Source organism: Bradyrhizobium sp. McL0615 (assembly GCF_049993905.1).
Classification (GTDB): Bacteria; Pseudomonadota; Alphaproteobacteria; order Rhizobiales; family Xanthobacteraceae; genus Bradyrhizobium.
The window spans coordinates 286388-398615 of the sequence record NZ_CP188254.1; the positions used below are offsets into that span (position 1 = coordinate 286388).

A 112228-nucleotide genomic window follows, 5' to 3' on the forward strand; every position below is an offset into this window, starting at 1 on the left:
CCGTAATTCCTCGTCGATCAATCTGGCAAGGTCGCGCTCGGTGTCGGGATAGCAGGCGATGGCGACGGCGGTCTTGGCGCGCTCGCAGGCCTTGCGCAGCGGCGACTCCGGCCGTAGCTCGCCGGCCTCGATCACGATGCGGCAGTCCTTCAAGGGCATATCGGCCAGCATGTCGACTCCGCCAGCGAAACTGCGGGAGCCGGCCCGCACGCGAATGGCGCGGCGGCCGCCGAACATCGGGATCGTCATGGCCTCGTCGACCAGCCGTGACGGTTCGGCCGACAGCTCGTCGCCATCCAGCCGCACCAGCGAGAAGGGATCGTTGGGATCGTCGACAGCTGACGCGATCAGCGCTTCGGCGCGCTCGCGGACCAAGCCGGCATCCGGACCGTAAAGCAGGATGATGGGGCGGCCGGCATCCGGCCGCGCGAGAAAAGCGTCGATGTCTTTTCCGCGGAGCGCGACCAACGGGATCAGGTGCCGGCGTAGAAGAACGACGCCAGCCGGGTCTGGATGTTTTCGGCCACTTCGTTGGCGGCGCGATCCTCGGCGTCGCGGAAGGCGCGGGCGCGGGCGAAGCGCTGCAACTGTCCGGGGATGTCATAGGACACGCGCGAGAAGGTCGTGCCCGTCATCACCGACTTGTTGGTGGCGAGGTCGATCAGATTGTACTGCGCGTCGATGCCGTAGTTTTCGCTCGACGGCAGCGCGGTAGCGGGATCGAGGATGAGCGAGGAACGCGAGGTGCTAAAGCGCAGCACCAGCCGATGCGTCGGCGGCATGCCGGTGGCGTTGCCGTAGAGCTTGAACGCCAGCGCGTTGCGGATCTCCACCTGGATCCGGGCTTCCCGCGACGCGTTGGGCTTATCGACCGGCGGGATTTCCACGCCCATCAGCTTTTCCCGCAGGCCGGGCTTGCCATCGTTACGTTCGGCATACATCGGCTGGAAACAGCCGGCCGTGAGTGCCGCCAGAGCGGCGACGGCGATGAGCCGAACGGCGATCCGGGTCTTAGCCAACGACATTCACGATCCTCATGGGAACTACGATTACCTTGCGAACGGCCTTACCGCCGAGAGCGAGTTTTACCGCATCGAGCGCCAAAACGGCAGCCTCAATTTCCGGATTTTGGGCGACCCGTGGCACGGTAACATCACCCCGTTTCTTGCCGTTGACCTGGACCACCAGCGTCACGGTGTCTTCAACCAGCAAATCGCGTTCGATTTGGGGCCAGTTGGCCTCCGAAATCAGCCCGGACTGCCGCAGGACCTGCCAGCACTCCTCGGCCAGATGCGGCATCATCGGCGCGAAAAGTTGAACCAGGATGGTCGCGGCTTCCCGAACCGCCCAGGCGGTGTCCGCGGCCGGCTTGCCGTCCTTCCCCAAGACCTCGGCCAGCGCATTGGCGAATTCCCGGATATGGGCCAGGCAAACGTTGAAATGCAGCCGCTCGATCCCCGACGAGACCTTATCCAGCGCGCCATGGGCGGCCTTGCGCAAGCCAAGCGCGTCCGCGCCGAACGAGGCGGGCCGGCCGGCGGGAGCCGTCTTGGCGATCTCGGCTGATTCGTTGACCAGCCGCCACAGCCGCTGCACGAAGCGCGAGGCGCCCTGCACCCGCTCGTCGCTCCAGATCACGTCGCGGTCGGGCGGCGAATCCGACAGCATGAACCAGCGCGCGACGTCGGCGCCATAGCTCGCGATGATGTCGTCGGGGTCGACGGTGTTCTTCTTCGACTTCGACATCTTCTCGATCGGGCCGATCGTGACCTCTTCATCGCCATAGATCATGGTGGCGCGGCGCTCGCCGCCGATGACTTCGACCTTCACCTCGGCCGGCGTCACATAGGAGCCGTCGGCCTTCTGGTAAGTTTCGTGCACCACCATGCCCTGGGTGAACATGCCGGCGAACGGCTCGTCCATGCCGATATGGCCGGTGGCTTTCATCGCGCGGGTGAAGAAGCGGCTGTAGAGCAGATGCAGGATCGCGTGTTCGACGCCGCCGATATACTGATCGATCGGCAGCATCCGGTTGACGACCGGCAGCGTGGTCGGCGCCTGCTCGTTCCAGGGATCGGTGAAGCGCGCAAAGTACCAGGACGAATCCACGAAGGTGTCCATGGTGTCGGTTTCGCGCTGGGCCTTAGCCCCGCATTTCGGGCAGGTGACGTGCTTCCACGTTGGATGATGATCCAGCGCGTTGCCGGGCTTGTCGAACGTAGCATCCTCCGGCAGCACCACGGGCAACTGGTCGTCCGGCACCGGCACCACGTCGCATTTCGGGCAGTGGATCACCGGGATCGGGCAGCCCCAATAACGCTGGCGTGAAATACCCCAGTCGCGCAGGCGGAAATTCACCTGTCGCTCGCCGACCGGCGCATTGCCGCGCATTTCGGATTCCAGCCGCTTTGCGACGTCTTCCTTGGCCTGCTCGATGGTCATGCCGTCGAGGAAGCGGGAATTGATCATGCGGCCTTCGCCGTCATAGGCCGTGTCGGTAATGACGAACGTCTTCGGGTCCTGGCCCTCGGGGCACACGACCGGCGTATTGCCGAGCTTGTACTTGTTGACGAAGTCGAGGTCGCGCTGGTCATGCGCCGGGCAGCCGAAGATCGCGCCGGTGCCGTATTCCATCAGCACGAAGTTCGCGACATAGACCGGAAGCTTCCAGTTCGGGTCGAACGGGTGAACGGCCTTGATGCCGGTGTCAAAACCCTGCTTCTCGGCGGTGTCGATGATTTCCTGCGCGGTGCCGATCTTTTTCACATCCGCGATGAATTCGGCGAGCTTTGGATTCTTCGCCGCCGCGGCCTGCGCCAGCGGATGATCGGGCGCGATCGCCATGAACTTGGCGCCGAACAGCGTGTCGGGCCGCGTCGTGAAAATCTTCAGCTCGGACTCGCCTGATGGCGTCGTGGCCGGATCGAGTGCGAAGCGCAGCAGCAGGCCTTCCGAGCGGCCGATCCAGTTGCGCTGCATCAGGCGGACCTTGTCGGGCCAGCGATCCAGGTTATCCAGCGCGTCCAGCAGTTCCTGTGAGTATTTCGTGATCTTGAAGACCCACTGGCTCATCTCGCGCTGTTCGACAACCGCGCCGGAGCGCCAGCCGCGGCCGTCGATCACCTGCTCGTTGGCGAGCACGGTCATATCGACCGGATCCCAGTTGAGCTTGCGCTTCTCGCGTTCGGCGAGCCCCGCGCGCAGCATGTCCAAAAACATCTTCTGCTGATGCTTGTAATAGCTGGGGTCGCAGGTCGCGAACTCGCGCGCCCAGTCGAGCGACAGCCCGATCGACCGCAGCTGCTTTTTCATCGCGGCGATGTTGTCGTAGGTCCAGGCCTTCGGCGCGACCTTGCGCTCGATCGCGGCATTCTCGGCCGGCAGCCCGAAGGCGTCCCAGCCCATCGGGTGCAGCACGTTGAACCCCTTGGCGCGCATGAACCGCGCCAGCACGTCGCCGAGGGTGTAGTTGCGGACATGCCCGATATGGATACGCCCGGACGGGTAGGGGAACATCTCGAGCACGTAGTATTTTGGCCGTGGATCGTCGTTTTTCGAGGCGAAGATCGCCTTTTCGTCCCACTGGCGTTGCCAGCGCGGCTCGGAATCACGGGCGTTGTAGCGTTCGGAGGTCATGGAATCGTAAGCGCTTTTTGTGGATTCGGGTCCCGTCCAGAGGACGGCGGACTAGGCCACAAAAGCGGCTGCGGGGTCAACGGGTTGGGGAGGGGAGTATGGCCATTTGACCGACGGCGCGGAGCGCGCTTCACCCCGCCATCGCCATCCCGGCTTCGTCCACCAGCTTGGCAAAGCCGTGCTCGACGACGGTATTTCGACCGCGGTGCTTGGCGGCGTAGAGGGCGGCGTCGGCGGCTTCGATCAGGTCGCCGGGGGTTTGGGTGTCGCTCGGGAGCGTCGCGGCGACACCGACGCTGACGGTGACGGTGCGATGGCTGGAGGTGATGTGCGGCAGGCCGAGGTCCTGCACGGTCGTGCGCACGGTTTCGCCGATCTCCAGCGCCCTTTGCGGGCTCGTGTTCGGCAGCAGCAGGCAGAATTCCTCGCCGCCATAGCGGCCGGCAAAGCCCATTGTCCCGGCGGCGATGTCCGCCAGCGCTTCGCCGAGCCGGGTCAGACAGGCGTCGCCTTCGGGGTGGCCGTAGGTATCGTTGTAAAGCTTGAAGTGATCGACATCGATCATCAACAGCGACAGCTCGCAATGATTTTGCTGCGCCTTCAGCCATTCGAGGTCGAGCCGGCTCTGGAAGCCGCGGCGGTTGGCAAGACCCGACAGCATGTCGATCGAGGCCATCACGGTGAGGCGGTCGTTGGTGGCGACCAGCTCGCGCTCGCGCTGGCTGAGCTGAGCGGCCATCGCGTTGAAGGCGCGCGCCAGCGGCATGAATTCCAGCGGCAGCCGGCTGCGCGTGACACGGGCCGACCAGTCGCCTTCGCCGAACCGCCTGGCCATACCGGTCATGACCTCGATCGGATTGATGATGAGCTTCTCCGCCCCGATCAGCGCGCCGAGCAGCACGAACAGGCAGACGAATCCCAATTGCAGATAGGCGGTGCGGATGTCGCGATTGATTGCGGTCGTGACCTTGGCCTCGTCAACGCTGACGATCAGGCGAGATTGCGTTCCGGGAATGCGCGCGAAACTGATGGCGCGCTTGGAGCCGTCGGTCGCGGTAAAGGACAGCGAGCCCGTGTCGGAGTTGGCGCTGAGCGCCTTGTAGGTAATGGCCGACAGCAGCGGCACGTTGTCGAGCGGCCGGCCGATCATGCTGGCCTGGTCCGGCGGTGCCGCCAGCACCACGCCGGTGCTATCGATCAGCAGCGCTGAAATGCCCGGCCGTCCGCCGAGGTTGGCCATGATCTTCGACAGCCAGTCGAGATTCATGCCGGCGACCGCAACCGAATCTTCCTCCGGATTGATCGCGGAGACCGGATAGGCCGCCATCATGATCGGGCGGTTGTTGGTCTTGCCGAACAGATAGTCGCTGAAAACGAAATCGCGGGTTTCCTGCGCCTTCCTGAAATAATCGCGATCGCCGATGTTGAGGCCGACCTGAATGTTCAGCGTCGAACACTGCACCACGCCTTCCTTGCTCACGATCATGATGCTGCGGATCCATGGCAGGTTTGCGGGCAGGCTGGCGCGCAAGATCTCGCAACTGCGCCCGATGCCGCTGGAGGCGCGGATATAGGCGGCGGATTTCAGCATCGTCTCGACGGAGGAAATTACCTCGCGCTGGGTCTCGGCGCTGTGGTGGGAGATATTGGCGTATTCTTCAGACGCTATCGCGATCTGCCTGGCGCGGGTGTCTTCGAGCGAGCGGACGCGCTCCAGCATCAAGGGTGCCACCAGCATCACGGCCAGCATCGCAAGCCGCGCCCGGATTCCCAGAAGCTTCTTGAGTTTGACCCGATTGCGGTTGAAAGTAACGCCAGACATCCTGCCCCCCGTACCGGAAGGTAGAGCGAAGGTTTCAAAAAGCCTTTCCCGAACTTGGTAAAATTCGAGGAAATGCCGTAAAACTTCCGGCCGAAATCCGACATGAAGCGAGAGAGATGGCGACGCCGCTAACCAAGTCTTTACCAAACGGTCTGGTCCAGGTGGAGCAGGACATCGCGCGCGCGTGCAAGGAAGCGCGCCGCGAGCGCGCGTCGGTGACGCTGATCGCGGTGTCGAAGACGTTCGACGCCGCGGCTATTTCGCCTGTTATCGATGCAGGGCAGCGCGTATTCGGCGAAAATCGCGTGCAGGAAGCCAAGGCGAAATGGCCGGCGCTGGTGTCGGCCTGCCCCGGAATTGCGCTGCACCTGATCGGTCCGCTGCAATCCAACAAGGCCAAGGAAGCCGTAGCGCTGTTCGATGCCATCCACTCGGTCGATCGTCCCAGCATTTGCGAAGCGTTAGCCAAGGAAATTAATTCCCAGAACAGGCGACCGGAATTGTTCGTTCAGGTGAACACTGGCGAAGAGCAGCAGAAGGCCGGCATCGCGCCCGGCGAGGCCGACGCCTTCATCGCGAGTTGCCGCGACAAGTATGGTCTGAGCATTTCCGGCCTGATGTGCATCCCGCCGGTCGACGAGGCGCCGGCGCCGCATTTTGCGTTGACGGCCAAGATCGCCGCGCGCAACGGACTGAAAAACCTGTCGATGGGCATGAGCGCCGATTTCGCGATTGCGATCCAGTTCGGCGCCACGCATGTGCGCGTGGGCTCGGCGATTTTCGGGCACCGCGGGTAAGCGCCTTCGATGAATTTCATAGCCAACGCTGCGGCGGTTGCGACGACGGCGATTGGCGTCGTTGCATTGCTCGCGCTCGGTCTTGGCGTCTATTGGCTGTTCAACAAGCAGGCGAGATTGCGGGATATTGCCGAGCTGAGAAAGAAGCTCGACGAGATGCAACCCACCGATCCCGAATACAGCGCCGTGCGTGCACTTCACACCTCGATGGTGATAGACGCGCAACGGTGGGGTTTCTTTCACTCCGACGACGTGTCAGGGTGCCATGACAGTGGTGCGCACAGCGGGAGCGGAGATGCGGCAGGTCATTCGGATGGTGGCGGAGATGGCCATTGACGATCTATTGTGCCTGCACCGGTCCGCCGTGGCGACGATTCATTTGAATCCCACCGACACGTTCCCGAGCACGCCAAAATCCATCGCACAAAAATCGCCGGATTGAATCGGCAGCGGCGGATGGCAGGTGCCGGTCGTCACGATCTGCCCTGCCTTCAGCGTCACACCGAGCTGGCTTAATTCGTTGGCGAGCCAGGCCAGCGCGACGCGGGGATCGCCCAGTACGTTCTTGCCGTGCCCGATGAATTGCTGGCCGCGCAGGGTGATGACGGGCCGCTCTTCGACGAGATCGCGGGAGCGCCAGTCCGCGGTCGTCGGCGGGCCCAGCACGAATAGGTGCGCACAGGCGTTGTCGGCAATGATCTGGGCGGCGCCGGCGCTGACGAAATCGGCGAAGCGCGAGTCCGGAATTTCGATCGCCGGATGCAGCGTGTCGACCGCGCCGAGGACTTCTTGCACCGTGTAGGGCGAGCTGCGAGGCGGCAGATCGATCCGCATGCGAAAGGCGAATTCCGGCTCGGCGACGCGCATCTCGTTGCCCGCCATTGAAGCGGTGCCGCCATCGGTGATGACGGTCTCGGCCAGAATGCGCCCGGCCATCGGGCCGTCGACATTGATGTGCTTTTGTCCGGCCTCGCTGGTGGCCGCGATCTTCCAGCCGAACAGACTTTCGGACGAATATTTTTCGATTTGCCCCTGGATCGCGTAGCCCTCGATGCGATCGTGCGGCCGCAGCCTATCGTCGAGGCCGGCGAATTTGGTGCCGGCGCGCCAGTGGTCGTGCAGCGTCTTCGATGCGGCTGTTATCGCGTTCTTGTCGAGCATCGTTTTAATTCCTTATCGGCCGATCATGATTTTCGTCTGCGGGCCCATTCGCCGCAACAGCCGCAGCATGGCGGATTTCGTCATCGAAACGCATCCCGCGGTCGGTGAAAAATTGGGCCGCGCCAGATGCAGGAATACGGCGCTGCCGCGGCCGGCTACGCGTGGGCCGGCGTTGTGATCGATTTCGACGATGAAATCGTAGAGGTGGTCCTCGCGCGTCAGCCGGTCGCCGGGCTGGTCGCGGACCAGACGGATGGGCTGATTGTAACGGCGGTCCCGCGGGTCCTCGCACCAGGCGTCCTCGGGCCGGATCGGCCGGACCGGCAGGTAGGTCTGCGGTCGGGGATGGCGATCAGCGCGCCACCACACTTGCAGCGGATGGTACGTGCCTCTCGGGGTCCCGCCGTCGCCCTCCCGTTTGTTGGCGAGGATGCCGCCCCGGCCAAGTGCCACCGGCACCGTCCAGCCGTCCGCCGTCAGCCAACCCCGGCGGGGGTCGCCGGCAGCCCTCTGGACGCGGATTGCCGCCAGCGGCCGATCACGCGCGGATGTCCGATAAGTGATTGAGATAGTGGTGCTTTCCATGCCCGCGCCTGAATACTGGGATTGCCTGCCCGGCCGTAATTATTCTATTGACGCCATTACAGGACATTCATCCAAACCCGCCTCAAATTTGGGATAGACTGCGTTTCGCCTTGTGAATCTGTAACAATTTCTTACCTGATCCGAATCAGTACCTGACGATCTGGTTTGCTCGCAAAATTTGCACGCGAATCCGGATGGTCATCGACACCAAGACCCGGCTTGAGACGCTTCCATTTGTGTCCGCCGCCTGCCTCAAGAGGATCGTATCCTATGCCCAATGCCCGCAAGATCCTGATCGTGGATGACGACACCGATCTGCGCGATACGCTGGTCGAGCAATTATCGCTGCACGAGGAGTTCGAAGCCTCCGCAGTCGATACCGGTGCCAAGGGCGCCAGCGCCGCCAAGGCCAATTCTCCCGATCTGGTGCTGATGGATGTCGGCTTGCCGGATACCGACGGACGGGAAGTGGTGCGCAGCCTGCGCAAAGGCGGCTTCAAGGCGCCGATCATCATGCTGACCGGCCACGACACCGATTCGGACACCATTCTGGGTCTCGAATCCGGCGCCAATGATTACGTCGCAAAGCCGTTTCGGTTTGCCGTCCTGCTTGCCCGTATCAGGGCGCAGCTTCGTCAGCACGAGGCCAGCGAAGACGCGGTGTTTTCCGTCGGCCCCTACAGCTTTCGGCCCGGCTCCAAGATGCTGACCGCGGCCAATGCCAGAAAGGTGCGGCTGACCGAAAAGGAAACCGCGATCCTGCGTTTCCTGTATCGCGCCGGCCAGTTGCCGGTGTCGCGCGAGACGCTGCTGCAAGAAGTGTGGGGCTACAATTCGGGCGTCACCACGCACACGCTGGAAACCCATATCTACCGTCTGCGGCAGAAGATCGAGAAGGATGCGGCCAATCCGGAAATCCTGGTGACGGAAGCCGGTGGCTACAAGCTGGTGCCGTGATTCGATTCGCCGCCTCGATTCGTAATTTTCGCGCATCCCGGTCACAGGTCCATGTCGATCGAAGATGATGTAGCCCTGCTCGAGCGGGTGCCGACGTTGCGCTTGTTGGGCACGGCGTCGCTGCGCATGCTGGCGATCGGCTCGGAGCAGCGCGATTTCTCGCCTGGCGATTATCTGTTCAACTCCGGTGACGAGGCGGATGCCGGTTATATCGTTCAGCGTGGTTCGATCCGCGTCGAGGACGGCGGCGCCGAGGTCGTCGCGGGACCCGGTGCCCTGATCGGCGAATTGGCACTGATCGTCGCCATGAAGCGGCCCTCGAGCGCGGTCGCGCTCGATCATTGCTCGGTCATCCGGGTGGCGCGCAGTCTGTTTCAACGCGTGCTCGAAAGCGATCCTGCCGCCGCGCGCCGTCTGCGTGACGAACTCGCCACCCGTACCAGCCAGCTCGCCAGCGACATTTTGATCGCCGGCGCCAAGTTCAGCATTTGATCGATCTAACTTTTTGATTTGAGCATGATCTTTTCGGAAAACCGGTACCCACTTTTCCGGATCATGCTCTAGACTTCCAGCGTCACCGTGACCGGCACGTGGTCGGACGGGCGCTCCCAGCTCCGGGCGTCGCGGGTGATCCTGAAATCGCTGATCCCGTCCTTCAGCGCGCGCGAGACCCAGATGTGATCGAGCCGCCGGCCGCGGTCGCCCACCGTCCAGTCGGCGGCGCGGTAGCTCCACCACGTATAGACTTTCTCCGAAAGCGGGATGCGCTCGCGCGCGACGTCGAACCATTCGCCATGGGTCTGCGCCGCCAACAGCTTTTCGCATTCGATCGGTGTGTGCGAGACGACCTTGAGCAGCTGCTTATGCGACCACACGTCGTTCTCATGGGGCGCGACATTGAGGTCGCCGACCAGGATGTGCCGGTCGTCGCCGCGCGGATGCAGCGGTTCGCACGCCTTCATCTCGTCGAGAAATTTCAATTTGTGATCGAACTTCGGATTGAGCGCGGGATCGGGAATGTCACCGCCGGCCGGCACGTAGAAATTATGCAGCACCAGCGGCTTTGCGAGCTGCGCCTTCTCGCCGAACGCCACCGAGATGTGGCGCGAGTCGATCTTGTCGCAGAAGGTTCTTATATCGGTGGTCTCGAACGGCAGTTTCGAGACGATGGCGACGCCGTGATAACCCTTCTGCCCGTTCAGCGCGACATGCTCATAGCCGAGACGCTTGAATCGCTTCAGCGGAAAGGCGTCGTCGATGCATTTGGTTTCCTGCAGGCACAGCACGTCCGGCCGCGCCGATTTGAGGAATTTGGCGACGATGTCGATGCGCAGGCGCACCGAATTGATATTCCACGTTGTCAGGGAAAACCGCATGAGGGCCGTGTATTACCACGGTTCGTGATGGCGTCGCCCTGCTTGTCCACAGCTGGAATTTCGTAGGGTGGGCAAAGGAGCGCCAGCGACGTGCCCACCATCTATCGAACCGCGACATGTTGGTGGGCGCGTGGAGCCGGTCATCAGGCGCGCATTCGCGCGACCCGTTGGCTTTGTCCACCCTACGGAAAGAATGGAGAAGGCGCGCGGTTCAATTCGCCGGCGTGATGTAGTTGGTAAAATCGATCTTGAAGAGGCCGGGGTCGACCTTCTTGGACGAATCCAGATTGTAGACCGCAATCGTGGTGTCGTAGCCCTGCGGATCGGTCACCGTCCATTGCTTGAGCTGGCCGTCCTTGACGCCGACCATCAGCATCAGCCGGCTGGTGCCGATCAGGGCCTGCTTCTCCTCGATGGTGACGCTGATGTAGATGTCATCGGCCGTGACGTTGACGACATTGGTGTCCTTGAGCAGATCGATACGGTCCGACAGCAGGAAGCGCAGCGGCGTCTGCGACAGCGGGTAGATATCCTGGGTCGCAAGCTTCGTATCGCGGACTGCCAGCGACGATCCGTCGGCGATGATCGCGATCGGGCTGGGCGCTTCGTATTCGAAACGCACCTTGCCCGGCTTCTGGATGTAGAAATCGCCCTTGGTCTTGCTGCCGTCGGGGCCGACCTGGACGAAATTTCCGACCAGCGTCTGCAGCGATGACAGATAGGAACTGACCCGGGCAGCCTGCGCCTTCTGGTTGGCGTCGAAGGTTGCAAAAATATTGGCCGGAACATTGCGGTTCGGGTCGGGAATCACCGGGTTCGGCGGTGTCTGGGTGGCGCCGGTGGTCGCAGGCGCCTTGTCCTGCGCGCTCATCTGCACGCTGCCATCGCGGGCTTTGGGCGGCGAAAGCTTCTGAACGGGCGCGGGCTTTGGAACCGGCACGGATTGCGCGAGCGCCGGCGTCGCTACGCCTGCCAGGGACGTGGCGATCAAAAGGGCCAGTCCGGCGCGCAGCCCGCGGTGGGTGGATTGTTGTGTCATCAGGTAATTCGGATCTCTATTCGACAAGGCGTCCCGCTTCCGGCCATTTTATCGCGCTTTTGAGCAAAGGAGATATCGTTTTTCCGTGAAAATCGTTGCACCGAATCCACATTCAGCGCCGAGATCTAGAATCCGCCCTCTTCCTCCTCGACCAGAATTTCGCGCTTGCCGGCGTGATTCGCTTGCCCGACGATGCCTTCGAGTTCCATCCGCTCCATCAACGACGCGGCGCGGTTATAGCCGATTTGCAGCCGGCGTTGAATGTAGGAAGTCGAGGCCTTGCGGTCGCGCTTGACGATCGCAACCGCCTGCGAGAACAGGTCGCCGCCGCCCTCGGCCCCCATGCCGGTGGAATCGAACACCGCACCGTCCTCGTCGGTCGGCTCTTCTGCGGTAACCGCCTCCAGATATTCCGGCTGGCCCTGCGTCTTGAGGTGACGCACGACCTTTTCGACTTCCTCGTCGGAAACGAACGGTCCGTGCACGCGGCTGATGCGTCCGCCGCCGGCCATATAGAGCATGTCGCCCTGTCCGAGCAGCTGCTCGGCGCCCATTTCGCCGAGGATGGTGCGGCTGTCGATTTTCGAGGTGACCTGAAACGAGATACGGGTCGGGAAGTTCGCCTTGATGGTGCCGGTGATGACGTCGACCGACGGACGCTGGGTTGCGAGAATGACATGCAGGCCGGCGGCGCGCGCCATCTGGGCGAGGCGCTGCACCGCGCCTTCGATGTCCTTGCCGGCCACCATCATCAGGTCAGCCATTTCGTCGACGATGATGACGATGTAGGGCAGCGGATCGAGGTCGAGCTTTTCTTCCTCATAAATCGCCTTGCCGGTTTCCTTGTCGAAGCCGGTATGCACCGTGCGCGTCAGATCCTCGCCCTTGCCCCTGGCTTCGACGAGGCGCTGGTTGTAGCCGTCGATGTTGCGCACGCCGAGCTTGGCCATTTTCTTGTAACGCTCTTCCATCTCGCGCACGGCCCATTTCAGCGCGACCACCGCTTTCTTCGGATCGGTCACGACCGGTGTCAGCAGATGCGGGATGCCGTCATAGACGGAAAGTTCGAGCATTTTTGGATCGACCATGATCAGACGGCACTGATCGGGGCGCAGGCGGTAGACCAGGCTCAGGATCATGGTGTTGATCGCGACCGATTTGCCGGAGCCGGTGGTGCCGGCGATCAGCATATGCGGCGTGCGCGCCAGATCGATGATGATGGACTCGCCGCCAATGTTCTTGCCGAGGCAGAGCGGCAGTTTTGCGTGCGACTCGTCCTTCGCGGTCAGCAATTCGCGCAGGTAGACCTTTTCGCGATGCACGTTCGGCAGTTCGATGCCGATGGCGTTGCGACCCGCAACCACGGCGACGCGGGCCGAGAGCGCGCTCATCGAGCGGGCGATATCGTCGGCAAGGCCGATGACGCGCGAGGACTTGATGCCGGGCGCCGGTTCGAGTTCGTAGAGCGTCACGACCGGGCCGGGATTGGCCTTGACGATCTCGCCGCGGACGCCGAAATCGCCGAGCACGCCTTCCAGCGCGCGCGAATTGGCCTCGAGCTCAGCCTTGCTGAGCGGCTGCCGGTCCGACGCCTTGGGCGCCGTCAGCACCGAGACCGAAGGCAGTTCGAACTTTTCGGATTTGCGGGCCGGTGCGCGCGGCGCGGCCTTCTTCCGTGGAGTGCGAGCGGCCGGGACTTCCTCTTCCTCGTCTTCCTCTTCTTCCTCGTCCTCGAATTCTTCCTGCTGCGGAGCCAGCGTCGGCGCCGCGCGGCCACTGAGGCTCGGTTCCTGACGTTCGAACGAGGCCCTGCGCGGCGGTGGCGAACTCGACACCAGCGATCGATAGGCCGCGCTCATCAGCCAGCCGAGCCGCGCCTTCAGGCTCATCAGCGCGTGATACGCCCAGCCGAGCGAAACCGAACTGCGGTCCTCTTCTTCCACGAAAGGCGTGTCATCGTCCTCGATCGGCGTCAGCTCTTCCTCTCTCGGGCGTGAGCCCCAGCCGCTGGCAAACAGGAACGCCGCGCACATCGCCGCGAACAGGATGATGCCGAGCACGAGACGATAGGTGAAGCCGGCCGGGCCGAACACCACGGCGGGCGCGCGCACCAGCGCATCGCCGACGACGCCGCCAAGGCCGGTCGGCAGCGCCCACGCTCCGCCATGCGGCCAGCAGCTTGCAAAGCCTGCCGCGATCACCGTGCAGAGAATCCAGCATCCAAGACGCAGCGCTTCGCGGTCGAAGGTGCGATGGGTCAGCATGCGCCAGCCCCACACCGCGACGGGCAGGATCAGCATGATCGCGCCGAGGCCGAGAATCTGCATCAGGAGATCGGCGCCGATCGCGCCGGGGTAGCCGAGAACGTTGCGGATCGGCCGCGACGTCGCGTGGCTCAGGCTCGGGTCCTGTACCGACCACGTCATCAACGCCGCCGCCGCCACACCGGACAGCGCGATCAGGCAAAGGCCGGTAAGCTCGCGCAGCCGTCGCGCGAGGGCGTCGCGGATCGAGACCGGCAGATGGCTGACCAGAGGGATAACACGTTCGATCGCTGGCATGCTCATGGGGGCCCTGCGATTAATCCAGAATTTCGACCAGCCGGTGCAATGCCTCGGCCGTTGATTCACTGTGGGAGACCAGCGCGAGACGGATGTAGCCTGCGCCGGGATTGAAGCCGTCGTTCTGCAGCCGCGACAGATAACTCCCAGGGATCACGCGGACCCCCGCATCCCGATAAAGTTTCACTGCTACAGCCTCATCGCCGCCGAGTTCGGAGACGTCGAGCCAGACGCAGAAGCCGCCGGCGGGCCGCACATAGCCGTAGCGGCTGCCGAGAATCTGGTCGGCGAGATCGAACTTGATGCGGTAGAGCCTGCGATTCTCTTCGACGTGCGCTTCGTCGCTATAGGCGGCGACCGCGACGTGCTGCAGCGGCACCGGCACCTGAGGTGCCGCCACATTGCGCAATTCGTGAAAGGCCGCGAGAAACTTTCGGTCGCCAGCGGCAAAGCCGACGCGCATGCCGGGCAGGTTCGAGCGCTTCGACAGCGACTGGAACGCAACGACGTTGGTGAAGTCGGGCCCCGCGCATTCCAGCGCGCTGCCCGGCGCCTGCCGGGTGTAGATTTCCGAATAGCACTCGTCGCTCAAAATCATGAAGCCATGACGGTCGGCGAGCTTCTTCAAGCGGATGAAGTAGTCGCGCGAGGCGACCGCGCCTTGCGGGTTGGCGGGCGAGGCGATGAACATCGCCACGGCGCGGGCCAGCGTCGCCTCGTCGAGCGCGTCGAGATCCGGCAAAAATCCGTTGGCGAGCGTGGTCGGCAGGTAGATCGGTTCGCAGCCGGCGGCACGGGCGCCCGCGCCATAGGCCGGATAAAACGGGTTGGGCATCAGGATTGCGGGTTTTCCTCGGCGCGGCCCGACATAACGGGCGGCGGTGATCGCCGCGAAAAACAGCCCCTCGCGGCTGCCGCTTAGCACCAGGATTTCGCTTTCGGGATCGATCGGCCGCGGCAGGTCGAACCGGGTACTCAGCCAGCCAGCGGCGGCGTGGCGGAACGGCTCGATGCCCTTGGCAAGGGGATAGCGGCCGAAATCAGCGATGTGCTTCGCCAGGACCGGTCCGACAAAATCCGGCACCGGGTGCTGGGGCTCGCCCAATGACAGTGTGATCAATGGCTTGGCGGGCTGATACGGCGCCAGCAGCTCAGTCGTCCGGAGGAACGGCGAGCGCTCGGCCTGGCCGGCAGATACGCTGCCGGCGCCCTGCGCCACGCCGGAAGAGGCGGTCATTGCCATGTCTGAAACGCCAACACTTTCAAAAGCGGTCGAGGGCCCAAACCGCTGACCGGAAACACATCAAACCACCATAGATACGGCGAGGTTAAGACGCGATTAACCATCGGTGCCGGCAGCGATTTTACGGCCTTTCCACCCTTGGACGGCATTTCTTGAAAAACGGTGCAAAAAGCCATCGGGAATGGCCGAGTGACGGTTCTCCAAGCAGGCCAGACGGCGGTCTTAAGCCAGGCCGGGGGCGGCGCAAGCGACCGCCGCCAAATTCCCGGATGCGACGGTTCCTGTTGCTACCGCCCCGGCAGCCGCTCGAAGGCTGGCATGCCGTCGGGCACTTGGTGGAAGGCCTGCTTGTCGATCGTGTAAATCGCCATCTGCGGATTGAAGAGCGAGGGGTCGTCGAAGGTTCCGACCTTCAGTACCACCGCCGGCAATCCCGGCACCTTGGTCACCAAATGGGTCCCGCATTCGGGGCAGAATTCGCGCGTCACGGCGCGCTCGAGGTCGCTGCGAGAGAACTGCTTCGGCTGGCTTGCGGTGTACTTGAAGCCGTCGACCGGCATCGCCACGAACATGTTCGGCGCGCCGCCCGAGATGTACTGGCATTCCCGGCAGTGGCACTGTGCCGCCATCATCGGTTCGCCCTCGGCCTGATAGCGCACCTTGCCGCAATAGCATCCACCTTCGAGTTTCATGACGCTCTCCCGTTTTTGCCCAGCTTTTTCGCTCGGTCTTTGCCGCTCGATCGTAGCGGGCCAATTTGGCAATCTTTTCTCAAAGGGTGAAAAAAAGAAAGGGGCTCCAACTTGCGCTGGAGCCCCTCAACGGTCAGGGCATTGCCGGGTATGTGCCCGAACCGGAGTTGTGGATGCGACCCCGGGGGGATCGCATCCCGGGAGAACTTACATGTTGTAAGCGCGCTCGGTGTGCTCGGTGACGTCGAGGCCTTCACGCTCGGTCTCGACGTTGACGCGCAGGCCGACGATCACGTCGACCACCTTGTAGAGGATCGCCGAGCCGATGCCCGACCACACCAGCGTGGTGCAGACGCCCCAGAGCTGGGAGACCATCTGCGCCGCGAAGTCGTAATCGGCGACCTTCGGCGGAACGGCGGTGTAGTCGATGATGCCAGCGCCGCCGAGGGCCGGGTTCACCAGGATGCCGGTGCCGAGCGCGCCGACGATGCCGCCGATGCAGTGGACGCCGAACACGTCGAGCGAGTCGTCATAGCCGAGCGAGTTCTTCACCACGGTGCAGAAGAACAGGCAGACGACGCCGACCACGAGGCCGAGTACGATCGCGCCCATCGGACCGGCATAGCCGGCTGCCGGCGTGACCGCCACGAGGCCCGCCACCGCGCCCGACAAAGCGCCGAGCACGGAGGGGTGGCCCTTGACGATCCATTCCGCGAACATCCAGGCCATCGCCGCCGCTGCGGTTGCAACGAAGGAGTTGGTCATGGCGAGCGCGGCGCCGCCGTTGGCTTCCAGGTTCGATCCGGCGTTGAAGCCAAACCAGCCGACCCAGAGCAGCGAAGCGCCGATCATGGTCATGGTCAGCGAGTGCGGGGCCATCAGCTCCTTGCCGTAGCCGACGCGCTTGCCGATCAGCAGCGCACCGACGAGACCGGCGATACCGGCGTTGATGTGCACCACGGTGCCGCCGGCGAAGTCGATCGCACCCTTCTTGAAGATCCAGCCGGCATCGGCGTTGATCTCATCGAGCTTGGCCTGCGCCGCGGTCTTGGCGGCACCGTCAGCAGCCGCGGCGAGTGCCTTGGCGGCATCCTGGATCGCGTCCGGACCGGGCCAGTACCAGACCATGTGCGCGATCGGGAAGTAGATCAGCGTCACCCAGAGCGGGATGAACAGCGCAATCGCCGAGAACTTCATGCGCTCGGCAAAGGCGCCGACGATCAGCGCGGGCGTGATCGCCGCAAACGTCATCTGGAAGCAGAGATAGACCAGTTCCGAGATGTTGGCGTCCACCGAGAAGGTCGCTGCCTTCGAGTCGGTGGTGATGCCCATCATGAAGGCTTTCGAGAAGCCGCCGATGAAGTCGGAACCGCCGGTGAAGGCGAGGCTGTAGCCGTAGAGCGCCCAGAGCAGGGTCACGATGCAGACGGTGTAGAAGACCTGCATCAGGACCGAGAGCATGTTCTTGGAGCGGACGAGACCGCCGTAGAACAGCGCCAGGCCCGGGATGGTCATCAACAACACCAGCACGGTCGATGTCAGCATCCAGGCGTTGTCGCCCTTGTTGACGGTCGGTTCGGCGTAGGCCGCGGTCGCGGCGAACAGGCCGACTGCGAGGGCCGCCAGTCCCGCGCTATAGGGACGTTTAAACGTCATTTGGTTTTACTCCTGAGTGGTAAGGTTTGAGCGCGAAATCAGAGGGCCGCGGCATCTGCCTCGCCGGTGCGGATGCGAACCGCATGGTCGAGGTTGATGACGAAGATCTTGCCGTCGCCGATCTGGCCGGTCTTGGCAGCTGTTGTGATGGCGTCGATGGTCTTGTCGACCTGATCCGAGGCCACAGCGACCTCAATCTTGATCTTGGGCAGGAAGCTCACGGCGTATTCGGCGCCACGATAGATTTCCGTATGGCCCTTCTGGCGGCCATAACCTTTGACTTCCGTCACCGTGAGACCATGAACGCCAATGGCGGTCAGGGCATCACGGACTTCTTCCAGTTTGAATGGCTTGATGATCGCCATAACAATTTTCATGGGTCCTATCCCCGCTTGGGCCCGGTGCAGACCGACCGGGCGTTCTCGACTGAGGTTCACCACGCGGAGATGTTCACTACGCGGGCACAGCCAGGACCCTTAGAATCAAATGCCGTGCCAGATCGGCATCGCTCCCTAACAGTTTATGAATGCGGTCCTTTTCGCCCGTTGCGGGAATTGCACGTTCCTGCGCCATTCCGTCGCGCCCAAAGTGTAGCCAAGCTTGCTCAAATCGTGAGCAGGCGTGACCGCCGTCACAATCCTGCTCAGCCTCCGGGCAGGAAAACGGTAATGGGGTGGGTGGCCTATTGCAGCGCTTCGCCGTGTTGGGAGATGTCGAGGCCTTCGAGCTCCTGCTGCAGCGATACCCGTAGCGGCGCGAACACGCCCACCAGCTTAAGAAGTACAAAGGTGATGCCGCCGGACCACACCAGCGTGGCGGCGATGCCATAGAGCTGGATCAGGACCTGCTGCGCGTTGCCCTCGATCAGGCCCGCGGTGCCGCCGATCGCGTTCACCGCGAATACGCCGGCGAGCAATGTGCCGGTCAATCCGCCGATGCCATGGACACCGAACACGTCGAGCGAGTCGTCATATTTGAAGCGCTGCTTGAGCCAGGTGCAGGCCCAGAAGCAGAGCGTTCCCGCGACCACGCCGATGATGACGCCGTGCCACGGCGCCACGAATCCGGAGGCCGGCGTGATGGTGCCGAGACCCGCGACGGCGCCCGAAATCATGCCGAGCACCGACGGCTTGCGCCGTGTCGCCCATTCGATCGCGGCCCAGGTCAGCGCGCCGGCGCACGCGGCCAAATGTGTCGCGGTGATCGCCATCACCGCGCGTGAATTCGCGCCCAGTGCCGATCCGCCATTGAAGCCGAACCAGCCGACCCACAACAAACCGGTGCCGATCACGGCAAGCGACAGGTCGAACGGCGCGAGGTTCTCGCTGCCATAGCCTTGGCGCCGGCCCATCACGGTGGCGGCAACCAGCCCGCCGATGCCGGCGGAAAGATGCACGACGAGGCCGCCGGCGAAATCCAGCACGCCCATGGTGCCGAGGAAACCGCCGCCCCACACCCAGTGTGCGAGCGGCACATAGACGAAGGTGAACCAGCCGATGGAAAACAGCAGATAGGCCGAGAACCGCATCCGGTCCGCCACAGCGCCCGCCACCAGCGCCACCGTGATGATCGCAAACGTCATCTGGTACAGCATGAAAAGCGCTTCCGGGATCGTCTTCGCCGCCGGGTTTACGCTCTCCATCGTCATTCCGATCAGGAACCAGCGATCGAGCGTGCCGATCCAGGGACCATCGCCGACGAAGGCCAGCGAATAGCCGAACGCCACCCAGAGGATCGAGATGAGCGCAACTGCGGAGAGGCTCTGTGCCATCGTCGCCAGCACGTTCTTCTTGCGCACCATGCCGGAATAGAACAGCGCCAGGCCCGGTATCGTCATCATCAAGACCAGCGCAGTGGCAACGATCATCCAAGCGGTGTCGGCGGCATTGATGGTGGACGTCTCGGCCAGGGCCGGTGTCGCAAGCGAGCTCGCCGCAACAGCGATGAGCGCAGCCTTCTTTGCTGCACGATACGATGGTGCCCCCATGGAATTCCCCCGGCCTGTTATCTTTTCTTGGCTTCTGGCGTTCGACGTCGTTGCCGCCGCGCCTTCAATTCAGTGATGTCTCAGAGCGCGTCGCTATCGGTCTCGCCCGTGCGGATTCGCAGGGCGTGGTCGATCGGCGTGACGAAGATCTTGCCGTCGCCGATCTGCCCGGTACGCGCGTTCGCGGTAATGACCTCGACCGCCTTGTCGGCGACGTCGGAGGCGACCGCGATTTCGATTCGGAGTTTTGGCAGGAAGTTCACGACGTACTCGGCGCCGCGATAGATTTCGGTGTGCCCCTTCTGGCGGCCGTAGCCCTTGACCTCGGTTACCGTCATGCCGTGGACGCCGATGGCCGTCAGCGCCTGGCGCACCTCGTCAAGCTTGAAGGGTTTGATGATCGCGACGACGAGTTTCATGGTCAGGCCTTTATTTCCCTGGATATTTTTTGAGCACACGGCTGGCTGATCGCCCGGCGGCGCGCTGCCGACGCAAATCTGGCATCTTTCTGGGCAAATGGCACAAAAAAGTTGCAGGTAAAAGGGGAAAACATTTGGAGCTGGTGACGTCAATCACTGTACAGGCGGCGGGATCGTCCGCCAAAATGAGGTTTCATCGCCAGCCGTCCGGCCGGTTCACCCCTCTCCACGGCTCAAGGGACTAAAATGTCAAACCGATCGTGGTTTTATGCATCCAACGGTCAGCAACAGGGCCCTTATCCGGAGGCGCAGCTTCGCGACCTCATCACGAGGGGCATGGTGGGCGCGGATACATTGGTCTGGACCGAGGGGATGTCGGGTTGGCAGCGGGCGGGCGATATTCCCGGCCTGGTCCCCGGCGGATCGGCTCCGCCCTCTCTTTCGCATCCCGGCGCCCCGCCCCCGGTCGCAGCCGACGGTTATTCCGGCGGCGTGCTGTCGGCCGACCTTCCGATATGGCCCCTGCTCGGGCGAAGCCTGCTGTTCATCATCGGCATGCTGCTGGTGATACCGGCGCCCTGGACCGCGACCGGCTTCTACCGCTGGATGATTTCCCGGCTTTATGTCCCGGGCCGGCCCAACATGGGCTTTACCGGCCAGCCCCTCGACATCTGGTATGTCTTCATCGCGATCGGTGTCCTGACCTACATAGGTTCGGCCGACCTCTATTACCTGCAATACCTTTCAATCCCGATTCAGGCCGTGCTGTCCTGGATGGTCATTCGGTGGATCGCCTCGAATCTTAGCTCCAACGGCCAGCAGCTTCCGATCGCCTTCAACGGCAACGCGCTGCACTACATCGGCTGGCAAGTTCTTTTGTACGTTTCGTTCATCACGATCATCGGCTGGGCCTGGGTGATCACGGCCTGGATGCGCTGGATCTGCCGCAATATCAGCGGCACTCACCGCGAAGTCATCTTCCTTGCTTCGGGGTTGGAAGTGCTGTGGCGATCCGTCGTGTTCGGGATCGCCTGCGTCTTCATCATTCCGATTCCGTGGGTATTGCGCTGGTACGCAGGCTGGTACGTGTCGCAATTCGCGCTGGCCGACCGCACGGTCTAGCTTGACGTTTCGAGCGAACCGTTGCGGGACGCCGCGCGCAACTACTTGCGCTGGCGCACCGAGCCTTCCTGGGCCACCGATGTGCCGTCGGGCTTGAAGATCAGGCCGCCGGTCAATCCGCGGCCGTCTTGCGCGCTCGGCGAATCCTGCGCGTAGCGCAGCCATTCGTCGGCTGCGGAACGGCCGGTGAAACCACATCGTGTGGTCGAGGCTCGCCGGCATCATCCGCTTGTCGAACAGGGTGCGGCCGTAGCGCGCCATCACCGCATCGAGCAGCGAGAAATCCGACGCAGAAGAACGTCCGGATTGAGGGTGGAATCCCTGCCTGAACTCGCACCACGCGCAGTCAAGGGCAATTCCGCGCGGCGACACGCTCTCGCCGCGCGGGACGGCCGCCAAGCCGGGCCCGGGGTAATCCCACAAAACCCTGAAGCTTGGGTAGGAATGTCCTGATTTTTCGATCGGCCGGTCGATGGTATTTCAACAAGAGCGGCCTGGTGGCGAACGGTGCGGCCACCGGTAGACGCGACCGAGTGCCCATATGACAGCCGCTTCGACCGACCCTGCGAACGCAGGACGAATCGAAATGAAACTGCGCACGGTCTCGCAGCTCTTCAACACGCTTGATCCTTCGCCGTTCCGGGAACGGGACCTCGCAAAGGAGGCGGAAGACTATATCGTCGATTATGCGGAGGATGTGCCGAAGGGAGTTCCAATCGACATTGTCCTGCACTTGCCCGCCGAGAAATGTTCGCCATCCGCTTCGTCGGAGATCGCCTCTGCCATCAAGGACTATTTCGGTCTCCGAAGCCACGAGACCACGCGCGAGATGCAGGAGCTGTTCAGAACAGGCCGGCTCTCCCTGCTGGTCGGCCTGATCGTGCTTTCAGTCTGCCTGATGCTCGGATGGTTCTTGTCGCAGAAATTTCAAGAGGGTCCATTTCCGGATATTTTCCGAGAGGGCTTCCTGATCCTCGGTTGGGTCGCGATCTGGCGGCCCTCTGAAATTTTTCTTTATGCCTGGCATCCGCTGTTGCGGCGTCGAAAGCTATTCCAGCGGCTTATGCAGGCCCGCGTTACCGTCGAGCGCGGCGAATCGGGATGAGTGGCGTCGAGAGGCGCCATCGGGTGATCGAAACCTCACATGCGTCGGCACATCAAACGAGGAGAATTCGATGTCAGCTCCCTGCAAGCTTGAATTCAGCGTCCTGAAGCGCGACGAACAGGAAATCATTCGTGACACCCACCACCCCGCTATTGCGGAAATGAACCGGAAAAGGCTCGAAGACCTTCGCGCAATGCTTCGGGACCTCGGCAGCAAGGAACGCACCCTCGCGCGGCATCGACGACGCCAAACGAAGGGAAAGGCCGAGCCTCGGGGCAAGAGCTTTTCCGGGACGACGGAGCATGCCAACCAGCGCAAGCAGGTTTTCGTCGCCGCCATCAAGCGCGTCAACAAGGAGCTCAAGCGTCTGCGAAAGTTCGAAGCAAGGAAGGAGCTTGGAGAAGCGGCGCGACGCGCATTGGCGCTTCGTCGGGCGCAGCAATTCTCCCGACCGCAAAATGAACCGCACTCCCATGACGGGATGAGATCTCTCCCAAGCCGCCGCCGCCAGATGAAGATCCCGCCGTCAAAAATCGGAAGGGTATCGCAGGCGAACAAGCGAGCGCAGGCCAAACGAGACGCCAGCCGCGGAAGTGGCTGAAGCCGGGTCGCCGCCTATTTGCGCTGGCGCACCGAGCCTTCCTGGGCCACCGATGCCACCAGTGTGCCGTCAGGCTTGAAGATCAGGCCGCGGGTCAATCCACGGCCGTCTTGCGCGCTCGGCGAATCCTGCGCGTAGAGCAGCCATTCATCGGCGCGGAACGGCCGGTGAAACCACATCGCGTGGTCGAGGCTCGCGGGCATCATGCGCTTGTCGAACAGGGTGCGGCCGTAGCGCGCCATCACCGCATCGAGCAGCGAGAAATCCGACGCATAGGCCAGCGCACACAAATGCAGCGCCGGATCGTCGGGCAGTTTGGCCGCGGTGCGAATCCAGACATGGATCCGCCCGTCGTCGATCTTCTGGCCGAAGTAACGTCCGAGCTCGACCGGGCGCAATTCGATCGGCCGGTCGGATTCGTAATAGCGGCGGATGAATTCCGGCATCTCCTTGAACATCGGCTGCTTCGACACTTCTTCCGCCGTGAGTTTTTCCGGCGGCGGGACGTCCGGCATCTTGTCCTGATGGTTGAACGCGCCTTCTTCTTCCGCATGGAACGACACCATGATCGAGAAGATGGCGTTGCCATGCTGGATCGCGGTGACGCGGCGGGTCGAATAGCTCTTGCCGTCGCGCAGGCGTTCGACCTGATAGATGATCGGGATCTGCGGATCGCCGGGCAGGATGAAATAGCAATGGATCGAATGCGGCAGGCGACCCTCGACGGTGCGGCATGCCGCGACCATCGCCTGTCCGATCACCTGGCCGCCAAACACCCGCTGCCAACCCGTCTTCGGGCTATTGCCCCGGAACAGGTTCACCTCGAGCTGTTCGAGATCGAGAATGGAAATCAGGTCGATGAGGCCTTTGGACATGGTGTGCTTTCGATTCTTGCCGTCATTCCGGGGCGATACGTAGTATCGAACTATGGTGCGCAATTGCGCACCTGAGAATCTCGAGATTCCGGATTTGGTCCTTTCGGACCATCCCGGAATGACAGCTTAGGCTTGTTTTATGGCCTGTTTCGCCCAGCTATTATCAGGTAGCAAGCGTAGTCTGACGTAGTAGCCGGGTAAGGGATCGCATGGCGGCACAACGAAGCATTGTCATCTGCGGCGGCGCCTTTGCGGGGCTGGCGCTGGCTTTGGCGTTCCGCCAGGGCCTTGGCGCCGATATTCCCGTCATCGTGGCCGATCCGGCCCTGGCGATGCGGCCGAGCCGCGATCCGCGGGCGACCGCTATTGTGGCCGCGTGCCGGCGGCTGTTCGAGGCGCTCGGCGTCTGGGATCAGGTGGCCGCCGATTCGCAAGCCATCCTCGACATGGTCGTTACCGATTCCAAACTGGAGGATGCCACCCGTCCGGTGTTCCTGACCTTTGCCGGCGATGTCGAACCCGGCGAACCCTTCGCCCACATGGTCGAAAACCGCCGGCTGATCGATGTGCTGGTCGCGCGTGCCGAGGCTGAGGGCATTGATCTCCGGGCCACCGCGGTTTCGACCTACGATTCCCGTCCCGATGGCGTCACGGTGACGCTCGCCGACGGCAATGTCATCGAGGCAAGCCTGCTGGTCGCCGCCGATGGCGCGCGCTCAAAGCTGCGCGAGCGCGCCGGGATTGCCACCCATGGCTGGGACTACGATCAATCCGGCATCGTCGTCACCGTCGGCCATGAGCGGGATCATCACGGCCGCGCCGAAGAGCATTTTCTCCCCGCGGGTCCGTTCGCGATCCTGCCGTTGACCGGCAAACGCTCGTCGCTGGTGTGGACCGAGAATCGCGCCGAGGCCACGCGCATCACCGCGCTCGGCGAGGCCGACTTCCACGATGAACTGGAGAAGCGCTTCGGGCTGCACCTCGGCGAGATCAAGGCGCTCGACAAGCCGCGCGCGTTTCCACTCGGCTATTTCGTCGCGCGCTCATTCATCGCCGAGCGGCTGGCGCTGGTCGGCGACGCCGCGCATGTCATTCATCCGATCGCCGGGCAGGGGCTCAACATGGGCCTCAAGGATGTCGCGGCGCTGGCAGAAGTGGTGGTCGATGCGGCGCGGCTCGGCATCGATCCCGGGCAGGCCGACGTGCTCGACCGTTACCAGCGCTGGCGGCGCTTCGACACCATGGCGATGGGGCTTGCCACCAATTCGCTGAACTTCCTGTTCTCGAACGAATCGACGCTGCTGCGCACCGTGCGCGATATCGGGCTTGGCCTTGTCGATCGCGCGCCGCCGCTGAAGAGCCTGTTCATTCGCCAGGCGGCCGGTTTGGCCGGCGAAGTGCCGCGGCTGCTGAAGGGCGAGACGTTGTAGGTGGACCGTAGGATGGGTAGAGCGAAGCGAAACCCATCAACAGTCGTCAACGATGTGAATGATGGGTTTCGCTTCGCTCTACCCATCCTACGAAGATGGATTCACTCGATCTTCCGCGCCTCTTCCGGCAGCATGATTGGTATGCCGTCGCGGATCGGGTAGGCGAGTTTTGCGGAGCGCGAGATCAGCTCCTGCCGGGTCGAGTCGAATTCCAGCGGACCCTTGGTCACAGGGCAAACGAGGATCTCGAGCAGCTTCGGATCGACGGTGCTGTCGAGGCGTTCGGGCGAGGCGTTCATTTGCGGTCTCCGGCTAGGCCGCTGGTCCTTAGCATATCGGATTGCAGGGTGTCATGACGTAGCGATCCGCACCAGTTCGTCGAGCACGGCCTGTTGCCGGGCTTTTGGCAAGGGCTGGTCTGACAGAGCAAAGCCGAGAAACGCCCAATAGAGAATTTGGGCGCGGGCACGGGCCGCATCCGCAGGCAATCCGGATTGTGTCAAAAGGCTTTCGACATAGCTAAGCCGCCGCCGGTCGATCGCCTGCACGGCGGCACGCGCGGCGGCGTCGACGCTTGCCCAGGTGCGGACCGCCCGCTCCAGCATCAGCCGCTCGCCGAACACGCGGCGCAGCAGCCGCGCGAGCGGGTTCTCGTCGTTCGAAGCCGCCTCGACATTGGCGATGATCTGCTCCGCCGCAACCTCGTGCCAGCGCGCCAGGATCGCGGCATGAAACGCGGCGATATCGGCAAAGTGCCAGTAGAAGCTGCCGCGTGACACGCGCAGCGCCTTTGCCAAAGGTTCCGCCTTCAGCGCGGTGAAGCCGCGGCTCGCCAGCGCCTTGAGGCCCTGGTCGACCCAATCCTTTGCCGAGAGTTGATCGCTCATGCTCGTTCCATGCGACGCCCACCATACAATACTGTATTGACAGGTGCCAGAATGCGGCGCATAACCATACAGTAGTGTATGGAGACATTCGATGCGCGATCTCATTCTGCAATGCGCAGGCGTCGCCGGAATAGCGGTGGCCCTGATTCACGGCGTGCTTGGGGAAACCAAGGTGTTCGCCAGGGCGACCATCCAGCCGGAGAGTCTGCGGACCCTGATCCGCCTGGTCTGGCAGGCCGGCACCGTGGCGTGGATCGGCGGTGGTGTGCTGCTGATGGCCGCGCCCTCGTTTGGATCGGAAAGCGCACGGCACTGGATCGTCGTGACGATCGTCGCGGTCTACGCCTTTGCCGCCGCTGCCAATGCCTGGTGGTCGCGCGGCCGTGGCTTCGGCTGGAAAGCGCTCGGCGCTGTCGTCGTCCTCGCCGTCGCCGGGTACTAGGCTGCTTTGGCGGCGAGGCCGCGTGACTGAAGGATTGCCCAGAGGGTCAGCAATATTCCGATGATCGCCGGCAACGTGACAGCCGGAAAATCGCGGGGAATAACCGAGGGTGAGCAAATGCCGACTGCGACCTCCCACAAATGGAACAGGGCGTGGCCGAGCAGCCAGATCGACGGCGCGGCCCAAAGCAGGATCCGCGAGCGAGGCAGTGCTGCCCCAACCAGAAATGCGCCGCCAAGGAGCAGGAAGATCAACCCGATATCGCGCACGAAGTGCTGATTGAAGGGTCCGGTGGATGTCACGCCCGGAACTGCCATGTACCAATCGGCGGGCGACACAAGCATGAAGACGCCATTCGCTTCCATGGCGACGCCGAGCAACACGGCTATGCCAAGACATACTGATTTCAACATCGTCGATCCGTTCATGGGAGGGCGTGGGGCGCGAATGATCCGGTTAGGCCGTTACCGGCCTGACTGCCGGATTTGCCTGACGATCAGTGGCTAAGCCAGTCCTCGAAACGGATCCGGCCAAGGCGCGGATGTTCGCCGGGGGTCAGCGAACGATCGTCAATCGCGGCACCGAAGTAGCGGGCATGAACGTCGGCGATCACCTTGCGGCCGTCGCCCTTCGCGGCCAGAAACTGCCGGGCGATCTTGTCGAGCGGAATAGGCTCAGGGCCGGCGACTTCGATGGTTCCGTTGACCGGTGGTGCTATCGCAACGTCGGCCAGCGCAGCGGCGACGTCTTCCGAAGCGATGGGCTGGAACAGGGCGGGCGACATGCGAAAGGTGTCGCCGTCGGTGCCCGACTGGACGATGCCGCCCACGAACTCGAAGAACTGCGTGGCGCGCAGGATGGTATAGGGAACGCCGGACTCCTTGATCAGCTTCTCCTGTGCCAGTTTGGCGGGGAAATAGTCGCTCTCGAGCAGGCGCTCGGTACCGACGACCGAGAGCGCGACATGATGGCCGACGCCTGCGGCCTTCTCCGCCGCAAGCAGATTGCGGCTGGAAGTCTCGAAAAATTCGAGCACCGCTTTCGCTTCCCACGACGGCGCATTGGCGACGTCGACGACCACCTGCGCGCCCGAAAGCGCCTCGGCCAGTCCCTCGCGTGTGATGGTGTTGACGCCGGAACGGGGCGAGGCCGCGACAACGTCATGGCCTCTCTGCTTGAGGATGGCGCTAAGCTTGGTTCCGATGAGGCCGCTGCCTCCGATAACGACGATTTTCATGTCCGCTCTCCCGTTGTTGCCCGCCCTCGGGCTCCTGATCTGAAGCGATAATGCTTCCAGATCGGCCGGAAAGCCTTGCAGCGACGTTGGACTAGCGTTGGATTTACCTTGGTTATTGGTCCAAGCGGGCCACCATCCCGCCGGGTGGTCCGCTGACGAAAGGTCACGCGTCAATCGGTGGTGCCCGGGGAATGCCGTGCTATCAATGGCTTGCCTGGACGGAACAGTGTCAGCCCGGCCGCCTCGCATCTACGCCCGGGGGATGATGGAGCGCCGCCGCCGTGCAGTTTTTGTTTGAGGACTACGTGCTCGACCTTGACCGGCGTGAGCTCACCCGGGGATCAAAGGCCATTGCAACCGGGCCGCAGGTCTTTGACCTCTTGGTCTATCTGATAGAGAATCGCGAGCACGTCGTCAGCAAGGATAATCTCCTGGACGTGGTATGGGGCGGCCGCATCGTCTCCGAGTCAACGCTGACCAGCCACATCAATGCAGTGCGCAAGGCAATCGGCGACTCCGGCGAGGAGCAGCGCCTGGTACGCACCATCGCCCGCAAGGGATTCAGGTTTATTGGCGAGGTCAGGGAAGCCGATGCATCGGATGGTTTCGGTTCGCCAAAGACGGAGCCCGTCACATCGGATGAAACGACGGCACCGCCGCGGGCTCTTCCCGACAAGCCGTCGATCGCGGTCCTTGCCTTCCAGAACCTGAGCGGCGACCCCGAGCAGGAATATTTCGCGGATGGCGTGGTGGAGGACATCATCACCGCGCTGTCGCGGATTCGCTGGCTGTTCGTGATCGCGCGCAATTCGAGCTTCACCTACAAGGGTCGCGCCGTGGACGTGAAGCAGATCGGCCGCGAGTTGGGCGTGCGCTATGTGTTGGAAGGCAGCGTGCGCAAGGCCGCGAACCGGGTGCGCATCACCGGACAACTCGTCGATGCCGCCGCCGGAACGCATCTGTGGGCGGAACGCTTCGAAGGCAGCCTCGACGATATCTTCGAACTGCAGGACCAGGTGGCCGCGAGCGTCGTCGGCGCCATCGCGCCCCAGCTCGAACGCGCCGAGATGGAGCGCGCCAAGCGCAAGCCGACCGAAAATCTCGGTGCGTATGACTACTACCTGCGCGGAATGGCCGACCTGCAGCGGGGCACCAGGGAGGCCATTGGCGAGGCGCTTCCGCTGTTCGAAAAAGCGATCGAGTTCGATCCGGATTTCGCTTCGGCCTATGGCGCGGCAGCGTGGTGTCATTTCTGGCGCAAGGTCAATGGATGGGAGATCGATCCGGAGCGTGAGGCGGCCGAGGGCGTGCGCCTCGCCCGCCGGGCTGTCGAACTTGGACGCGATGATGCGGTCGCGCTGGCGCGAGGCGGGCATGCGCTGGCCCACTTCACCGGTGACCTCGACGTCGGTATCGCCTTGCACGACCGCGCGGTGATGCTCAATCCAAATCTGGCGGCCGCCTGGTTTCTCGGCGGATTTCTGCGGGTCTGGCACGGCGAACCCGACGGCGCCATCGAGCACTTTGCGCGGGCGATGCGCTTGAGCCCGCTCGATCCGGAAACCTATCGAATGCAGGCCGGAATGGCGGCGGCGCACCTGTTCGCCGGGCGTTTCGACGCGGCGTCCTCGTGGGCGGACAAGGCATCCAGCGATCTGCCGAGCTTTCTGCTGGTGGCCGCCGTCGCCGCGGCCAGCCACGCGCTGGCCGGCAGGACCGAGGAAGGCCGCAGGGCCATGGATCATCTGCGCAAGCTGGATCCCTTGCTGCGTATCTCCAATCTTAGGGACTGGCTTCCGATCCACCGGGCGGAACATCTCGCGACGTTTGCGGACGGCTTGCGCAGGGCAGGGCTGCCGGAATAGGGCGCCCGAAATGACGTGAAAGCCTACTGCAATCCCGTGTCGCCGCTGGTGCGCTTCTTGGCGAGGTCCATTTCAGTTACCGCGATCAGGATTTCGGCGCGGGTTTTCAGGTCGGGCGCTTCCAGCATCGCCTGCTTCTCCGCCGGGCCATAGGGCGACATCATGGCGAGCGCGTTGACCAGCGCCTCGTTCGGCGCGCTCTCGATACCTTCCCAATCCACCTTCAAATTGTTGGCTTCGAGAAAATCGGTCAGCACCTCGAGCAAGGCCGTGCGGTCGACGGCTTCCTCGCCCTTGCGCGCAACGAAATCGTCGGCATAGGGAAAGAAATCCGCCTTGCATTGCCGGTAGGCGGTCAGTGCCGAAATTTCCTCGACCACCTTGAAGCGCGCGACGCCGGTCAGTTCCAGGATGTAGCGCCCGTCGCCGGATTCGGCGAGCTGCGTGATGCGGCCGACGCAGCCGACCCGGAACAGCTCCGGCCTCGCCTCGTCCCTGGAGTGCGAAATATCCGGCTGGATCATCCCGATCAGCCGATGACCGTCGCGCAGCGCGTCGTCCACCATCGCCAGATAGCGCGGCTCGAAAATATTGAGCGGCATCTGGCCGCGCGGCAGCAACAGCGCGCCCGGCAATGGAAACACCGGAATGATTTGGGGAAGCTCGCCGGGTCCGCGGTATTCGGCATTGATCGGCATTTGCAGTCCCGGTCAGTTCGTTGGTTCGGTGCGTGTTCTCTTCACAAAACCATGCCCAGCTGTGGTGGAAGCGCGCCTCACGAGAATAGAATCGTCGATAGCCGCTTGCGTCCATCGACGGTCGCTTCATCCGCGCCGCCCCACGCTTCGAAGAACTGCACCAGTTGCTTGCGCGCGCCGTCGTCGTTCCACTTGCGATCGCGCTTGACGATTTCGAGCAGCTGGTTGGTCGCTTCAGCGCGGTTGCCCTGGGCGTTGAGCGCGGTCGCCAGGTCGAATCGCGCCTGATGGTCGAGCGGGTTGGCGGCGAGCTTCTGTTCCAGCTCGGCCACCGGACCGACAGCCTGGGCCTGCTCGGCGAGATCGATCGAGGCCTGCACCGCCTTGACGGTGGCGTCATTGCGCTTCGATTCCGGCACCATCGCGAGCGTCTGCTTCGCCTGCTCGATCGCGCCCGTCGTCACGTAGCATTTCGCCAGCCCGGCCAGGGCCGCGATATTGGTGGCATCGAAACCCAGTACCTCGGCATAGATCTGCGCTGCCGCGGCGGGGTCGCCCTCCGCCAGCACGGCCTCGGCCTCCTGCAGGATCTCCGCGATATTCGGCTCGCCCGGCGCCGTCATTCCCTTGGTGAGCTTGTCGATGAAGGCGTTGATCTGGCTCTCCGGCACCGCGCCCATGAATCCATCGGCGGGCTGGCCGCCCACGAACGCGATCACGGCCGGGATCGACTGAATGCCCATCTGGCCGGGGATGGCCGGATGCTCGTCGATATTCATCTTGACCAGCTTGACCTTGCCCTTTGCCGCGCGGACCGCCTTTTCGAGAACGGGCGTGAGCTGGCGGCAGGGGCCGCACCAGGGCGCCCAGAAGTCGATCAGCACCGGCTGGCGCTTCGATTCCTCGATGACGTCCTTCACGAAGGTCTGGGTGGTCGTCTCCTTGATCAGATCGGGTGCTGCCTGCGGCGCCGGGCCGCCGCCCTGCTCAACTATCGTCACGGTATCCTCGCCTGATGTCTTGAGAAGATGTCTTGGAATTAGAAGGTGTCTTGATCTTGGAAGATGGCTCGATCTTAGAAGATGTCCTGGAATTCGGGCCCGTTCTAGCACGGCTAGGAGCGAAGTTCCTCATCCGCTAGATGGCACCTTGGCCGCAAAATTCAATCGGCAGGCGCCTTCCGGTAGCGGAACCCGCCGGGAGCGCCGATGCCCCGTCGAGGCAAGCCAAGGGACCTTCGACTGCGATGGGCGTGGGACGAATTGACGCGAGACGTTTGGAGGCTCGCTCGAAAATAGCTCGAATCGCCCCCACGTTCAGGCCGGGTGGCGGGACCTTGGGTTCCCGGCTGGAGGCATAAGTGGCCAGCAAACCCCGTTTCGGCGTTGTTTCGGACCGATTCGCTCCCTTTTGTTAATGAAATCGGACGATCTGCGTGGCGCAGGATCGCATCCGGACTGTTGCATTCGCGGTCCGCATTTGTCATACGTCTGCCGTTGACGGCGCGCGTTCGCCGCCATCTCGGATGCGGGTGTAGCTCAGTGGTAGAGCACGACCTTGCCAAGGTCGGGGTCGAGGGTTCGAGCCCCTTCGCCCGCTCCAGATTTTCTCTCATGGCAAACTACCGGACCGATGACAGGCCGCCTTTTGGCGGCCTTGTCCGTTTTTGGGCCGAGGCGCACCAACATCATTTGTTCGGAATACGAAGGACCCGAATCCTTGCCGTTCCCGCATTCACGTCACGGAAAAGGCCCGGCCAGAAACCGCTCACCGGCTTGTTCAAATAGACGTAGAGCTCGCCGTCGACTGCCGGCTTGAACGTCTCTCGCAAATACTCGACCGTGCGAGGATCGTCGCGCGTGTCGATGAAATTTTCCGTATTGCCGGTGTCTCCGTAGCGGGTAATGACCCGTCCAAAAGGACGATCGAACGTGCGTTTGATCGGATATGCCGCACCCAAGGCCGCCATTTGCGCCAAAGCGACGGTTGAACCCCACCAGCCGGGCTCCTTGTGATGCCAGAACTCGCTCAGCGGCATTCCTCCCGGGCCCGAGGCTGCACCGAGAAATGACCATTCATCCTTCTTGCTGATCTCGAACGTATACGTCTGCGCGGCAAAAACCCTGACCTTGGTCGACGTGCAAACATTGCGGGTGTCGAATTCGGTCTTCACGGCACAGAGCTTCGTGCAGGTGTCGGGAAGTGTGCCGTCGGCCGCCCGGGTGCACAGCCCCACCTCGGCCGGCGTGCAAAGATCGAGCTTGCTCGCCTTGGGGTCCGGTTTGCAGAAATCGCCGAAACTGTCGCGGACGTTGAAAATATAGTGGCTCGCGAGCGCTACGCCGCCGTACAGAAACAGGACTGCAAAAAGCCCCGGCGCAATCTTGAGTTTGATATTGGCGATGGTTTGCTTGTATCCGACCTTCAGCCTGAACCAGGCGATGGTCGAGTCCTTGAGCAACATCGTGATCAGGATTGCGATGGCGAAGAACTGGAAATACGGACGGGTGATGCGGTCGATGAAGATCTGCAGGGCCCCCGGCGCCGCGGGGACCGGGTATCCGAACCAGCCCGGCAGCGGATAGAGCGCGATCAGGAACAGGCCAAAGCAGACGAGCTTCTGCAGGGCGCTGGTGCCGGCTGGTGGCTCGGCATGCCGTCCGTGGATATCGAACTTCGACAGGCTTATCCGCCACGCGCAGCGCATCTGGTCGGTGATCCGGCTCCGGAGGCTGGCGCTCAACCACAGCAACAGCGCGACAAGTCCGGCATGAAGCACAAACGAAAGCGGATCTCTCGCATACGCATTTATCCAGCGTGAGGAGATCGCTCCCGGCAAGGCCATGCCGACCATGCGGATGACGTCGGAAAGCGGCCTGAGCCGGCTGGTGTACTCGTCCGCGGCCGTAAGCTGAGATGCTACCGGATAGGCCAGCAGATAGATCGAGGCGATCACGGTCAGGAAATAGATGATACGTCGCCGCCAGATCGAACTTCCGACGACGTGTTCCTGCGTCTTTTCGCGACCGCGCGCGGCCTTGGATGTTTCGTACTCCAACCTGTCCGGTGAAACGATCTTCTCGTCATAGGTCAGGATTTCGTAGGCGGGCGGCAATCCGACCGGCGCATAGAGATGCGCGTCGACAGCGATCCGTGCGAACACGCTCTCGTGGATTTTAGGCGTTGCGATCTTCACGCAGTCGCGCTTGTCGTCCGAATATCGCGAGTCCGACAGCGCGGCTACGCTCCTTGGTCCGTAACGGTAGTAGCCGCTCAGCCCGTTTCGCGAATCATAAATCCGGCCGTCCTTGTCCTGGGTCGAGCAGACGCGTTTGAAGGCGTCGGGATCCGCGCCCGGAGCCTCCTTCAAGGTGAGGCCACGACGCTTTGCTTCGGACAAAATCCAGGTCAGCGACACGTGGGCGAGCGAGTCGTCCGGATATCCGCCGCCGACATTGGAATGCACACCGGCGAACCAGACTTGGGTGATCCGTTCCGAATCGGTGCCCCTGGTGCCGGTCGCGACGGTTTCCGGGCTCTCGTCCCACAGCAGCGGATGGAACGTCGTGCGCTCATCGTCGAGCGAAAGCGCATGGCAGGCCTTGCGAACCAGGGGGTTAAGCTGCCGGTCCGGCAACTCAAGCGGCCAGAGGTATCGGCTGACGCCCCGCATCATTTCGTCGACGGGCAGACCGTAGGCGGCCACCGTATCCCAGAGGCCCAGGAAGGCGATGTGATCGACCGGACGTTGGGTCTTGTCGTGCTTGGCGGAGACGAACAGATTGCGCAGCTTTCTAAACACCCATTCGATCTGAAACCGCGATTTGAAGCATTCCGCCCGGTGCGCGCGGTAGGCCGTGGCGACCTTTCGATCCAGTTCCTCCTCGCTGCGGTAACTCACCAGCCCCTGTTCGCAGATCAGGCCGTTCACGACGCGAATGGTGAAGGCACCCCGGCTGAACCCGAAGGCAAAGATGTCGTCGCCCCGGTAGGGGCCGTATTTCTCGTCGCGATTTTCGGCTTCGGCGGCGGCGGCTTCGAGCGCCTGATAATCGAGATGCGAACGATAATTGCGGCAGGCAAACTTGTAGATATCCAGCACGTTCCGCTTCAGGCCGAAGCCGAAGGCGCCACCCAGGATCGCGAAGGGCTTGAAGGACGAGGTGCCGACCCCGTCGTCATAGAATGCGATCTGTTGCGAGCTCGTCAGATCGAGCGACTCGAACGTCCGCCACACATTGGTGCGCCAGACCTTGCCGGCGGAATTGCCAGTGCCGTCCGAGAGCAGAATGATCCGCTTGTTTGCCATACGGGCGCTCGCTCAAGCGCGGTCGAGGCAGACCGGCATCTGGGAAGGGCATGTGAAAAATTTCTCATAGGCTTGGCCCCTCCGTTATGAAATGGGCCACAATTGCGTTGTTCGTTTGCCTACCGGCTAAGATGATGCGCGCGATCCGCTGATGTGGAACGCCGCCCACTCGTGCGCCTTGCGACAACTGGCCTGCGTTCGCCCGCCGCGAATATTGCGGTGCAGCGGTGCGCAACTGCGAACGCGGATCGATCGCTGCAGCTTGGCAATCCGTCTCACAATTTTACTTTGATCGGGCAGAGCGGCGCGGCGCGCGCTTCTCTCCCGCACCGGATGTGCTACCATTTTACGGTCTGTTTCTCTTCACCAGACGTTTTCAAAATAATAACAGGCGCAGCCGCCAGGCTGCATAGGGAGTGACGCGATGAAATCGGCTTTCAATCGATCCATTCTTGCGCTCGCAGCCGTCCTCGTTGTCGCGGGGGTCAGCCAGGCCAGCGCGCAGCAGAAGCCTCTGAAGAAATACGAGTCCGGCACCAAGGACTTCTGGACCAATCCGCCGCCGGACTGGTTCCTCGGCGACGAGACCGAGGCCCAGAAGGGCCAGGCGCCGCCATCCGGTCCGCCGACCGGCGCCTCGGACGCCGAACTCGCGGCGATGATGAAGAAGATCAAGCTGCCGGAGGGCTTCAATATCGAAGTCTACGCTTCCAACGTGTTGGAGGCGCGGCAGATGGCCTGGGGCGACAAGGGCACGCTGTTTGTCGGCTCCTTCAGCCTCGGCAACGTCTATGCGATTAAGGACAATGGCGGAAAGCGGGAGGTCAAGACGGTCCTCAAGGGCCTCACCATGCCGACCGGCCTCGCTTTCCAGGATGGCTCGCTTTACGTCGTCGCGATCAACAGGCTGATCAAATACGAAAACGCCGAAGCCAATATCGACAATCTCGGCGCCGGCAAGGTGGTGTATGACGACATGCCGACCTACGTCGCGCATGGCTGGAAATATATCGCCGTCGACAAGGATGGCTGGTTCTATCTGCCGTTCGGACCGCCCTTCAACATCGGCATCCCCCCGACCAGCGTCTCGCAGGTCCGCCGCGTTGATCCCAAGACCGGCAATGCCGAAATCTGGGCGCTCGGCGTCCGCAACAGCGTCGGCGGCGACGTCGACCCGCGTTCCGGGCGATACTGGTTCACGGAGAACGCGCGTGACTGGATCAGCGATGACATGCCGAGCGACAAGCTCAACATGATCTCGAAGATCGGCGAGCACTTCGGCTATCCCTATTGCCACCAGGGCGATCTGCCGGACCCGAAATTCGCGATGGGGCACAAGTGCGATGAATTCACCCCGCCGGTGGTCAAGCTCGGCGCCCACGTCGCACCGCTGGGGATGAAGTTCTATACCGGCGATCAATTCCCCGCCGAGTACAAGAACAACATCCTGATCGCCGAGCACGGTTCCTGGAACCGCGCCAAGTACCAGGGCGCTCGCATCAAGCGCGTGATCGTCGATGCCGACGGCAAGAACGCCAAGTCGGAGATCTTTGCCTCCGGCTGGCTCGAGGGTGACACCGGCTATCTCGGCCGCCCGAATGACATCATCCTCGCCAAGGATGGCTCGATCCTGGTGGCCGACGACTGGGCCGGCGCCATCTATCGCATCAGCTACAAGAAGTAGGACGTCAGCGGCTAGAGCGTTTTCGAGCGAAGTGGGTACCGGTTCGCGTGAAGAAAACGCGTCAAACAAAATCGGGGGCTGCGGTTATCCGGGAACGGGTGGCCGCAGCCCCTGTTGTTTGGGGTGTGGTGCAGAGGAGTTCACATGCGAAATGCACTGGTCGGGATCGTGCTGGCGGCGGCAATCGCCTGCGGTTCGTCTGTCCGCGCCGCCGATATCGCGGCCGGCAAGGAGAAGGCCGAGCTATGCGTCGGCTGCCACGGCGAGGGCGGCATTTCGCAGATGGAGAACATTCCCTCGCTCGCGGCCCAGCCCGATCTCTTCATCCAATGGCAGCTCGTGTTCTTTCGCGCCGGCACCCGCAAGAACGAGCAGATGCAGCCGATCGTCGAGCAGCTCAATAACGAGGATATCCGCAACCTCGGCGCCTATTACGCCTCGCTTGCGCCGCCAAAGGCGGCCAAGCCCGACGACAATCCGGACCTTTCAGCTAAGGGCGCGCAAGCGGCGGTCGGCCGGCGTTGCGCGGCATGCCACACAGATACCTATGCCGGAACCAAGGCGGTCGCCCGCATCGCCGGTCAGCGCGAGGAGTATCTCGTGAAGGCGCTGCAGGACTATAAGACCGGCGTGCGTGCCGGCGGCGCGATGGCGGCGATGGCGGATGTTGCGTTTCCGCTCAGCGAGGAAGAGATCGAGGCGCTCGCGCATTATCTCGCGCATTTGTAGGAGCTGGTCGTCCCTGCGAACGCAGGGACCCATACTCCGCGGCCCGTCTATTTTGGGCGGTGTGGCCAGCCTGCCTTTAACAATCAACATCGGTGGTTATGGGTCCCTGCGTTCGCAGGGACGACACCGGATCTCAGCCTCGCTGCTTCTCATACGCCTTGAGATGGATGTAGGCGATGCGCAGCTTCGGCACCGGGATCTTGGCGGCATCGGCGCGGGCAACGAGATCGCCAATCACATGGTCGGCCTCGACCGGCTGGCCCGCCTTGATGTCGCGGAACATCGAGGCGGTCATCGGCGAGCCCTCGGTCGTCAACAGGCCACTGGTGCGCTGGAAAAACGGGCCGGTCGGCGCGTGACCGGACGCCTTTGCAATCGCGCTGCATTCATCGAGCATACCGAGCAGGAAATCCTTGCCGCCGGCGACCGCCAGGATGTTGCCGACCGAGGTTCGCATTAGCGAGGTCGACGCCGCGAGCGAGGCGAGGAAAACCCACTTCTCCCACATGTCCTGCATGATGTGGTCGCTGGCTACTGCGCCGAACTTGCCGCTTTCGAACACCTTTGCAATGGCGTGGACGCGCTCCGACATCGAGCCGTCGCGTTCGCCGAAATTGAGCGACTGCATCGGCGCGAGCTGGACCACTTCGCGGGCTTCGTTGAGCGTCACCGCGATCGCGCAGAGGCCGCCGAGCACGCGGTCGGCGCCAAATTTTTCGTCCAGCACGTTGAGGTGCAGCATGCCGTTGAGCAGGGGGATGATTGCCGTTTTCGGCCCGACCGCGGGGGCAAAAGACTTGATCGCGTCTTGCAGGTCGAATGCCTTGCAGCTCAGCAGCACGACGTCGAATGTCTCGGCGAGCTTGTCGGCCTGCACCGTCGGCGGGCTCTTGAGCGTGACATCGCCGGCGGGACTCTTGATGACGAGGCCTGCGCTTGCGAGCTCGGAAGCGCGCTTGGGCCGGACCAGAAACGTTACGTCGTTTCCAGCCTGAAGCAGCCTGCCGCCGAAATAGCCGCCGATGGCGCCGGCACCGACCACGAGAATACGCATGGATCAACTTCCTTTATTGTTGGTTTTGGTGACAGCCGAATAGCAGGTTGTCGGATTCCGAGCCGAAAAATTCCCGGCCACCATTACCACCGACCGTCAGCTATTTGCCATTCACTATTCGCCTGCCTACCATGCCTCGCCGAACGGCTTGCGGCTACTTCCCCAAGACCATTTCCTCGACCTCGCGAAGCTGCTCCTTGCCGAAGAAGATTTCCTTGCCGACGAAGAACGTCGGCGAGCCGAACGCGCCGCGCTCGACCGCGTTTTGCGTATTCTCGATCAGTCTGGCCTTTACATCGGCGTCCTGCGAGCGCGCCAGCAGTTTTGCGGCATCGAGGCCGGACGAGGCCAGCGCCTTGGCCGCAACTTCAGGGTCATCCATTTTCTTCGGCTCGACCCACATGTGATGGAAGGCGGCATCGACATATTTCTCGAACACGCCTTCGAGCTGGGCGGCGACCGCCGCGCGCATCAGGTTCAGCGTGTTGACCGGGAAGAATGGATTCCAGACATAGGGCTTGACCCCAAAGCGCTTCAGGAAGCGCTCCGTTTCCAGCGCGTGGAATTCGCGCTTGTTCTTGATGCCGGCGAGCGTTTCGGCGGGCGATTTGTTGTTGGTCGCCTTGAAGATGCCGCCGAGCAGGACCGGTACATATTCGAACTTCACGTTCGCGCGCTTTTCGATCGCCGGAATCGCTTCGTGGCTGAGGAAGGCATTGGGGCTGCCGAAATCGAACAGGAATTGCGGATTTGAGCTCACGGCAGTCTCCCTGATATTTTGCCGCATTCTGGCGTAAGGCAGGCGGCGCGTCCACGGTATTATGACGATCGTAATATCGTGGCAATGCGCGGCTTGCCCCCTCACACCAGCCGCTGCATCGGCCGGCGACGCCAGACCAGCGTGTAATATCCGAGTTGCAGGACGAACATGGCGCAGAACACGATCGGGTAGGCGGCCCAGACCCCGGCCAGGCCGATGGTCCGGCTCAGGATCACGGCAGCGGGTATTTCGATCGCGACGATGGCTGATATCGACAGCAGCATGGGAGCCAGGGCTACGCCGCCCGCGCGCATCGCGCCCGAGAACACGGTCGCCATGCCGAATGGAACCGAGCTCCACAAGGTAATCATGAGCAGTCCTTTCGCGAGTTCGAGCACGGCTGTGTCGGTAATGAAGACGCCCAGCACGGCGCGCGGAAACAGATAGATCAACGCCACCAGACCGCCGGTCAGGACGAGATTGAGCAGCAGTCCGGTCCGGACGATGGCATCCAGCCGGCCGGCATGGCCGCCGCCGATCGCCTGCGCGCCAAGGATCGAAACCGAGATCGAAATCGATATCGCGGTGAATTGCGCATAGCCCATGATCTGGTTGACGGCGCCATAGGCTGCGGTGGCTTCAGAACCGAAGCCGTTGACGAGGCCGAGCAGCACCAGTTCGGCGATCGCCATCACCACCATCCCGACCGCGCTGGGGATTCCGATGCCCAGGATCTTGCCGAGCAGGGCACGGTCCAGCCGAAGCCTGCGCAGAAATTCGGCGTCCGGCGCCAGCGGGCTCTTCTTGTGGCGCGCATATAGACCGAGCACGCACAGCGTCAGCGCGTTGGCAACAGCCGACGCCCACGCCGGGCCCGTCACGCCGAGGGCTGGAAGTCCGAACCCGCCGCGGATGAGGAGTGGTGTCAGGACCAGGCCGATCGCGGTCGACAGGGCCAGCGCCAGCAGGGGCGTCAGCGTGTCGCCGACGCCCCGCAGCATCGCGGTCGTCAGCAGGAAGACGAAGCCGAGCGGCATCGTCAGCAGCATGACGCGCGCATAAACGCTGGCCTGGTCGAGGATATCGGGCGGCGTGGCCAGCGCGATCATCAATTGCCGGCTGAACAGGCCACCGAATAGCGCAATGGTGATGGCGAGGACCATGGCGACCGCCAGCGTCGCGCCAGCAACGTCCTTCACCATGTCATGTTCGCCCGCGCCCCAGGCCTGTCCGATCAGAACGGTCGCGCCGGTGCTCAGGCCCATGACGAAGGCGAACAGGAAGAACATCACGGGAAAGAACACCGAGACCGCCGCCAGCGCGTTGACGCCGATCATCTGGCCGAGCAGCGCGTTGCTCACGGTGCCGAACAGCGATTGCAGCGCGTTGCCCAGCATCAGGGGCGCGAGGAAGATGAGGAAGGTCTTCCAGAGAGAGGGGGTTTTCGACACGGCGGTTGTTCCCATTGGGGACGTGAAGGATCATTGCCGCGCACCGAAGCGGTGGCGGGTGAGAAGTTTTGGAAGTTCGGTGAGAGGGCGATCGCGCCTATGGTTCGGCGCGATCGCTGAAGGCGAGTTTGACGACGTGGTCGCGGATATCGTCGGGCCAGCCGGCGATGAGGCCGACGAATCGCCGACGGTCATCGGCGAACAACGCCCGTGAGGCTTCCTCGAAGCCGGCAAGGTTGCCGGCCATCACGGACATGAAACGATAAGCGGCATCCCTCGCCGCGCGGGCGCGATCCGCATCGCCATTGGCGCGACGCGCTTCTTCCACCAGCTTGCGCAGCGCTACCGATGCGCCGCCGGGCTGCGCGCCGAGCCATTCCCAGTGGCGTGGCAACAGCGTCACCTCGCGCGCGACAACGCCGAGCTTGGGCCGGCCGCGCCCACGCGGCTCCGCCGACGCCGTCTCTTCGGTATCGACATCCGGAGGCGGGGCGGGTTTCGGCAAGCGGGAGATGATTTCGCGCTCGGTGCCGCGAAGATCGAGATCGATCGGCTGGCCGGTCGCGTCGCTGAAAATGACGATCGGCGGCGCGGCGGGCCGGCGGGAAGCCTGCATGACCGCAATCGCGACCTCGGCGAGCGGGCCTGCCGCAAGGCGCTGCGGGCCCAGGAAGGCCGTGAAATGCGAGTGGGTCTTGTCAGCCATTGGAGGAAACTCTGGATTTTCGGTAGTCCATATTTACCCGGATAAATTTGAATGTCAATATCGCCCGGGTAAATATAGTGAAGCTCTTCAGGCCGTCTCGACTTTGCCCCGCCCGGCTGGCACGAACGGCGGCCAGTTGAAGGGGACGCCATGCTCACGGTTCATCATCTCAATAATTCCCGTTCCCAGCGCGTGCTGTGGCTGCTCGAAGAGCTTGGTGTGCCCTACGAGATCGTCCGCTATCAGCGCCAGCCGGACATGCGCGCGCCAAAGGAACTGCGCGCCATTCACCCGCTCGGCAAATCGCCCGTCATTACCGACAATGGCAACACCATCGCCGAGTCCGGCGCGATCTGCGAATACATCATCGGCACCTATGGCAATGGCCGCCTGATCCCGCCGCCGAACACGCCGGAGCGTCTGCGCTACACTTATTGGCTGCACTATGCCGAGGGATCGGCGATGTCGCCGCTGCTCTTGAAGCTGCTGTTCACGCTGATGCCGAAGCGCGCGCCGGCCTTGCTGCGGCCGCTGGTGCGCAAGGTCTCCAACACGGCGCTGACCACGCTGGTCAATCCGCAGCTCAAGCAGCACATGGATTACTGGGAGGGCGAGCTGGCAAAAAGCGAGTGGTTCGCCGGCAACGAATTTACCGGCGCCGACATCCAGATGAGTTTTCCGCTGGAAGCGGCGGCCGCGCGCGGCGGACTGGAGGTGGGTCATCCCAAGGCGATGGCGTTTCTCGAACGCATTCACGCCCGCCCGGCCTATGCACGCGCGCTGGAAAAGGGCGGGCCATATGTGGTGGGGCGGTAATCGACGAAGATTGCATGAGCCCGTCATACCCCGCGCAGGCGGGGTATCCAGTACGCCGCGGCTTATCGGTTCGATGCCGTGGCCTCTGGAATACTGGATCGTCCGCCTTCGCGGACGATGACAGGCCGTGAGAGCAATGACGCTCTCATGGCTGCACCGCCGCGATGACTTCCTTCACCAGCCGGCCTAGTCCCCGGATATCGCCGGTCGGATCGACGCTGTTGCCGAGGCGAACGACCACGAGCTTCTGCGACGGCATGATCACGATGCGCTGGCCGAGGTCGCCCGACGCAAAGAATGCATCGCGGGGAATGCCGAGCCGCACGCGCCCCTTGGCGTTGGGGTGCTCGCTGCGGTTGGTCCAGAAGCCCGCCGCGTAGTCGGTGTCGAGCGTCGCGGCCGCGCAAAAGTCGACCCAGTCCTCATGCAGGATGCGTTTTCCCCCGACCACGCCGTCATTGAGGTAGAGCAGGCCGAATTTCGCCCAGTCGCGCGCGCTTGCGAGCATGTAGGTCGAGCCTTGCAGCGTGCCCGCACCGTCGAATTCCAGCGTGACGTTACGCATGCCGAGCGGGTTGAACAATTCGCGCCACGCAAACGCCAGCGTCTGCTCCGGGCCGCCGACGGCATCGCGGACGATGCGCGCCAGGATCTGCGTGGTCGGGCTCGAATAATGCCATCGCGTGCCCAGCGGTGCGATCATCCTGGTATTCACGGCATAGGCCGCCGAATCATTCTGCAGGAACATGCGGCTGGATGGATCGAAGCCGGAATTGGTTTCGTCCAGATCGAGCCCCGTCGTCATGCGCATCAGATGCTCGACCTCGATCTCGCGCCGCGGATCGTCGGCGCCGCGCCATTCCGGTATCGGCGCCGGCATCGAGGGCGTGACGAGACCCTGTTGCGTAAGGATGCCGATCAGCGCGTTGACCACCGACTTGGTCATGGACAACCCGAGCAGCGGCGTATCGACGCCGATGCCGGTCGCATAGCGCTCAGCAATCACCTTGCCGTCATGCACCACGACCACCGCCTTGGTCCTGCGGAGCGGCGGTGCCGGCGGCTCCTCGAAGGCATGATCGAGCGCCGCCTTTAGCGCCGGATCGGATGGTTCGACGACGGCCGGACCGGCAATCTCGGGAAGCGACGGCGGCGTCTTCGCTTTCAGCGCTTCGACATCGCTCTTCAGGAGATAAGGCTCTTTCTGTCCATGCTGCTCAACGCATCCGAGCCCGTCGTGAAAGGCCGCCCGGCTACGAAACAGGCCGAGCATCGAGGCGTCCACGGTCCGTGCGTCACGGTCGATGTCGAAGCGGAGCGCACGGCGCATGCGGCGAATCCCGGCGCGCTCGGAAACTTCCGCGAACACGGCTTGCGGATCGAGGCCCGACACGAAGGTCTTCGAGCAGACGTTATGGGCAACGTAACCGGTGGCGACGCGGACTGCGTGATCGGGCCGGAAGTAGACGCTCGCTCCTGCCAGTGCGGCGACGCAGATTGCGGCAGCGACAACGACCCATTTTCGCAAGATCACATGCTCCGCAACGGAACCAATGACGGTAAGCCCTCTAACGCGACCCCTGCGCGGCGCCCACCGAGGGCAGCGCCTGCACAGTGACGCCGGGTGGCGGCACGTCGTCGTCGGGGACGAAGAAATCCGACATCAACGGCACCGAGCGATCGACACGGTAGGGCTCGAAATCCCTGACGCCGGAGGCGTACAGCACCTTGTCGTCGATGCAGAACTGCCCGGTGAATTCCCGCGCCGGTCGGGTCAGGATCGCGTGCGCGGCATCGCCCATGATCTCGGGTGTGCGGCTGGAGCGCATCATGGCGTCACCGCCGAGCAAATTGCCGACCGCGGCGGTGGCGATGGTGGTGCGCGGCCACAGCGCGTTGACGGCCACGCCTGCGGATTTCAGTTCGCCTGACAGCCCCAGCACGCACATGCTCATGCCGAACTTGGCCATCGTGTAGGCGGTCGAATGCTCGAACCATTTTTGCTTCATGTCGAGCGGCGGCGACAGCATCAGTATGTGCGGATTGGCCGCCTTCTTCAGATGCGGGATGCAATATTTGGACACCATGAAGGTGCCGCGGGTGTTGATGCCCATCATCAAGTCGAACCGCTTCATGTCGGTCGCTTGCGAATTGGTCAGGCTGATGGCGCTGGCATTGTTGACGCAGATATCGATGCCGCCGAATTCGGCGACGGTCTGCTCGATCGCCGCGATCACCTGCGCCTCGTCGCGGATGTCGCACAGCACCGGCAGCGCCTTGCCGCCGGCGGCGCGAATTTCCTCCGCCGCTGTGTAGATGGTGCCCTTGAGTTTCGGGTGCGGCTCCGCGGTCTTCGCCGCAATCGCGACATTGGCGCCGTCACGCGCGGCACGCAGTGCGATGGCCAGTCCGATGCCGCGGCTGGCGCCCGAGATGAACAGCGTCTTGCCTTTGAGAGATGTCATTGGGCTCGCTCCCGGTTTCAATTCAGGTCCTTGGCTGTGATTTATAGGGCAAATCACCGTCAGCCGTCATCGCTTCACTGCCCCACCGCCGCCGCACCCCTTGTGCGCGGATCGGGGGCGCCAAGCAGGCCGCCCGGCGTGACGGCGATCGAATTGACCGAGGTCTGGCCGAGCGGCTCGATCACCTTGTGACCCTTCGCCTTTAGCTCGGCCAACACCTCGTCGGAAAAGCCGCGTTCCACACGCACTTCATCGGGCATCCATTGGTGATGGACCCGCGGGGCCGCCACGGCGGCGGCGACATTCATGTTGTAGTCGAGCACGTCGACCACGACCTGCAGCACCGCCGATATGATGCGGCTGCCGCCCGGCGTTCCCGTAACCAGCACCGGCTTGCCGTCCTTCAGCACGATGGTCGGCGACATTGACGATAATGGCCGTTTTCCCGAGCCGGGCAGATTGGCTTCAAACCCGACCAGGCCAAAGGCGTTCGATGCGCCGGGCGCCGCGGTGAAGTCGTCGAGCTCGTTGTTGAGCAGCACGCCGGTACCCTCGGCGACCAGGCCGACGCCATAGGGAAAGTTCAGCGTGTAGGTGTTGCTGACCGCGTTGCCGCCGGAATCGACGACCGAAAAATGCGTGGTGTTGCTGCCTTCGCGCGGGCTCACTGCCAGGACATCGGCAGCCGGCGTTGCGCGCGCAAGGTCGATGGTTGCGCGTTGCCGCGCGGCGTATTCCTTGGTGATCAGGACATTGACCGGTGCGTTGACGAAGGCGGGATCGCCGAGATAGCGCGCGCGGTCGGCATAAGCGCGCTTCATGGCTTCGATCATGACGTGCAGCGAAGGTGCGGAGCCCTGCTTCATGTCGGCCATCGCAAATCCTTCGAGAATGTTCAGCGACTGCAACAGCACCGTGCCGCCGGAGGAGGGCAGCGGCATCGAGACAATGTCATAGCCGCGATAATTGCCGCGCACCGGGCTGCGGATGACAGCCTGATAGGATTTCAGATCGTCCACCGTCATGAGGCCGCCGCCGTCGCGGACGGCCTTTGCCAGCCGTTCGGCGACCGGCCCCTCATAAAACCCGCGCGGTCCCTGTTCGGCAATCGCGGACAGCGTTGCCGCAAGATCGGACTGGATCAGCCGCTCGCCCTCTTGCAGCGGCGTGCCGTCGCTGCGGGAGAACGCCTTGGCCGAATTCGGCCACCGTCCCATCCGTCGATACATGTCCGGCAGCGTGTCGGCCATGTCGTCGGCGACCACGAAGCCGTCGCGCGCCAGCTCGATGGCGGGTTTCAGGATTTGCGCGAGTGTGAAACGGCCCGAGCCATATTTTTCCAACGCCAGCGCCAATCCGGCCACCGTGCCGGGCACGCCGATACCAAGCGCCGAATTGCGCGACTTGTCGGTATCGGGTTTGCCGTCCGGTCCCAGAAAAATGTCGCGCGTGATCGCGGCCGGTCCAGTTTCGCGATAGTCGATGGCGGCATCTTCGTTGCGCGCGGCAGAATGAATTACCATGAAGCCGCCGCCGCCGATGTTTCCGGCGCGCGGATAGGTGACGGCAAGCGCAAAGCCGGTGGCGACCGCGGCATCGACCGCGTTGCCGCCTTGCTTGAGAATATCGGCGCCGACTTGCGCGGCGAGCCTTTCCTGCGCCACCACCAAGCCATGCTCCGCCGCGATGGCGCGAACGGTGGAGAGATCGGGCGGCGCATAAGCGCGTCGTTCCTGCGCAAAGGCTGTCGCTGCGCAGGCAAACGCAAGTACGAATGTGGCAGCTACCCGGCGCCACCGGATCGAAAAGACTGTCATCGAAAATCCGCCGCAGTTGGAGCCTGTGTGACGCTCGGCAAGAGCCCAGGCGTCGGTGACGCATGCTATATGGGTTTGGATTTAACGGGCAAAATGCCTCGCGGGACTTTTGAAGGAAATTCCTCACATGACGGTGATCGCTTCCAAAGCATCCGGCGCCGAAATGTCGCGAGAATATCCGCGCCGCGCCGCCGTCGTCAGCTGGATCTTCTTCGATTGGGCCGCGCAGCCCTATTTTACGTTGATCACCACGTTCGTATTCGCGCCCTATTTCGCGAGCTTCGTCGCGCCGGATCCGGCGCAGGGGCAGGCATTGTGGGGATTTGCCACCGCGGCCGCCGGCCTGATGATCGCGCTGCTGTCGCCGGTGCTGGGCGCGATTGCGGACGCGAGCGGCCGCCGCAAGCCGTGGATCGCCGGCTTCGGTTCGCTGCTGGTGATCGGCGCCTCGCTGATGTGGTTCGGAAAGCCGGGAGATCCGGGCGTCATCGGACCGCTGTTGCTCGCCTATGCGATCGCGAGCGTCGGCGTCGAATTCGCTACCGTCTTCAACAACGCGATGATGCCGACGCTGGTGCCGCCGGAAAAAATGGGACGGTTGTCCGGCACCGGCTGGGCCACCGGCTATATCGGCGGCATCCTCAGTCTCATCCTGGTGCTCGGCTTTCTGGCGGCCAACCCCGAAACCGGGCGTACGCTATTCGGCCTGGCGCCGCTGTTCGGTCTCGATCCGGTCAGCCATCAGGGTGACCGCATCACCGGCCCGCTGACGGGTATCTGGTTCGTCATTTTCGTGCTGCCGATGTTCCTATTCACACCTGATTATCCCGCAAGACGCCCGATCCGCGAAGCATTGCGCGAAGGATTGAGCGGGTTGAAGCGGACGCTCGGCGAATTGCCGAAGCAGAAATCGCTCGCGACATTCCTGCTTGCCAACATGATCTACACCGACGGGCTGGTGTCGCTGTTCGCGTTCGGGGGCATCTACGCCGCCGGCACGTTCGGCTGGCATACGATCCAGATCGGAAGTTTTGGAATTCTGCTGGCGATCGCCGGCACGTTTGGCGCGTGGCTCGGCGGCAAGCTCGACGACAGGCTGGGACCCAAGCGCGTCATTGCCGGCAGCTTGCTGATCCTTCTGTTCGCGCTGAGCGCAATTCTGCTGGTCGACAAGGACTCGATCCTGTTCGTGCAGGTCGCGCCGCCGGTGCCGGGCGGCCCGCTATTCTCGGGAGCGGCCGAGCGCGCCTATCTCGTGCTCGGATGTCTGATTGGCGCGGCCGGCGGTCCGCTACAGGCGGCGTCGCGCACGCTTCTGATACGCCTCGCACCGAAGGATCGCATCGCGCAGCATTTTGGATTGTTTGCGCTGACCGGAAAGGTGACGTCGTTCATCGGCCCGCTCCTGATCGGCGCGATCACGGCCGTCACCGCGAGCCAGAAAGCCGGCATGGCGCTGCTGGTGGTGTTCTTCGTCGCCGGCCTGGCGCTACTGACGCGGGTGAGGGAGTGACGGCGAGTCGCAGGGTGGGCAGAGCGCAGCGTGCCCACCATCTTGCAGCGTGCTTGATGGTAGATGGTGGGCACGTCGCTTCGCGCCTTTGCCCACCCTACGGCATCACGGCTCAATGCCGGAAATGCCGCACGCCGGTGAACACCATGGCGATGCCATGCTCGTCGGCGGCCTTGATCACTTCGTCATCGCGGATCGAGCCGCCGGGCTGAATCACCGCGGTGGCCCCAGCTTCGATGCAGGCCAGCATGCCGTCGGCGAACGGGAAGAACGCATCCGACGCAACGACCGAACCCTTGGTCAGGGGTTCGGCGAGTTTTGCGTCGGCAGCGGCGTCCTGCGCCTTGCGGGCGGCGATGCGCGCGGCATCGACCCGGCTCATCTGGCCGGCGCCGATGCCGACGGTGGCGAGATCCTTGGCATAAATGATGGTGTTCGACTTGACGTGCTTGGCGACGCGGAAGGCGAATTTGAGGTCGCGCAGCTCGGCCTCAGTCGGTGCGCGTTTGGTCACCGTCTTCAGCGTGAGGTCATCGACGACGGCGTTGTCGCGGCTCTGCACCAGCAGGCCGCCCGCAACGGTTTTCGCGGTCAATCCCATCGCGCGCGGGTCGGGCAGGCTGCCGGCGAGGAGAAGCCGCAGGTTCTTCCGCTTCGCGATGATCGCGATGGCTTCTTCCGTAGCATCCGGCGCGATGATCACTTCGGTCAGGATTTCCGTGATGACGCGCGCGGCTTCGGCGTCGAGCGTCCGATTGACGGCGATGATGCCGCCATAGGGTGACTGCGTATCGCAGGCGAACGCCTTGCGATAGGCACTGACCAGATCGGGACCTTCGGCGACGCCGCAAGGGTTGGCGTGCTTGACGATGACGCAGGCCGCGGTGCGCTTCGGATCGAATTCGCCGATGCATTCATAGGCCGCATCGGTATCGTTGATGTTGTTGTAGGACAGCTCCTTGCCCTGCAACTGCCGCGCGGTGGCGACGCCGGGACGCTTGTCGGGCGTACGATAGAACGCGGCGGTCTGGTGCGGGTTCTCGCCATAGCGCAGCGACTGGATCAGCCGGCCGCCAAAGGCGCGGAAATCCGGCGCGTCGTCCTTGAGCTGAAGCGCGAACCAGTTCGAGATCGCGGCGTCATAGGCGGCGGTGCGCGCATAGGCTTTTGCAGCGAGGCGGCGGCGCAGCGACAGCGTGGTTGCGCCCTTGTTGGCGGCGAGCTCGTCGAGCACGGCCTGATAGTCCTGCGCCTCGACGACGACGGCGACGTCGTCATGGTTCTTCGCGGCGGCGCGGATCATCGCGGGACCGCCGATGTCGATGTTTTCGATGCAGTCCTCGTAACCTGCGCCCTTGTCGACGGTTTCCTCGAACGGATAGAGGTTGACCACCAGCAGGTCGATCGGCGCGATGCCGTGCGCCTTCATGGCATCGGCATGTTCCTTGTTGTCGCGGATCGCGAGCAGGCCGCCATGCACCTTCGGGTGCAAGGTCTTAACCCGGCCGTCCATCATTTCGGGAAAACCCGTCAGGTCCGAGACGTCCTTGACCTGCAATCCGGCCGCCGCGATCGCCTTCGCGGTACCGCCCGTGGAGACGAGCTCGACGCCATGGCCGGCCAGCGCCTTGGCAAATTCGATCAGGCCGGTCTTGTCGGAAACGGACAACAGGGCGCGGGTTACGCGGCGCGGATGGTCGGTCATAAGAAGGTTCCCAGGCTGGTAAGCCAGCCCGGTAGCATGGTTTTGCCGGTCATGAAACCGGCCAGAAACCGTGTGGGAATCTCGTGGCCGGGGCCGTGGCCTTAGAGCGGCAGTTCCGGTTCGCGCCTGGCATTGCGGCGGGCGCTGGTGCCGGCCGCCGACGTCGACGAGCGGACAAAGCTCCAGCGGACCGAGGAAGCGCGGCGGGAATCCTGGCGGATCACGATCTGGGCGGTGCGACGGGGGCCGTCATTGCCGGCCAGAAACACGCTGTCCTCAAGGTCGACCTTGTCGTCGAGCGCCTCGAAGGTCCAGACGTCGCGGTTGGGCAATACCAGCATGACGCCGCGCGCGTCGCTGAGGCGGCTTGCTTTCACCGCGGGATGCAGATGAAACCGCAGGGCAAAATCGGTCTCGTTGCCCTTGATGCGCGACCCCGGCGCCGGCGCGATGGTGTCTTCGCCGTCGAGCCTGCCGCCGTCCTGCGAGATCATCAGCACCCGGCGGTGCACGACGCCGAACCGAGCGAGATAGCCGTCATGCGATGTGGTCAGGAGGTCGCCGTCGGCCACAGCCTCGCGGTAGCTTTCCACATTCACCGGGCCGCTGAGGACGGGCGCGCCCTGCAGCAGGCGCTTCATCGCCGACAGTTCGATGAACTGGCACGAGGAGGTGTCGTGATAGGTCAGGGTCGAATGCGCAGCGGTGCTGCGCGCAAAGCTTCGCCAATTGTCGCGGCCGGTCGAGGGCATCCCGCAATTGACGACGATCCGGCTCGGCCCGGACGACAATTCGAACGCGAGGCAACCGGCGTGCGCTTCCTGGCTGACATTCGGCGGCGGCGGCGGCCCGGTGTCCATGATGACGGTCGTGGTGCCGGCATCGAGGCGCTGGAAGCCGGTATGCGGCATGTTCGCCATCGGCACGCCGTGGGTGTCGTCATAGGCGAGCAGGGTGGCCACCAGATCCGAGGGCGCGTTGCTCATGCCGTTGAACAGCGCAAAGCTGCCGTCGCCATGACGGAAGAAGCGCAGCATCGGCATCATGCGGTCGATCGCATTCAACAGCGCCGGCGGCGGCGCGATGTTGCGGGCGGCAAAGGTCTGTCGCAGCGGCAGCAGGTCGCTGAGCAGTTCGACCAGCGCGCCGGGATTGCGCGAGATATGCCCGCCGTCGGGCATGATCTGCCGCTGCAATTCGTCGGAAAGCCGCCGCGTCGCAGAGCGGATGTGACCCGCCTGATTGGCCAGGCAAAGCGAGGCGTAGCAAAGCGCGATCAGCACCTGCAGCCGCGGCACGCCGTCGGCGATGTCGAGCATCGCGTAGCGCAGATAGCGAATCTCGCGGGTCAGCCCGCGCAGATATTTGCGATAGAATTTTCCGTCGGTGTCGCCGAGCACCAGCGGCGCCTGCGACAACAGCGAGATCACGCGGCGCGCCAGCACGTCGGGGCGGCGCTCGAGCGGCCGCTTGCGTCCCGGATTCGAGATCCAGTCGTCGACCAGCGAGCGGGCATTGGCGCGGGTCAGCGCGGTGTCGGCGGCGCGCAAATGGCGCAGCCAGCCGAAGCCGAGCAGGGCGACTTCCCAATCCTCCGACGGCGGTTCGAGATCGAAGATCGAGCGGCCGTGGCAAGTCACGATCTTGCCGGCGAACACAAAGCGGCCGGCATAGATCTCGGCGGCGCGGGTGGCGTCGGCGGTACGCAGGTCATGCGGCGCGATGATCAGCCGGTCGGCGCGGCCGGGCCACAGCCGCGACACCGCCACCGTCGCGCCAGTCGCACGCGCGATCACGGTCCGCGCCGAGCGGCTCATGATAAGCGTCGAGATGCGTCTGCGTTGAGCGACCGACACGCCGTGCCTTGCTTAGGGAGGGAGGGGTATTCTGGCGAATCCTTTTAATCCGGAAACGCCGGGATGACACCATCTTGAAAACCGGCGAATCACCCCGTGGTCGGCGAATTTCAGTTTAAAATCAGGATTTAACCAGCCGCGCGGCGTAAAACCCATCCAGCCCGCCGAGCCGGGGGTCGGTATGGGGCAGATGGCAGGGCAGGGTCCGCAAATCGCCGTTTGCGGTCACGATGTCGCTGAGGCCGGCGACTTCGTCGGCTTCGACCGGCACGCGGCGCATGCCGGATTCGGCGGCCAGCAACGACGCGATCGCCTGTTCACCTTCCTCCGGCTCCAGCGAACAGGTGCAATAGACCAGCGTTCCGCCCGGCTTGAGCAGCGCGACCGCCCGTTGCAGCAATCGCTTTTGCAAGGCCGTCAATGCGGCGATATCGGCTTCTTGCCGCAGCCAGGCCACGTCGGGGTGACGCCTTATGGTGCCAGTGGAGGTGCAGGGCGCGTCCACCAGCACACCGTCAAAGCCGCCATTGTCTTGACCGGCCCACTCGGCGCCATCGGTCACCACGTCATCGGCCTGCAGCGAAAGCCGGGCCAGATTGTCGCGCAGCCGCGCCATGCGCGCCGGTGAGCGGTCGACCGCGGTCACGCGCGCGCCGGCTTGCGCAAGTTGCGCGGTTTTGCCGCCGGGCGCGGCGCAGAGGTCGACAATGGTCTTGCCGCCGACGTCGCCGAACAATCGTGCCGGCAGCGCGGCGGCGGCGTCCTGCACCCACCATTGCCCCTCGGAGAAGCCGGGCAGCATGGTCACGGAGCCCTGCAGCAAGGTGCGCACGGTGCCGGTCGGCAAGGTTTCACCGTGCAGGCGGCTCGCCCATTGCGCCGCGTCTGCTTTCACGGTGATGTCGAGTGACGGTTCATAGCCGATGGCGAGCGCCATCTGCCGCGCAGTGGTCTCGCCATAGGCGCCGATCCAGCGCGCCAGCAGCCACGGCGGAATGTCGAGATTCTGCGATTTGACTTCGTCGATCAGCGGCTGCCCCTCGCGCGCGCAGCGTCGCAACACTGCGTTGACGAGGCCGGCATATTTCGCGGCGCGGCGGTCCGATTGCACCAACCGCACCGAAAGATCGACGGCGGCGTGATCGGGCACATCCATCCAGAGAATCTGCGCGGCGCCGATCAAGAGTGCGCTTTGCGCGCGCGGGGCGTCCGTCGGGATACCGCGATCGAGCAGGCGCGACAGCAAATGGCCGAGCGTACCGAGCCGCCGAAGAATCGTCGCCACCAGCCGCCGCATCAGGGCGCGGTCGCGATCGGCCAGCGTCTTCAGGCCGGGATGGGCGCCGGCGCCGTCGAGCTGATCGTCCAGGGTGCGGTGCTTGTGCAGTACGCCGTCGAGTATGTCAGCCGCGATTCGGCGTGCCGCCAGACCGGGCACTTCGGCAGGTACTGCGAATCGGGAAGGGGGCATGAATCAGCAATGTCTCGGAAGGCGGAAAGGTTCTGGCTCATGCCATTGGAATGAAAGTCCATTTGGCATGCGAATATGCCAAATGTAAGAATCGCCACAGACAATTTCACGATTGTGATGTCATCTGTACGCTCATCCCTGTGCTAAGAGGAGAACTGCGATGACCGACAGTCCCTCATCTCCCGCGCAAACAGCGGAACGCAAGAAGCTGACGCCTGCCGCGGAGCGCGCGCTGGCCGAGGCCCAAGCCCGACGCAAGGCCGCCGAGGCCAGCGCGACGCCGCATCAGAAGGAGTTTCAGGGTCCGAAGGGCCCGGAACCGACCCGCTATGGCGATTGGGAACACAAGGGCATTGCGTCGGATTTTTGAGGCCCAAGAGAGCGGCCCAAGGTGGCGCGATGGGCCCTTGCCGGATTCCCCGACTCAGCCCTTAGTCGGGACATGCTCCCATACGAGAGAACAAGTGCTTATAGAGCCCCACGCAGGGGTTCCTGGCGCCGATGGTTTGCGGCGGCCTTGCCCTGGATGTTCGTGATTTGCGTGACGGCGGCGACGATGTTGCCGGTGCGGGACTGGGTGCGGCGATCGTTGCCGAACTCGGCGGACAGTCAGGCAGCGCGCGATGCCGGGACCATCTTGAAGCGTTCCCCAAATTCGGCCGCGCGTCACCCCGTCGACGTCGTCAGGACGATCGACGGCGACACGTTCGAGGCGCGGGTGCATTTGGAGCCAGGTCTCGATCTCAACACCCGGGTGCGTCTGCGCGGCATCGACGCGCCTGAATTAAAGGCGTCCTGCGCGCAGGAATTGCGGATGGCCGAGGCCGCGACGGGCGCGTTACGCGCATTGCTCGGTGAAGGCGACGTCATGATCTTCAATATCGGGCCGGACAAATATGCCGGCCGCGTTGTCGCCGAGGTTGCGACGCGGCGCACCGGCAATGTTTCGACGGCGATGCTTGCGGCGGGTCATGCCCGCAGCTACGGCGGCGGCCATCGCAACGGCTGGTGTGCGAACGCAGGACAAACGCCGCTCAAATGAAAGAGCCGCGCAATCGCGCGGCTCTCGTATCAATCTGATCGGTTGATCAGCGCGTGACCGTCACCGTCGTTCCGACCGATACGCGTTGATACAGATCCGAGATGTCGTCGTTGAGCATGCGGATGCAGCCATAGGACACGAAACCGCCGACCGAGTTCGGTACGTTGGTGCCGTGAATGGCGTACTCGCCGCCGGCCAATGTCATCGCCGCGACGCCCATCGGGTTGCGCGGCGAGCCGCCCGGAATGACGTCGGGCATCTCAGGCTTGTCGCGCTTGACTTCGCTTGGCGGCGACCATGCCGGGTGGAGGTACTTGCCGTCGATCTTTGTGGTGCCTTCCCACTGCTTGCCGGTCTTGCCGACGCCGACTGGATAGCGCATGGCGTGGCCGGAATCGAGAATGAGATAGAGGCGGCGCTCGTGGGTCTTCACCACGATCGTACCCGGCGTGTAGTCGCCGGAAATGCCGACCATTTCAGGCCGCGCTTCTGCCCGTGACGACAACGCAATTCCCGCACTGATGGTGACGGCCAGCGCTACCGCAATCTTCACCGACATTTCAGCCCCACTTTGCCTGCCCCATCCGGGGCGCATCAGTTGCCCGCTGCCAACGCAGCTTTGCCGTCTCACCCACGCATCTTTAACCGCGTGGATTAACCGGGTGGTTTCCACCTCTGGCCCCGAGACTGGTTTGACGTGGGGAACAAAGAAAATGTTCAAATCAAAGTAAATGACCTGAAAACAACACTTGGCGGCGAAATGCCCGCCAAAGCGGGCTCGCTACTGACAACCGTGTGAACGCGGCCGGATGTGGGGTCGGCTACCACTGTTTTTCCTGCGCAGAAATTCGTCATGTCCGGGGCATCCACGCCTTCTAAAAACGTGGATGGCCGGGACAAGCCCGGCCATGACGTCGCACAGGACTAGGTGGTCGCGGACGCCTTACGCCGGCGCGCTCTTCTTGTTCTGCCGGTTCTGCACGAGATCGTCGACCACGGCGGGGTCGGCCAGCGTCGAGGTGTCGCCGAGGCTACTCGGTTCGTCCTCGGCGATCTTGCGCAGGATGCGGCGCATGATCTTGCCGGAACGGGTTTTCGGCAGGCCCGGTGCGAACTGGATCTGGTCGGGAGAGGCGATCGGGCCGATGTCCTTGCGCACCCAGGCCACCAGCTCTTTCCGCAGATCCTCGGTCGGTTCGGTACCGGCCATCAGCGTCACATAGGCATAGATGCCTTGGCCCTTGATGTCGTGGGGATAGCCGACCACGGCGGCTTCCGACACTTTTGCATGTGCGACGAGCGAGCTTTCGACCTCGGCCGTGCCCATGCGATGGCCTGACACGTTGATGACGTCGTCGACGCGGCCGGTGATCCAGTAATAGCCGTCGGCATCCCGGCGGCAGCCGTCACCGGTAAAATACTTGCCCTTGTAGGTCGAGAAATAGGTCTGCTCGAAACGGGCGTGATCGCCATAGACCGTGCGCATCTGTCCCGGCCAGGATTTGGCGATGCAGAGATTGCCGGATGTTTCGCCTTCCAGCACCTTGCCGTCGGCGTCGACGATCTCAGGCACCACGCCGAAGAACGGCCGCGTCGCTGAACCCGGCTTGAGTTTTGTGGCGCCGGGCAGCGGCGTGATCAAAATGCCGCCGGTTTCGGTCTGCCACCAGGTGTCGACGATCGGGCAGCGGGCGTCGCCGACCACGCGGTGATACCACTCCCACGCTTCCGGATTGATCGGCTCGCCGACCGAACCTAATAGGCGCAGGCTCTTGCGCGAGGTCTTCTGCACCGGGCCGTCGCCCGACTGCATCAGCGCGCGGATCGCGGTCGGCGCGGTGTAGAAAATGTTGACGTTGTGCTTGTCGATGACGTTCCAGAACCGTGAATTATCCGGGTAATTCGGCACGCCCTCGAACATCAGCGTGGTCGCGCCGTTCGCCAGCGGCCCGTAGAGAATGTAGCTGTGGCCGGTGACCCAGCCGACGTCGGCGGTGCACCAGTAGACGTCGCCGTCATGGTAATCGAACACGTATTGATGCGTCATCGCCGCGAACACGAGATAGCCGCCCGTGGTGTGCAGCACGCCCTTGGGCTGGCCGGTGGAGCCCGACGTATAGAGGATGAACAGCGGGTCTTCCGCGTGCATGTGCTCGGCCGGGCACTCCGTCGTCACCATCGCGGCGGCGTCGTGGTACCAGAAGTCGCGCGAAGGATTCATGTCGATGGCGGCACCGGTGCGCTTGACGACGACGACCCAATCGACTCCGCCGGCTTTCGCGATAGCGGCGTCGACATTGGCCTTCAGCGGCACCTTCTTGCCGCCCCGCAGTCCCTCGTCCGCGGTGATGATGACCTTGGACTGGCAGTCGGTGATGCGCTGGGCGAGGCTGTCGGGTGAGAAGCCGGCGAACACCACCGAATGAATCGCGCCGATCCGCGCGCAGGCCAGCATCGCATAGGCCGCTTCCGGGATCATCGGCAGGTAGATCGTGACGCGGTCACCTTTCTTGACGTTCCGCGTGCGCAGGATGTTGGCCATCTTGCAGACTTCGTCGTGCAGCTGCCGGTAGGTGATGTGTTTGGATTGCGAGGGGTCGTCGCCCTCCCAGATGATCGCGGTCTGGTTGCCGCGCTTGTCGAGATGGCGGTCGACGCAGTTCCAGGCGGCGTTCAAGACGCCGTCCTCGAACCATTTGATCGAGATATTGCCGGGGGCGAAGGAGACGTTCTCGACCTTGTGGAAGGGCTTGATCCAGTCAAGGCGCCTGGCTTGCTCGCCCCAGAAGCCATTGGGGTCCGAGACCGAGCGGGCATACATTTCGCGGTACTTGGCGTCGTCGATGTAGGCGCGTTTGGCCCAATCGGCGGATACGTCGTAAATTTTCTCGGACATTCTGACCCTCCCACTCGTTGCGGCACCGCACGCGCTGGCGGCCGCAAGCCGTCCTGATTGTTGCAACGATTATGCGTCGCGGGACGATGCCCGGACAAGGCGGAAACATCTGCGACCTTGGTCGCGCCGCCGGCCTGCCGTGTTGTCGCCGATCAAACCGGCGTTATTTTCGGAAGTTTTTAACGATCCGGCCGAGCCAAAAATCAACGCTATCGCCGAATGGCTCCCATGACAGGTATTTTAATACTGTCAATGACGGAATCGGGACTCGCAAAGCCGGCCGTTACCCCCTAAATGGCCTGCCCGGGGGCCGGACGGCTCTCCGGAACCAAGCTACTATAACAGGCATTGCCGGCAGACAGGTGGAGCAAGGCGATAACGGTCATGATGGATCAGCAGAGTTTCGAGGCTACGCGGCCCGTTTCCGCCGATCCCGCCGTCGCATTAGCCGAAGCGCTCGGGCAACTGCCCAAGGAAACCGTCAAGGCCAAGGCGCACATCGTTGGCAAGACCTCCGTCGAGGATCTGGCCGAGGAACTTGGCCTCAAGCTCGGCGACCAGAACGGGCTGACCATCCGCCGCGTCAAGCGCGGCAAGGGCTATTCATTCCATCGTGCCAACGGCACGCAGATCCGTCATGCCGGCACCATCCGCCGCCTGCATTCGATGGCGGTGCCGCCGGCCTATCGCGACGTGCGCTATTCGGCTGATCCGAGTTCGCATCTGCAGGCTGTCGGCATCGATGCGGCCGGCCGGCTGCAGTACCGCTATCACGCCGATTGGGAAAAGGTCCGCGAGCAGCGCAAGGCGCATCGCCTGGCGCGGTTGGTGGGCGCCCTGCCGAAGATCCGCCGCAAGGTCTCGGCGTATCTGTCCGGTGACGAGCCGACGCGCGAATTCGCACTTTCGGCCGTGATCGAGCTGATCGCGCGCACCGCGATCCGCCCGGGCAATGAATCCTATGCCCGCCTCAACGGCACCCGCGGCGCGACCACGATGCTCAAGTCCAACGTCACGCTGGAAGACGACAGCTTCGTCCTGACCTTCAAGGCCAAGGGCGGCAAGGCCGTGCGCAAGGAATGCGACGCCGCCAAACTGGTGCGCGCCATCGGTATCCTGCGTGACGTGCCGGGCAAGCGCATGTTCCAGTATCGCGACAATTCCGGCACCGTTCGCACGGTCTCGACCACGACCGTGAATGCGTTCCTGCGCGAGATCGCCGGCATCAAGATTTCGCTGAAGGATTTCCGCACCCTGATGGCGTCTGCCGTGGTGCTGGAATCGCTGTCGCGGATAACGCCCGCAGCAAGCGAGCGCGGCCGCAAGAAGCAGGTGCTGGATGCGGTGCGCGCTGCAGCCGACGAACTGTCGAACACCCCCGCGATCTGCCGCAAGAGCTATGTCCACGACACCATCGTCACCGCATTCGAGGATGGCATCCTCGAGCGTTTTGCCGCGACGATGAAGGGTTATCGCACCCAAGCCAAGCGCGAGGCGCTGTTGGCGGAGGTCGTGACGGCCGCAGCGGCTTGATCCTTCTTCTTTCTCCCCTTGTGGGAGAAGGTGGCGCGAAGCGCCGGATGAGGGGTTCTCTCCGCGAATTCCAACGCGAGAGGGTCACTCGCGGAGGCAACCCCTCACCCGTCTCAATCGCGCCTTGCGCGATTGATCCGCCCTCTCCCACAAGGGGAGAGGGAAAGAGAAGCGTTCTACATCCCGCCCATCTTGCAGACCATCTTCCACTCGTCCGCGGTCACCGGCTGCACCGACAGCCGCGAATATTTCACCAGCGCCATGTCGGCGAACTTTTTGTCGGCCTTGATCGCGGCCATCGTCACCGGCGTCTTCAACGGCTTGTCCGCCTTGATGTCGACGCAGACGAACTTGCCGGTCTTGTCGGATGGATCGGGATAGGCTTCCTTGATGATCTCCGCGATGCCGACGATCTCCTTGCCCTCGTTGGAATGATAGAAGAAGGCCTTCTCGCCTTTCTTCATGGCCACGAGGTTCTGGCGGGCGGTGAAGTTACGCACGCCGGTCCAGGCTTCGCCCTTTGCGCCCTTCGCCACCTGCTGGTCCCACGACCAGACCGAGGGTTCGGATTTCACCAGCCAGTACGCCATCGTCATTCCTCCGCCTTGAACGGCCGTGTCAGCAGGCCTTCGATCGCGGCGTCGATCGTCACCTTGCCGCCCAGGATCGCCGCGACCGCAGTTGATACCGGCATATCGACGTTCTGCGAAGCCGCCAGTTCGATCAAAACCGGCGCGGTGAACTCGCCTTCGGCGAGCTTGTCGCGGTTCGGCGCTTCGCCGCGGCCGAGTGCGATCCCGAAAGCAAAGTTGCGCGATTGCAGGCTCGAGCAGCTCAGGATCAGGTCGCCGAGGCCGGAAAGACCTGCCAGTGTTTCGCTGCGCGCGCCGCAGGCGCGGCCCAGGCGTGCAAGTTCGCTGAAGCCCCGCGTGGTGAGTGCCGCCAGCGCCGAGGCGCCGAGTTGCCGGCCGACGACGATCCCGGCGGCGATCGCCAGCACGTTCTTGGCCGCGCCGCCGATCTCGACGCCGCGAACGTCCGTGCTGTGATACGGCCGGAAGGTTGAAGAGCCCAGCGCGTGCACCAGATCGCTCGCCAGTCTTTCGTCCTTTGCGGCAAGCGTCACCGCGGTTGGAAGGCCGCGCGCGACATCATCAGCGAAATTCGGTCCCGACAGGATCGCAGGGATGGCCTGCGGTATGGTCTCGGCGATGATCTCGGTCATGAAGCGATGGGTGCCGCGCTCGATGCCCTTGGCGCAGGCGACGACCGGCGTCTCCGGCTTCAGATGTGGCGCAAGCGACGTCGCGGCTTCACGCAGATTTTGCGCAGGCGTCGCCAGCAGGATGAACTCCGCGCGCCCCGCCATAGCCATGTCGAAGGTAACATCGATACCCGCGTCGAGGCTCACGCCGGGCAGCTTTGGATTCTCGCGCGTCGTCTGCATCTGCGCGACGGCCTCAGTGCTTCGCGCATACAGTACAACATCGCGGCCGGCGCGTAGCGCGGCACAGGCGAGCGCGGTGCCGTAGGCGCCACCGCCGATCACCGCGACTGTATTGAAGGACGCCATATCAGAATCCCGCGCGCGTGTTGCTGTAGCCGGCCGGCGCGGTCGCGTTGGCATCGAGCAGCCATCGCGCGCGGGGCGGCGCGTCCATCGTATCGGTCAGTCCGAGCGCCATCCGTTCCGCGCCGGCCCAGGCGATCATCGCGCCGTTATCGGTGCACAGCGCGGGCGGCGGAATGATCAGCGTGGTCTGCGCTTTTGCGGCGACCTCCTGCAACGCGCCGCGGATGGCGTGATTGGCGGCGACGCCGCCGGCCGCCACCAGCGCGCGGGGCGGGCCGAACTGTTCGTGAAACAATCTCAGGCCGACGCTCAGCCGGTCCGCCGTTGATTCCAGCACCGCGGCCTGAAAACCGGCGCAGAGATCGCTGACATCCTGCGGTTCCAGCGGCATCATGCGGCTGGCCTCATTGCGAACCGCCGTCTTCAATCCCGACAGCGAGAAATTCGCATCCGGCCGCCCGAGCATCGGCCGCGGAAAGGCGAACCGCTTGGCGTCGCCGCTCGCCGCTGCACGTTCGACTTCCGGTCCGCCAGGATAGGGCAGCGACAGCATCTTTGCGACTTTGTCGAAAGCCTCACCCATCGCGTCATCGACGGTGGTGCCAAGCCGGACATATTGGCCGACGCCGACCACGGCGACGATCTGGGTGTGCCCGCCGGACGCAAGGAACAAGCAATAGGGAAAGGCGAGCGCGCAAGTGAGCCGCGGCGTCAGCGCATGGGCTTCGAGGTGATTGACTGCGATCAGCGGCGTATCGTGGACCATGGCGATTGCCTTGGCGGTGGTGAGGCCGACGATCACACCGCCGATCAGGCCGGGCCCGGCGGCAGCCGCTACCGCCGACAATTGTGCAAAGCCGACGTCCGCTTCCTTCATCGCCTGTCCGACGATGCCATCGAGCAGGTCGACATGGGCGCGCGCCGCGATCTCCGGAACCACGCCGCCGAAGCGGGCGTGCTCGTCGGTTTGCGAGCGCACGATATTTGATAGAATCTTTCCGCTGCCGTCGCGCTGACGCTCGACCACGGCGGCTGCGGTTTCATCGCAGGTGGTTTCAATACCCAGCACCAGCATCGGCTTGTCGTTGTCCAATTTGATCCCTTGCGCTATCGCAACGCTTCAGTAACCGGGTAGCATTACGAGGTCGCAACGTGCAATCGCCCGGTAATGCCGAAATCGCTTCGGCGGAGATCTGAAATATGGCCGTCCTCGTCACGCGACCAAGCCCGGACGATGAGATGACCGCAAAGGCTCTCCGCGCGAGGGGTTTTGAGGTCCTGCGCGCGCCGATGCTGCGGTTCGAGCCGGTGCCGTTCCAGGATGATGCGGATGCGACCTATGGCGCCGTCATCGTCACCAGCGCCAACGCGCTGCGGGCCATCACCGCCCATCTGGCCAGCAGCCGGCTCCTCAAGCTGCCTTTGTTCGCGGTCGGCGAAAACACCGCGGCAACCGCGCGCGACGCCGGATTTGGCGAGGTAATCGCGTCAAAGGGCGATGCCGGCGCGTTGCGCGATCTGGTGCTGGCGCGTGCGAAGTCGAAGCAATTGAAGAAAGCGATCCCGATCCTGTATCTTGCCGGCGCCGATCTCGCGCGCGACCTCGCGAGCGAACTCGGCGAGAACGGCTTTACGGTCGCGACGCAGACCACCTACCGGATGGTGCCCGCGCCCAGCCTGCCACGGGAAATATGTGACGCCTTTGTGGCGCATGAAATCGAGGCCGTGCTGCATTACTCACGACGCAGCGCACGCGCATTCCTGGAGGCGGCGCGCTCCGGGGGCGTCGAAATCTCGGCGCTGGCGCTGCCGCAATGCTGTATTTCGGTAGCCGTCGCTGCGGTTCTGCGCGATGCCGGCGCGACCCAGGTCACGGCGGCGGCTTCGCCGGACGAAAATGCCCTGTTCGAGGCGCTGGATCGGGCTTTGCAACCGCGGTCCGGGTAGATTTTTGATTTGGCGCGTTTTCTTGACGCGAACCGGTCCCCACTTCGCTGGAAAACGCTTCAGCCGTTCGCGCTCTAATCTTTAAGTCTGAGCATGGTCTTATCGGAAAACCGGTGCCGCCACCGCCGGATCATGTTCTAAGACGTCCCGATTCTGCTAAGTTCCGGACCTAACCATTAAAGGGAACCGCTGTGATGGTCGATGACAGGCCCGAAGACACTGGATCGCTGCCCGATTCGGGCCGGCCGAAGCGCGAGCCGCCGACCATCGATCTCGAGGCGACCGAAGTGTCGAGCGAGACCAAGAGCGCCGCCGGCGCATCGTCCGAAGCGCCGACCGAGCCCGTGGCTGATGAGCCTACGCCGGAAGCCGCCAAAGCTTCAGTTGAAGAATCTCCGGTCGCAGCGCCGCCGTCCCGGCCGGTCTCGCCCTGGATCGTCGCGCCGGTCTCCGGTGCGGTCGCGGCTGCGCTGGTGATCGGCGTCGGCTGGATGCTCGGCTGGCCCGCGATTCAGCCCGCGTCCGCGCCGCCTGCCCCGCAGCTCAGTACGGCGATCGACGGTCTCACCGCCCGTGTCGCCGGACTGGAGCCGAAGGTCGGCAAGCCGGTAGCCGATCCGGCGGCTGCCGCGCGCACCGAGGCTCTGGAAAAAACCGTCGCGGCGTTGCGCACCGAGCTCGCGGCGACGCGGGCGCAAGGCGAGAAGCTCGCATCCGCCATCAGCGATGTGAAATCAGCTCCGCGCGGCGACGGCACCGCATCGCCCGATCTCTCCGGGATCGATGAACGCATGGCGAAGATCGAAGGCCAGATGCGGACGCAGGGCGCCGAGATCGCGCAGCAAGGCAGCAAGCTTGCCGATGCGAAGGCCGACGCCAAACCTGCCGACGACATGGCGCTGCGCCGTCTGGTGTCGGCCGCGCTGCTCGATGTTCAGGTCCGTATCGGCGAGCCCTATCCGGCGACGCTCGCCGCCACCAAGGCGCTGACGCCCAATCCGGATGTCCTGAAGCCGCTCGATCAGTTCGCGGAGAAAGGCGTGCCGAACGCCAACAGGCTGAGCACGGAACTGCTGGCGCTGGTGCCGAAACTGTCGCCGGCCGCGCAACAGAACGAGGCCACGACCGGCACGGGCATCGTCGAGCGTCTGCAGGCGGGCGCTGCCAAACTGGTCAAGATCGAACGCACCGATACCGCCGGCAATGATCGCGGTGCGGTAGTCGCGCGGATCACCGCCGCGGCGCTGCGAAATGATTCCAATGAGGCGCGGCGGCAGTTGAAGACGCTGGAGCCGGCCGATCGCGCCGCGGCGCAATCCTGGCTTGAACGGGCCGACGCACGTGACGCCGCGCTGGCCGCTTCCCGTCAATTCGCGACCGACGCCATGGCTGCGCTCGCCAAACCGGCGCAATAAGGATTTCGATGATCCGGATCATTCTGTTTCTGTTGTTGATCGCGCTGGGCGCAGCCGGCGCGGCCTGGATTGCCGAGCAACCCGGCGATGTCATGCTGTCGTGGGGCAGCCTGAAGCTCACGACCAAGCTGCCGGTTTTCGTGCTGGGGCTGGGCATCGTCGTCGTCGCGGCCATGATGCTGTGGGCGATCCTGCGTGGCCTGTGGCGCACGCCGGAACGTATGCGCAAGGGCCGGCGCGAACGGCGTCAGGCCCGAGGCCGGCATGCGATCACGCAAGGACTGCTGGCGATCGGCCACGGCGATTCCTCCGCCGCCCGCATCCACGCCGAAGCGGCGCGCAAGCACGCGGCGCACGATCCGCTGGCGTTGCTGCTGCATGCGCAGTCGGCGCAGCTCGACGGCGACCGCGAAGGCGCGCAGCGCGCCTTCCGCGCCATGGCCGAACGCGAGGACACGCGGCTATTGGGCCTGCGCGGCCTGTTCATCGAGGCGCAGCGCGCCGACGATCCGGTGGCGGCTGTGATGGTCGCCGAGGAAGCGCTAAAGCTGTCGCCGTCCTCGTCATGGGCGTCGCATGCGGTGCTCGGCTTCTGCTGCGCCAAGGGCGACTGGGCCGGCGCGCTGAAGATCCTCGACAACAATCAATCGGCCGGGCTGATCGACAAGGCGACCTATCGCCGGCAGCGCGGCGTGCTGCTGACGGCGCGGGCGCTGGAGCTCGAAAAGGTCGATCGCGACCTGTCGCGCGAGAGCGTGATGGAAGCGGTCAAGCTGGCGCCGACGTTGGTGCCGGCCGCGGTGCTGGCGAGCAAGTTCGAAAGCGAGTCGCATCAGATCCGGCGTTCGATGCGTCTGGTCGAGACGGCGTGGCTGACACAGCCGCATCCCGATTTGGCCGATGCCTATGCGCATGTGAAGCTCGGCGATTCCGCGCGCCAGCGGCTGGTGCGGGTCGAGACGCTCGCGGCGAAGATGCCCGGCCACATCGAGGGCGCGCTGGCAATTGCGCGCGCCGCGATCGACGCGTCCGAATTTACAAAAGCGCGCGACGCGCTGGCGCCGTTCATCGCCGCACCAACGCAACGCGTCGCGCTGTTGATGGCGGAGATCGAGCGCACCGAACATGGCGATAGCGGCCGCGCGCGGGCCTGGACCTTGCGCGCGGTGCGCGCGCTGCACGATCCGGCCTGGACTGCGGACGGCTATGTCTCGGATCGCTGGCGACCGGTTTCGCCCGTCACCGGCAGGCTGGATGCCTTCCAGTGGCAGACGCCGGTCGCGGCACTGCCGTCCGACAAGGCTGGCGCGATCGAATCCTCGGCCTTTGAGGAAGCCATGCTGGCGACCCCGCGCCGCGCCGTCGTGCTCGAGCCGCCAAAGGACGCCGACGCGGAGGAGCCGGCTCCGTCACCCGTCGCTCCAGCGCCTTCCGCCGCGCCCGCTGCGTCAGATCCTGCGCCGGTCGCCGAGCAGGACAATGCGCCGCCGCCGGCCGCCGCTGAGACCGCCCCCGTCGAGGCCGTCCCCGCCCCAGCGCCCACTCCGGTACCCGCGCCGGCCGAATCGGCGCCAAGCCGGCCGGCCCCCTTGTTCCGGTCACGGCAGGACATTCCGAAGGCTGTTCCAGCCCCGATTCCGGCGGTCATTCCGCTGATCCGGGCGCCCGACGATCCTGGGGTCGACGACGACGGCCCGGCGGACGAATTTGCGGAACAAATCGGCCCGCCCAAGGCCCAGGCCGGCGGCTGGCGGGGATTTTTGTCACGCTGGGGCGGCGACTAGGCGCCCAGGCGACAGCAGCGTTTTTCTTGCCAATCGGGGCTTGTCCCGATATCAGGTGCGGGCGTTCGCGGGTCAGACCCGAACGCCGCGTTTGGTCCGCCGCAATAGCTCAGTTGGTAGAGCACGTCATTCGTAATGACGGGGTCACAGGTTCGAGTCCTGTTTGCGGCACCAGCGATCCTGATCACTTGCCCCGCTTACCAGGATCTCCGAAAAAGCCGCTAGTCCGCACTGTGTCTGCAAACCAGTTCCGGTGCTCGATGTGGTGGCGTTGGTGCTTCCTCAGTCGCATCACGTCAGCTAACGATGCAATAAGTCCCGGAATCCGTGCCAGTCGCCCCTGACGCTCTCAAAACCCTTGAGTTTTTCACGCTCCGCTGGCGACAGACTGGCCATGAATGCCGCTCGCTGGCGTCGATCGTAAACGACATGCGCTGAAAGCCAAATCGTTAGGCAAGCAGCAAAGCCGGTGAAAAAACCTGTCCAAAACATTTGTACATGATGGTGCGCTGCGGTGGCGATATTGCGGCGCACTGCCGACATCGCGCAGTTGTGACCTCCATGTCGCGCAGGCGCATCGTAACCGGTACTGATCAATGAGCGCATCGGTTGTGAGCGACGCCGGGCGAGTCTGCGCGCATGAACGCCTTTCCCTTTTCGTGAGCAGCGAGGTAATCGACCTTGTGCGCTTCGAGCATTTCGGCTGTACGACCTATCGCAAAAACCAACTCTTCGTTGTCGCCCTGGTATCTGTCAAAAACCTCCGGCCGGGGCAATCCCGGCTACCATCTGATCGTTATCGCCGCCGAAAGCCAACGCGAGCTTCGGAAACCCATTATCGACGTTTAGGCGGATCAGGCGATTGCAAAAACGTTCTTCGACAAAGCTCTGCGAAGCCGCAAAGCAGCAACGGGGCCAATTGATCTGATCAACACTGCAGATTTCTTCCCCAATCCATTGCGTGGATGCAGGCCATGCTTCGAAAGGTATCGAAACATCTGGCGCAGCTCGATTATGGTTTCGGGACAAGCGTAGTAGTAGTCCCAAGCGGAGCGCAAGGCGTACTCGAGAGCCAGTTCCGTTGTTTCGCGGCTATCATTGGGAAGACAATTTTGCATAAACCTCCGCAGCATCAAGGCGGCACCAGTCCAGCCCTGGCTGGACATAAACGATGAATTTTGGATTCTCCACTCCGCTAGAAGCTCCGGCACGATTGTAACAAGTGCTCCTTGTCGAAGGATCTTGAAGAGAAAGTCCTTTTCTTCGCAGAGAGTCAGGTCTTCGTCGAAGCCCGACACCGAGCGCGCGAGGTCTTTGCAGACAACCATCGCATTTACATGAACAAAATTATTGAACACCAGATTGTAGTCGTTCGTGAAGTCGTGACCGAATATGAAGCGCTCGGATGGCGTGGTCTTTGCGAAATGACATATCGCGACGCTGTTTGAGGAGCATGCTGTTAGCATGCGCTCGACGAACTGGGGGTGAATCGAATCGTCGTGATCGTGAAAATGCACGAAGCTGGATGTTGCGGCCGCAAGCAATCGGTTTCGAGCGTGAGACTGCCGTTTCTGCGGGCCGCCCCTGATGACCCGAAATCCAAGCTCGGCTGCCTTTTCGATTGTATCGTCTGTACTGCCGTCGTCGTGCATCACGACTTCATCGAACGGCCTCGTCTGGTGATCAATGTCGTGTTTCAACCGATCGAGATAGCGAGAAGAGTTGAACAGCGGCACCAGCAACGAGATCTTCCGTGTCACGGCATATCTCCAGGGTGGGGTGAACTCGCGAGTGGCAGGGCTGCGACAGAGCGGCAGATCGATAGCCGGCTCCATTCATCTCAGCCCCACGCGTGCTATATTTTTGCTCGCTGCGGTGGGATTAACATTGACTGACCACCCACCGTATATCGTAGCCTTGACGACAAGCGGTACTATTTTGATTTTCATCACATCTCCACCGATGAAGTATTCGGCTCGCTCGCCGGTACCGGGTATTTTTGTGAGGCGACAGCCCGGCGTCAATCGCGGCGAGCGGCTGGGCATCGGTTCTTGAGTCGTAATTGTGCGTAAGGGTTTTTATGCTCACTGTCACATCCACCGCGATCGACGGGGTAAAGGTTGTCACGCCAAAATCGATTGCGGATTCCCGCGGCGCATTCTGCGAAACTTATAACCAGGAGCGCTTTGCCGAACATGGCATCACGGCAAACTTCGTTCAGGACAATCAATCGGCGTCAGCCGCGATCGGCACCATTCGTGGCCTGCATTTTCAAGGTCATCCCGCTGCCCAAGCCAAACTAATTCGCGTATTGAAGGGTCGAATTTTCGACGTGGCGGTTGATCTGCGCCGTTCGTCACCGACTTACGGCAAGTGGGTTGCCGAGGAGGTTTCCGCCGAGAACCGCAAGCAGATATTCATACCAATTGGCTTTGCTCACGGCTTCTGCACCCTGGAAATCGGCACCCACGTCTTCTATAAAGCCAGCGCCTTTTATTCGCCCCTGAACGATTTCGGCATCGCGTGGGACGATCCCGATTTGGGGATTGATTGGCCTGTCGCGCCGAGCAACGCGACGTTATCGGATAAGGATCGCAGGATGCCGGCATTCCGGTCGTTGCCAGGATATTTTGAGTAGAAGCAATGCGCATCGTGGTCACCGGCAGGTTTGGCCAAATCGCGCAATCGTTGGTCGAGCGTGGGACCAACTCCAGCGTGGAAGTGCTGACGCTGGCACGGCCGGCGATAGACCTGGCGCGACCGTCCGACCTCGCGGATGCGCTCGGCGCATTGCGCCCGCAAGCTGTGGTCAGCGCCGCGGCCTACACCTCTGTCGAGCTCGCCGAGAGTGAGCCCGTGCTTGCATATCAAATCAATGCCAACGGAGCCGAGGCGTTGGCGCGGGCGGCCGCGCGACTTGAGATTCCGATCGTACACCTGTCGACCGACTATGTCTTCGACGGCACCCTGGATCGTCCCTATTGCGAGCATGACCCGCCCTGCCCAATCAATGTTTACGGCTTGAGCAAGCTGCGTGGCGAACAACTGGTCGCTGCAGCGAATCCAAATCACGCCATCCTTCGGACAGCCTGGGTCTACAGCCCGTTCGGCAAGAATTTTGCGCGAACCATGTTGTCGCTAGTCGGCAATCGCGATGAAATTTCCGTTGTGGGCGATCAGCGAGGTGCTCCCAGCAGTGCGCTTGATATTGCCGACGGCATTTTCAACGTACTGTGCAATCTGATTGCAAGGCCGGATGACGCCGCAATCCGCGGCGTATTTCACATGACGGGTGGTGGTGACACGAACTGGGCGGAATTCGCAATGGCGATCTTCGCTGCTTCCGCTGCGAACAATGGGCCTTTCAGTCAGGTGAGATCGATTGCCAGTTCGGATTACCCGACTCAAGCCCGTCGACCGGCCAATTCGCGATTGGACAATACCAAGCTTGAAAGGTCTCACGGAGTGAGGTTGCCTCTTTGGCGAGATTCAATATCGGAAACAATTGCGCGGATCCTGGCCGAAGATTTTCGAAAGAAGGTTTGATTTCGCCAATTTTGATTTCAAGCCAACCGCTACTTCGCCAAGCGAGCCTCGTCCAGAAACGCATCGTAGTCGCGGATATAATCGGCTGGATCATAAAGGTCCGACGCAAAGACAAGCAGTGCAGCGTCGGCGCTGTACTGCCACTGTCTGCCCCAGATCATCGGAGGAACATAAATACCTATGCTCGGTCGGTTCAATTGGAATTCAAGTCGCGTCGTCCCGTCATCGACTGTGACGCTGCATTGCCCATAGGCGCAAATCAGAAATTGATGACATTGCCTGTGAGCATGCTCTCCCCGAATCTCGCTGGATGGAACTCCCGATATGATGAAATATCGCTTTGGTTGGAACGGAAATCCGCGATCGAGCTCCCCGACTGTCAAGTCGCCACGAGGATCGCTCACGGAAGGAAAGTGATAAATATCCACGCCCCGAACCGCGGTGGACGTTATCAAAACTTTGGGTTCTCCGGGTTTTGAAACGATTTTTATCGGCTCCTGCTCCGACATGTCCTGTTCTCCCTGAGTCTCAAAGCTTTCTACTATCAGCAGGGTGCCGATAGTGTTGCACTAGACGAAAAGCGAACGAATTCGAAAACCGTGCGAAAGTCAATTTTTGTCGACGCGGGCTGCTCAGTTGCCCGGAAGAATTGCTTTCCGCAGGACCCGGATTGATGGAAATCAGACATTGGGAAGACGCAGTGCAAGCGCATTTGCGGCCAGTACTCATTGTGCTTTTTCGAAAAAGATCTTGGAGCAACCGGCATTCGCGTTCACGGACGCGTGTGCGTGACCGATCTCACATCTAGATCCCATTGGTCCGCATAGTCTCCGCCCAGACCTCAAGGGGAGATACAACCATGCGTAAATTCATTCTGATTGCAGGCTTCGCTCTGGTGTCCGTGGCCGCGCAGGCTGGCGAACGGAGCTTGTCGCTCGGTGGCGGCGAGACCACGAAGGTGAGCGCTCCGGCCAAGGCTACCGAGGGACCGCGAACCGCGGAAGCTCCGCAGGCGGCCGAAGCCCCGAAATATGTCGAGCGGCCGGCGGCCGTCGAGCCCAAGACTGAAACGACCAAGTCTGAGACGGCCAGATCCGAAACCGGCAGGGCCGCGGAGAGCTACGGCCAGAGGATGAAGAACCGGCCGGCCGGCATGCAGCAGCGCTATGCCGGGCGCCCGCAGGGCGCCGGGGCTGGCGGAATGTCGGCCCGGAGAGCTGCGATGATGCAGAGAGGCGCGGGACAGCACCGCATGCGCTTCGGTATCCGGGCGCGCATCATCATGGCGCTGCACCGGCACGGCATCTACTGGTAATCCTGCCAAAGCAGAACGCGCCTCTCGGATTCCAATCCGAAGACGCGTTTTTCGTTGCGTAAGCTGGAGCCGTTGAACGGCTTCCCGTCAATCCTTATTGCGAAACCGTCTGCACCACGCTGCTGATCGGTCGGCTGGCCACGGCCGGCACCTTCTGGTCCTTCACCAGCATCGCGTCATATTCCGGCACGGTTTCGAGTTGCTCCTTGGCCTTCATCTGCACCACCTTGTAGCCGCCGGCCTTGAGGCGGCGCAGCAGCGTCGGCAAGGCGATCGCCGTGTGCTTCTGCAGGTCGTGCATCAGGATGACGCCCTTGCCCTGCTTGTCGAGCTTGGTCATGACGTTGTTGATGACCTGGTCGGGACCCGATGATTTGAAGTCGTTGGAATCGACATCCACCGAGAACATCGAGATGTTGCGAGAGGCGAGATAGCCGAGCGCCGCCTGCGTGTGCCCCAGTCCGGGGAAGCGGAAGAACGGTGCGGGCGCGGCGCCGATCGCCATCTTCACGGCGCTAAAACCCTTCTCGATCTCTTCCTTCATCTGCGGCTCGGTCATCTTCTTGCTGTCGAGATGCGCGTGCGACCAGGTGTGTGAGCCGACGGTGTGGCCGGCGGCGTAGACCTGCTTGAGAATTTCCGGGTGATAGGTGGTGTGCTTGCCGACCGGGAAGAACAGGCCCTTGGTGCATTCGTCCGCCAGCGCCTTGAGCACGGCGGGCGTGGTCGGCCACGGACCGTCGTCGAAGGTGAGCACGACTTCCTTGTCGGTGAGGAAGTCGAACTGCTTGTACTGGAGGAAGCCGAAGCCTGGACCGCCGGTGGTGTCGATCACGACAATGCGGCTGACGCCGAGCGCGTCAGGATTGGCGCAGGTCGATCGCGCCGGCTGGGCTGCGGGAGCGGGCGCGGGGGCCGGCTTCGAGAGAGCGGCCGTGACCTCGACGTCGTCCTTGGGCGCAAGCTTTGCCGCGGCGGGCGCCGGTAACGGCTCGGCCTTGCGGGCGGCGACGGTTTGAGGCGGGGCCGCGTCGGCCCGCGGCGAGGAGGTCCAGAACCAAACGGCGGTGATCACAACCGCCGTCATTACACTGGCCAGCATCAGGCCCAACGCATTACGCATCGCTACTCTTTCCACATACTCGGGGCACACACTCGCAACAGGGCATTAGTGCCAACAAAGTCTTAACGTCTCCCGAACAGGCGCCAGTTAGACGAAGAGGATGAGGGTTTTAAGGCTGAGTGATGTCAGTCACAGTCGGCGCCGCGGTTCCCGGCGCATGTTGCAACCATCAACAGCGGGCCCACGTAGCTGGGCCAACAGGAGCCGAAAATGACCGCAGCCTTCTTCAATACCGTTCGCAAGGTCAGTTTAGTGCTGGCCTTGACCACCTCTTTCGCCGCCGTCTCGTCGACCGCAAGCTTCGCCTTCAGCTCTGAAGCGCAGCAGCAGTGCACCGGCGACGCGTTCCGCCTCTGCAGCTCGGAAATCCCGAACATTTCGAAGATCACGGCCTGCATGATCAAGCATCGCGCCGATCTGAGCGTGGGTTGCCGCGGCGTCATGGATCGCGAACTCGCCGGCCAGAAATCCACGGGTAAGCTCGCGGCGCAATAACGGCGCGGTCTTCGCGGTCTCCAACGGCTCGAAAAAACGCTTGCGTCGATGCGACGCAGGCGTTTTTCCGTTTCATGGGGCGCAAAGCGCACGGATGAAGCGATTTCGCCGTTCACAAATACGTTGCCAGCCGAATTTCGGTGCACGGATTCCCGTCCTGACACGTTTTCTTGATGCGAAACCGGTGTCGACCCCGGATCAAGTCCTGGGCTGGCTTTCGCCGGAAAACGATATAGAACGCGCGGATTGCGCTCTCGTGTAAAGGCTTAGAAAATGACCAAGATTCTTTTCATCATTCCCCTGGTTTTGATCGCGTCAGCCGCGTCGGCTCAGGAGAAGAAGCAGGGGCATGACGCCTGCGCGCGCGACGTCTCGCGCTACTGCCGGGCGCAGATGCAGGATGGCGATCAGATTGTGCTGGCCTGCCTGAAGCAGAACCGCGCCAAAATCAGCAAGGGCTGCCAGCAGATGCTGGCGAGCCACGGGCAGTAAGATCTCTCAGCCGCCGTAAAGATAGTTCGGCAGCCACAGCGTCATGCCGGGCCAGAGATACATGATCACCATGCACAGGATCACGATCAGCATATAGGGCATCATGCCCGCAAAAATCTGGTTCAGCGTGACGTGCTTCGGCGCGACGCCCTTGAGATAGAACGCCGACATCGCGACCGGCGGCGACAGGAACGCCGCCTGCAGGTTCACGAACACCAGCGTGCCCCACAGGATCGGATCGATGCCGAAATGCTTGAGCATCGGCAAAAAGATCGGCACGAAGATGATGATGATCTCGGTCCATTCCAGCGGCCAGCCCAGCACGAAGATGATCGCCTGTGACAGGATCATGAACTGAACGGGCGTCATGTTGAGCGAAAGGACCCAGCTCTCCAGCAGCGCCTGACCGCCGAGAATGGCGAACACCGCCGAGAACAGCGCCGAGCCTACGAACAGCCAGCACACCATGGCCGTGGTCTTCGCGGTCAGGAACACCGCTTCCTTGGTGCGCTTCCAGTCGAGCGTGCGGGCATGAAACGCCAGGATGAAGGCGCCGGCGGCGCCGACCGCCGCCGACTCCGTGGCGGTCGTGATGCCGAACAGGATCACCGCGAGAACGATCACCGTCAGGATGCCGAGCGGCATCACCGACGACGTCAAGAGCTTGAGCACCTCGAAGCGTTCGCCGTTCATGCGCCAGTAGGAGCGCGCGTTCCACAGTAGCAATACGGCGGCGCTGATCCCGAACCAGAGATAAAACTGGAAGTCCGGACCTTTTTCGGCGGGCGTAGCCTCCGGCGTCGCCAACGCGCTGCCGAGTTGCTGCAGTCCCTCGACCGGACCGGAGGCCGCGCCGGCCTGCTGATGGATCACGACGTACCACCACACGGTCGCCAGCGTGATGGTCGTGAGCAGGAACGGCACCAGGGCTATGATAAAGTTCTGCACCACGGCCCCATAGGTCATGGGCTTGCCGTCGATCTCCAGGGCCCTTGCCCTCGCCGGTGAAACCAGCGCCTTGAGCAAGGCGACGAACATATTCGGCGAATACAGCGTCCCAAACTTCGTGATCCAGGCCGGCACGCGGACGCGGGTCTGCTCCTCCGGCAAAGGCGGCGCGATCTTCGGATTGATCAGCGCCCAGCCGATGACGTAGACCAGATAGAGGAACGCCAGGAAGAAGCCGGGGAACATCGCCGCCGCGTACAGCTTGACGACGGATTGCCCCGCGACGGCCGCGTAGACGATGATCATCACCGACGGCGGGATCAAAATACCGAGCGTGCCGCCGGCGGTGATGACGCCGGAGGCGAGCTTGACGTCGTAGCCGGCGCGCAGCATCGGGTTGAACGCGATGACGCCCATCAGCACGACGACGGCGCCGACCAGGCCTGAGGCAATTCCCCAGAACGTGCACACGATCAGGGTCGCCACCGCAAGCGAAGCCGGCATGCGGCGGAACGCGAGCTGGATCGAATAGAACATCTTGTCGACCAGCGCGCCGCGCTCCATCACGTAGCCCATCAGCACGAACAGCGGGATCGAGATCAGGACATCGTTGGTCATCGCGCCATAGGTGCGCTGGACCATTAGGTCGAAGACGCGGTTTTGCGTCCAGCTGTGCGACGGGTCGTAGAAAGCGATGAAGCCGAAGAACATGCCAAGGCCCATCAGCGTGAAGGCCGTGGCAAAACCCATCATGATGACGACGACGATCAGCGCCAGCATCAACAGGCCGAGTGCGGGATCGCTCATGTTTGCACGTCTCCGCCCATTCCGCGCTGACGCGCCATCTCGTCGATTCGCGCCGCGCCCTCGATCGCGAGCTTGCGTGATTCCTCATCGACATATTCGCTATGCGCGAGCTGCTCCTCGATGACGTCGATCTCGGCGACGTCCTTCAGCCGGCTCGGCCATTCGCCGGTCCTCAGGCAAACCACGCAGCGCACGATCTCGGCCACGCCCTGCAGCATGATCAGCGCTCCGGCGATGGGTATCACTGATTTGAAATGGTAGACCGGCGGACCGTCCGCGGTGACGTTCGAATGCTCGGCGATGCGCCATGAGTCCGCGGCGTAGAAATAGCCGGCATAGACCAGCGCTGCGATGCCGGGCAGGAAGAACACGATGTATAGCACGAGGTCGAGCGTCGCCTGGGTGCGCGGCCGCATCGAGGAATAGAGGAAGTCGCCCCGGACATGGGCGTTCTGCGCCAGCGTGTAGGCGCCGCAAAGCATGAACAGCGTTCCGTACAGCATGTTGTCGAGGTCGAAGATCCAGGACGTCGGCATGTTCATGATGTAGCGTTTGAATACTTCGATACAGACGGCGCTCATCAGAACGATCATCAGCCACGCGGTGGCCTTGCCGACCCAGGTACTGATGCCGTCGATGGTGTGCAGGAAACTCTGGACGCTCATGGGGGTGCGATCGTTCGGCGCGAGGGATCGATAATACAAAGCACCATCCGGGTCGCGCGCCCGAATGGTGCTTTGCTGGTTAGAGCATTTTCAAGCGCGGCGTCAGATCTTCTTGGCCGCGCCGTTGGCGCCCCAATAATGGTCATACGCCATCTTGCGGCTCACCACCGTGTCCTGCTCCCACTGCGTCGTGCGCTTGGCGAAGGCGAGCTGCGATTGCAGAATTTCCTTGAACAGTGGATTTTCCGCCGACTTCTTCTTCACCACCTCGTCATAGACCTCGAGCTGTTGCTTCAGGATGGCGTCGGGCGTCTTGTAGAACTTGACGTTGTCCTTGCTCTGCATCTCCGCATAGTCTGTGGAGTAGCGGTCGATCGCTTTCCAGGACATGTCCGCCGAAGCCGCATCGACCGCGTTGGCGATGATCGCCTTCATCTTCTCCGGCAGTGCGTTGTATTTGTCCTTGTTGAAGGTGATCTCGAACTGCTCGGCGTTCTGGTGGTAGCTCTGCAGCATGCAGACCTTGGAGACGTCGGGGAAGCCGAGCACGCGGTCCGAGGTGGCATTGTTGAACTCGGCGGCGTCGAGCAGGCCGCGGTCCATCGCGGAGACGATTTCGCCGCCGGGCAGCGCGTTGACGGCCGCGCCCATCGCGGTGAACACGTCAATGGAGATGCCGACGGTGCGGTACTTCAGCCCCTTGATGTCGTCGGCCTTGGCGATCGGTTTCTTGAACCAGCCGAACGGCTGCGTCGGCATCGGCCCGTAGGGGAACGACACGACATTGGCGCCGATCGATTCATAGAGCTTGGCAAGCAGCTCCTTGCCGCCGCCATAGCGGTGCCAGGACAGCAGCATGTTGGCGTCCATGGCAAAGCCCGGTCCCGAGCCCCACAACGCCAGCGCGGTCTGCTTGCCGTAGTGATAGACGAGCACGCCATGGCCGCCGTCGAGCACGCCCTTGGATACCGCATCGAGCAGGCCGAAGGCGGGAACCACGGCGCCTGCCGGCAGTACTTCGATCTTGAGGTCGCCGCCGGTCATGTCGTTGACCTTCTTGGCGTAGTCGAGGGCGTATTCGTGGAAAATGTCCTTTGACGGCCATGTGCTCTGCCAGCGCATGCTGATCGGACCCTGCGCGCTCGAAATGTTCGGCGCGGCGACGGTGGCTGCGGCGCCTGCGGCGGCCACTTTTAGGAAGCTGCGGCGGCTTGAAGTCTTCCCCTTGGTGGGTTTTGTCATGACTTATCCTCCCGGTTGAGCCGATCCTTGGTTGGCCGGCGTGATTGATTGGCCGGAACTCTAGAGGCGGCGTCCGAGCTTTGGCAAGGATACGTTATACCAATGCGGCGTTAGGCCTGCGGCGCCACGCCGCAGGGTCTGCTGGACTGTCAAATTGGTAAACGGCTTGGTAAACGGCGCCGTCGCGAACGTCGCTATTACGTGCTGCTGCCTGCCGCCGTCGCGACCACGGGCAAGACCTCGTTGGCGGCGCGGTCGGGGGTATCTTCCTTCCAGCGGACCGAACCGAACGGCCGCTCCAGCATGCGGCGGACGCGGATCGGGTCGGGCCCGAGATGAAAGTCGATTGCGCGCTGGTGCAAAGCGCGCTCGGACTGCGTCGCACGGTTGCGCTGGCGCAGATAGTCGAGCCAGGTCGGGCAGTGGTAGCGCTCGGTCCACAATTCGGGGTCGCCGATGTCGCGCGCGATCGACCAGCCATAGGCGCCGTTGCGCTGCCGGCTGAGCTGTACTTCCTGCATCACATTGTGGAATGCGCGCGCATTGTCCTGCGCGACGCGATACTCGATCTCGACCACCAGGGGTCCGCTGCGCCCGGTCAGCGACAACCGGACCTCGGGATCGGCCAGCAGCTCGGTGGCGTCCTCGTTGCGCGCACCGACCCGCGGCATCCGCAGCCAGATTCCGAGCAAGGGCGACAGCAGCATCAGACCGGCCGAAACCAGGAGCGCGGTCTCGACGCCGGCGAGATCGGTGAGATGTCCCCAGCCCCAGCTTCCCACCGCAATGCCGCCGGCGATCGAGGCCTGGAAAGCCGCCAGCGAGCGGCCCGCGACCCAGCGCGGCGCCGAAAGCTGCACGCCGATATTGAACAGCGCGACCGCCAGCATCCACACCGCGCCGGCCAGCACCAGGGCGACCGCCGTCAGGATGCCGCTCGTGCTCAGGGCGACGGCGGCGATCGCGCCGGCCATCGATATCGCGCAGGCGCGCACCGCGGCCTCGCCGCTCATGCGCCGCCGCACCTCGCCGATATTGAGCGCACCGATCACCGCGCCCATGCCGAAGGCCCCGAGCATGATGCCGTAGGTTTGCGCGCCGCCATGCAGCAGATCGCGCGCGACCAGCGGCATCAGCGCCGAGACCGAGCCGCCGATGATGCCGGTGACCAACGTCCTGATCAGCACGATCCGGATCGACGGCGAGTTGGCGATGTAGCGCACCCCCGAGACGATGGCGCGGTTGAGACGTTCGCGCGGCAGGCGCGACGGTTCATGGCTGCGGTTCCACAGAAACAGCACCACCATCAGCGGCAGATACAGCACCGCATTGACGGCGAACGCCGCTACCGCGCCTGCGGTGGCGACCACGATGCCGCCGATCGCCGGGCCGAAGCTGCGCGCGATGTTGTAGCTGATGCCATTGAGCGCGACCGCCGCCGGCAGCGTTTCCGTCGGCACCTGCTCGCTGACCGAGGCCTGCCAGGCCGGTCCGAACAGCGCCATGCCGCTGCCGACCACGAAGCACAGCGCTAGCAGGATATTCGGCGTCACGAGGCCGAGCCACGCCAGCACCGTCAGCACGGTCGCGCCGACCAGCGCGATTCCGAGCGAGATGAGCGCGACGATGCGGCGGTCGTGCATGTCGGCGATGGCGCCGGCGGGCATCGCGATCAGCATGATCGGCAGCATCAGCGCGGTCTGCACCAGCGCGACCTTGTCGGCGGATGAGGTCATCTGGGTCATCGCCCAGGCAGCTCCAACGCCCTGGATCAATATCCCGAGGTTGGAGACGAGGCTGGCGAGCCAGATGCGCCGGAACACGGCATGCCGCAACGGCGCTGCGATGCCTTCAGTCACAGGACGCGAGCGTTTCGGCTGGTCGGTCATGAGCGGTTCCGTTGGCTTTCTGTCGCCGGCTTGATTCCATTCCAACTTGAAGTGATGCCTGCGAAAACCCTGGCCTGTCCAGTCGTTACACCGCTTCCAGCGGTGCTACAGCACAGCTAAGGTACTGAAAAGCAACGGGAGGTTTCGAAATGCGGCTGTCACGGCGGTTGATGCTGAAGAGCGCCGGAGCGTTGCCCTTGCTGGCTGGCTCATTCGGGCTTCCGCTCCTTGGTGTGCGGGCGTGGGCACAGACGGCGCCGGCGGCGTCAAGGCCAGCGGAGGTTCCGCCGGTCCTGTTCGTTCACGGCAATGGCGATCATGCTGCGCTCTGGATCACTACAATTTGGCGCATGGAATCGAACGGCGTGCCGCGCGAGCGAATGCTGGCGATCAATTTCACAGATCCTTTGGCGCGCACCGACGACAAGGTGGAGCAGGCAAACCGGTCCTCGACCGAAGATCAGCGCCGCGAGCTCGGCGAGGCCGTCAAGGAATTGCAGCGCCGCACCGGCGCGATGCGCATCGCGCTCGTCGGTAATTCGCGCGGCGGCTATTCAATCCGCAACTATATCAAGAATGGCGGCGGGGCCGATATCAGCCACGCGGTGCTGTGCGGCGTTCCCAACCACGGCATCTATGACTGGGACGAGGGGCTTGGCGGCGAGTTCAACGGCCGCGGCCCGTTCCTGCGCGGCTTGAACGAGGGCGAGGGCGAGGTGACGCCGGGCACGGCGTTCCTCACCTTGCGCAGCGATGGCATCGATAAATATGCGCAAGCCGACGGGCGCTTTGTCGGCAAGCCTGGCACGCCGAGCGGCGTGACATCGGAAGGTCCTGCGCTGAAGGGCGCGACCAATCTCGTGCTCGGTGCGCTCGATCATCGCGAGGTCGCCTTTCATCCACGCGCGTTTCGCGAGATCTATAAATTCATCGCAGGACAGGAGCCGTCACGCATCGAGATCGTGCCGGAAGCGGAAGTCAAACTCAGCGGGCTCGTGACGGGTACGCCGGGCGGCTTGGTCACCAACCGTCCGGTATCCGGTGCGACCGTCGAAATCTACCGCGTCTCTCCCGACACCGGCGAACGCACCGGCGGGCCGATCCATTCTTCACAGACCGGCGCTGACGGGCGATGGGGCCCGGCTCAGGTCGACCCGAGCTGGCATCTCGAGATCGTCCTGACATCGGCCGGCTCGCCTACCACACACATCTATCGTTCACCGTTTCCGCGCTCCTCCAACGTCGTGCATCTGCGCGCCGCGCGCCCGCTCGGGCCGGCGGATGCCGGCGCGGGCGCCGTGGTCCTGATGTCGCGTCCGCGAGGTTATTTCGGCCTGCCGCGGGACGTGGTGCTGATCGATGGCAAGGAGCCGAAAGACGTGAAATCCGGCGTGCCGACCGATTCGGTCTCGACCTTGCGGCTTGGCGCGGAGGAGATTGGCCGTCCCGTGGCAACCATGTTCAATACAGAACGAATCGTGGCGCGGGCCTGGCCGGCCTCGGAAAACCGGATTGCGATTGCCGAATTGACTTACTAGCTGTTCGGGGTGGCTGTTCCGGATGCGCCTTTATGGTGGCCGGAGGAGACAAAAGCAGTAGCCCGCATGAGCGCAGCGATATGCGGGGCCTGGCACGATCCCGGATATCGCTTCGCTCATCCGGGCTACGAAAGTGGCGCCCATGAGCATAGCCGAGGCTTACGACATTCCGGCCGCACGCGCGCCGCTGGTGCCGCCAAGCCCGCCGCGGGCGCCCGACGACATGACGGTGTTCGGGCGGATGAAGGCGATCCGCATCAGCCCGATCGGCATGTGGGGCCAGCGGGCCTATGAGGAAGATATCATCCAGGGCCGCTTTTTCGGGCGTGGCAGTTTCATCCTCAACGCGCCCGATGCGATCCGGCATGTGCTGGTCGACAATTACGAAAACTATACGCGCACGCCGGTGAGCTTTCGGGTGTTACGTCCGATATTGGGCCAGGGCCTGCTGATTGCGGAGGGGCGCGCGTGGAAACACCAGCGCCGGACGCTGGCGCCAGCCTTCACGCCACGCGCGGTCTCGACGCTCGTTCCGCACATGCTGGCGGCGACCGACGAAACGGTCGCCAAGCTCAGGGCCGCCAGCAACGCGCCGGTCGACCTGCGCGCGGCGATGCAACGGATGGCGCTCGAAATCGCCGGCCGCACGATGTTCTCGTTCGGGATGGACCGGCACGGCGCCGCGTTGCGCGACTTTGTCGTGGACTATGGCGAGCGGCTGGCGCGGCCGCATTTTCTCGATCTGCTGCTGCCGCTCAGCTGGCCGAGCCCGCAGGATCTGGCCCGCGCCCGTTTCCGCAAGCGCTGGACGGCCTTTATCGGGATGCTGATGGCCGAGCGTCGCGCCGCCGGCAAGAACGAGGGCGCGCCGGCGCGTGACCTGTTCGATCTGATGGGCGACGCGCGCGATCCCGAGACGGGCGAAGCCTTTACCGACGAACAGCTCGGCGATCAGATCGCGACCATGATTCTGGCCGGCCACGAGACGACGGCGACGGCGCTGTTCTGGGCGCTCTATTTGCTGGCGCTCGATCCTGCGGCCCAGCAGGACGTCGCCGACGAGGTGCAGGGCGCAACCGTCGACGGCACGCTCGATATCGAGCGTCTGAAATTCACCCGCGCGGTGATCGACGAGACCATGCGGCTCTATCCGCCGGCGTTCCTGATTGCGCGCGCCGCCAGCGGCCCGGACACGATCATGGGGCTTCCGGTCAAGAAGAAGGACGTCATCCTGATCGCGCCGTGGCTGCTGCACCGGCACGAAAAACTCTGGCGCGATCCGAACGCCTTCATCCCGTCGCGCTTCATGACCGGCACGCCGCCCGATCGTTTTGCTTACCTGCCGTTCGGCGTCGGCGCGCGCGTCTGCATCGGCGCGCATTTCGCGCTGGTCGAAGCAACGCTGGCGCTGGCGAAGATGATCGGCGCGTTTCGCGTCACGCTGGTCGACAAGGAGCCGGTGATGCCGGTCGGTGTGGTGACGACGCAGCCCGACCGTTCGCCGACGTTCACCATCACGCCCCGGTAGTGTTTGCGAGGCGGAAACTGACCCGGACCGGATCAGGACGGGTCGCCGGTTTTCGCGAAGAAAGCGCGTCCAGCAAGAGAGAGCATCTTGCGGCGACATTCTCTCACCCTCATCTAAGGCTCCGGCATGAGCGACGTTCAGGCACAGTTCTCGGTATTGAGGCAAACCGCCGATCCGGCGGTGGCCGATGCAATTGCTTGGCTCATCGAAAAGGGCGAGGACCATCAGCTCAACCGGATCAACGTGCTGGATTTTTCCAGGCAGGCCGGGTTCGACGAGGAGCGGGTGATTTCCGGGTTCCTTCATGCGTCGCGGCTGGGCCTGTTCGATCTGACATGGAATGTGCTGTGCCCGGGCTGTGGCGGCGTGCTCGATGCCCATTCGACGCTGAAATCGCTGCGCCACGACGATTACAATTGCGCGCTGTGCGCGGCGGGTTATGAGGCCTCGGTCGACGAACAGGTGGAGGTTGCCTTTACCGTAAGCCCCCGTGTTCGGCGCATCGCCGCGCACGACCCGAACACGCTGCCGATCTGGGAGTATTTCAAGCAGGTCTTCTGGAGTTCCGGTGTCGACTTCAACAAGGAATCGTTTGCGTCCCTCACCGACGAGGTGGTGATCGACGCGCTCGAACTGCCGGCGGGCGAGAAGGCGGTGATGTCGCTGCAATTGCCGGCGCAGTTCATCATCGTGTTCGAGCCGGTGACGCATGCCGCGCAATTCATCGACGTGCAGGGGGAGCCGACCAAAGAGCGCCAGCAATTATCGCTGATGTACAACAACGTCCATGCGCCGACCGGAACCACCACGATGCGCCCCGGGCCGTTGCGGCTGTCGCTCGATAACCAGACCGGCGCGCGGGTGCTGCCGTCGGTGTTTATCGCCGCCGACGGCCTTCATCATCTGATCGGAAAGCGAAAGCCGTTCCTGACCGCGAAGCGGATGCTGACCAACCAGACTTTCCGCGACGTCTACAAGGCCGACAATCTCAATATCGACCAGCGGCTGAAGATCACTTCCCTGACATTCCTGTTCACCGACCTGAAGGGGTCGACGGCGCTGTATGAGCGGGTCGGCGATCTCGCAGCCTTCGATCTGGTGCGCGCGCATTTCCATGCGCTGCTGGAAATCATCTCGTCCGAAAAGGGTGCGGTGGTCAAAACCATCGGCGACGCCGTGATGGCGACGTTTATCAGGCCGGAACACGCGCTTGCCGCCAGTCTCCGGATGCGCTCCGCGATGGCCGCGCTCAACGCCCAGCGCGGCACCGAGGATCTGATCGTCAAGATCGGGATTCACGAAGGCCCATGTCTGGCGGTGATGCTCAATGAACGGCAGGATTATTTTGGTCAGACCGTCAATATCGCCGCCCGTGTGCAGAGCCTGTCGACCTCGCAGGAAATTCACATCACCGGCTCGGTGATCGACTCACCCGCGGTTGCCGCGATCCTGGACAAAGCGGCGATCAGGCCGATCCAGAAGCAAGCGGCGCTGCGCGGCATTGCCGACAAGATCGTGGTGTACGAGATCCCGTAGTGGTTATTCGATCACGATCTCGCCGGTCATGCCGAGTTCGGCGTGGGTCTTGCCATCGCTGGTCTTGATGTCGCAGCGCAGGTCGCTGGCGCGGCCGGCCGCGACCGGCACCAGCCACCATTCGGCGGATTGCCCCGGATAGACTTCGATCTCGCGGATTGCGCCCTTGAATTCCGCAAGCGTCACGGCCTTGCCGTTCTGTTGCTGCGTCACCTGCACCTTGCGCGTGAACACCATCTGCGAGAACGCATGCGAGGTGAAGTAATGTGGATCGCTGCTCGTGTTGCGCAGGATCAGTTTATAGAGCTTGCCGGTTTCAAACTTGAGCTGCTTTGGCGCGAATTCGTGTTTGCCGGGCGAGCCGAGATCGACCGTCATCTCGATCGGCGTCTGCCGCGACAGATCGCCCGCCGCCAGCGCAGCTCCCGAAGCTACTCCCAACACAACGGCCGCACCGAGTACGAAGCGAAAGGAGGTCATGTTCGTTTCCTTTGAGAGAAATCGCTGGTGAAACAATGAGTTCACCCCTAATGCAAATGCGAATGACTTGCAATTAGAAATCGACCCGGCGTCCTGCGGCGAATCGCGCAGTGCAGCTTTTGGCCGATAGGCCGCGTCCTCCCGCAGGCTGCGAGGTTTCGCGCGTTGAACCCATGCCCGCGGGCTCCGACTCAACAGCAGGCCAAGGCTCGGCAGATCGCTGCGGCCGTCGCGGCCACAGCCGGGAGGGCGCGCAAATGATGCCGTCCATTCAACGTGGCGTCGATTTAATCTGCTTGCACGGTCAGGCAGGCATCTCATTTCTTGCGAAGGCCAAATCCTCGACCCATATTCGTTGAACAGCTTTCTCGATTTCTGCAGGTCGATTGATGCTCGACGGACTGCGCCAATTCATTGCCGACATCGTTACGCCGAGTGCGGATTCGGATTTCGCGTTCGACGATACCGGGTACCTTCTGGCGGCGACGGCGCTGCTGGTTCACGTCGTTTCGCTCGATGGCGAGCCGAGCGCGATCGAGCAACGCAAATTGCACAGTCTGATCGAAAGCCGCTTCAAGCTCGATCCCGGTACGGCGGATCATTTGATCGCGCAGGCGACGCGGGCCGAAGGCGAGGCGGTAGATCTCTATCATTTCACCAGCGTCATCATGCGTTCGGTCAATGAGGAGGGCCGGCTCCGCATCATCGAGATGATGTGGGAACTGGTATATGCGGACGGACAGGTCAGCGAGTTCGAGGATAACGTCGTTTGGCGTGCGGCTGATCTGCTCGGTATTTCCTCACGCGACCGGATCGATCTCAAGCACAAGGTGGCGGAGCAGCGGCAACCGGCCTCGTCCGGGGACCTCGCGAAAACGGCCGACGCTGCGACTTGACCGCGGCGCCGTTACACCCTCGAATTGTGTTCACGGCAGATGACGAAACTTTAATGTGCCGCGCTATCGGCCGCGAACAAGCGCGATAGGCCTGAAAATATTGAACTTCGATTGCCGGGGAGTGTAACTGTGCATGGGCATATGCCATGCACGTGGCTTGCGTCACACATCGGGCCTATGCTCTCGTTCCGGCGCTGGCGGCTATCTGTAATTTATTTAAGAGCATTCAATCGTGACCGAACGTGTGACGCTCATTACCGGTGCATCGGCGGGAATAGGCACCGAACTGGCGCGCGTTTTTGCATCCCGCGGCCATCGTCTGGCGCTGGTGGCGCGCCGCGCCGATCGCCTGGAAGCGCTGGCGGCTGAAATCACGGCTGCGGGCGGCGCGGCTCCGATCGTCATTCCCTGCGACCTCGTGCAGCCCGATTCCGGCGACAGGATTGCCGAAGCACTGGCTGCGGCCGACCTGGAAGTGGAGTATGTCGTCAACAATGCCGGCTTCGGCCTGTTCGGCAGAGCGGTCCAGCGCGATCGCTCCGATCAGCTCGACATGATCGCGGTCAACATCCGCGCCTTGACCGATCTGTCGCTGCGGTTCTCCGACCAACTGATCCGCAACCGCGGTGGCTTGCTCAATGTCGGCTCGATTGCCGGCTTTATGCCGGGCCCGGGAATGGCGGTTTATTACGCCACCAAGGCCTATGTGCTGTCATTCACGGAGGCGATGCGGGCCGAACTGGCGCCGCATGGCGTGCGCGTGACGGTGCTTTGTCCCGGTCCGGTGCCGTCGGAGTTCCAGGCGCGCGCCGGGTTCAGGCCTGGTTTCGATTCGGCCGTTCTCAAGGTTTTACCCGCCGCCGTCGCCCAGCAGGCCTATCGCGGGTTGATGGCGAACAAGCGGGCAGTGATGCCAGGCATCGGCATCAAGATTGTCCCATTCCTGCTCCGGTTCTTCCCGCGCGGGTTCATTCTGGGAGCTGTCGGCCGGCTCCAGCTTCGTCAGCGCTGAGAAAGCGCTGCTTTCCTGCCGAAAACCTACCCATCGCGGTATCACTTGCCGGCGGCCACGTCTGGCCCGCGACTTGCTTGGAATCGCTTGAGTGTGAGCGAACTCACGCGAAATTAAGACTCACTTAGGTATCGTTTCGGTTTGAGCTGCCCTGGGGCAATTTCGATGTCGTTCCGGTCGAGAAAAATTGGCGACACCATCGTGCCCTTTCCCGGCCAACGGACGCTGGTTGCACTGCGCCCGGCGCCCCTCTTGCCCGTTCTGATCGTTCTCCACCAGGAGACGTCGACGCCGGGTCGGGTCGGAAATGCGCTGCGGGCGCTCGGCTACCGCCTCGACATCCGCCGTCCGCGGTTCGGCGATCCGCTGCCGGAAACACTGGAGCAGCATGCCGGCGCGGTGATCTTTGGCGGCCCGATGAGCGCCAACGATTCCGATGACTATGTTCGCCGCGAGATCGACTGGATCGAAGTTCCCCTGCGTGAGCAGCGGCCGTTTCTCGGCATCTGCCTGGGTGCGCAGATGCTTGCCAAACAATTGGGCGCGCAGGTCGCGCCGCATCATGACGGCCGGGTCGAGGTCGGCTACTATCCGATCCGTCCGACCGAGGCCGGTCACGCGCTGTGCCCGGACTGGCCAGTGCACGTCTACCACTGGCACGGCGAGGGATTTCAGCTGCCGCGCGGCGCAAAACTGCTTGCCGAAGGCGACGACTTTCCGGTGCAGGCCTATCAGCACGGTCATGCGTTCGGCTTCCAGTTTCATCCTGACGTGACCTACGCCATGATGCATCGCTGGACCACGCGCGGGTGCGTCCGCATGGAGCAGCCGGGCGCGCAGCCGCGTCACCTTCACTTCGAAGGCCGCGCCGTACACGATCTGATCGAACGGGCGTGGTTGAAGAATTTCATTGCGGGCTGGATCGCATGCGCGCCGCGCGCAATCATGCTGGACGCCGCCGAATAGCCGCCACGCGGAATTTTTCGCGCGCGTCCGAACGTCTTTCAAAATTCAGGGATGTGATAGTGTCGCTGCCTGAAGCCTGCGGATACCGGCAGGCGAATGGGAGGCGACATGACCGGCGACGCGTTCGCGCGGCTCCTCAGTGATTTCACGCTGTCGGCGGAGTCAGGCGATGGCGTGCGCTTCGCCAACCATTTCACCGAAGACGCCGTCTATCACGACTACATCTACGGCCCGCACCGAGGTCGCGCCGACATCGCGCACATGATGGCGAACCTGTTTCACCGCGACGCCACCGATTATCGCTGGGAAATGTTCGATCCCGTATTCGATGGGCGTCAGGGCTATGCCTGGTCGCTGTCAAGTTTTACGTCGACGATTCCGCAGTTCAAGGGCCGGCATGAGCCGCTTTCTCGTGCGCGACGGGCTGATCGCGGAATATCGCGAATCCGTCAACGGCGGGGTCGCGATGGCACAACTCGGCGTCGAACCGGCGCGGATGGAAAAAGTATTCCACCGCTGGGCCGGATGGCTCGAGGAGCGGCCGGAAACTTTGGATTATCTGGCGCGGCCGAAAGGCTCGCGCGCGAAACGTCAATAACAGAAACGACAGGGAGAGATCGCCGTGACCTATCAGCATATTCTCTATGAAGTGAGCGACAAGATCGCGACCATCACGCTCAACCGCCCCGACCGCATGAATGCGTGGACCGCGACCATGGAGCGAGATGTGCGCCACGCGATGGCGGCGGCGGCCGGTGATGACAGCGTCCGCGTTATCGTGCTCACCGGCGCCGGTCGGGCGTTCTGCGCTGGCGCCGATATGGAGGCCTTGCAGGCCATCGATCCCAGTGAGATCAGGCGCGGCGAAAGCACGCCGCCGTTCGACATGAACCGTCGGGCGGACTGGCAGACGCGCTATGCCTATTATCCGGCGATCCCAAAACCCGTGATCGGCATGCTGAATGGCGCCACCGCCGGCATTGGCCTCGTCCACGCGCTTTATTGCGACCTGCGTTTTGCCGCCGACAACACCGTCTTCACCACCTCGTTTGCGCGCCGCGGGCTGATTGCCGAGCACGGCATCAGCTGGATGCTGCCGCGCATCGTCGGCCACGCCAACGCCCTCGATCTCCTGATGTCCGCGCGGCGAGTATCAAGCGAGGAAGCGCTGCGGATCGGGCTGGTCAACCGCCTCTACCCGCCGGACCAGTTGCGCGAACAGACCTATGCCTATGCGCGCGATCTGGCCGATTTCGTCTCGCCGAGCGCGATTTCGGTGATCAAGCGCCAGCTCTACGACGTGCCGTTCCAGACGCTGGCGGAAGCCACCATCGACGCCAACCGCGAAATGCAGATCGCGCTGAAGGGGAGCGATTTCCGGGAGGGGGTGGCGAGCTTTGTGGAGAAGCGGCCGCCGCGGTTTACGGGGAAGTGAGCGGGGGCTACCAGCCCGTCTTCGCCCGTTGGGCTTCGCCGGGCACGCTTCGCTCTTCAGGTTCTTGCGCGGCTGCGCCACGCGTAGCCCGAAGGGCGAAGCGTGGTGGAGCCAGGCGGGATCGAACCGCCGACCTCGTCATTGCGAACGACGCGCTCTCCCAGCTGAGCTATGGCCCCGTCGCGGCCGTCTCGGGATGACCCGAAGCGACCGACAATCGGCGCCATTTACAGTCCGGCCCAAGGCCAAGTCAAGAACGGTGCAAGAAACTTGAAACGGCCGATTTTGGCGTCATTTTGCCGGGAACTTCCCTTGTTTGCGGGGGGATGAACCGATATCTAGCTGATACCTCTCCTCGCGAGCCCCCGCCACATGCGCGCTATCCTCGACATTGTCATCATCGTCCTTGACCTCTACGTCTGGCTTTTGATCGCCTCCGCCATCCTGTCGTGGCTGATCGCCTTCAATGTCGTGAACACGCGCAACCAGTTCGTCGCGGCGGTGGCCGAGTTCCTCTACCGGATCACGGAGCCGGCGCTGGCGCCGATCCGCCGGTTCATGCCCAATCTGGGCGGGCTCGATATCTCGCCGATCATCCTGATCCTGCTCATCATGTTCATCCAGCGGGTGATCCTTTATTACATCTATCCCAACGTCATCTGATCGCCGGCGCTGGTAGCGGATGGAGCCTGATGGATCCCTGGCGCTATTCCACCGAAGGCATCAGTGTCGCGTTGCGGGTGACCCCGCGCGGCGGCCGCGACGACATCGACGGCATTGAAACGCTCGCCAACGGCCGATCGGTCGTCAAGATTCGCGTCCGTGCCATCGCGGAGGGCGGCGAGGCCAATCGCGCGGTGACCGAATTGCTGGCTAAGGCGCTTGGCGTCCCGAAAGCGAAAGTAAAGATCCTGTCAGGCGTCACGTCGCGGCTGAAGCAGGTCGCCGTCGACGGCGATCCGAAAGTTCTTGGCGAAACGCTTCGGAAGGCGACCGTCGCCAAAGCGGAAAAGACGAAGGACTGAGATGACCGCACGTATTATCGACGGAAAAGTCATTGCAGCGGAGCTTCGCGCCCGCGTCGCCGACGAGGTGGCAAAGGTCAAGCGCGAGCATCAGATAACGCCGGGCCTTGCGGTGGTGCTGGTCGGCAACGACCCCGCCAGCGAGGTCTATGTCCGCAGCAAGCATACGCAGACCCAGGCCGCGGGCATGGCCTCGTTCGAGCACAAGCTGCCGGCCGATGTCGCGCAGGCCGATCTGCTGGCGCTGATCGCAAAGCTCAACGGCGATCCCGCGGTGCACGGCATTCTCGTGCAATTGCCGCTGCCGAAATCGATCCACACCGAAACGGTCATCAACGCGATCGACCCGGCCAAGGATGTCGACGGATTGCATCCGAACAATGCCGGCCGGCTGGCCGGCGGCTTTGCCGCGCTGTCGCCCTGCACGCCGCTGGGCTGCATCATTTTGACCAAGAGCGTGCATGCCTCGCTGGAGGGCATGAATGCGATCGTGATCGGCCGCTCCAACCTGGTCGGCCGCCCGCTGGTGCAATTGCTGCTCAACGAAAATGCGACTGTGACGATCGCGCATTCGCGCTCCAGGGATCTGCCGCAACTCTGCGCCCGCGCCGATCTGGTCTATGCCGCCGTCGGCAAGCCGGAGATGGTGCGCGCCGGCTGGATCAAGCCGGGTGCCACCGTGATCGATGTCGGCATCAATCGCACGCCATTGCCTGATGGCAAGACCCGGCTGGTCGGCGACGTCGCGTTCAAGGAAGTCGCCGAGGTCGCAGGCGCCATCACACCGGTGCCCGGCGGCGTCGGGCAGATGACGGTGGCGTGCCTGCTGGTCAACACGCTGCGCGCGGCGTGCGCGATTCATGGGCTGCCGAAGCCTGCGGTGTGAGGCTCTTCTCCCTCTCTCCGTTCTTCACGGGGAGAGGGTCGGGGTGAGGGGCTCTCACCGCACATTCATCTCGTCGACTGGAATCGCGGATGGACCCCTCACCCCAACCCTCTTCCCGCGAAAAGCGGGGCGAGGGAGCGCTGACATCTCACCCCGCCGCGTTCGCGATCAGCCGCCGATAAAACCGGATCATGTCGGCATAGCCTTCGACGGGAAGGCGCTCATTGGTGCCGTGAAAACGCTTCAGATCTTCTGAATTGGCGCGCACCGGCGAGAAGCGGAAAATCCTGTCGGTGATTCCTGTGTAGTGGCGCGAGTCGGTGGCGGCCACCATCAGGCCGGGCGCGACGATCACGTCCGGATAGATTTCCCGGATGGTGCGGTTGAGCATCTGGAACGACGGACTTGCGGTCGCCGTCACCGGCGGCGGGTCGGTGTTGCCGGGAAACGGCTTGATGGAAATGCGCTCGTTGGTGATCGTGCTGCGCACGTGATCGATCACACTCTCCTGCGTGTCGCCGGGAATCAGGCGGAAATTGACCGTCGCTTCGGCATTGCCGGGCAGCACGTTATCCTTGTCGCCGGCGTTGAAGATCGTCAGCGCCGTGGTGGTGCGTACCATCGCTTCGGCCGGCCCGCTCTTTGCGAATTCGCGCAGCAATAGCGGCTTGAACAGCCAGAGGTTCGACAGCACCACGCGGTTGAAGCCCGACATCTCAGGTGCCAGCGTGTCGAACATCTCCGCGACGGTAGAGCGGACCTGCATCGGCAAGCGGTGATCCTCCAGCCGCGCCAGCGCCGCGCTCATCATGCCGATCGCAGTATCGCGCGGCGGCATCGAGGAATGACCGGGCACAGCCTGCGCGTTCAAGACCAGCGTGGCATAGCCCTTCTCGGCAACGCCGATCAGCGCGGCGGGCTTGTCCAGGCCCTTCATGATGCCTTCGGTGATCAACAGGCCCTCGTCGATCACGAAGTCGAGGCGGATGCCGCGCGAGGCGAGCAGCGCTGCGATCGATTTGGCCCCGGCGGTGCCCGCGGTCTCCTCGTCGTGACCAAACGCAAAATAGATCGTGCGCTTGGGGCGGAAGCCGGCCTTCGTCATGGCTTCGGCAGCCTCCAGCATGGAATAGAGGTTGCCCTTGTCGTCCCAGGAGCCGCGGCCCCAGATGAAGCCGTCTGATATCACGCCGTCATAGGGCGGCTGTTGCCAGTCCTTTTCGGTGCCCGGCGCCACCGGCACGACATCCTGATGCGCGACGAATGCGATCGGCTGTGCCCTCGGATCGGTGCCTGCCCAAGTGTAGAGCAGGCTGTAGCGACCGACGATCTCGCGTTTGACCGCGGCGTGAAAGGCCGGAAAGCTCTTTTCGATATGCGCCTGCATGCCGCGTAACGCGTCGGCGTGCTGGTCGGGCTTTTCGTAACTCGAAATCGTCCGAAAGCGGATCGCTTCGGCCAGGCGCTTGGCCGCTGCCTGTGCGTCGACCTCGGCGCGCGGCACGGCCGCCACCTGAAGCTGCCGCGAACCGTGTGTGAAGGTGTTGAATGCCAATACGCCGGCGACAATGACAATGGCCACAATCGCGAGCAGCAGGATGTTGCGGATGACGCGAAGTGCCCGGCGCATGATGTTGTCCCCCGTCATGGCGAGCGTAGCGAAGCAATCCATGGCGCAACAAGCGGTAAAATGGATTGCTTCCGCCTTTGCTCGTTGAGCTAAGGCGGACAAGTCGTCGCTTCAGCGCAAAATTGCTTTGCAATTTTGTCGCGAGCTCGCTTGCGCAAACGCTTCGCGTTTGTCGCAGGCCATGACGGTAGCCGCGAGGCGCCTACTTCTGCTTCGCCCGCTCGATGCCTTCCAGGATCAGCCGGTGGGCGTCTTCCGCACCGCACCAGCGCAGCACCTTGACCCATTTGCCGGGTTCGAGATCCTTGTAGTGCTCGAAGAAGTGCTGGATCTGCTGCAGCGTGATGTCGGGGAGGTCGCTGTACGTTTTGACCTTGTCGTAGCGCTGGGTCAGCTTCGAGGACGGCACCGCGATGATCTTCTCGTCGCCGCCGGCCTCGTCTTCCATCAGCAGCACGCCCACGGGGCGCACGCTCATCACGGCGCCCGGCACGATCGCGCGGGTGTTGGCGACCAGCACGTCGCAGGGATCACCGTCACCGGACAGGGTATGCGGGATAAACCCGTAATTGCCGGGGTAGCGCATCGCCGTATAGAGGAAGCGGTCGACCACCAGCGTGCCGGCTTCCTTGTCCATCTCGTATTTGATCGGTTCGCCGCCAACCGGTACCTCGATGATGACGTTGACGTCGTGGGGCGGATTTACTCCGATCGGGATGGCGTCAATGCGCATAAGGAACTCCGCTTGGCGTTTAGGGGCGCGCCTGGAAATCAGGCGCGCGTCAGCGTCCGTTTAGACCCGCAGCGGAGCAGGGAAAAGCCTTCAATTGCAGCTTTGATTCGGAAAACCGGCACAGGTTCTCCGTAAGGATAATACTCAAAACACAGAGAAAATCTCAGTTGGACCAGGCGAAAGCGACTTTATCGAGCGACTTCGGCCCGAACTTCTCCGAGGAGCGCGCCACCATGCGGCCGCCGAGCGCGCGGTAGAATTCCGTCGCCGGGTCGTTGTCGGAAAGCGCCCAGATCACCATGCTCTTCAGCCCGCTCTGCATCAGATCGCGCCGGGCGGAGGTGAACAGGCGGCGGCCGAAGCCGAGGCCCTGGAATTCCGGCCGCAGATAGAGTTCGTAAATCTCGCCCTCGAAATGCAGGCTGCGGGCGCGGTTGCGGCCGTAGTTGGCGTATCCGGCGACCTTGTCGCCGAACACCAGCACGCTGACGCGGCTGCCCTTGCGGATCGCGCTATCCCACCATTGCGGGCCGCGACGGTTAATGAGTTTTTCGAGCTCGGCGCCGGGAATGATGCCCTGATAGGCGGAGCGCCAGGCTTCATCATGGGTAGACGCCACCGCGGCTGCATCTGCAGCCTTAGCCGGTCGGACCTCGATCAGGGTTGTGCTCATGTGCAGATCAAAGCAAGTCAGAGCGCCGGCTTCAAGGTCCATCGTTAATTATCGGTTAACCTGTGGATTTTGTGCATCAGTTATGTGTGGTTCTGTGCCGAAAGAGGACAGCGGCGCTGTCTTAACTGGTATTTCCCGATGGAGGCGTAGCGAAATGGTTGTCCAAATCATCCAGCGAAACGTCTCCGCGAATTCCGTTCACGGAAAAATGGCCTGGATGTGATTCGCCGACGGTATTCCGTTGGTGACTTCGCAAGCACGCCCGCCCTCGGCTATGACAGGCCCGTTCATGCATCCGCGAAACCTGCTTATTGCGCTGGTTCTTGTTGCCTCGCTCGGCGTGAAGGCCGCATCCGCGCAGCCCGCCCTTGGCGCGCAAGGTGCGGAGGGCGAGCCGCACCGGCTGCAGCAATGGCTGGTGCCTTCTCCGGATCTCGCCACCGCGGCGCATGCGGTGTTGTTTCGGCCGCCCGGCGAGGGGCCGTTTCCGCTTGCCGTGATCGCGCATGCCTCTACCCAGAACGTCATCCGGCGGGCGCAAATGCCGCAGCCCGAATACCGTGCGCTCGCCGCCTGGCTGGTGGCGCGCGGTTTTGCCGTGCTGGTCCCCGAGCGTCCGGGCCATGGTGCGACGGGCGGAAAATACCTCGAAGATCAAGGCGGCTGCGACGAGGCTGATTACGCCAAATCTGGCCGCGCCACCGCGGATGAGATCACCGCTGCCGCCGGCCTTCTGCGCAAGCAATCCTTCATCCGCCCCGAGGGCATGGTCGTGGTCGGCCATTCGGCCGGCGCCTGGGGCGCGCTGGCGCTGGCCAGCGAAGACCCGAAGGACGTCGCCGCCATCGTCGCGTTCGCGCCGGGGCGTGGCGGGCATGCCAATGATTTTCCCAACCGGATTTGCGCGCCGCATACGTTGACGGCCGCGGCGAGTGAGTTCGGCAAGGCCGCGCGGGTAAAAGTGACCTGGCTGGTGGCCGCCAATGACAGCTATTTCTCGCCCGCGTTCTCCCACCAGCTGCTCGACGCGTTTCGCGCCGGCGGCGGCAAGGCCGATTTTCAGGTGCTGCCGGCCCATGGCGGCGAGGGGCACTGGCTGGTGGAAACCGAGGGCGGGGTAAAACTCGCGGGCCCCGAACTCGATCGTGCCTTGAAGGCGCGATTCCCAACCTCGGCGAAGAAGCGATGACGCTGTATTTCCTCGTCAAATACCTGCACGTGCTTGGCGCGATCGTCATTCTCGGCACGGGCGCCGGTATCGCGTTCTTCATGCTGATGGCCCATCGCAGCCGGGACGTGGCCTTCATCGCGCGTACGGCCGAAACCGTCGTGATCGCCGACATGCTGTTCACGCTGACGGCGGTGCTGCTGCAGCCGTTAAGCGGCGGCGTGCTGATGTGGCTGTCCTCCACCGCATGGAGCGAGCGCTGGCTGATGGCCTCGCTCGGGCTCTATGTGGTCGCGGGGTTGTTCTGGGTGCCTGTCATCTTCATGCAGATCGAAATGCGCGATCTCGCGGCCAAGGCGGCCGAGCAAAACCAAGGGTTGCCGCCGCGTTATACCGCACTTTTCCACCGCTGGTTTCTGTTCGGGATTCCCGGTTTCGGCTCGGTCATGGCTATTCTCTGGTTGATGATCGCCAAACCGATCTAGGCAACCATGAACGCCGACCTCCGAAAGATCCTCGTGCTCGGCGCCTCCGGCCTGATCGGCCGTTTCGTGACCGATGATCTGCGCGGGCGAGGATTTTCAGTCGTGGGCGTCGCCCGAAGATTGTCCGGCTCGCAGAAGAGCGGCCCGCTCGATCTCGAACTGCCCGTCATGTCGATGAAGGTGGCCACGCTGGCGCGGCTGCTGCGCGATCATGGTATCGATGTCGTCGTCAATTGCCTCGGTGTGCTGCAGGATGGCCCCGGCAGCGACACCGCCGCCGTGCATTGCGATTTCGTCGCGCGGCTGCTGCAGGCGATCGGCGACAGCGAGCGCGCGATCCGGCTGGTGCATATCTCGATTCCCGGCACGCCCGAGAGCGACCGCACCGCGTTTAGCACCACCAAGCGCGAGGCCGAACGGCTGATCGCGGACTCCGGCGTTGCGTTCACGATCCTGCGGCCCGGCTTCGTGGTGGCGCTTGCGGCCTACGGCGGCAGCGCCATGGTGCGCTCGCTGGCGGCGTTTCCGCTCGATCTCCCGGCCACTGAGCGGGCCGCGCCATTCCAGCCGGTCGCCATGGAAGACATTGCCGCCACCATCGCCTGGCTTGCGGAGCGCGATTCCGGCGAAGCGAACGCCGTGACATGGGACCTGATGCAGGAGCAGTCGGTCACGCTCGGTGACGTGATCGATCAATTTCGCGAGGTGTTCGGCACCGGCAGGTGGTGGCGCATCGCGATGCCGACGTTCCTGCTCGATCTCGGCGCCAGGCTCGGCGATCTCGCCAACCGGCTCGGCTGGATGCCGCCGATGCGAACCACGGCGATCGCGGAGCTGCGCCGCGGCGTCAGCGGCGACCCCGCGGACTGGATGGCTGCGACCGGCATCGTGCCGAAGCGCATCGAGCAGACGGCTGGAAAGCGCCCGGCGACCATTCAGGACAAATGGTTTGCCCGACTGTTTCCGATCAAGGCGCTGATGATCGCGAGCCTCGTGCTGTTCTGGGTCGTCTCGGGTTTCATTGCGCTGGTGATTTCCTATGACGCCGCGGCCGGAATTCTGAGCAGCCACGGCTTTCCGCCGTGGCTCGTCGCTCCGGTCACAATCGGCACAAGCTTGATGGATATGAGCATCGGCGTACTGATCGCGTTCCGCCGTACCGCGGCATTCGGTCTGATGGCGGGTATCGTCGTATCGCTCGGCTATATGCTCGGCGCAGCGATACTGACGCCGGACCTCTGGATCGAGCCGCTCGGCGCGCTGGTGAAGACCGGCCCCGCCGTCGTGCTGATGCTGGTGGCGCTGCTGACCCTGGATAATAGATGACTGGAAGCTGGCCCGACGACGACGTGATCCTCTATGACGGCGTCTGCATCTTCTGCTCGCGCTGGGTCCGTTTTGTCGCGACTCGCGACATCGAGCGAAGATTCCGCTTCACCGCGATCCAGTCGCCCTATGGCACAAGGTTGGCGCAGGCGTTCGGCATCGATCCCGATGATCCCGATACCAACGCCGTTGTGCATAGCGGGGTGGCCTGGTTCAAATCCGATGCGGCGTTGACGGTGCTAAGCTCACTGCCCGGCTGGCGCTGGACTCGCGCGCTGTTTGCCGTCCCAAAACCGCTGCGCGATGTCGCTTACAGCCTCGTCGCGCGCAACCGCTACCGCATTTTCGGGAAGTACGACGAGTGTTTTGTGCCGGATGCGGAGATGCGGGCAAGGGTGATGGAGTAGGGCGACGGTATCTCACCGTCATTGCGAGGAGCGAAGCGACGAAGCAATCCATCGTGCAACAAGCCGATAGCTGGATTGCTTCGCTTCGCTCGCAATGACGGTTAAGATCATCGCTTCGTCAATGCCACCACTTCTCTCGCCGCCCGTTCCCCGCTGTCCCTCGCCCCGTGCGCGGTCGAGAAAAACCCCGGCGACGTCGCTTCTCCCGCAAAGAACAATCGTCCATCGACCGGCGCGGCCAGCACCGCGCGATCCCCCGCATGACCCGGCAGCGCATGCGAGTACGACCCGCGCGCAAAGGGATCATGGGCCCAGCGCGATTCCGCCAGCGGCTTCAGCTTGCGGCGAAAATCGTTGCCGAGGATTGAGACGATCTCATTGATACTCTCCGCGGCAAGGGTGCCTTCGCCGGCGTCTTCCAGCGATTGCGCAAAACGGCCGCCGAAAAAACCCTCGATGCAGGGCTGGCCGAATGGGCGGATGTGATAGGTGCCCATGGCCGTGCGCATGGTGGCGGCGCGCAGATTGCCCTCGAGCGGCAGTGCCTCCGGTTCGTCCAAAGCGAGCGTCACCTTGTCGGCCAGGCCGAGCGGCAGGCCGCGTGCGGCGTCGACCTTGGCGGCCAAGGGCGGGTGAAAGCGGATCGCCTCGTCGGCGATCAAATTGGTCGGCACGGTGATAATGACCTTGTCGGCCGTCAGCGTGCCCTGCGAGGTCTCGATGCGGACGCGCTTTGCCGAATGATCGATCAGCGTTACCTGGCAATTGAGCGCAAGCGGGCATGTCGCGCCATAGGCGGCGATCAGCGCACCATAACCGCGACGGACGCGCCAGTTGAGATCGGTGTCCTCATAGGCGTCCATGTCGAGTAGGGAGACGGAATCGAGCTCGCAGCCATTGATGTAGGTCGAGATCGCATCGATCATCGGGTTCCAGCGATTGCCCGGCTCGAGGCAAATATTGGCGGGGCCGTCGCGGCCGCTCTGCTCGGCTTGTTTCGCAGCCTGTTCGGCACGGTCATAGAACGCGTTCAGCGCGCGGATAAAGTCGTCGCGGTCATCCTGCGGAAACGCCTTGCCATAGGCGCGCTCGCGCCAGGGCGGTAGCGACTTGTTGATGTCGAAGCCGAGCTGTTCGGCGATTTTGACAAAGGTATTTTCGTCCGCCGAATGCAGCCAGCCGCAGCCGACGTCGAAAGTGACGTCGGGCGAGGCCATGATGGTGTGCGCCCGGCCGCCGACGCGGTCGCGCGCTTCCAGCACGAGGACGGAAAGACCGGAATTCTTCAGTGCATTCGCGGCGCCAAGGCCCGCGGCGCCGGCGCCGATGATGGCGACGTCGACTGAGGAGGGGAGGGACATCATGACCCAGCCTCTAGCACGATCGCGCGTGGGCAAAAAGCCGGCCGTCGGCCGCGCGTTGCGTCGCTGCAACCAGGCGCGTGCCTCGGTCTTAATGCAGACGCCAATCACAACCGCGGGATGATGCGACGCGGTGAAGCCACGAGGCATCTTGCGCCTCGTTCTGTAGTTGTGTTGAATGAAGTATTCCCTCTCCTAGTTTTTTCAGTTTTGGGATTTCAGCCATGGCCGCATTTGATCCCGCCACCGGACACAAAAGAACCGCGATACTCGTCGTTCACGGCATCGGCAGCCAGCGGGCGCTGGAAACCGCGCGCGGGGTGATCCGGGGCGTCTGGCTCGACCGCAACAATCCTGCCGACAGGGGCAAACGGATCTGGACGCACCCGGAACGGGATGGCGCCGATATCGACCTGTCCGTCATGACGACCAGCGAAGTGCCAGACGCCAAGGATCGGTGCGTCGATTTCCATGAATTGTATTGGGCTCACCTGATGAGCGAGACCAAGGCCGTCGCGGTGCTGCTCTGGCTGTATGAGCTTTGCCGGAAGGGACCGATCATGAAGCCCGGGATGAACGGGCTCTGGTGGGCCACGGCGATTTTCCTGTGCCTGATGAATCTCTCCTTTGCACTGCTGGCGTTGCAGGGCATTTTTCTGTTTTCGCGGAACGGCGCGCAAATCATGCTCGTTGCGCCATATCTATTGCTCTTCGCGAGCCTGTTTCTCGGATTTGCCGTGGCCGCGTCGTGGGGGAAACGGGCATCCAGGCTCGCCCGGCCTCTTGCGGTTTTTCTTCTATGGGGCCTGGTGCCCATGGCCATCTACGTCGCTGTGGGAATTTGGTGGCCTGGCGGTGATGACGGTCTCGACGGCGTCGAACTCCTGACACAGGTTGGGCTGCCAACGCTGATCGCGTTCCTTGCAACCCTCCTGATCATGGGAAAACAGGGCAAGCGCGCGTTTTGGCGAGCGCTTGTCATTTCGTTTGTGATGTCCCTCATCTACATAGCCGCCGACCGGCTCTGGCATTGGGATACGTCATTTTGCTCCACGCTGATCAAAAGCTGGGTATGGGGGATGAACTCGCCGTGGAGCGTCGCGGCGGCGTCGGCGGTGATCGCACTTTATTTGATCGTCAACGCGGCGTTCCTGCAGTCGTATCTCGGCGATGCCGCGCGCTACTTCCGCAATTCACCGGGCAATGTGGCGGTGCGCCGGGCGATCAGGAAGCAAGCCGTGGATACGCTGGAGCGTCTCCACAATGGCCAGTACGACCGGATTGTCGTCGTGGCGCATAGTCTCGGGACGGTCGTCGCCTACGATATGCTGCGCGCCTATTTCAGCAGGGTCTCGGGCGATCTGCCGCCGGTTACGCAGCTTGGCCAGGACTTTGCCGATATCGACCGCGCCAACTGGCAGCCGAAGGACAACCCGGCATCGATCGAGGACAAGAAAGTGTTGCGGACCAAGGCACGGGCAGCAATCGCGAGAATAGAATACGCAGCAAGCCAGCCAGACGATGGACGGCCCCGAAAGAGCTGGCTGGTGACGGACTTTGTCACGCTCGGAAGCGCGCTGACGCATGCCTACTACCTGATGTGTCTGGACAACGAGCGCTCCGAGATCGAGGACGAAGCGGAGGCCGACGTTGAGGCGGACAGCGAACCTGGCGGCAAGGTTGACGTCGAAGCCGGTCTCAAGCGCGATTTCGCGCGCCGCGTCAGGGAACGGGAATTCCCGACCTGCCCGCCGAAGCGGATTGATAATGACGGCTTGCTAACCTTCGAAAACGCCAAAACAGGGGAGCGGCAGGTTCACAACGGCGCCTTGTTCGGGCTGACCCGTTGGACCAACATCTATTTTCCGCGGTCTCAAATTTTCTGGGGAGATGCCATCGGCGGCGCGCTGTCACCGATCTTCGGCCGCCATATCATCGATCTCGAGGTCTCTACCAAGAAGGCAGGTGGGGCCGACTTCTTCACCCACACCGCCTATTGGGATGTCGAACGAAAGCCCGACACGTATCAGGCCCCGCATATCGCCGCGCTGCGCAAGGCCGTCGATCTGGCCGATACCGGCTTGGCCATCGCCCTCGTTGACGAAGGCGCCGATCCGAGCAGACACGCAGGGGACTAGCGCATGATCCGGAAAAGTGGGTACCGGTCTTCCCTCGCGACGAACGCGGAACGCGTTTGCGCGGAGATCATGCGCAAATCAAAGAGATAGAGCGGGATGACGATTCGAAGAAAGTCATCCTGCTCTGAAACCTACGCCACCGCTTCCTTGGCTTTTTCCGCGCGCTTGCGGTCGTTGGCATCCAAAAACTTCTTGCGCAGGCGGATCGACTTCGGGGTCACTTCGACCAGTTCGTCTTCCTCGATATAGGCCAGCGCCTTTTCCAGCGTCATCCGGATCGGCGGCGTCAGGCGGACGGCTTCGTCCTTGGAGGTGGTGCGGATGTTGGTGAGCTGCTTGCCCTTGAGGATGTTGATCTCGAGGTCGTTGTCGCGGGTGTGCTCGCCGACGATCATGCCCTTGTAGACCTTCCAGCCGGGCTCGATCATCATCGGGCCGCGGTCTTCCAGCTTGAACATCGCGTAAGCCACCGCTTCGCCCTGATCGTTGGAGATCAAGACGCCGTTGCGGCGGCCCTGGATGTCGCCCTTATAGGGTGCATAACCGTGGAACAGGCGGTTCATGATCGCGGTGCCGCGGGTGTCGGTCAGCAGTTCGCCCTGGTAGCCGATCAGGCCGCGGGTCGGCGCGTAGAACACCAGCCGCAGGCGGTTGCCGCCGGAGGGACGCATCTCGATCATCTCGGCCTTGCGTTCGCTCATCTTCTGCACGACGACGCCGGAATGCTCCTCGTCGACGTCGATCACGACTTCCTCGATCGGCTCCTGCCACTGGCCGGTCGCCTCGTCCTTCTGCAGCACGACGCGCGGACGCGATACCGAGAGTTCAAAACCCTCGCGACGCATGGTCTCGATCAGGATCGCAAGCTGCAATTCGCCGCGGCCGGAGACTTCCATCGAATCCTTGTCGGAAGCCTCGACCACGCGGAGCGCGACATTGCCTTCGGCTTCGCGCAGCAGGCGGTCGCGGATCATGCGCGAGGTCACCTTGTCGCCTTCTGTGCCGGCGAGCGGCGAGTTGTTAACGATGAACGACATCGACACCGTCGGGGGATCGATCGGCTGCGCCACCAAAGGCGTCTCGACGGAAGGATCGCAGAACGTATCGGCGACGGTGCCCTTGGTGAGGCCCGCAATCGCAACGATGTCGCCGGCATCGGCTTCCTCGAGCGGGGTGCGCTCGATGCCGCGGAAGGCGAGGATCTTGGTGATACGACCGGTTTCGATGGTCTTGCCGTCGGCGCCCAGCACCTTGACCTGCTGGTTCGGCTTGATTGAGCCCGAGGTGATGCGGCCGGTGATGATGCGGCCGAGATAGGGATTGGCTTCGAGAATGGTGCCGATCATCCGGAACGGGCCTTCCTCGACGCTCGGCGGCGCGACGTGGCGCACGATCAGGTCGAACAGCGGCTGCATGCCGGCTTCCTGGGAGCCGTCCGGGCTGTCGGCCATCCAGCCCTGCTTGGCTGATCCGTACAGAATCGGGAAGTCGAGCTGCTCCTCGCTGGCGTCGAGCGCCGCGAACAGGTCGAACACTTCGTTGATGACTTCGGTCGGGCGCGCGTCGGGGCGGTCCACCTTGTTGATGACGACGATCGGCTTCAGGCCGACCTTGAGCGCCTTGGAGACGACGAATTTGGTTTGCGGCAGCGGACCTTCGGCGGCGTCGACCAGCACCAGCGCGCCGTCCACCATGTTGAGGATGCGCTCGACCTCGCCGCCGAAATCGGCGTGGCCGGGGGTGTCGACGATGTTGATGCGGGTGTCCTTCCACTGCACCGAGGCGGCCTTGGCCAGAATGGTGATGCCGCGCTCACGCTCCAGGTCGTTGGAGTCCATCGCGCGCTCGGTCACCTTCTGGTTCTCGCGATAGGTGCCGGATTGCTGCAGCAGGCGGTCGACGAGCGTGGTCTTGCCGTGGTCGACGTGGGCGATGATGGCGACGTTACGAAGGTTCATGGCTCTTCTTCTGGTCGTGCATGGTGGATGCGCGATCTCACCGGAAAACCGGGACCCACTTTTCCGGATCGCGCTCTAAAACCTGGAATACTGGCGCGTGATGACGCTTCTTCGAATCGTCATCCCGCGCCGTCTATTTTGTTTGACCATGATCTCCGGCAACGCGTACCGCGTTTGTCCCGAGGGAAAACCGGTACTCACTTTTCCGGATCATGCTCCGGGGGCGCTTTCCCCCCAAAAAGGAAGCCCGGCCAAAAAGACCGGGCAGTACCTTATGCGTTGCGGCGCAATATATTCAGAAAACGCCAAAAAACAATGGTTTGTTTGGCATTTGGTTAGTCGATTTTGGGCGGGTCGCCGGCCCTAATTGCCCTTTTCGGGGTCGGGGTAGACCCCCCGCAAGACCTCCTCGAAATGGGCCTTGACCGCCTCATTGCACTGGCAGGAGCGGTTTCGCAGGGCATCCGGGTTGCGGATCAGAATCGAGCCGCGCCGGGTCTCCAGCGTGCCTTCCGCCTTGAAGGTCTGAATGACCCGGCTGGTATAGGAGCGGCCGACCCCGAGCAGGGTCGCCAACTGCTCATGGGTCAGTGGCACGACCTCGTCGCCGTCGGCGCGCTCCATCGCCGAAACGATCCATTTCGCCGTGCGCTGCTCGATCGAGTGGATCGCATTGCAGGCGGTGGACTGGAAGATCTGGGCCAGCATGCAGTCGGCATAGCGCGCGAAGATGTTGTTCAGGCTGCGCGACTTCAGTTTCGCCGCATCGAGCTTGCCGACCGGAACCCGGACGAACGGCCCGGCGAATTTGACCGTGATACGGGTATACGCCGGCAGGTAGCCCTGGCTGACGATGCCGCCGACCGCGCCTTCGCGGCCGATCAGGATGGTCTCGACATCGCGGCCGTCTTCGTTGGTCACCATGTAGGACACAAGGCTGGGACCGCAGGGAAAGTGCACGGTCTCGACATGGTCGCCAGGACTGTAGAGCAGGTCGTTCGGAGCGGCATCGGCCGGGACAAGATGCGGTTCGATCAACGCAAAATCGGCCTCGTTCAGGCGACGCAGCAAATTGTTTAACGGCCGCCCGCTGGCTGCGCCTTCTGGTCTCGCAATCATTGAAGATTTCCCGCTCCCCGCCGGAGCACAATAATCGATCCAATCCGAGTTATGTGTTCACTAGTGGACAGACGGTAGAACTTACATGTGGTGGTTTCGGTTCCGGAACCGGCGCTGCTTTCCTGGGTGACGGCTGACCTTGCGCCTCCGGGGCTTCGGCCCGGGCTTCTGATCAAATGCGGAACCTTGAACTGGCGAGAGACATGGAACCCGCCTCCCGTGACGGCATGCCCAATGACGTGTTGATCGTTGAAGACGATCCGATCATTGCGCTCGATTTCGAAGACACAGTTCTGGGCTTTGGGGTGAGGACGGTGCGGACCGCCGCGAATGTGGCCAAAGCGCTCGCGATGATCGCCGACCGGCCACCGGATTTCGCGCTGCTCGACGTCAGCCTCATTCGCGAGAAGAGCTTTGCCGTGGCCGAACGGCTGGAGGCGCTCAAGATTCCGTTTGCCTTCGTCACCGCTACGGTGCCGACACGATACTGCCGGCGGCATTCGCGGCGAAGCCGCGGCTACCCAAGCCCTATTCGACCGACGCGCTGCAGGCGCTCTTGAGGAGCGGCTGCATCAGGTCTTGAGTGGATGCGGCCGTCGCTGCGGCTACACGGGTTTGGGGTCAAGCGTTGTCGACCACAGCGCCACGTCGGCGCGGTCGCGCAGGGTCACCGTCATCTGCCCGCTGGCGCCCTCGATTTTGACGTGGCCGAAGAACTGCATGCCGACTGACGGCGGCAGGTTCTGGTTGCCGGGCCCCGGCGCCTTGATGAACTTCAGTTCGGGTCCGAAGGTGTTGTCGAGGTCGTTCGGACCGAACGTGCCGGCGTGCAGCGGCCCGGCGACGAACTCCCAGAACGGGTCGAACTCCGCAAACTGCGCCTTGTCGGGATTGTAGTAGTGCGCGGCCGCATAGTGCACATCCGCCGTCAGCCACACGGTGTTGACGACGCCTGACGTCTTGATGAAACGCAGGAGGTCGGCAATCTCCAGCTCGCGGCCGCGCGGCGGCCCGTCGCCCTGCGCGACGGCCTCCGAGCCTTTCCTGTTGGGCCCATCGTCATAGACGATGATGCTGAGCGGCATGTCGGATGCGATCACCTTCCAGGTGGCGCGCGAATTCAACAGCCCCCGCTTCAGCCAGGCCATCTGCTCCGGCCCGAGGAAGAAACTTTCGGGTCCGTAAGTGTCTTGCTGGTTCGATCCATTGGGGCCGCGATAGCTGCGTTCATCCAGCATGAACACGTCGAGATGCGGGCCGTAGTTGAGCGTGCGATAGACCCGGCCGGGCTCCGTGATGCTCTCGCGCATCGGATACATTTCGTGGAACGCGCGCGCCGCGCGGGCGGCGAGCAGGCTGATGTTGCGTTCCTTGTAAGCCGCAGGCAATTCCTTCGACAGCGACCAGTTGTTGGTGACTTCGTGGTCGTCCCACTGCACGAAGATCGGTACCTCGGCGTTGAAGGCGCGCAAATGCGCGTCCATGAAATTGTACTTGTGCGCGGCGCGGAATTCATCGAGCGTTTCGGCGACTTTTGCCTTCTCCGGGGTCGTCAAGTTTTTCCATATCTTGCCATCGGGAAGTGTCACCTCGCTCTTGATCGGTCCGTCGCCATAGACGGTGTCGCCGGAGTGCAGCAGGAAATCCGGACGATGCTTGCGCATGGTGGCGAAGGTGAACATGCCGCCATCGTCCGGGTTGATGCCCCAGCCCTGTCCGGCGACGTCGCCGCCCCAGACGAAACTGACGTCGCGGCGATCGGCCGGTGCAGTGCGGAACCGTCCGACCACCGGCTCGCTTTCGATGCCGATATGCGCGAGGTCGCGAAACCGGACGCGGTAGAAGATCTCCTGCCCGGCAGGCAGGTTCTCCAGCAGCATTTTCGCGGTGAAGTCACTTTCGGGCAGCGCTGCGATCGGCGGCAAGGTCCGTGCGTTGGTAAAGGACTCCGTCGTGGCAACCTGGACCAGCATTTGCGACGGACGGTCGGCGCGCGCCCATACCACGCCGCCGTCGGTGCCGACGTCGCCGGATTGCACGCCTGACGTCACGATCGGCCGGTCGGCGGCGCGGCTGAGATACGGCATCGCAAGGGCGCCGATGGCGCCGGCGCCCGCAGTGGAGAGAAAACGCCGCCGGGAAAGTCTGCGAGAAATCCTGAACGTCATGCGAGCTCCCTTCGGTCCGGTGCGAGCATGCAATGCTGGCCTCGACAGACCTAGAAAGAAATGATGACGGTTCGATTACCGAATTTGTAGATCAGGCGTTGCTGGCGGCGCGGAATTGTGCGCTCGCCCGCTGCAGGTTTTGCGGCACGCTCATCAACAGCGCCTTGCGGTCGGCCACCGCGTTGTGGAACTGCTCGATCGCGATGTTGAACGCAGTCAACGTGCCTTCCTCGATCGTGCCGTGCTCAAAGCATTGTAGCGTGTCGCGCAGAATGGCGTCGGCTTCCGACTGCATCTGGTCCAGCTCGTCCATCGAATCGGAATGGCGCGCGGCCGTGAGCATGTCGAGCAGCCGGTCGCGCTGCGAGGTGTTCATGTTGCGCTCATCCTTCTTGAGGGCGCCGGCGAACCAGGCGCCGGCGGAGCCCATCGCCGACAGCGCCATCAACGACCACCAGACGTAATCGCTGTAGCGGTCGAGGAAGGTCTTTTCCTCGCCGTCGACAAAGGCGGCGGCGCCGGGATGAACGGGGATCGTGGCGTCCTTGTCGGTGTCGGGCGTTTCGATCTTGGCGGCCAGCGGAAATTCGTTCTTCAGGTTCTGACGAGCCGCAAACAACTGCCGCGTGAAGATGGCGATGGTCGATTCCGAAATACCCCTGCGCGCCACGATATGGTGCGAAAAGCTGATCGTCTTGATCTCATCCTCGGGCCGGCTCGGCGCGCTGCCGAATGTTCCGGCCGGGATTTCGGAGGCCTCGTAGGCGGGATGGTTTTGCGCAATCGCCTCGGCCGAATCGATCGCGAGGAATTTCGGCGTGCCGCCGTCGCGCGCGGAAGCGGTGATTGCGTCCGTCGTGATCTTGCTGTTGACCGGGCCGGCGGCGAGATAGGCGTCGGCCTTCTGGTGACGAATGGTCTCGGCAGCCTCGTTGGCGGGAAACTGAATGATCTCGACCTTTGCCGGGTCGACGCCGTATTGCCGCAGGATCATCTTGAGCAGATTGACGTTGGCCTCGGTGCGGCCGACGACGCCGATGCGCCGCCCGGTGAGCTGGCTGATTTTCGTGATGGCGGGCGCGGCCTTCTTTCCCTTGGTCTTGACGGCCGGCGGCACCCACAGCACCACGACGTTCTTGCGCAGCGTCGCCACGGCCTGCGCATTCTTCGGCACGTCGAGATCGCCCCTGATGATGGCGAGGTCGGCCTTGCCTTCGCCGAGCAGGCTGGCGCTCGCCTGGGCACCATCGGTCTGCACCGGGCGCAACCGGACCACGCTGTTGCGCTGGTTGTTGAAGGCCTGCGTCAGGTTCTGAACAACTTTGAGGTCGTCGCTGTTGGCCGGGCCGACGGCGATCCGCAGGGTCACCGGCCGCATGGCAAAGTAATAGCCGGCCACCAGCGCGCCGACGATGGCCAGCACGCCGGCCAGCATGACAAAGGTCAGCCGTCGCTTCGCTGAGCGGGGCGAGGGGGGGATCGGCTTTTCCGGAAGAAGGGGGCCGTCGTTCATCAATTCCTGGATGATCGTTGGAGGTGCAATTTCACGCTACCGGCACACTTACGCGCGAACTCTAGCAAATTTCCCGCTTCACCGTTGTTACATCTCCGTCATGGTTACCGGCGGTCCAAACTGCCATTCGGCAGCCGATGCGGCCAATTTTGGTCAGGGGATCCCGATGCGGCGTTCGGTGTTAGGGTAGAGGCGGTTCTGAAACGGGAGGCGATCATGGCGGAACGGCTGTCGGCGGAGGCGCGGAAATCGGCGCTGGCGGAACTTCACGGTTGGTCCGAGACATCAGGGCGCGAGGCCATCGGGCGGACCTTCACCTTCAAGGACTTCAACGAAGCCTTCGGATTCATGTCCCGCGCCGCTCTGGTGGCGGAAAAGAACGACCATCATCCGGAATGGAAGAACGTCTACAAGACGGTGGAAGTGGTGCTGGCGACCCACGACGCCGGCGGCGTCACCCGGCTCGACATCGATCTGGCCAAGGCGATGAATGCGATTGCGCGGCAATTGGGCGTCACTTGAGTTCGTGCACCCGCGATCTTGCAGGGCGGGGCGCACATCCCCAATTCTTCGACCATGTGTCCGGCCGCGGCGATCTGCCGCGCCGGGTTCCTTAAGGGAGTGCCGCGATGGCATCGTCCGATCACACCGTGGGCTTTGAACCGGCCGACCGGCTGGCGCAGGACCGTGAAAGCGTGCGTCGGCGGTTCTGGGCCAAGTTCAAGCAGGTGGTGGCGCAGCTTCCCTTCGCCGAGGATTTGCTCGCTGCCTATTACTGCGCGTTCGACAAGGAGACGCCGCGCCACGTGCAGGCGGCGCTGCTTGGTGCCGTCGCCTATTTCATCCTGCCCTTCGATTTCGTGCCGGACATGCTGCCGCTGCTTGGCTTTACCGACGATGCCGCCGTCCTGGCCACCGCTCTCCGCATGGTCTCGAGCCATATCACGCAGGAGCATCGTGATGCCGCCCGCACCGCGCTGAAGCGCGGGATCGACGCTGCAGAAGCGGCGGATTGAACAGCAAAGAGCCCCGTTCCGATGTGAAGTCGGAACGAGGCTCTGAATTTTCAGATTGACGCGTTTTATCTAGCGCTGCGCCGGCGGGTGAGGAGCCTGTGCTCTTGCGCCGCGCTCGGCCTCCCAGGCCTGGAATTGCTTGAACAGGCTTTCCCTGTCCGCGTCCGTCTTGACGCTTGCCGCGGTCGCTGGGCTCTGTTTCAGGAACTCATCGAACTTGGCGCGCGACACGGCCTCGATGTTGTGGCTCTTGAGCCATTGTTCGGCGACTGGCAGACGCTGCCAATCGGGCAACGGCGCCGACAGCGAGACCTCCTTCCACTTCGGGTGGAACGGCGGGTTCTGGAACGTCGGAAACTTCGTGAAAAACGCGTCCACGAACTGGGACAGCTTGCGATAGCGGTCGGTGTTGGGCGCCCAGTTATAGGCGGCGAGCACCGCGGGCACGGCGATGGTATCGACCTTCTGGCCTTCCGCGATCAGGTTGGGGTAGTCTTTCGACGTCAACGTCGCGGGCAGATAGTCGGTCTGCAGCGGCCGCGAATATTCAACCGGAACCAGATGGAAGCGGTCGTCGCTGAAAGCGCTGACCGATTTATAGGGCTTGCCGCCGACGGCAATCACCGCGTCGATCTCGCCGGCCCGCATTTTTTCCATCGCGATGCGCTGTTCGATGTAGAGGAAATTCGGCTTGAGGCCGAGCCGTTCGAACACGATCGCGGCCGTCACGAAGGTGCCGCCGTTGGGAAGGTCGACGCTGACCTTCTTGCCGTTGAGCTGGCTGATGTTGGTGACCGACTTCGACGAGATGACATACATCTCTTCGTTGTAAAGCTTGGTCACATAGGTGAACTGCTTCTTGATGTCCTTCGCGAAGCCTTTTTTCTCGAGATAGTCGAGCGTGTCGGCTCGCACGATGCCGAGGTCGACGCCTTGCAGGAACAGGATGTCGGCGACACTCTGCACAGAGCCGCGCCCGACGATCGGAAGTACGCGCAACTTGTTTCCGTCGTCGAGCACGGAAGCGAGATCGGCACCGAACTGCACATAGGTGCCGCCGATCGTTCCCGAGATAAGCGTGACAGTGTTCTGGTTCAGCGCCTGCTTGGTGGCGACCGAACCGAACTGGAAAATGGCCTTCAGGCTGTCGCTGACCTTGGCGGGATCATACTCCGTCTCTGCCGCGTTGGCCGCCGTGTTGCTGCATGCCATCGTCATGGCAAGCAATGCCATTCCGAACAAATGTCGCATAGATACCTCTGCGCTGGTCTTGAGTAATTCTCTAATTCTGCAGCTGACCGAGCCGCCGCTTCGCATCAGCCGAACCGAGTTGGGCGGCCTTCTGATACCAGACCTTCGCCGCCGCCGCATCGGGCGTAACGCTCCGCAAATCCTGGCTGCCGAGCACCTGCGGATCGTAGGTTCCCGCCAGCATCAGCGCGGCTTCCGCCTCCTGCGCGTCCGCGGCCCGTTCGAGCAGCAGCCGGGCGGAGGTGATGTCGCCGATCGCAAGCAGGCCCTTCGCCCGCTTCAGCAGTGCGGTAAGTTCGTCCGGATCGATGCGTCGCACCGGAGCCGCCTCACGCGTCACCGGGACGGGCTCGCGAACGGCCGGAGCGACCGCGACGACCGGGGCCGTCGGCGCCAACGCCGCGACCTCGCGGGGCGCTTCCTGCGCCACCGGCTCGGGTACCGCGACCTTGCCCTTGAGCGCGCTCTGATACGCGGCGGCGATTTCGTCCCGCGACGGCGATGCCGATGCCACCGCGTTGGGTGGCGTGCGGCGTGCGGCCGCAACCTCCGCGCCGGTCGGTTCCGCGGCGAGCGGCGGCGCGGCAATGCTGCGCTGCGGCTGCGCAGGCTCCGGCACTGCCGCGGCAAGCTGAGCGGGCGGCGGAGCACTGCCGCCGCCACCGCCTCCGAGCGAGGCGTTGAAGATGACGGCGCGGGTCGAGTCGATGGAAAACAGCGCGAGGACGGCCGCTATCGCCGACACCACCGCGACGCCGGTGACAATGCGCCCCGCGCGCGCTTTCTTCAGCCCGCCGCTGCCGAACCGTCGGTCGCCGCCCGCGAAAGCATATTCGGAAAGCTGCTGATGGGACTCTTCCTCGTAGTTGGAGAGGAAAAGCGGAACCTGCTCATGTGACGGCAGCTCCTCCGGCACGTCCGTCCGCTCAAACGACAGCGCAAAGGGCTGCTCGTATTGAGGTTGCTCGTATTGAGGCTGCTCCTCGTATTGGGGCTGCGGCTCATAGCGCAGCTGCGCTCGCAGCTGCTCGTATCGGGCTTGATCGGCTTCATACAACCGAGGGTCGCTGATGGCTTCGTCGAACCGGTCGAACGGATCTCGCGACTGAGCCGGTCTGTTATTCTCCGCCATGGTGATGTTCCCCACTGAACGCAACTACGGGCGTCTCCTGCACCTACTTCTTGCTCTTGTTGCCGTACAGGAGCGCCTTAACTGATGGTTAAAATCGCACACGGAATGGGTTCAAAAAACGACGGTGACCGGTGCGAATGAGGAGATATTTTGGTATGATTGCGGCAGACAAGTGGCGTAGCAGCTTTCCGGAACACGCATTGTTACCGAGAAACGATTTCGGTGACATGACATAGAAGCATATGTCGCATCGCGATGCGCCTCTCCGGCCCGTGCGTTGCACGGACGCCTTGCACTTCTTCAAGCCGACGGCATCTCCCCTCAGGGATGCAGGATCACCTTGCCCATCGCCTTGCGGCCGGCGAGCACCTTCAGCGCTTCGGCGGTTTGTGCCAGCGGAAAAGTGCGGTCGACATGCGAAGAGATCTTGCCTTCCGCGGTCCACTTCACGAGCTTTTCCAGATTGGCGCGGTTCTTCTCCGCGTTGAGCCTGGTCCACGCGCCCCAGAACACGCCGCGGATATCGCAACCCTTGAGCAGTGCGAGGTTGAGCGGCATCTTCGGGATGTCGCCCGCGGCGAAACCGATTACCAGGAAGCGGCCTTCCCAGGCGATGGCACGCAGCGCCGCCTCGGCGTAGCTGCCGCCGACGGGATCGAAAATGATGTCGACGCCCTTGCCGCCGGTCAGCCGCTTCAACCCCTCCTTGAGGTCTTCTTTGGCATAGTTCAACGTCAGCTCGGCGCCATGCGCCTTGGCGAATTCGAGTTTTTCGTCGGACGAAGCGCAGGCGATCACCTTCAGGCCCATCAGCTTGCCGAGTTCGCAGGCCGCCAAACCAGTGCCGCCGGCAGCGCCCAGCACCGCAAGCGTCTCACCGGGCTTCGGGCTGGCGCGGTCTTCCAGCGCGTGCAGCGCAGTACCGTAGATGATGATGATGCCGGCGGCGCGATCGAAATCCAGATTGTCGGGAATCTTCACGATCGTGTTCGCCGGCAGCGCGATCTTTTCGCGCGCGCCGTTATGGCCGCAGGATGCCACCACGCGGTCACCGACCTTGAGGTCGGTAACGCCGGCGCCGACGCTTTCGATCACGCCGGCAACTTCGGCCGCCGGCGAAAACGGGAAGGGCGGCTTGATCTGGTACTTGCCCTGGATCATCAGGATGTCGAAGAAATTCAGCGCCGCGGCCTTGATCGCAATCACGGCCTGTCCGGGTTCGGCCACTGGATCGGGAACGTCGGCCAGCACGAGGTCGTCGGGTTGGCAATATTGCGAGCAGAGAATGGCTTTCATGGGCGCACCTGATTTCGGGCTGGAAAAGAAAAGGCTGGATGCTTCTTGCCGGATTTGAAGGCAGGCTACAATCCGATTCAGGCGCATGGCTTCATGGTGGTTGAGAAGGATTCAAACGATGTTTGAACAAGGCTTGCTGGCGGGAAAACGGATACTGGTCACCGGCGGCGGCTCGGGGCTCGGAGCGGCGATGGGACGCCGCTTCATCGAACTCGGCGCGGAGTTGATCATCTGCGGCCGCCGGCTCGAAATGCTGGAGGCTGCGGCCGCGCGGATGCGCAGCGAACTCGGCGGCAAGGTTGGCGTGATCAGCTGCGATATCCGCGACAGCGCGGCGGTCGACGCCATGATGGAAGCGATCTGGCGCGAGGCGCCGATCGACGTGCTGGTCAACAATGCTGCCGCGACCTTCATCGCGCAGACCGAACATCTGTCGCCGCGGGCGGCGGATGCGATCCTGGCGCCGACGCTGCACGGCACGATGTACTGCACGCTCGCCGCGGGCAGGCGCTGGATCGACGGCAAGCACAGCGGAGTCGTGCTGAGCATCCTCTCGACCTCGACGATCACCGGTCGTGCCTTCACGGTGCCGTCGGCGATGGCGAAATCCGCCGTGCTCGCGATGACGCGAAGCCTTGCGGTGGAGTGGGGACCCAAGGGTGTGCGCACGGTCGCGATCGCGCCCGGCGCGTTTCCGACGCCGGGGGCTTCAGGTCAGCTCCGCCCCGAAGGCCGCGATGAAAGCTGGGCGCAACGCAATCCGCTCGGCCGCGCCGGTGAGCATGGCGAACTTGCCGATCTGGCCAGCTTTCTGATTTCCGACCGGGCCGGCTACATCAACGGCGAGATGGTCGTGCAGGATGGCGGCGCTCATTTGCGCAGTTCCGGCGCCGAGGATCTACTGCAATGGACCGATGCGCAGTGGAAAAAGCAGCGCGAGCGCCGGCCGAAGGGCTGAAATCAAAGCCGGCGTTTTTGATTCGCCAACGGAACGTCACAAGGATCCTGGGACGAAGCGTCGCCACAGCGGTGAGCAACGCTGTAACTGCCTTCCCAAAAAAGCATTTCCCGGCTATCCATCCTCCGGCGGCGCGACGCACTCTCGGGCCATCTTGCAGTCACAATGATGAGGGAACCAGTTGTCCGTGTTGCGAATACTGACATTTCTGGTTGCGATTGCGGCGATGTGTGGGTCGTTGTCCCTTGCGCAAGCACAGAGCCCTGCTCCGAAGGGCGCAAAGGAACCGCCAAAGCCTGCCGCTGCGCCGGCCCCAGCCGCAAAACCGACGACGGCCAAGCCTGCTACACCAGCCCCGGCTGCGGCGGCCGCCGCTGCAGGCGGCGCGGAGCCCACCCTGATCGGTCAGTTCGGTACCTGGGGCGCCTACACGGCGATGCCGAACGGCAGGAAGGTTTGCTTCGCGTTGGCTAAGCCATCGTCATCCAAAACCAATCCGCCGAATCGTCCGCGCGATCCCGCCTACGCTTTCGTTTCGACGCGCCCGGCGGAAAAAGTCGTCAATGAAGTTTCGATCATGATCGGATACGCGCTGAAGCCAGGCTCAGAATCCTCTCTCGAGGTCGGCGGTTCGGCCTTTGCGATGTATACTCAGGGCGACGGGCTCTGGATCAAGAACGCCGCGGAAGAAGAGCAGATGGTCGCCGCCATGCGCAAATCCGCCGAAGTCACCGTCAAGGGCGTCTCCGCCAAGGGCACCGAGACCACGGACGTGTTCTCGCTGAAGGGGCTGGCCCAGGCGCTCGACCGGCTGGCGCAGGATTGCAAGCGCTAGCCGCTTTTAAGCCCAGAATGACGTTGTTTACGGGCCCCCAAGGGCCTATTTGAATGCTACTTCGCAGGGTGGGCAAAGGCGCAGGACGCGCCGTGCCCACCTTTGACGCTTGTGGTGGGCACGCTGCGCTTTGCCCACCCTACGCACCCGCTTCAACCGTCTCGTGTGAATTTTGATGACGCTTTCCTCCTCCGTGGCGCCGCTCGAGAAAATCCCGCTCGAAACCTATGTGCCGCCGGCAAAACCTTCGCTGATCGGCCTGTCGCGCGCCGAGATCGCCGACAGGTTGGGCGAGATCGGTGTTGCGCCCGCGCAGCGCAAGATGCGCACGCAGCAGCTCTGGCACTGGATGTATGTCCGCGGCGCCAGGGCATTCGATGAGATGACCAGCATTTCCAAGGAAATGCGTGCGCAGCTAGAGCAGCATTTTACCGTCGATCGCCCCGAAGTGGTGGCCGAGCAGGTTTCCAACGACGGCACCCGCAAATGGCTGTTGCGCCTGCCGAGCGGTGACGCGT

General features: G+C 63.1%; 104 protein-coding genes, 3 tRNA genes and 2 pseudogenes (2 of these 109 cut by a window edge). 48 read left to right on the forward strand and 61 right to left on the reverse strand.

All coding sequences use genetic code 11. The features are described 5' to 3' along the window. The 4 genes from holA to ACPPVP_RS01325 form a co-directional block, all read right to left on the reverse strand. Positions 1 to 468 carry the 5' portion of a DNA polymerase III subunit delta gene (gene holA, locus ACPPVP_RS01310; RefSeq protein ID WP_426530557.1) on the reverse strand. It extends 561 nt beyond the left edge of the window, so 468 of the gene's 1029 nt are visible here — the first part of the coding sequence; its start codon is at positions 466 to 468; its stop codon lies beyond the left edge, outside the window. Positions 469 to 473: 5 nt separating this feature from the next. Continuing rightward, entirely contained in the window at positions 474 to 1025 is a 552-nt protein-coding gene (lptE, locus tag ACPPVP_RS01315; RefSeq protein ID WP_426530559.1) for an LPS assembly lipoprotein LptE, read from the reverse strand. Beyond that, the gene (gene leuS, locus ACPPVP_RS01320) at positions 1012 to 3636 is read right to left on the reverse strand and encodes a leucine--tRNA ligase (RefSeq protein WP_426530561.1); all 2625 of its coding nucleotides are present in this window, start codon (positions 3634 to 3636) and stop codon (positions 1012 to 1014) included. The genes lptE and leuS overlap by 14 nt, the downstream gene beginning before the upstream one ends. 130 nt (positions 3637 to 3766) lie before the next feature. After that, the gene (locus ACPPVP_RS01325; RefSeq protein WP_426530563.1) at positions 3767 to 5458 is read right to left on the reverse strand and encodes a sensor domain-containing diguanylate cyclase; all 1692 of its coding nucleotides are present in this window, start codon (positions 5456 to 5458) and stop codon (positions 3767 to 3769) included. A 116-nt stretch (positions 5459 to 5574) separates the two neighbouring features. Here ACPPVP_RS01325 and ACPPVP_RS01330 point away from each other — a divergent pair, with 116 nt between their 5' ends. Beyond that, complete coding sequence (locus ACPPVP_RS01330; RefSeq protein ID WP_426530565.1) at positions 5575 to 6255, forward strand: YggS family pyridoxal phosphate-dependent enzyme; 681 nt, start codon at positions 5575 to 5577, stop codon at positions 6253 to 6255. A 9-nt stretch (positions 6256 to 6264) separates the two neighbouring features. Beyond that, complete coding sequence (locus ACPPVP_RS01335) at positions 6265 to 6591, forward strand: hypothetical protein (RefSeq protein WP_426530567.1); 327 nt, start codon at positions 6265 to 6267, stop codon at positions 6589 to 6591. A 39-nt stretch (positions 6592 to 6630) separates the two neighbouring features. Here the strand turns inward: ACPPVP_RS01335 and ACPPVP_RS01340 are convergent, their stop codons facing one another. Both ACPPVP_RS01340 and ACPPVP_RS01345 read right to left on the reverse strand, forming a co-directional pair. Beyond that, complete coding sequence (locus ACPPVP_RS01340; protein WP_426530569.1) at positions 6631 to 7416, reverse strand: 2-keto-4-pentenoate hydratase; 786 nt, start codon at positions 7414 to 7416, stop codon at positions 6631 to 6633. Between the two features lie 12 nt (positions 7417 to 7428). Next, complete coding sequence (locus ACPPVP_RS01345) at positions 7429 to 8001, reverse strand: L,D-transpeptidase family protein (RefSeq protein WP_426530571.1); 573 nt, start codon at positions 7999 to 8001, stop codon at positions 7429 to 7431. 270 nt (positions 8002 to 8271) lie between these two features. On the opposite strand from ACPPVP_RS01345, the gene ACPPVP_RS01350 reads away from it, so the two are divergent. Together ACPPVP_RS01350 and ACPPVP_RS01355 are read left to right on the forward strand one after the other, a co-directional pair. Continuing rightward, a complete protein-coding gene (locus ACPPVP_RS01350; protein ID WP_028348340.1) occupies positions 8272 to 8958 on the forward strand; it encodes a response regulator transcription factor in 687 nt (228 codons plus the stop codon). A gap of 51 nt (positions 8959 to 9009) precedes the next feature. Continuing rightward, complete coding sequence (locus tag ACPPVP_RS01355; RefSeq protein WP_426530574.1) at positions 9010 to 9450, forward strand: cyclic nucleotide-binding domain-containing protein; 441 nt, start codon at positions 9010 to 9012, stop codon at positions 9448 to 9450. 68 nt (positions 9451 to 9518) lie between these two features. Here ACPPVP_RS01355 and ACPPVP_RS01360 read toward each other — a convergent pair whose 3' ends face one another. The 9 genes from ACPPVP_RS01360 to ACPPVP_RS01400 all read right to left on the reverse strand — a co-directional run bounded on the left by ACPPVP_RS01360 (position 9519) and on the right by ACPPVP_RS01400 (position 19931). Continuing rightward, positions 9519 to 10334: an exodeoxyribonuclease III gene (locus tag ACPPVP_RS01360; RefSeq protein ID WP_426530576.1), complete on the reverse strand. Its 816-nt coding sequence runs from the start codon at positions 10332 to 10334 to the stop codon at positions 9519 to 9521. A 211-nt stretch (positions 10335 to 10545) separates the two neighbouring features. After that, positions 10546 to 11373, reverse strand: coding sequence for an outer-membrane lipoprotein carrier protein LolA (locus ACPPVP_RS01365; RefSeq protein ID WP_426530578.1), 828 nt, complete (start codon positions 11371 to 11373; stop codon positions 10546 to 10548). Between the two features lie 125 nt (positions 11374 to 11498). Beyond that, positions 11499 to 13940, reverse strand: coding sequence for a DNA translocase FtsK (locus tag ACPPVP_RS01370; protein WP_426530580.1), 2442 nt, complete (start codon positions 13938 to 13940; stop codon positions 11499 to 11501). A 13-nt stretch (positions 13941 to 13953) separates the two neighbouring features. After that, on the reverse strand, positions 13954 to 15177 hold the full coding sequence (locus ACPPVP_RS01375) for an aminotransferase class I/II-fold pyridoxal phosphate-dependent enzyme (protein ID WP_426530582.1): 1224 nt from the start codon (positions 15175 to 15177) through the stop codon (positions 13954 to 13956). Positions 15178 to 15464: 287 nt separating this feature from the next. Beyond that, positions 15465 to 15869: a GFA family protein gene (locus ACPPVP_RS01380; protein ID WP_426530584.1), complete on the reverse strand. Its 405-nt coding sequence runs from the start codon at positions 15867 to 15869 to the stop codon at positions 15465 to 15467. A 207-nt stretch (positions 15870 to 16076) separates the two neighbouring features. After that, positions 16077 to 17525, reverse strand: a complete 1449-nt coding sequence (locus tag ACPPVP_RS01385) for an ammonium transporter (protein ID WP_426530586.1) — start codon at positions 17523 to 17525, stop codon at positions 16077 to 16079. Positions 17526 to 17563: 38 nt separating this feature from the next. After that, positions 17564 to 17902 carry a P-II family nitrogen regulator gene (locus tag ACPPVP_RS01390; RefSeq protein ID WP_007598642.1) on the reverse strand — a complete coding sequence of 113 codons (339 nt, stop codon included), beginning with the start codon at positions 17900 to 17902 and terminating at the stop codon, positions 17564 to 17566. A 305-nt stretch (positions 17903 to 18207) separates the two neighbouring features. Further along, complete coding sequence (locus ACPPVP_RS01395) at positions 18208 to 19512, reverse strand: ammonium transporter (protein WP_426530588.1); 1305 nt, start codon at positions 19510 to 19512, stop codon at positions 18208 to 18210. 80 nt (positions 19513 to 19592) lie between these two features. After that, complete coding sequence (locus tag ACPPVP_RS01400; RefSeq protein ID WP_028348351.1) at positions 19593 to 19931, reverse strand: P-II family nitrogen regulator; 339 nt, start codon at positions 19929 to 19931, stop codon at positions 19593 to 19595. 246 nt (positions 19932 to 20177) lie between these two features. Between ACPPVP_RS01400 and ACPPVP_RS01405 the strand changes: the two genes are divergently transcribed. Next, positions 20178 to 21053, forward strand: coding sequence for a DUF4339 domain-containing protein (locus tag ACPPVP_RS01405; RefSeq protein ID WP_426530591.1), 876 nt, complete (start codon positions 20178 to 20180; stop codon positions 21051 to 21053). A gap of 41 nt (positions 21054 to 21094) precedes the next feature. Here ACPPVP_RS01405 and ACPPVP_RS01410 read toward each other — a convergent pair. Further along, positions 21095 to 21344, reverse strand: a pseudogene (locus tag ACPPVP_RS01410) (acyl-CoA thioesterase); the annotation flags it as partial. 295 nt (positions 21345 to 21639) lie between these two features. On the opposite strand from ACPPVP_RS01410, the gene ACPPVP_RS01415 reads away from it, so the two are divergent. Then, complete coding sequence (locus tag ACPPVP_RS01415) at positions 21640 to 22158, forward strand: hypothetical protein (protein ID WP_426530593.1); 519 nt, start codon at positions 21640 to 21642, stop codon at positions 22156 to 22158. Between the two features lie 73 nt (positions 22159 to 22231). On the opposite strand, the gene ACPPVP_RS01420 is transcribed toward ACPPVP_RS01415, so the two are convergent. Both ACPPVP_RS01420 and tesB read right to left on the reverse strand, forming a co-directional pair. Next, positions 22232 to 22633, reverse strand: coding sequence for a hypothetical protein (locus tag ACPPVP_RS01420; protein WP_426530595.1), 402 nt, complete (start codon positions 22631 to 22633; stop codon positions 22232 to 22234). 140 nt (positions 22634 to 22773) lie between these two features. Further along, positions 22774 to 23634 (reverse strand): acyl-CoA thioesterase II, encoded by an 861-nt coding sequence (gene tesB, locus ACPPVP_RS01425; protein WP_426530597.1) that lies wholly within the window; start codon positions 23632 to 23634, stop codon positions 22774 to 22776. A gap of 209 nt (positions 23635 to 23843) precedes the next feature. Here tesB and ACPPVP_RS01430 point away from each other — a divergent pair, with 209 nt between their 5' ends. Further along, positions 23844 to 25064 (forward strand): ubiquinone biosynthesis hydroxylase, encoded by a 1221-nt coding sequence (locus tag ACPPVP_RS01430; RefSeq protein ID WP_426530599.1) that lies wholly within the window; start codon positions 23844 to 23846, stop codon positions 25062 to 25064. 101 nt (positions 25065 to 25165) lie between these two features. Here ACPPVP_RS01430 and ACPPVP_RS01435 read toward each other — a convergent pair whose 3' ends face one another. Beyond that, on the reverse strand, positions 25166 to 25363 hold the full coding sequence (locus tag ACPPVP_RS01435; protein WP_225676169.1) for a Trm112 family protein: 198 nt from the start codon (positions 25361 to 25363) through the stop codon (positions 25166 to 25168). Positions 25364 to 25414: 51 nt separating this feature from the next. Beyond that, entirely contained in the window at positions 25415 to 25951 is a 537-nt protein-coding gene (locus ACPPVP_RS01440) for a TetR/AcrR family transcriptional regulator (protein ID WP_426530601.1), read from the reverse strand. Between the two features lie 91 nt (positions 25952 to 26042). On the opposite strand from ACPPVP_RS01440, the gene ACPPVP_RS01445 reads away from it, so the two are divergent. Continuing rightward, complete coding sequence (locus ACPPVP_RS01445) at positions 26043 to 26393, forward strand: hypothetical protein (RefSeq protein ID WP_426530603.1); 351 nt, start codon at positions 26043 to 26045, stop codon at positions 26391 to 26393. On the opposite strand, the gene ACPPVP_RS01450 is transcribed toward ACPPVP_RS01445, so the two are convergent. Both ACPPVP_RS01450 and ACPPVP_RS01455 read right to left on the reverse strand, forming a co-directional pair. Further along, the gene (locus ACPPVP_RS01450; protein ID WP_426530605.1) at positions 26390 to 26821 is read right to left on the reverse strand and encodes a hypothetical protein; all 432 of its coding nucleotides are present in this window, start codon (positions 26819 to 26821) and stop codon (positions 26390 to 26392) included. The two genes, ACPPVP_RS01445 and ACPPVP_RS01450, sit on opposite strands and share 4 nt — an antisense overlap. A 68-nt stretch (positions 26822 to 26889) precedes the next feature. Further along, positions 26890 to 27630: an SDR family oxidoreductase gene (locus tag ACPPVP_RS01455; protein WP_426530607.1), complete on the reverse strand. Its 741-nt coding sequence runs from the start codon at positions 27628 to 27630 to the stop codon at positions 26890 to 26892. A gap of 281 nt (positions 27631 to 27911) precedes the next feature. On the opposite strand from ACPPVP_RS01455, the gene ACPPVP_RS01460 reads away from it, so the two are divergent. Continuing rightward, positions 27912 to 29495 carry a winged helix-turn-helix domain-containing tetratricopeptide repeat protein gene (locus ACPPVP_RS01460; protein WP_426530609.1) on the forward strand — a complete coding sequence of 528 codons (1584 nt, stop codon included), beginning with the start codon at positions 27912 to 27914 and terminating at the stop codon, positions 29493 to 29495. 23 nt (positions 29496 to 29518) lie between these two features. Here ACPPVP_RS01460 and ACPPVP_RS01465 read toward each other — a convergent pair whose 3' ends face one another. Further along, positions 29519 to 30193 carry an LON peptidase substrate-binding domain-containing protein gene (locus ACPPVP_RS01465; RefSeq protein WP_426530611.1) on the reverse strand — a complete coding sequence of 225 codons (675 nt, stop codon included), beginning with the start codon at positions 30191 to 30193 and terminating at the stop codon, positions 29519 to 29521. A 77-nt stretch (positions 30194 to 30270) separates the two neighbouring features. Further along, positions 30271 to 31194, reverse strand: a complete 924-nt coding sequence (trxA, locus tag ACPPVP_RS01470) for a thioredoxin (protein ID WP_426530613.1) — start codon at positions 31192 to 31194, stop codon at positions 30271 to 30273. A 526-nt stretch (positions 31195 to 31720) separates the two neighbouring features. On the opposite strand from trxA, the gene ACPPVP_RS01475 reads away from it, so the two are divergent. Next, positions 31721 to 31795: transfer RNA gene (locus ACPPVP_RS01475), tRNA-Gly, on the forward strand. A gap of 85 nt (positions 31796 to 31880) precedes the next feature. Here the strand turns inward: ACPPVP_RS01475 and ACPPVP_RS01480 are convergent. Next, positions 31881 to 34502, reverse strand: a complete 2622-nt coding sequence (locus ACPPVP_RS01480; RefSeq protein WP_426530615.1) for a DUF2235 domain-containing protein — start codon at positions 34500 to 34502, stop codon at positions 31881 to 31883. A 424-nt stretch (positions 34503 to 34926) separates the two neighbouring features. Between ACPPVP_RS01480 and ACPPVP_RS01485 the strand changes: the two genes are divergently transcribed. Next, positions 34927 to 36186 (forward strand): PQQ-dependent sugar dehydrogenase, encoded by a 1260-nt coding sequence (locus ACPPVP_RS01485; protein WP_426530617.1) that lies wholly within the window; start codon positions 34927 to 34929, stop codon positions 36184 to 36186. Between the two features lie 144 nt (positions 36187 to 36330). Further along, on the forward strand, positions 36331 to 36915 hold the full coding sequence (locus ACPPVP_RS01490) for a c-type cytochrome (protein WP_426530619.1): 585 nt from the start codon (positions 36331 to 36333) through the stop codon (positions 36913 to 36915). A 133-nt stretch (positions 36916 to 37048) separates the two neighbouring features. Here the strand turns inward: ACPPVP_RS01490 and panE are convergent, their stop codons facing one another. The 4 genes from panE to ACPPVP_RS01510 all read right to left on the reverse strand — a co-directional run bounded on the left by panE (position 37049) and on the right by ACPPVP_RS01510 (position 40886). After that, positions 37049 to 37969 carry a 2-dehydropantoate 2-reductase gene (gene panE, locus ACPPVP_RS01495; protein ID WP_426530621.1) on the reverse strand — a complete coding sequence of 307 codons (921 nt, stop codon included), beginning with the start codon at positions 37967 to 37969 and terminating at the stop codon, positions 37049 to 37051. Between the two features lie 154 nt (positions 37970 to 38123). Then, positions 38124 to 38729, reverse strand: a complete 606-nt coding sequence (locus ACPPVP_RS01500; protein WP_426530623.1) for a 2-hydroxychromene-2-carboxylate isomerase — start codon at positions 38727 to 38729, stop codon at positions 38124 to 38126. A 101-nt stretch (positions 38730 to 38830) separates the two neighbouring features. Beyond that, complete coding sequence (locus tag ACPPVP_RS01505; RefSeq protein ID WP_426530625.1) at positions 38831 to 40195, reverse strand: MATE family efflux transporter; 1365 nt, start codon at positions 40193 to 40195, stop codon at positions 38831 to 38833. Positions 40196 to 40277: 82 nt separating this feature from the next. Further along, a complete protein-coding gene (locus ACPPVP_RS01510; protein WP_426530627.1) occupies positions 40278 to 40886 on the reverse strand; it encodes a DUF2239 family protein in 609 nt (202 codons plus the stop codon). Between the two features lie 150 nt (positions 40887 to 41036). Here ACPPVP_RS01510 and ACPPVP_RS01515 point away from each other — a divergent pair, with 150 nt between their 5' ends. Beyond that, positions 41037 to 41702 carry a glutathione S-transferase family protein gene (locus ACPPVP_RS01515; protein WP_426530629.1) on the forward strand — a complete coding sequence of 222 codons (666 nt, stop codon included), beginning with the start codon at positions 41037 to 41039 and terminating at the stop codon, positions 41700 to 41702. Between the two features lie 145 nt (positions 41703 to 41847). Here ACPPVP_RS01515 and ACPPVP_RS01520 read toward each other — a convergent pair whose 3' ends face one another. The 3 genes from ACPPVP_RS01520 to ggt all read right to left on the reverse strand — a co-directional run bounded on the left by ACPPVP_RS01520 (position 41848) and on the right by ggt (position 45984). Then, positions 41848 to 43236 (reverse strand): serine hydrolase domain-containing protein, encoded by a 1389-nt coding sequence (locus tag ACPPVP_RS01520; RefSeq protein WP_426530631.1) that lies wholly within the window; start codon positions 43234 to 43236, stop codon positions 41848 to 41850. Positions 43237 to 43270: 34 nt separating this feature from the next. Continuing rightward, positions 43271 to 44167: an SDR family oxidoreductase gene (locus ACPPVP_RS01525; RefSeq protein ID WP_426530633.1), complete on the reverse strand. Its 897-nt coding sequence runs from the start codon at positions 44165 to 44167 to the stop codon at positions 43271 to 43273. 74 nt (positions 44168 to 44241) lie between these two features. Further along, positions 44242 to 45984 carry a gamma-glutamyltransferase gene (ggt, locus tag ACPPVP_RS01530; protein ID WP_426530635.1) on the reverse strand — a complete coding sequence of 581 codons (1743 nt, stop codon included), beginning with the start codon at positions 45982 to 45984 and terminating at the stop codon, positions 44242 to 44244. 127 nt (positions 45985 to 46111) lie between these two features. Between ggt and ACPPVP_RS01535 the strand changes: the two genes are divergently transcribed. After that, positions 46112 to 47497 (forward strand): MFS transporter, encoded by a 1386-nt coding sequence (locus ACPPVP_RS01535; RefSeq protein WP_426530637.1) that lies wholly within the window; start codon positions 46112 to 46114, stop codon positions 47495 to 47497. A 112-nt stretch (positions 47498 to 47609) separates the two neighbouring features. On the opposite strand, the gene purH is transcribed toward ACPPVP_RS01535, so the two are convergent. The 3 genes from purH to ACPPVP_RS01550 all read right to left on the reverse strand — a co-directional run bounded on the left by purH (position 47610) and on the right by ACPPVP_RS01550 (position 52529). Beyond that, complete coding sequence (gene purH, locus ACPPVP_RS01540; protein ID WP_426530639.1) at positions 47610 to 49202, reverse strand: bifunctional phosphoribosylaminoimidazolecarboxamide formyltransferase/IMP cyclohydrolase; 1593 nt, start codon at positions 49200 to 49202, stop codon at positions 47610 to 47612. Positions 49203 to 49303: 101 nt separating this feature from the next. Beyond that, positions 49304 to 51019, reverse strand: coding sequence for a heparinase II/III family protein (locus ACPPVP_RS01545; protein ID WP_426530641.1), 1716 nt, complete (start codon positions 51017 to 51019; stop codon positions 49304 to 49306). A 160-nt stretch (positions 51020 to 51179) separates the two neighbouring features. Continuing rightward, positions 51180 to 52529 (reverse strand): RsmB/NOP family class I SAM-dependent RNA methyltransferase, encoded by a 1350-nt coding sequence (locus ACPPVP_RS01550; RefSeq protein ID WP_426530643.1) that lies wholly within the window; start codon positions 52527 to 52529, stop codon positions 51180 to 51182. Positions 52530 to 52689: 160 nt separating this feature from the next. Here ACPPVP_RS01550 and ACPPVP_RS01555 point away from each other — a divergent pair, with 160 nt between their 5' ends. Both ACPPVP_RS01555 and ACPPVP_RS01560 read left to right on the forward strand, forming a co-directional pair. Then, positions 52690 to 52899: a DUF1674 domain-containing protein gene (locus ACPPVP_RS01555; RefSeq protein WP_426530645.1), complete on the forward strand. Its 210-nt coding sequence runs from the start codon at positions 52690 to 52692 to the stop codon at positions 52897 to 52899. A gap of 72 nt (positions 52900 to 52971) precedes the next feature. Then, positions 52972 to 53571, forward strand: a complete 600-nt coding sequence (locus ACPPVP_RS01560; RefSeq protein ID WP_426530647.1) for a thermonuclease family protein — start codon at positions 52972 to 52974, stop codon at positions 53569 to 53571. 46 nt (positions 53572 to 53617) lie between these two features. Here the strand turns inward: ACPPVP_RS01560 and ACPPVP_RS01565 are convergent, their stop codons facing one another. After that, positions 53618 to 54130 carry a L,D-transpeptidase gene (locus tag ACPPVP_RS01565; protein WP_426530649.1) on the reverse strand — a complete coding sequence of 171 codons (513 nt, stop codon included), beginning with the start codon at positions 54128 to 54130 and terminating at the stop codon, positions 53618 to 53620. A 384-nt stretch (positions 54131 to 54514) separates the two neighbouring features. Beyond that, a complete protein-coding gene (gene acs / locus ACPPVP_RS01570) occupies positions 54515 to 56467 on the reverse strand; it encodes an acetate--CoA ligase (RefSeq protein WP_426530651.1) in 1953 nt (650 codons plus the stop codon). A gap of 384 nt (positions 56468 to 56851) precedes the next feature. On the opposite strand from acs, the gene ACPPVP_RS01575 reads away from it, so the two are divergent. After that, complete coding sequence (locus tag ACPPVP_RS01575; protein WP_426530653.1) at positions 56852 to 58000, forward strand: DNA topoisomerase IB; 1149 nt, start codon at positions 56852 to 56854, stop codon at positions 57998 to 58000. Between the two features lie 176 nt (positions 58001 to 58176). Here the strand turns inward: ACPPVP_RS01575 and ACPPVP_RS01580 are convergent, their stop codons facing one another. From ACPPVP_RS01580 to tsaD, 3 genes are read right to left on the reverse strand one after another with little or no spacing between them, the layout of a single operon-like run. Further along, positions 58177 to 58590: an EVE domain-containing protein gene (locus ACPPVP_RS01580; RefSeq protein ID WP_426530655.1), complete on the reverse strand. Its 414-nt coding sequence runs from the start codon at positions 58588 to 58590 to the stop codon at positions 58177 to 58179. 2 nt (positions 58591 to 58592) lie between these two features. Next, entirely contained in the window at positions 58593 to 59573 is a 981-nt protein-coding gene (locus ACPPVP_RS01585) for an NAD(P)H-dependent glycerol-3-phosphate dehydrogenase (protein WP_426530657.1), read from the reverse strand. Between the two features lies 1 nt (position 59574). Further along, positions 59575 to 60648 carry a tRNA (adenosine(37)-N6)-threonylcarbamoyltransferase complex transferase subunit TsaD gene (gene tsaD, locus ACPPVP_RS01590; RefSeq protein ID WP_426538383.1) on the reverse strand — a complete coding sequence of 358 codons (1074 nt, stop codon included), beginning with the start codon at positions 60646 to 60648 and terminating at the stop codon, positions 59575 to 59577. Positions 60649 to 60773: 125 nt separating this feature from the next. Here tsaD and ACPPVP_RS01595 point away from each other — a divergent pair, with 125 nt between their 5' ends. The 4 genes from ACPPVP_RS01595 (at position 60774) to ACPPVP_RS01610 (ending at position 64893) form a co-directional block, all read left to right on the forward strand. After that, a complete protein-coding gene (locus ACPPVP_RS01595) occupies positions 60774 to 61520 on the forward strand; it encodes a uroporphyrinogen-III synthase (RefSeq protein WP_426530659.1) in 747 nt (248 codons plus the stop codon). Between the two features lie 194 nt (positions 61521 to 61714). Continuing rightward, a complete protein-coding gene (locus tag ACPPVP_RS01600; RefSeq protein WP_426530661.1) occupies positions 61715 to 62935 on the forward strand; it encodes a hypothetical protein in 1221 nt (406 codons plus the stop codon). 8 nt (positions 62936 to 62943) lie between these two features. Next, the gene (locus ACPPVP_RS01605; protein ID WP_426530663.1) at positions 62944 to 64719 is read left to right on the forward strand and encodes a heme biosynthesis protein HemY; all 1776 of its coding nucleotides are present in this window, start codon (positions 62944 to 62946) and stop codon (positions 64717 to 64719) included. A 98-nt stretch (positions 64720 to 64817) separates the two neighbouring features. After that, a tRNA-Thr gene (locus tag ACPPVP_RS01610) sits at positions 64818 to 64893 on the forward strand. 126 nt (positions 64894 to 65019) lie between these two features. On the opposite strand, the gene ACPPVP_RS01615 is transcribed toward ACPPVP_RS01610, so the two are convergent. Continuing rightward, positions 65020 to 65262 (reverse strand): hypothetical protein, encoded by a 243-nt coding sequence (locus ACPPVP_RS01615; RefSeq protein WP_426530665.1) that lies wholly within the window; start codon positions 65260 to 65262, stop codon positions 65020 to 65022. A 311-nt stretch (positions 65263 to 65573) separates the two neighbouring features. Further along, positions 65574 to 66479 carry a glycosyltransferase family 2 protein gene (locus ACPPVP_RS01620; protein WP_426530667.1) on the reverse strand — a complete coding sequence of 302 codons (906 nt, stop codon included), beginning with the start codon at positions 66477 to 66479 and terminating at the stop codon, positions 65574 to 65576. Between the two features lie 320 nt (positions 66480 to 66799). On the opposite strand from ACPPVP_RS01620, the gene rfbC reads away from it, so the two are divergent. Further along, a complete protein-coding gene (rfbC, locus tag ACPPVP_RS01625; RefSeq protein WP_426530669.1) occupies positions 66800 to 67357 on the forward strand; it encodes a dTDP-4-dehydrorhamnose 3,5-epimerase in 558 nt (185 codons plus the stop codon). A gap of 5 nt (positions 67358 to 67362) precedes the next feature. Then, a complete protein-coding gene (gene rfbD, locus ACPPVP_RS01630; RefSeq protein ID WP_426530671.1) occupies positions 67363 to 68265 on the forward strand; it encodes a dTDP-4-dehydrorhamnose reductase in 903 nt (300 codons plus the stop codon). A 29-nt stretch (positions 68266 to 68294) separates the two neighbouring features. On the opposite strand, the gene ACPPVP_RS01635 is transcribed toward rfbD, so the two are convergent. Beyond that, entirely contained in the window at positions 68295 to 68774 is a 480-nt protein-coding gene (locus ACPPVP_RS01635) for a sugar 3,4-ketoisomerase (protein ID WP_426530673.1), read from the reverse strand. A gap of 350 nt (positions 68775 to 69124) precedes the next feature. Here ACPPVP_RS01635 and ACPPVP_RS01640 point away from each other — a divergent pair, with 350 nt between their 5' ends. Further along, the gene (locus tag ACPPVP_RS01640; RefSeq protein ID WP_426530675.1) at positions 69125 to 69580 is read left to right on the forward strand and encodes a hypothetical protein; all 456 of its coding nucleotides are present in this window, start codon (positions 69125 to 69127) and stop codon (positions 69578 to 69580) included. Positions 69581 to 69674: 94 nt separating this feature from the next. Here the strand turns inward: ACPPVP_RS01640 and ACPPVP_RS01645 are convergent, their stop codons facing one another. Next, entirely contained in the window at positions 69675 to 70703 is a 1029-nt protein-coding gene (locus tag ACPPVP_RS01645; protein WP_426530677.1) for a polysaccharide deacetylase family protein, read from the reverse strand. A 210-nt stretch (positions 70704 to 70913) separates the two neighbouring features. On the opposite strand from ACPPVP_RS01645, the gene ACPPVP_RS01650 reads away from it, so the two are divergent. Both ACPPVP_RS01650 and ACPPVP_RS01655 read left to right on the forward strand, forming a co-directional pair. After that, positions 70914 to 71198 (forward strand): hypothetical protein, encoded by a 285-nt coding sequence (locus ACPPVP_RS01650; RefSeq protein ID WP_426530679.1) that lies wholly within the window; start codon positions 70914 to 70916, stop codon positions 71196 to 71198. A 273-nt stretch (positions 71199 to 71471) separates the two neighbouring features. Further along, positions 71472 to 71690 carry a hypothetical protein gene (locus tag ACPPVP_RS01655; RefSeq protein ID WP_426530681.1) on the forward strand — a complete coding sequence of 73 codons (219 nt, stop codon included), beginning with the start codon at positions 71472 to 71474 and terminating at the stop codon, positions 71688 to 71690. A 6-nt stretch (positions 71691 to 71696) separates the two neighbouring features. Here ACPPVP_RS01655 and ACPPVP_RS01660 read toward each other — a convergent pair whose 3' ends face one another. From ACPPVP_RS01660 to ACPPVP_RS01675, 4 genes are all read right to left on the reverse strand, one after another. Then, positions 71697 to 73445, reverse strand: a complete 1749-nt coding sequence (locus tag ACPPVP_RS01660; protein ID WP_426530683.1) for a TRAP transporter large permease — start codon at positions 73443 to 73445, stop codon at positions 71697 to 71699. Further along, positions 73442 to 74110 (reverse strand): TRAP transporter small permease subunit, encoded by a 669-nt coding sequence (locus ACPPVP_RS01665; protein WP_426530685.1) that lies wholly within the window; start codon positions 74108 to 74110, stop codon positions 73442 to 73444. Before ACPPVP_RS01665 ends, ACPPVP_RS01660 begins: the two co-directional genes overlap by 4 nt. Before the next feature lie 102 nt (positions 74111 to 74212). Continuing rightward, complete coding sequence (locus ACPPVP_RS01670; RefSeq protein ID WP_426530687.1) at positions 74213 to 75352, reverse strand: TRAP transporter substrate-binding protein; 1140 nt, start codon at positions 75350 to 75352, stop codon at positions 74213 to 74215. A 197-nt stretch (positions 75353 to 75549) separates the two neighbouring features. Further along, positions 75550 to 77241 carry an MFS transporter gene (locus ACPPVP_RS01675; protein WP_426530689.1) on the reverse strand — a complete coding sequence of 564 codons (1692 nt, stop codon included), beginning with the start codon at positions 77239 to 77241 and terminating at the stop codon, positions 75550 to 75552. Positions 77242 to 77390: 149 nt separating this feature from the next. Here ACPPVP_RS01675 and ACPPVP_RS01680 point away from each other — a divergent pair, with 149 nt between their 5' ends. The 3 genes from ACPPVP_RS01680 (at position 77391) to ACPPVP_RS01690 (ending at position 81843) form a co-directional block, all read left to right on the forward strand. After that, positions 77391 to 78779: a hydrolase gene (locus ACPPVP_RS01680; RefSeq protein ID WP_426530691.1), complete on the forward strand. Its 1389-nt coding sequence runs from the start codon at positions 77391 to 77393 to the stop codon at positions 78777 to 78779. A 142-nt stretch (positions 78780 to 78921) separates the two neighbouring features. Further along, positions 78922 to 80307, forward strand: a complete 1386-nt coding sequence (locus ACPPVP_RS01685; RefSeq protein ID WP_426530693.1) for a cytochrome P450 — start codon at positions 78922 to 78924, stop codon at positions 80305 to 80307. A gap of 126 nt (positions 80308 to 80433) precedes the next feature. Further along, entirely contained in the window at positions 80434 to 81843 is a 1410-nt protein-coding gene (locus tag ACPPVP_RS01690; RefSeq protein WP_426530695.1) for an adenylate/guanylate cyclase domain-containing protein, read from the forward strand. 3 nt (positions 81844 to 81846) lie between these two features. Here ACPPVP_RS01690 and ACPPVP_RS01695 read toward each other — a convergent pair whose 3' ends face one another. Further along, on the reverse strand, positions 81847 to 82323 hold the full coding sequence (locus ACPPVP_RS01695; RefSeq protein ID WP_426530697.1) for a hypothetical protein: 477 nt from the start codon (positions 82321 to 82323) through the stop codon (positions 81847 to 81849). A 389-nt stretch (positions 82324 to 82712) separates the two neighbouring features. Between ACPPVP_RS01695 and ACPPVP_RS01700 the strand changes: the two genes are divergently transcribed. From ACPPVP_RS01700 to ACPPVP_RS01720, 5 genes are all read left to right on the forward strand, one after another. Next, positions 82713 to 83219, forward strand: coding sequence for a TerB family tellurite resistance protein (locus ACPPVP_RS01700; protein ID WP_426530699.1), 507 nt, complete (start codon positions 82713 to 82715; stop codon positions 83217 to 83219). A 232-nt stretch (positions 83220 to 83451) separates the two neighbouring features. Beyond that, positions 83452 to 84231, forward strand: a complete 780-nt coding sequence (locus ACPPVP_RS01705) for an SDR family NAD(P)-dependent oxidoreductase (protein WP_426530701.1) — start codon at positions 83452 to 83454, stop codon at positions 84229 to 84231. A gap of 165 nt (positions 84232 to 84396) precedes the next feature. Further along, positions 84397 to 85197: a glutamine amidotransferase gene (locus ACPPVP_RS01710; RefSeq protein WP_426530703.1), complete on the forward strand. Its 801-nt coding sequence runs from the start codon at positions 84397 to 84399 to the stop codon at positions 85195 to 85197. Positions 85198 to 85305: 108 nt separating this feature from the next. Then, complete coding sequence (locus tag ACPPVP_RS01715; protein ID WP_426530705.1) at positions 85306 to 85845, forward strand: nuclear transport factor 2 family protein; 540 nt, start codon at positions 85306 to 85308, stop codon at positions 85843 to 85845. After that, entirely contained in the window at positions 85820 to 86632 is an 813-nt protein-coding gene (locus ACPPVP_RS01720; protein ID WP_426530707.1) for an enoyl-CoA hydratase, read from the forward strand. Before ACPPVP_RS01715 ends, ACPPVP_RS01720 begins: the two co-directional genes overlap by 26 nt. 103 nt (positions 86633 to 86735) lie before the next feature. Here ACPPVP_RS01720 and ACPPVP_RS01725 read toward each other — a convergent pair. Next, positions 86736 to 86811: transfer RNA gene (locus tag ACPPVP_RS01725), tRNA-Ala, on the reverse strand. 193 nt (positions 86812 to 87004) lie between these two features. Here ACPPVP_RS01725 and ACPPVP_RS01730 point away from each other — a divergent pair. From ACPPVP_RS01730 to folD, 3 genes are read left to right on the forward strand one after another with little or no spacing between them, the layout of a single operon-like run. Then, positions 87005 to 87295: a YggT family protein gene (locus ACPPVP_RS01730; protein WP_426530709.1), complete on the forward strand. Its 291-nt coding sequence runs from the start codon at positions 87005 to 87007 to the stop codon at positions 87293 to 87295. A gap of 29 nt (positions 87296 to 87324) precedes the next feature. After that, the gene (locus ACPPVP_RS01735) at positions 87325 to 87657 is read left to right on the forward strand and encodes a DUF167 domain-containing protein (protein WP_426530711.1); all 333 of its coding nucleotides are present in this window, start codon (positions 87325 to 87327) and stop codon (positions 87655 to 87657) included. A gap of 1 nt (position 87658) precedes the next feature. Beyond that, positions 87659 to 88543, forward strand: a complete 885-nt coding sequence (gene folD / locus ACPPVP_RS01740; RefSeq protein ID WP_426530713.1) for a bifunctional methylenetetrahydrofolate dehydrogenase/methenyltetrahydrofolate cyclohydrolase FolD — start codon at positions 87659 to 87661, stop codon at positions 88541 to 88543. Positions 88544 to 88691: 148 nt separating this feature from the next. On the opposite strand, the gene ACPPVP_RS01745 is transcribed toward folD, so the two are convergent. The 3 genes from ACPPVP_RS01745 to ACPPVP_RS01755 all read right to left on the reverse strand — a co-directional run bounded on the left by ACPPVP_RS01745 (position 88692) and on the right by ACPPVP_RS01755 (position 91579). Then, the gene (locus ACPPVP_RS01745) at positions 88692 to 90173 is read right to left on the reverse strand and encodes a M20 family peptidase (protein ID WP_426530715.1); all 1482 of its coding nucleotides are present in this window, start codon (positions 90171 to 90173) and stop codon (positions 88692 to 88694) included. A gap of 202 nt (positions 90174 to 90375) precedes the next feature. Further along, a complete protein-coding gene (ppa, locus tag ACPPVP_RS01750) occupies positions 90376 to 90906 on the reverse strand; it encodes an inorganic diphosphatase (protein WP_426530717.1) in 531 nt (176 codons plus the stop codon). A 163-nt stretch (positions 90907 to 91069) separates the two neighbouring features. Then, positions 91070 to 91579 carry a GNAT family N-acetyltransferase gene (locus ACPPVP_RS01755; protein ID WP_300944878.1) on the reverse strand — a complete coding sequence of 170 codons (510 nt, stop codon included), beginning with the start codon at positions 91577 to 91579 and terminating at the stop codon, positions 91070 to 91072. 289 nt (positions 91580 to 91868) lie between these two features. Here ACPPVP_RS01755 and ACPPVP_RS01760 point away from each other — a divergent pair, with 289 nt between their 5' ends. Genes ACPPVP_RS01760 through ACPPVP_RS01775 form a run of 4 tightly spaced genes read left to right on the forward strand, consistent with a single transcriptional unit; the run spans position 91869 to position 94965 of the window. Next, complete coding sequence (locus ACPPVP_RS01760) at positions 91869 to 92768, forward strand: alpha/beta hydrolase family protein (protein ID WP_426530719.1); 900 nt, start codon at positions 91869 to 91871, stop codon at positions 92766 to 92768. Continuing rightward, positions 92765 to 93232 carry a DUF2269 family protein gene (locus ACPPVP_RS01765; protein ID WP_426530721.1) on the forward strand — a complete coding sequence of 156 codons (468 nt, stop codon included), beginning with the start codon at positions 92765 to 92767 and terminating at the stop codon, positions 93230 to 93232. The genes ACPPVP_RS01760 and ACPPVP_RS01765 overlap by 4 nt, the downstream gene beginning before the upstream one ends. A 6-nt stretch (positions 93233 to 93238) precedes the next feature. Continuing rightward, positions 93239 to 94558, forward strand: a complete 1320-nt coding sequence (locus ACPPVP_RS01770; protein ID WP_426530724.1) for an SDR family oxidoreductase — start codon at positions 93239 to 93241, stop codon at positions 94556 to 94558. Next, entirely contained in the window at positions 94555 to 94965 is a 411-nt protein-coding gene (locus ACPPVP_RS01775) for a thiol-disulfide oxidoreductase DCC family protein (RefSeq protein ID WP_426530726.1), read from the forward strand. Before ACPPVP_RS01770 ends, ACPPVP_RS01775 begins: the two co-directional genes overlap by 4 nt. Before the next feature lie 107 nt (positions 94966 to 95072). Here ACPPVP_RS01775 and ACPPVP_RS01780 read toward each other — a convergent pair whose 3' ends face one another. Beyond that, positions 95073 to 96329, reverse strand: a complete 1257-nt coding sequence (locus tag ACPPVP_RS01780; protein WP_426530728.1) for a flavin monoamine oxidase family protein — start codon at positions 96327 to 96329, stop codon at positions 95073 to 95075. Positions 96330 to 96550: 221 nt separating this feature from the next. Between ACPPVP_RS01780 and ACPPVP_RS01785 the strand changes: the two genes are divergently transcribed. Next, complete coding sequence (locus tag ACPPVP_RS01785) at positions 96551 to 98464, forward strand: hypothetical protein (protein ID WP_426530730.1); 1914 nt, start codon at positions 96551 to 96553, stop codon at positions 98462 to 98464. Between the two features lie 131 nt (positions 98465 to 98595). On the opposite strand, the gene typA is transcribed toward ACPPVP_RS01785, so the two are convergent. Both typA and ACPPVP_RS01795 read right to left on the reverse strand, forming a co-directional pair. Beyond that, positions 98596 to 100422: a translational GTPase TypA gene (gene typA / locus ACPPVP_RS01790; RefSeq protein ID WP_426530732.1), complete on the reverse strand. Its 1827-nt coding sequence runs from the start codon at positions 100420 to 100422 to the stop codon at positions 98596 to 98598. A gap of 363 nt (positions 100423 to 100785) precedes the next feature. Next, positions 100786 to 101541 (reverse strand): Crp/Fnr family transcriptional regulator, encoded by a 756-nt coding sequence (locus tag ACPPVP_RS01795; RefSeq protein ID WP_426530734.1) that lies wholly within the window; start codon positions 101539 to 101541, stop codon positions 100786 to 100788. A 203-nt stretch (positions 101542 to 101744) separates the two neighbouring features. On the opposite strand from ACPPVP_RS01795, the pseudogene ACPPVP_RS01800 reads away from it, so the two are divergent. Then, positions 101745 to 102124 (forward strand): annotated as a pseudogene (locus ACPPVP_RS01800) (response regulator). A gap of 22 nt (positions 102125 to 102146) precedes the next feature. On the opposite strand, the gene ACPPVP_RS01805 reads toward ACPPVP_RS01800, so the two are convergent. Together ACPPVP_RS01805 and ACPPVP_RS01810 are read right to left on the reverse strand one after the other, a co-directional pair. Further along, a complete protein-coding gene (locus ACPPVP_RS01805) occupies positions 102147 to 103709 on the reverse strand; it encodes an alkaline phosphatase D family protein (RefSeq protein WP_426530736.1) in 1563 nt (520 codons plus the stop codon). A 91-nt stretch (positions 103710 to 103800) separates the two neighbouring features. Further along, positions 103801 to 105222: a TAXI family TRAP transporter solute-binding subunit gene (locus tag ACPPVP_RS01810; protein ID WP_426530738.1), complete on the reverse strand. Its 1422-nt coding sequence runs from the start codon at positions 105220 to 105222 to the stop codon at positions 103801 to 103803. A gap of 216 nt (positions 105223 to 105438) precedes the next feature. On the opposite strand from ACPPVP_RS01810, the gene ACPPVP_RS01815 reads away from it, so the two are divergent. Together ACPPVP_RS01815 and ACPPVP_RS01820 are read left to right on the forward strand one after the other, a co-directional pair. Further along, positions 105439 to 105744: a 4a-hydroxytetrahydrobiopterin dehydratase gene (locus ACPPVP_RS01815; protein ID WP_426530740.1), complete on the forward strand. Its 306-nt coding sequence runs from the start codon at positions 105439 to 105441 to the stop codon at positions 105742 to 105744. A gap of 107 nt (positions 105745 to 105851) precedes the next feature. Next, positions 105852 to 106238, forward strand: a complete 387-nt coding sequence (locus ACPPVP_RS01820; protein ID WP_426530742.1) for a YkvA family protein — start codon at positions 105852 to 105854, stop codon at positions 106236 to 106238. 69 nt (positions 106239 to 106307) lie between these two features. Here the strand turns inward: ACPPVP_RS01820 and ACPPVP_RS01825 are convergent, their stop codons facing one another. The 3 genes from ACPPVP_RS01825 to ACPPVP_RS01835 form a co-directional block, all read right to left on the reverse strand. Further along, entirely contained in the window at positions 106308 to 107489 is a 1182-nt protein-coding gene (locus ACPPVP_RS01825; RefSeq protein ID WP_426530744.1) for a TAXI family TRAP transporter solute-binding subunit, read from the reverse strand. A gap of 31 nt (positions 107490 to 107520) precedes the next feature. Continuing rightward, positions 107521 to 108621: a hypothetical protein gene (locus tag ACPPVP_RS01830; protein ID WP_426530746.1), complete on the reverse strand. Its 1101-nt coding sequence runs from the start codon at positions 108619 to 108621 to the stop codon at positions 107521 to 107523. 321 nt (positions 108622 to 108942) lie between these two features. Then, positions 108943 to 109917: an NADPH:quinone oxidoreductase family protein gene (locus tag ACPPVP_RS01835; protein ID WP_426530748.1), complete on the reverse strand. Its 975-nt coding sequence runs from the start codon at positions 109915 to 109917 to the stop codon at positions 108943 to 108945. Between the two features lie 118 nt (positions 109918 to 110035). Between ACPPVP_RS01835 and ACPPVP_RS01840 the strand changes: the two genes are divergently transcribed. From ACPPVP_RS01840 to rlmN, 3 genes are all read left to right on the forward strand, one after another. Then, complete coding sequence (locus tag ACPPVP_RS01840; protein WP_426530750.1) at positions 110036 to 110875, forward strand: SDR family oxidoreductase; 840 nt, start codon at positions 110036 to 110038, stop codon at positions 110873 to 110875. 226 nt (positions 110876 to 111101) lie between these two features. Then, a complete protein-coding gene (locus ACPPVP_RS01845) occupies positions 111102 to 111710 on the forward strand; it encodes an invasion associated locus B family protein (RefSeq protein WP_426538385.1) in 609 nt (202 codons plus the stop codon). Between the two features lie 175 nt (positions 111711 to 111885). Further along, on the forward strand, positions 111886 to 112228 hold the beginning of the coding sequence (gene rlmN, locus ACPPVP_RS01850) for a 23S rRNA (adenine(2503)-C(2))-methyltransferase RlmN (protein ID WP_426530752.1). The gene runs 857 nt beyond the window's last position; 343 of the gene's 1200 nt are visible here — the first part of the coding sequence; its start codon is at positions 111886 to 111888; its stop codon lies beyond the right edge, outside the window.

Coding starts and splice junctions, on each gene's coding strand:
- ppa (WP_426530717.1), bottom strand. CDS start 90,906: ATGCGCATTGACGCCATCCCGATCGGAGTAAATCCGCCCCACGACGTC.
- ACPPVP_RS01485 (WP_426530617.1), top strand. CDS start 34,927: ATGAAATCGGCTTTCAATCGATCCATTCTTGCGCTCGCAGCCGTCCTC.
- ACPPVP_RS01835 (WP_426530748.1), bottom strand. CDS start 109,917: ATGAAAGCCATTCTCTGCTCGCAATATTGCCAACCCGACGACCTCGTG.
- ACPPVP_RS01635 (WP_426530673.1), bottom strand. CDS start 68,774: ATGTCGGAGCAGGAGCCGATAAAAATCGTTTCAAAACCCGGAGAACCC.
- ACPPVP_RS01440 (WP_426530601.1), bottom strand. CDS start 25,951: ATGAGCGATCAACTCTCGGCAAAGGATTGGGTCGACCAGGGCCTCAAG.
- ACPPVP_RS01390 (WP_007598642.1), bottom strand. CDS start 17,902: ATGAAAATTGTTATGGCGATCATCAAGCCATTCAAACTGGAAGAAGTC.
- ACPPVP_RS01735 (WP_426530711.1), top strand. CDS start 87,325: ATGGATCCCTGGCGCTATTCCACCGAAGGCATCAGTGTCGCGTTGCGG.
- ACPPVP_RS01515 (WP_426530629.1), top strand. CDS start 41,037: ATGCTCACGGTTCATCATCTCAATAATTCCCGTTCCCAGCGCGTGCTG.
- leuS (WP_426530561.1), bottom strand. CDS start 3,636: ATGACCTCCGAACGCTACAACGCCCGTGATTCCGAGCCGCGCTGGCAA.
- ACPPVP_RS01675 (WP_426530689.1), bottom strand. CDS start 77,241: ATGACCGACCAGCCGAAACGCTCGCGTCCTGTGACTGAAGGCATCGCA.
- ACPPVP_RS01445 (WP_426530603.1), top strand. CDS start 26,043: ATGCGCGATCTCATTCTGCAATGCGCAGGCGTCGCCGGAATAGCGGTG.
- ACPPVP_RS01350 (WP_028348340.1), top strand. CDS start 8,272: ATGCCCAATGCCCGCAAGATCCTGATCGTGGATGACGACACCGATCTG.
- ACPPVP_RS01730 (WP_426530709.1), top strand. CDS start 87,005: ATGCGCGCTATCCTCGACATTGTCATCATCGTCCTTGACCTCTACGTC.
- ACPPVP_RS01380 (WP_426530584.1), bottom strand. CDS start 15,869: ATGAAACTCGAAGGTGGATGCTATTGCGGCAAGGTGCGCTATCAGGCC.
- lptE (WP_426530559.1), bottom strand. CDS start 1,025: ATGTCGTTGGCTAAGACCCGGATCGCCGTTCGGCTCATCGCCGTCGCC.
- ACPPVP_RS01605 (WP_426530663.1), top strand. CDS start 62,944: ATGATCCGGATCATTCTGTTTCTGTTGTTGATCGCGCTGGGCGCAGCC.
- ACPPVP_RS01600 (WP_426530661.1), top strand. CDS start 61,715: ATGGTCGATGACAGGCCCGAAGACACTGGATCGCTGCCCGATTCGGGC.
- acs (WP_426530651.1), bottom strand. CDS start 56,467: ATGTCCGAGAAAATTTACGACGTATCCGCCGATTGGGCCAAACGCGCC.
- ACPPVP_RS01595 (WP_426530659.1), top strand. CDS start 60,774: ATGGCCGTCCTCGTCACGCGACCAAGCCCGGACGATGAGATGACCGCA.
- ACPPVP_RS01330 (WP_426530565.1), top strand. CDS start 5,575: ATGGCGACGCCGCTAACCAAGTCTTTACCAAACGGTCTGGTCCAGGTG.
- ACPPVP_RS01700 (WP_426530699.1), top strand. CDS start 82,713: ATGCTCGACGGACTGCGCCAATTCATTGCCGACATCGTTACGCCGAGT.
- ACPPVP_RS01715 (WP_426530705.1), top strand. CDS start 85,306: ATGACCGGCGACGCGTTCGCGCGGCTCCTCAGTGATTTCACGCTGTCG.
- ACPPVP_RS01420 (WP_426530595.1), bottom strand. CDS start 22,633: ATGGGAGTGCGGTTCATTTTGCGGTCGGGAGAATTGCTGCGCCCGACG.
- folD (WP_426530713.1), top strand. CDS start 87,659: ATGACCGCACGTATTATCGACGGAAAAGTCATTGCAGCGGAGCTTCGC.
- ACPPVP_RS01325 (WP_426530563.1), bottom strand. CDS start 5,458: ATGTCTGGCGTTACTTTCAACCGCAATCGGGTCAAACTCAAGAAGCTT.
- ACPPVP_RS01695 (WP_426530697.1), bottom strand. CDS start 82,323: ATGACCTCCTTTCGCTTCGTACTCGGTGCGGCCGTTGTGTTGGGAGTA.
- purH (WP_426530639.1), bottom strand. CDS start 49,202: ATGACCGACCATCCGCGCCGCGTAACCCGCGCCCTGTTGTCCGTTTCC.
- ACPPVP_RS01775 (WP_426530726.1), top strand. CDS start 94,555: ATGACTGGAAGCTGGCCCGACGACGACGTGATCCTCTATGACGGCGTC.
- ACPPVP_RS01760 (WP_426530719.1), top strand. CDS start 91,869: ATGCATCCGCGAAACCTGCTTATTGCGCTGGTTCTTGTTGCCTCGCTC.
- ACPPVP_RS01370 (WP_426530580.1), bottom strand. CDS start 13,940: ATGAGCATGCCAGCGATCGAACGTGTTATCCCTCTGGTCAGCCATCTG.
- ACPPVP_RS01665 (WP_426530685.1), bottom strand. CDS start 74,110: ATGAGCGTCCAGAGTTTCCTGCACACCATCGACGGCATCAGTACCTGG.
- ACPPVP_RS01685 (WP_426530693.1), top strand. CDS start 78,922: ATGAGCATAGCCGAGGCTTACGACATTCCGGCCGCACGCGCGCCGCTG.
- ACPPVP_RS01505 (WP_426530625.1), bottom strand. CDS start 40,195: ATGGGAACAACCGCCGTGTCGAAAACCCCCTCTCTCTGGAAGACCTTC.
- ACPPVP_RS01490 (WP_426530619.1), top strand. CDS start 36,331: ATGCGAAATGCACTGGTCGGGATCGTGCTGGCGGCGGCAATCGCCTGC.
- ACPPVP_RS01845 (WP_426538385.1), top strand. CDS start 111,102: ATGTGTGGGTCGTTGTCCCTTGCGCAAGCACAGAGCCCTGCTCCGAAG.
- ACPPVP_RS01615 (WP_426530665.1), bottom strand. CDS start 65,262: ATGTCGGCAGTGCGCCGCAATATCGCCACCGCAGCGCACCATCATGTA.
- ACPPVP_RS01340 (WP_426530569.1), bottom strand. CDS start 7,416: ATGCTCGACAAGAACGCGATAACAGCCGCATCGAAGACGCTGCACGAC.
- ACPPVP_RS01415 (WP_426530593.1), top strand. CDS start 21,640: ATGAAACTGCGCACGGTCTCGCAGCTCTTCAACACGCTTGATCCTTCG.
- ACPPVP_RS01655 (WP_426530681.1), top strand. CDS start 71,472: ATGACCAAGATTCTTTTCATCATTCCCCTGGTTTTGATCGCGTCAGCC.
- ACPPVP_RS01400 (WP_028348351.1), bottom strand. CDS start 19,931: ATGAAACTCGTCGTCGCGATCATCAAACCCTTCAAGCTTGACGAGGTG.
- ACPPVP_RS01375 (WP_426530582.1), bottom strand. CDS start 15,177: ATGGCAATGACCGCCTCTTCCGGCGTGGCGCAGGGCGCCGGCAGCGTA.
- ACPPVP_RS01755 (WP_300944878.1), bottom strand. CDS start 91,579: ATGAGCACAACCCTGATCGAGGTCCGACCGGCTAAGGCTGCAGATGCA.
- ACPPVP_RS01810 (WP_426530738.1), bottom strand. CDS start 105,222: ATGAACGACGGCCCCCTTCTTCCGGAAAAGCCGATCCCCCCCTCGCCC.
- ACPPVP_RS01830 (WP_426530746.1), bottom strand. CDS start 108,621: ATGGCGGAGAATAACAGACCGGCTCAGTCGCGAGATCCGTTCGACCGG.
- ACPPVP_RS01710 (WP_426530703.1), top strand. CDS start 84,397: ATGTCGTTCCGGTCGAGAAAAATTGGCGACACCATCGTGCCCTTTCCC.
- ACPPVP_RS01820 (WP_426530742.1), top strand. CDS start 105,852: ATGGCATCGTCCGATCACACCGTGGGCTTTGAACCGGCCGACCGGCTG.
- ACPPVP_RS01785 (WP_426530730.1), top strand. CDS start 96,551: ATGGCCGCATTTGATCCCGCCACCGGACACAAAAGAACCGCGATACTC.
- ACPPVP_RS01825 (WP_426530744.1), bottom strand. CDS start 107,489: ATGCGACATTTGTTCGGAATGGCATTGCTTGCCATGACGATGGCATGC.
- ACPPVP_RS01465 (WP_426530611.1), bottom strand. CDS start 30,193: ATGCCGATCAATGCCGAATACCGCGGACCCGGCGAGCTTCCCCAAATC.
- ACPPVP_RS01365 (WP_426530578.1), bottom strand. CDS start 11,373: ATGACACAACAATCCACCCACCGCGGGCTGCGCGCCGGACTGGCCCTT.
- tesB (WP_426530597.1), bottom strand. CDS start 23,634: ATGTCCAAAGGCCTCATCGACCTGATTTCCATTCTCGATCTCGAACAG.
- ACPPVP_RS01770 (WP_426530724.1), top strand. CDS start 93,239: ATGAACGCCGACCTCCGAAAGATCCTCGTGCTCGGCGCCTCCGGCCTG.
- ACPPVP_RS01405 (WP_426530591.1), top strand. CDS start 20,178: ATGTCAAACCGATCGTGGTTTTATGCATCCAACGGTCAGCAACAGGGC.
- ACPPVP_RS01345 (WP_426530571.1), bottom strand. CDS start 8,001: ATGGAAAGCACCACTATCTCAATCACTTATCGGACATCCGCGCGTGAT.
- ACPPVP_RS01555 (WP_426530645.1), top strand. CDS start 52,690: ATGACCGACAGTCCCTCATCTCCCGCGCAAACAGCGGAACGCAAGAAG.
- ACPPVP_RS01560 (WP_426530647.1), top strand. CDS start 52,972: ATGCTCCCATACGAGAGAACAAGTGCTTATAGAGCCCCACGCAGGGGT.
- typA (WP_426530732.1), bottom strand. CDS start 100,422: ATGAACCTTCGTAACGTCGCCATCATCGCCCACGTCGACCACGGCAAG.
- tsaD (WP_426538383.1), bottom strand. CDS start 60,648: ATGCTGGTGCTGGGTATTGAAACCACCTGCGATGAAACCGCAGCCGCC.
- ACPPVP_RS01355 (WP_426530574.1), top strand. CDS start 9,010: ATGTCGATCGAAGATGATGTAGCCCTGCTCGAGCGGGTGCCGACGTTG.
- panE (WP_426530621.1), bottom strand. CDS start 37,969: ATGCGTATTCTCGTGGTCGGTGCCGGCGCCATCGGCGGCTATTTCGGC.
- ACPPVP_RS01435 (WP_225676169.1), bottom strand. CDS start 25,363: ATGAACGCCTCGCCCGAACGCCTCGACAGCACCGTCGATCCGAAGCTG.
- ACPPVP_RS01690 (WP_426530695.1), top strand. CDS start 80,434: ATGAGCGACGTTCAGGCACAGTTCTCGGTATTGAGGCAAACCGCCGAT.
- ACPPVP_RS01805 (WP_426530736.1), bottom strand. CDS start 103,709: ATGACGTTCAGGATTTCTCGCAGACTTTCCCGGCGGCGTTTTCTCTCC.
- ACPPVP_RS01745 (WP_426530715.1), bottom strand. CDS start 90,173: ATGCGCCGGGCACTTCGCGTCATCCGCAACATCCTGCTGCTCGCGATT.
- ACPPVP_RS01385 (WP_426530586.1), bottom strand. CDS start 17,525: ATGACGTTTAAACGTCCCTATAGCGCGGGACTGGCGGCCCTCGCAGTC.
- ACPPVP_RS01550 (WP_426530643.1), bottom strand. CDS start 52,529: ATGCCCCCTTCCCGATTCGCAGTACCTGCCGAAGTGCCCGGTCTGGCG.
- ACPPVP_RS01680 (WP_426530691.1), top strand. CDS start 77,391: ATGCGGCTGTCACGGCGGTTGATGCTGAAGAGCGCCGGAGCGTTGCCC.
- ACPPVP_RS01660 (WP_426530683.1), bottom strand. CDS start 73,445: ATGAGCGATCCCGCACTCGGCCTGTTGATGCTGGCGCTGATCGTCGTC.
- ACPPVP_RS01395 (WP_426530588.1), bottom strand. CDS start 19,512: ATGGGGGCACCATCGTATCGTGCAGCAAAGAAGGCTGCGCTCATCGCT.
- ACPPVP_RS01510 (WP_426530627.1), bottom strand. CDS start 40,886: ATGGCTGACAAGACCCACTCGCATTTCACGGCCTTCCTGGGCCCGCAG.
- ACPPVP_RS01450 (WP_426530605.1), bottom strand. CDS start 26,821: ATGAACGGATCGACGATGTTGAAATCAGTATGTCTTGGCATAGCCGTG.
- rfbD (WP_426530671.1), top strand. CDS start 67,363: ATGCGCATCGTGGTCACCGGCAGGTTTGGCCAAATCGCGCAATCGTTG.
- ACPPVP_RS01670 (WP_426530687.1), bottom strand. CDS start 75,352: ATGACAAAACCCACCAAGGGGAAGACTTCAAGCCGCCGCAGCTTCCTA.
- ACPPVP_RS01580 (WP_426530655.1), bottom strand. CDS start 58,590: ATGGCGTACTGGCTGGTGAAATCCGAACCCTCGGTCTGGTCGTGGGAC.
- ACPPVP_RS01815 (WP_426530740.1), top strand. CDS start 105,439: ATGGCGGAACGGCTGTCGGCGGAGGCGCGGAAATCGGCGCTGGCGGAA.
- ACPPVP_RS01455 (WP_426530607.1), bottom strand. CDS start 27,630: ATGAAAATCGTCGTTATCGGAGGCAGCGGCCTCATCGGAACCAAGCTT.
- ACPPVP_RS01525 (WP_426530633.1), bottom strand. CDS start 44,167: ATGACATCTCTCAAAGGCAAGACGCTGTTCATCTCGGGCGCCAGCCGC.
- ACPPVP_RS01535 (WP_426530637.1), top strand. CDS start 46,112: ATGACGGTGATCGCTTCCAAAGCATCCGGCGCCGAAATGTCGCGAGAA.
- ACPPVP_RS01480 (WP_426530615.1), bottom strand. CDS start 34,502: ATGGCAAACAAGCGGATCATTCTGCTCTCGGACGGCACTGGCAATTCC.
- ACPPVP_RS01335 (WP_426530567.1), top strand. CDS start 6,265: ATGAATTTCATAGCCAACGCTGCGGCGGTTGCGACGACGGCGATTGGC.
- ACPPVP_RS01640 (WP_426530675.1), top strand. CDS start 69,125: ATGCGTAAATTCATTCTGATTGCAGGCTTCGCTCTGGTGTCCGTGGCC.
- ACPPVP_RS01585 (WP_426530657.1), bottom strand. CDS start 59,573: ATGGCGTCCTTCAATACAGTCGCGGTGATCGGCGGTGGCGCCTACGGC.
- ACPPVP_RS01565 (WP_426530649.1), bottom strand. CDS start 54,130: ATGTCGGTGAAGATTGCGGTAGCGCTGGCCGTCACCATCAGTGCGGGA.
- ACPPVP_RS01430 (WP_426530599.1), top strand. CDS start 23,844: ATGGCGGCACAACGAAGCATTGTCATCTGCGGCGGCGCCTTTGCGGGG.
- ACPPVP_RS01840 (WP_426530750.1), top strand. CDS start 110,036: ATGTTTGAACAAGGCTTGCTGGCGGGAAAACGGATACTGGTCACCGGC.
- ACPPVP_RS01780 (WP_426530728.1), bottom strand. CDS start 96,329: ATGATGTCCCTCCCCTCCTCAGTCGACGTCGCCATCATCGGCGCCGGC.
- ACPPVP_RS01575 (WP_426530653.1), top strand. CDS start 56,852: ATGATGGATCAGCAGAGTTTCGAGGCTACGCGGCCCGTTTCCGCCGAT.
- rfbC (WP_426530669.1), top strand. CDS start 66,800: ATGCTCACTGTCACATCCACCGCGATCGACGGGGTAAAGGTTGTCACG.
- ACPPVP_RS01360 (WP_426530576.1), bottom strand. CDS start 10,334: ATGCGGTTTTCCCTGACAACGTGGAATATCAATTCGGTGCGCCTGCGC.
- ACPPVP_RS01645 (WP_426530677.1), bottom strand. CDS start 70,703: ATGCGTAATGCGTTGGGCCTGATGCTGGCCAGTGTAATGACGGCGGTT.
- ggt (WP_426530635.1), bottom strand. CDS start 45,984: ATGACAGTCTTTTCGATCCGGTGGCGCCGGGTAGCTGCCACATTCGTA.
- ACPPVP_RS01765 (WP_426530721.1), top strand. CDS start 92,765: ATGACGCTGTATTTCCTCGTCAAATACCTGCACGTGCTTGGCGCGATC.
- ACPPVP_RS01650 (WP_426530679.1), top strand. CDS start 70,914: ATGACCGCAGCCTTCTTCAATACCGTTCGCAAGGTCAGTTTAGTGCTG.
- ACPPVP_RS01795 (WP_426530734.1), bottom strand. CDS start 101,541: ATGATTGCGAGACCAGAAGGCGCAGCCAGCGGGCGGCCGTTAAACAAT.
- ACPPVP_RS01545 (WP_426530641.1), bottom strand. CDS start 51,019: ATGAGCCGCTCGGCGCGGACCGTGATCGCGCGTGCGACTGGCGCGACG.